Origin of the sequence: Corynebacterium sp. (genome assembly GCF_030532195.1) — a bacterium.
Taxonomy (GTDB): Bacteria; Actinomycetota; Actinomycetes; order Mycobacteriales; family Mycobacteriaceae; genus Corynebacterium.
Genome location: NZ_JAUNLP010000005.1, coordinates 57,672 through 173,014 on the forward strand (window position 1 = coordinate 57,672; position 115,343 = coordinate 173,014).

General features: G+C 59.5%; 92 protein-coding genes, 3 tRNA genes and 1 pseudogene (2 of these 96 cut by a window edge). 46 read left to right on the top strand and 50 right to left on the bottom strand.

The genetic code is table 11. The features are described 5' to 3' along the window. Together Q4E11_RS06685 and Q4E11_RS06690 are read left to right on the top strand one after the other, a co-directional pair. Positions 1–307, top strand: the 3' end of a protein-coding gene (locus Q4E11_RS06685; protein ID WP_303164663.1) for an alpha/beta fold hydrolase. 614 nt of this gene lie to the left of the window's left edge; the window shows 307 of its 921 coding nt (coding positions 615–921); the start codon falls outside the window, past its left edge; it ends in the stop codon at positions 305–307. Positions 308–370: 63 nt separating this feature from the next. After that, the gene (locus Q4E11_RS06690) at positions 371–2,311 is read left to right on the top strand and encodes an alkaline phosphatase family protein (RefSeq protein ID WP_303164664.1); all 1,941 of its coding nucleotides are present in this window, start codon (positions 371–373) and stop codon (positions 2,309–2,311) included. Here Q4E11_RS06690 and Q4E11_RS06695 read toward each other — a convergent pair. Both Q4E11_RS06695 and Q4E11_RS06700 read right to left on the bottom strand, forming a co-directional pair. Continuing rightward, the gene (locus Q4E11_RS06695; protein ID WP_303164665.1) at positions 2,295–2,678 is read right to left on the bottom strand and encodes a hypothetical protein; all 384 of its coding nucleotides are present in this window, start codon (positions 2,676–2,678) and stop codon (positions 2,295–2,297) included. The genes Q4E11_RS06690 and Q4E11_RS06695 overlap by 17 nt on opposite strands. Further along, a complete protein-coding gene (locus tag Q4E11_RS06700; protein WP_303164666.1) occupies positions 2,675–2,905 on the bottom strand; it encodes a CopG family transcriptional regulator in 231 nt (76 codons plus the stop codon). Before Q4E11_RS06700 ends, Q4E11_RS06695 begins: the two co-directional genes overlap by 4 nt. A gap of 145 nt (positions 2,906–3,050) precedes the next feature. Here Q4E11_RS06700 and gyrA point away from each other — a divergent pair, with 145 nt between their 5' ends. The 4 genes from gyrA (at position 3,051) to Q4E11_RS06720 (ending at position 6,350) form a co-directional block, all read left to right on the top strand. Then, positions 3,051–5,654: a DNA gyrase subunit A gene (gyrA, locus tag Q4E11_RS06705; RefSeq protein WP_303164668.1), complete on the top strand. Its 2,604-nt coding sequence runs from the start codon at positions 3,051–3,053 to the stop codon at positions 5,652–5,654. Between the two features lie 3 nt (positions 5,655–5,657). Next, positions 5,658–5,990, top strand: coding sequence for a DUF3566 domain-containing protein (locus tag Q4E11_RS06710; protein ID WP_303164669.1), 333 nt, complete (start codon positions 5,658–5,660; stop codon positions 5,988–5,990). A gap of 182 nt (positions 5,991–6,172) precedes the next feature. After that, a tRNA-Ile gene (locus tag Q4E11_RS06715) sits at positions 6,173–6,246 on the top strand. Positions 6,247–6,277: 31 nt separating this feature from the next. Next, a tRNA-Ala gene (locus Q4E11_RS06720) sits at positions 6,278–6,350 on the top strand. Positions 6,351–8,268: 1,918 nt separating this feature from the next. Here the strand turns inward: Q4E11_RS06720 and Q4E11_RS06725 are convergent. Then, positions 8,269–9,141: a hypothetical protein gene (locus Q4E11_RS06725; protein ID WP_303164670.1), complete on the bottom strand. Its 873-nt coding sequence runs from the start codon at positions 9,139–9,141 to the stop codon at positions 8,269–8,271. A 302-nt stretch (positions 9,142–9,443) separates the two neighbouring features. On the opposite strand from Q4E11_RS06725, the gene Q4E11_RS06730 reads away from it, so the two are divergent. Beyond that, a complete protein-coding gene (locus tag Q4E11_RS06730; RefSeq protein ID WP_303164672.1) occupies positions 9,444–10,031 on the top strand; it encodes a peptidylprolyl isomerase in 588 nt (195 codons plus the stop codon). A gap of 722 nt (positions 10,032–10,753) precedes the next feature. Here Q4E11_RS06730 and crgA read toward each other — a convergent pair. Further along, complete coding sequence (gene crgA / locus Q4E11_RS06735; protein WP_303164673.1) at positions 10,754–11,026, bottom strand: cell division protein CrgA; 273 nt, start codon at positions 11,024–11,026, stop codon at positions 10,754–10,756. Between the two features lie 82 nt (positions 11,027–11,108). On the opposite strand from crgA, the gene Q4E11_RS06740 reads away from it, so the two are divergent. After that, a complete protein-coding gene (locus Q4E11_RS06740; RefSeq protein ID WP_303164674.1) occupies positions 11,109–11,780 on the top strand; it encodes an aminodeoxychorismate/anthranilate synthase component II in 672 nt (223 codons plus the stop codon). 18 nt (positions 11,781–11,798) lie between these two features. Here the strand turns inward: Q4E11_RS06740 and pknB are convergent, their stop codons facing one another. The 7 genes from pknB to Q4E11_RS06775 all read right to left on the bottom strand — a co-directional run bounded on the left by pknB (position 11,799) and on the right by Q4E11_RS06775 (position 21,228). Next, entirely contained in the window at positions 11,799–13,880 is a 2,082-nt protein-coding gene (gene pknB, locus Q4E11_RS06745) for a Stk1 family PASTA domain-containing Ser/Thr kinase (RefSeq protein ID WP_303164676.1), read from the bottom strand. 53 nt (positions 13,881–13,933) lie between these two features. Next, positions 13,934–15,541 carry a serine/threonine-protein kinase gene (locus Q4E11_RS06750; RefSeq protein ID WP_303164677.1) on the bottom strand — a complete coding sequence of 536 codons (1,608 nt, stop codon included), beginning with the start codon at positions 15,539–15,541 and terminating at the stop codon, positions 13,934–13,936. Between the two features lie 2 nt (positions 15,542–15,543). Next, complete coding sequence (locus Q4E11_RS06755; RefSeq protein ID WP_303164678.1) at positions 15,544–16,980, bottom strand: penicillin-binding transpeptidase domain-containing protein; 1,437 nt, start codon at positions 16,978–16,980, stop codon at positions 15,544–15,546. A 2-nt stretch (positions 16,981–16,982) separates the two neighbouring features. Beyond that, positions 16,983–18,329 (bottom strand): FtsW/RodA/SpoVE family cell cycle protein, encoded by a 1,347-nt coding sequence (locus Q4E11_RS06760; protein WP_303164679.1) that lies wholly within the window; start codon positions 18,327–18,329, stop codon positions 16,983–16,985. Continuing rightward, positions 18,326–19,750 (bottom strand): PP2C family serine/threonine-protein phosphatase, encoded by a 1,425-nt coding sequence (locus Q4E11_RS06765; RefSeq protein WP_303164680.1) that lies wholly within the window; start codon positions 19,748–19,750, stop codon positions 18,326–18,328. The genes Q4E11_RS06760 and Q4E11_RS06765 overlap by 4 nt, the downstream gene beginning before the upstream one ends. Then, entirely contained in the window at positions 19,747–20,208 is a 462-nt protein-coding gene (locus Q4E11_RS06770) for an FHA domain-containing protein (protein ID WP_303164681.1), read from the bottom strand. The genes Q4E11_RS06765 and Q4E11_RS06770 overlap by 4 nt, the downstream gene beginning before the upstream one ends. 123 nt (positions 20,209–20,331) lie before the next feature. After that, positions 20,332–21,228 (bottom strand): DUF3662 and FHA domain-containing protein, encoded by an 897-nt coding sequence (locus Q4E11_RS06775; RefSeq protein WP_303164682.1) that lies wholly within the window; start codon positions 21,226–21,228, stop codon positions 20,332–20,334. Positions 21,229–21,569: 341 nt separating this feature from the next. Between Q4E11_RS06775 and Q4E11_RS06780 the strand changes: the two genes are divergently transcribed. Continuing rightward, positions 21,570–21,653: transfer RNA gene (locus tag Q4E11_RS06780), tRNA-Leu, on the top strand. A 310-nt stretch (positions 21,654–21,963) separates the two neighbouring features. On the opposite strand, the gene Q4E11_RS06785 is transcribed toward Q4E11_RS06780, so the two are convergent. After that, complete coding sequence (locus Q4E11_RS06785) at positions 21,964–23,766, bottom strand: cation-translocating P-type ATPase (RefSeq protein WP_303164683.1); 1,803 nt, start codon at positions 23,764–23,766, stop codon at positions 21,964–21,966. Between the two features lie 57 nt (positions 23,767–23,823). Further along, the gene (locus tag Q4E11_RS06790; protein ID WP_303164684.1) at positions 23,824–24,042 is read right to left on the bottom strand and encodes a heavy-metal-associated domain-containing protein; all 219 of its coding nucleotides are present in this window, start codon (positions 24,040–24,042) and stop codon (positions 23,824–23,826) included. A 121-nt stretch (positions 24,043–24,163) separates the two neighbouring features. On the opposite strand from Q4E11_RS06790, the gene Q4E11_RS06795 reads away from it, so the two are divergent. Beyond that, positions 24,164–24,886 carry a Crp/Fnr family transcriptional regulator gene (locus tag Q4E11_RS06795; RefSeq protein ID WP_303164686.1) on the top strand — a complete coding sequence of 241 codons (723 nt, stop codon included), beginning with the start codon at positions 24,164–24,166 and terminating at the stop codon, positions 24,884–24,886. 22 nt (positions 24,887–24,908) lie between these two features. On the opposite strand, the gene Q4E11_RS06800 is transcribed toward Q4E11_RS06795, so the two are convergent. After that, positions 24,909–25,325, bottom strand: coding sequence for an iron chaperone (locus tag Q4E11_RS06800; protein WP_303164687.1), 417 nt, complete (start codon positions 25,323–25,325; stop codon positions 24,909–24,911). 40 nt (positions 25,326–25,365) lie between these two features. Between Q4E11_RS06800 and Q4E11_RS06805 the strand changes: the two genes are divergently transcribed. Next, entirely contained in the window at positions 25,366–26,748 is a 1,383-nt protein-coding gene (locus Q4E11_RS06805) for a DHA2 family efflux MFS transporter permease subunit (RefSeq protein ID WP_303164689.1), read from the top strand. Here Q4E11_RS06805 and Q4E11_RS06810 read toward each other — a convergent pair. Together Q4E11_RS06810 and Q4E11_RS06815 are read right to left on the bottom strand one after the other, a co-directional pair. Then, complete coding sequence (locus Q4E11_RS06810; protein ID WP_303164690.1) at positions 26,732–27,424, bottom strand: AAA family ATPase; 693 nt, start codon at positions 27,422–27,424, stop codon at positions 26,732–26,734. The two genes, Q4E11_RS06805 and Q4E11_RS06810, sit on opposite strands and share 17 nt — an antisense overlap. Before the next feature lie 6 nt (positions 27,425–27,430). Then, entirely contained in the window at positions 27,431–28,465 is a 1,035-nt protein-coding gene (locus Q4E11_RS06815) for an App1 family protein (RefSeq protein ID WP_303164691.1), read from the bottom strand. Positions 28,466–28,558: 93 nt separating this feature from the next. On the opposite strand from Q4E11_RS06815, the gene Q4E11_RS06820 reads away from it, so the two are divergent. Beyond that, the gene (locus Q4E11_RS06820; protein ID WP_303164692.1) at positions 28,559–28,885 is read left to right on the top strand and encodes a transglycosylase family protein; all 327 of its coding nucleotides are present in this window, start codon (positions 28,559–28,561) and stop codon (positions 28,883–28,885) included. Positions 28,886–28,908: 23 nt separating this feature from the next. On the opposite strand, the gene Q4E11_RS06825 is transcribed toward Q4E11_RS06820, so the two are convergent. Continuing rightward, positions 28,909–30,333 carry a DUF5129 domain-containing protein gene (locus Q4E11_RS06825; RefSeq protein ID WP_303164693.1) on the bottom strand — a complete coding sequence of 475 codons (1,425 nt, stop codon included), beginning with the start codon at positions 30,331–30,333 and terminating at the stop codon, positions 28,909–28,911. Positions 30,334–30,409: 76 nt separating this feature from the next. Further along, a complete protein-coding gene (locus Q4E11_RS06830; protein ID WP_303164694.1) occupies positions 30,410–31,363 on the bottom strand; it encodes an NAD(P)-binding domain-containing protein in 954 nt (317 codons plus the stop codon). Positions 31,364–31,417: 54 nt separating this feature from the next. Here Q4E11_RS06830 and Q4E11_RS06835 point away from each other — a divergent pair, with 54 nt between their 5' ends. After that, positions 31,418–32,404: an LLM class oxidoreductase gene (locus tag Q4E11_RS06835; protein WP_303164695.1), complete on the top strand. Its 987-nt coding sequence runs from the start codon at positions 31,418–31,420 to the stop codon at positions 32,402–32,404. Positions 32,405–32,427: 23 nt separating this feature from the next. Here Q4E11_RS06835 and mgrA read toward each other — a convergent pair whose 3' ends face one another. Next, positions 32,428–33,468 carry an L-glyceraldehyde 3-phosphate reductase gene (mgrA, locus tag Q4E11_RS06840; RefSeq protein ID WP_303164696.1) on the bottom strand — a complete coding sequence of 347 codons (1,041 nt, stop codon included), beginning with the start codon at positions 33,466–33,468 and terminating at the stop codon, positions 32,428–32,430. Between the two features lie 117 nt (positions 33,469–33,585). Here mgrA and Q4E11_RS06845 point away from each other — a divergent pair, with 117 nt between their 5' ends. Next, positions 33,586–34,914, top strand: coding sequence for a PepSY domain-containing protein (locus Q4E11_RS06845; RefSeq protein WP_303164697.1), 1,329 nt, complete (start codon positions 33,586–33,588; stop codon positions 34,912–34,914). 43 nt (positions 34,915–34,957) lie between these two features. Here Q4E11_RS06845 and Q4E11_RS06850 read toward each other — a convergent pair whose 3' ends face one another. Next, positions 34,958–35,293, bottom strand: a complete 336-nt coding sequence (locus Q4E11_RS06850) for a type II toxin-antitoxin system HicB family antitoxin (protein WP_303164698.1) — start codon at positions 35,291–35,293, stop codon at positions 34,958–34,960. A 155-nt stretch (positions 35,294–35,448) separates the two neighbouring features. Here Q4E11_RS06850 and Q4E11_RS06855 point away from each other — a divergent pair, with 155 nt between their 5' ends. Beyond that, positions 35,449–35,784 (top strand): YciI family protein, encoded by a 336-nt coding sequence (locus tag Q4E11_RS06855; protein ID WP_303164699.1) that lies wholly within the window; start codon positions 35,449–35,451, stop codon positions 35,782–35,784. Positions 35,785–35,831: 47 nt separating this feature from the next. Here Q4E11_RS06855 and Q4E11_RS06860 read toward each other — a convergent pair whose 3' ends face one another. Both Q4E11_RS06860 and Q4E11_RS06865 read right to left on the bottom strand, forming a co-directional pair. Then, positions 35,832–36,698: an SDR family NAD(P)-dependent oxidoreductase gene (locus Q4E11_RS06860; protein ID WP_303164701.1), complete on the bottom strand. Its 867-nt coding sequence runs from the start codon at positions 36,696–36,698 to the stop codon at positions 35,832–35,834. Then, complete coding sequence (locus Q4E11_RS06865; RefSeq protein ID WP_303164702.1) at positions 36,695–37,912, bottom strand: trans-acting enoyl reductase family protein; 1,218 nt, start codon at positions 37,910–37,912, stop codon at positions 36,695–36,697. Before Q4E11_RS06865 ends, Q4E11_RS06860 begins: the two co-directional genes overlap by 4 nt. Before the next feature lie 86 nt (positions 37,913–37,998). Between Q4E11_RS06865 and Q4E11_RS06870 the strand changes: the two genes are divergently transcribed. Then, the gene (locus Q4E11_RS06870) at positions 37,999–39,222 is read left to right on the top strand and encodes an MFS transporter (protein WP_303164704.1); all 1,224 of its coding nucleotides are present in this window, start codon (positions 37,999–38,001) and stop codon (positions 39,220–39,222) included. Between the two features lie 102 nt (positions 39,223–39,324). Continuing rightward, positions 39,325–40,581 (top strand): Fic family protein, encoded by a 1,257-nt coding sequence (locus Q4E11_RS06875; RefSeq protein WP_303164706.1) that lies wholly within the window; start codon positions 39,325–39,327, stop codon positions 40,579–40,581. 55 nt (positions 40,582–40,636) lie between these two features. Here Q4E11_RS06875 and Q4E11_RS06880 read toward each other — a convergent pair whose 3' ends face one another. Both Q4E11_RS06880 and Q4E11_RS06885 read right to left on the bottom strand, forming a co-directional pair. After that, positions 40,637–41,023 (bottom strand): Rieske (2Fe-2S) protein, encoded by a 387-nt coding sequence (locus Q4E11_RS06880; protein WP_303164707.1) that lies wholly within the window; start codon positions 41,021–41,023, stop codon positions 40,637–40,639. A gap of 16 nt (positions 41,024–41,039) precedes the next feature. After that, positions 41,040–41,762, bottom strand: a complete 723-nt coding sequence (locus Q4E11_RS06885; protein ID WP_303164708.1) for a YggS family pyridoxal phosphate-dependent enzyme — start codon at positions 41,760–41,762, stop codon at positions 41,040–41,042. A gap of 106 nt (positions 41,763–41,868) precedes the next feature. Between Q4E11_RS06885 and Q4E11_RS06890 the strand changes: the two genes are divergently transcribed. Then, complete coding sequence (locus Q4E11_RS06890; RefSeq protein ID WP_303164709.1) at positions 41,869–43,014, top strand: glycosyltransferase 87 family protein; 1,146 nt, start codon at positions 41,869–41,871, stop codon at positions 43,012–43,014. Here Q4E11_RS06890 and Q4E11_RS06895 read toward each other — a convergent pair. Beyond that, positions 43,011–45,419 carry an ATP-dependent RNA helicase gene (locus tag Q4E11_RS06895; RefSeq protein ID WP_303164711.1) on the bottom strand — a complete coding sequence of 803 codons (2,409 nt, stop codon included), beginning with the start codon at positions 45,417–45,419 and terminating at the stop codon, positions 43,011–43,013. The two genes, Q4E11_RS06890 and Q4E11_RS06895, sit on opposite strands and share 4 nt — an antisense overlap. 42 nt (positions 45,420–45,461) lie before the next feature. Between Q4E11_RS06895 and Q4E11_RS06900 the strand changes: the two genes are divergently transcribed. From Q4E11_RS06900 to Q4E11_RS06915, 4 genes are all read left to right on the top strand, one after another. Then, positions 45,462–46,355: a cation diffusion facilitator family transporter gene (locus tag Q4E11_RS06900; RefSeq protein WP_303164713.1), complete on the top strand. Its 894-nt coding sequence runs from the start codon at positions 45,462–45,464 to the stop codon at positions 46,353–46,355. 242 nt (positions 46,356–46,597) lie between these two features. Then, entirely contained in the window at positions 46,598–47,551 is a 954-nt protein-coding gene (locus Q4E11_RS06905) for an alpha/beta fold hydrolase (RefSeq protein WP_303164714.1), read from the top strand. Between the two features lie 13 nt (positions 47,552–47,564). Beyond that, positions 47,565–48,065, top strand: a complete 501-nt coding sequence (locus Q4E11_RS06910) for a methylated-DNA--[protein]-cysteine S-methyltransferase (protein ID WP_303164716.1) — start codon at positions 47,565–47,567, stop codon at positions 48,063–48,065. 5 nt (positions 48,066–48,070) lie between these two features. Beyond that, entirely contained in the window at positions 48,071–48,733 is a 663-nt protein-coding gene (locus tag Q4E11_RS06915) for a nitroreductase family protein (RefSeq protein ID WP_303164718.1), read from the top strand. Between the two features lie 842 nt (positions 48,734–49,575). On the opposite strand, the gene Q4E11_RS06920 is transcribed toward Q4E11_RS06915, so the two are convergent. Beyond that, positions 49,576–51,636, bottom strand: coding sequence for an FAD-dependent oxidoreductase (locus tag Q4E11_RS06920; RefSeq protein WP_303164721.1), 2,061 nt, complete (start codon positions 51,634–51,636; stop codon positions 49,576–49,578). A gap of 183 nt (positions 51,637–51,819) precedes the next feature. Between Q4E11_RS06920 and Q4E11_RS06925 the strand changes: the two genes are divergently transcribed. Together Q4E11_RS06925 and Q4E11_RS06930 are read left to right on the top strand one after the other, a co-directional pair. Then, the gene (locus Q4E11_RS06925) at positions 51,820–52,581 is read left to right on the top strand and encodes an SDR family oxidoreductase (RefSeq protein ID WP_303164723.1); all 762 of its coding nucleotides are present in this window, start codon (positions 51,820–51,822) and stop codon (positions 52,579–52,581) included. A gap of 65 nt (positions 52,582–52,646) precedes the next feature. Next, entirely contained in the window at positions 52,647–53,378 is a 732-nt protein-coding gene (locus Q4E11_RS06930) for an SDR family oxidoreductase (RefSeq protein ID WP_303164725.1), read from the top strand. Positions 53,379–53,447: 69 nt separating this feature from the next. Here Q4E11_RS06930 and Q4E11_RS06935 read toward each other — a convergent pair whose 3' ends face one another. Together Q4E11_RS06935 and Q4E11_RS06940 are read right to left on the bottom strand one after the other, a co-directional pair. Next, positions 53,448–55,145, bottom strand: coding sequence for an AMP-binding protein (locus Q4E11_RS06935; RefSeq protein ID WP_303164727.1), 1,698 nt, complete (start codon positions 55,143–55,145; stop codon positions 53,448–53,450). 558 nt (positions 55,146–55,703) lie between these two features. Next, positions 55,704–56,594 carry an HNH endonuclease family protein gene (locus Q4E11_RS06940; RefSeq protein ID WP_303164728.1) on the bottom strand — a complete coding sequence of 297 codons (891 nt, stop codon included), beginning with the start codon at positions 56,592–56,594 and terminating at the stop codon, positions 55,704–55,706. A 267-nt stretch (positions 56,595–56,861) separates the two neighbouring features. On the opposite strand from Q4E11_RS06940, the gene gltB reads away from it, so the two are divergent. Continuing rightward, positions 56,862–61,487: a glutamate synthase large subunit gene (gene gltB, locus Q4E11_RS06945; protein ID WP_303164730.1), complete on the top strand. Its 4,626-nt coding sequence runs from the start codon at positions 56,862–56,864 to the stop codon at positions 61,485–61,487. After that, complete coding sequence (locus Q4E11_RS06950; protein WP_303164731.1) at positions 61,480–63,021, top strand: glutamate synthase subunit beta; 1,542 nt, start codon at positions 61,480–61,482, stop codon at positions 63,019–63,021. The genes gltB and Q4E11_RS06950 overlap by 8 nt, the downstream gene beginning before the upstream one ends. Before the next feature lie 3 nt (positions 63,022–63,024). Here the strand turns inward: Q4E11_RS06950 and Q4E11_RS06955 are convergent, their stop codons facing one another. Then, positions 63,025–65,793 (bottom strand): multicopper oxidase domain-containing protein, encoded by a 2,769-nt coding sequence (locus Q4E11_RS06955; protein WP_303164733.1) that lies wholly within the window; start codon positions 65,791–65,793, stop codon positions 63,025–63,027. A gap of 79 nt (positions 65,794–65,872) precedes the next feature. After that, a complete protein-coding gene (locus Q4E11_RS06960; RefSeq protein ID WP_303164735.1) occupies positions 65,873–66,880 on the bottom strand; it encodes an LCP family protein in 1,008 nt (335 codons plus the stop codon). Positions 66,881–67,530: 650 nt separating this feature from the next. On the opposite strand from Q4E11_RS06960, the pseudogene Q4E11_RS06965 reads away from it, so the two are divergent. The 6 genes and pseudogenes from Q4E11_RS06965 to Q4E11_RS06990 all read left to right on the top strand — a co-directional run bounded on the left by Q4E11_RS06965 (position 67,531) and on the right by Q4E11_RS06990 (position 75,232). After that, positions 67,531–69,165, top strand: a pseudogene (locus Q4E11_RS06965) (polysaccharide biosynthesis protein). Positions 69,166–69,241: 76 nt separating this feature from the next. Continuing rightward, positions 69,242–70,474 (top strand): lipopolysaccharide biosynthesis protein, encoded by a 1,233-nt coding sequence (locus tag Q4E11_RS06970; RefSeq protein ID WP_303164737.1) that lies wholly within the window; start codon positions 69,242–69,244, stop codon positions 70,472–70,474. Between the two features lie 9 nt (positions 70,475–70,483). Then, the gene (locus Q4E11_RS06975; RefSeq protein WP_303164739.1) at positions 70,484–71,674 is read left to right on the top strand and encodes a glycosyltransferase family 4 protein; all 1,191 of its coding nucleotides are present in this window, start codon (positions 70,484–70,486) and stop codon (positions 71,672–71,674) included. Continuing rightward, positions 71,675–72,835 carry a DegT/DnrJ/EryC1/StrS aminotransferase family protein gene (locus tag Q4E11_RS06980; protein ID WP_303164741.1) on the top strand — a complete coding sequence of 387 codons (1,161 nt, stop codon included), beginning with the start codon at positions 71,675–71,677 and terminating at the stop codon, positions 72,833–72,835. Further along, positions 72,832–74,571 (top strand): hypothetical protein, encoded by a 1,740-nt coding sequence (locus tag Q4E11_RS06985; RefSeq protein WP_303164744.1) that lies wholly within the window; start codon positions 72,832–72,834, stop codon positions 74,569–74,571. The genes Q4E11_RS06980 and Q4E11_RS06985 overlap by 4 nt, the downstream gene beginning before the upstream one ends. A 10-nt stretch (positions 74,572–74,581) precedes the next feature. Continuing rightward, the gene (locus Q4E11_RS06990; protein ID WP_303164746.1) at positions 74,582–75,232 is read left to right on the top strand and encodes a sugar transferase; all 651 of its coding nucleotides are present in this window, start codon (positions 74,582–74,584) and stop codon (positions 75,230–75,232) included. Here the strand turns inward: Q4E11_RS06990 and Q4E11_RS06995 are convergent. Both Q4E11_RS06995 and Q4E11_RS07000 read right to left on the bottom strand, forming a co-directional pair. Further along, positions 75,216–75,911 carry a NeuD/PglB/VioB family sugar acetyltransferase gene (locus Q4E11_RS06995; RefSeq protein WP_303164748.1) on the bottom strand — a complete coding sequence of 232 codons (696 nt, stop codon included), beginning with the start codon at positions 75,909–75,911 and terminating at the stop codon, positions 75,216–75,218. The genes Q4E11_RS06990 and Q4E11_RS06995 overlap by 17 nt on opposite strands. Before the next feature lie 113 nt (positions 75,912–76,024). Continuing rightward, entirely contained in the window at positions 76,025–77,338 is a 1,314-nt protein-coding gene (locus tag Q4E11_RS07000; RefSeq protein ID WP_303164749.1) for a hypothetical protein, read from the bottom strand. 428 nt (positions 77,339–77,766) lie between these two features. Here Q4E11_RS07000 and Q4E11_RS07005 point away from each other — a divergent pair, with 428 nt between their 5' ends. Further along, positions 77,767–78,060: an RNA-binding S4 domain-containing protein gene (locus Q4E11_RS07005; RefSeq protein ID WP_303164750.1), complete on the top strand. Its 294-nt coding sequence runs from the start codon at positions 77,767–77,769 to the stop codon at positions 78,058–78,060. A 3-nt stretch (positions 78,061–78,063) separates the two neighbouring features. Then, positions 78,064–78,945: a VOC family protein gene (locus Q4E11_RS07010; RefSeq protein ID WP_303164752.1), complete on the top strand. Its 882-nt coding sequence runs from the start codon at positions 78,064–78,066 to the stop codon at positions 78,943–78,945. A gap of 3 nt (positions 78,946–78,948) precedes the next feature. On the opposite strand, the gene Q4E11_RS07015 is transcribed toward Q4E11_RS07010, so the two are convergent. The 3 genes from Q4E11_RS07015 to Q4E11_RS07025 form a co-directional block, all read right to left on the bottom strand. Continuing rightward, positions 78,949–79,716 carry an NYN domain-containing protein gene (locus Q4E11_RS07015; protein WP_303164753.1) on the bottom strand — a complete coding sequence of 256 codons (768 nt, stop codon included), beginning with the start codon at positions 79,714–79,716 and terminating at the stop codon, positions 78,949–78,951. Positions 79,717–79,835: 119 nt separating this feature from the next. After that, positions 79,836–81,020: an isocitrate/isopropylmalate dehydrogenase family protein gene (locus Q4E11_RS07020; RefSeq protein WP_303164754.1), complete on the bottom strand. Its 1,185-nt coding sequence runs from the start codon at positions 81,018–81,020 to the stop codon at positions 79,836–79,838. Positions 81,021–81,090: 70 nt separating this feature from the next. Continuing rightward, positions 81,091–81,639 (bottom strand): thiamine biosynthesis protein, encoded by a 549-nt coding sequence (locus Q4E11_RS07025; protein WP_303164755.1) that lies wholly within the window; start codon positions 81,637–81,639, stop codon positions 81,091–81,093. 114 nt (positions 81,640–81,753) lie between these two features. On the opposite strand from Q4E11_RS07025, the gene Q4E11_RS07030 reads away from it, so the two are divergent. Genes Q4E11_RS07030 through Q4E11_RS07040 form a run of 3 tightly spaced genes read left to right on the top strand, consistent with a single transcriptional unit; the run spans position 81,754 to position 84,715 of the window. Then, positions 81,754–82,830, top strand: a complete 1,077-nt coding sequence (locus tag Q4E11_RS07030) for a hemin ABC transporter substrate-binding protein (RefSeq protein ID WP_303164756.1) — start codon at positions 81,754–81,756, stop codon at positions 82,828–82,830. A 14-nt stretch (positions 82,831–82,844) separates the two neighbouring features. Further along, positions 82,845–83,936 (top strand): iron ABC transporter permease, encoded by a 1,092-nt coding sequence (locus Q4E11_RS07035; protein ID WP_303164758.1) that lies wholly within the window; start codon positions 82,845–82,847, stop codon positions 83,934–83,936. Continuing rightward, positions 83,933–84,715, top strand: coding sequence for a heme ABC transporter ATP-binding protein (locus tag Q4E11_RS07040; RefSeq protein ID WP_303164760.1), 783 nt, complete (start codon positions 83,933–83,935; stop codon positions 84,713–84,715). Before Q4E11_RS07035 ends, Q4E11_RS07040 begins: the two co-directional genes overlap by 4 nt. A gap of 1 nt (position 84,716) precedes the next feature. Here Q4E11_RS07040 and Q4E11_RS07045 read toward each other — a convergent pair whose 3' ends face one another. The 4 genes from Q4E11_RS07045 to Q4E11_RS07060 form a co-directional block, all read right to left on the bottom strand. After that, positions 84,717–85,412 carry a hypothetical protein gene (locus Q4E11_RS07045; protein ID WP_303164762.1) on the bottom strand — a complete coding sequence of 232 codons (696 nt, stop codon included), beginning with the start codon at positions 85,410–85,412 and terminating at the stop codon, positions 84,717–84,719. Between the two features lie 556 nt (positions 85,413–85,968). Next, positions 85,969–87,777 (bottom strand): phospho-sugar mutase, encoded by a 1,809-nt coding sequence (locus Q4E11_RS07050; protein ID WP_303164764.1) that lies wholly within the window; start codon positions 87,775–87,777, stop codon positions 85,969–85,971. Positions 87,778–87,781: 4 nt separating this feature from the next. Then, complete coding sequence (gene deoC / locus Q4E11_RS07055; protein WP_303164765.1) at positions 87,782–88,432, bottom strand: deoxyribose-phosphate aldolase; 651 nt, start codon at positions 88,430–88,432, stop codon at positions 87,782–87,784. Positions 88,433–88,480: 48 nt separating this feature from the next. Beyond that, positions 88,481–89,767: a thymidine phosphorylase gene (locus tag Q4E11_RS07060; protein ID WP_303164766.1), complete on the bottom strand. Its 1,287-nt coding sequence runs from the start codon at positions 89,765–89,767 to the stop codon at positions 88,481–88,483. A gap of 170 nt (positions 89,768–89,937) precedes the next feature. Here Q4E11_RS07060 and Q4E11_RS07065 point away from each other — a divergent pair, with 170 nt between their 5' ends. Both Q4E11_RS07065 and Q4E11_RS07070 read left to right on the top strand, forming a co-directional pair. Beyond that, a complete protein-coding gene (locus Q4E11_RS07065) occupies positions 89,938–90,357 on the top strand; it encodes a cytidine deaminase (RefSeq protein WP_303164767.1) in 420 nt (139 codons plus the stop codon). Between the two features lie 44 nt (positions 90,358–90,401). After that, positions 90,402–91,619 (top strand): NupC/NupG family nucleoside CNT transporter, encoded by a 1,218-nt coding sequence (locus Q4E11_RS07070; protein ID WP_303164768.1) that lies wholly within the window; start codon positions 90,402–90,404, stop codon positions 91,617–91,619. On the opposite strand, the gene Q4E11_RS07075 is transcribed toward Q4E11_RS07070, so the two are convergent. From Q4E11_RS07075 to Q4E11_RS07090, 4 genes are all read right to left on the bottom strand, one after another. After that, a complete protein-coding gene (locus Q4E11_RS07075) occupies positions 91,585–92,748 on the bottom strand; it encodes a YihY/virulence factor BrkB family protein (protein ID WP_303164770.1) in 1,164 nt (387 codons plus the stop codon). The genes Q4E11_RS07070 and Q4E11_RS07075 overlap by 35 nt on opposite strands. Positions 92,749–92,860: 112 nt before the next feature. Next, a complete protein-coding gene (locus Q4E11_RS07080; protein WP_303164772.1) occupies positions 92,861–94,525 on the bottom strand; it encodes an FAD-dependent oxidoreductase in 1,665 nt (554 codons plus the stop codon). 115 nt (positions 94,526–94,640) lie between these two features. Continuing rightward, complete coding sequence (locus Q4E11_RS07085) at positions 94,641–95,588, bottom strand: sugar-binding transcriptional regulator (protein WP_303164773.1); 948 nt, start codon at positions 95,586–95,588, stop codon at positions 94,641–94,643. Positions 95,589–95,710: 122 nt separating this feature from the next. Then, positions 95,711–97,759, bottom strand: a complete 2,049-nt coding sequence (locus Q4E11_RS07090; protein WP_303164774.1) for a M13 family metallopeptidase — start codon at positions 97,757–97,759, stop codon at positions 95,711–95,713. Positions 97,760–97,865: 106 nt separating this feature from the next. Between Q4E11_RS07090 and Q4E11_RS07095 the strand changes: the two genes are divergently transcribed. Then, the gene (locus Q4E11_RS07095; protein ID WP_303164776.1) at positions 97,866–98,927 is read left to right on the top strand and encodes a glycoside hydrolase family 25 protein; all 1,062 of its coding nucleotides are present in this window, start codon (positions 97,866–97,868) and stop codon (positions 98,925–98,927) included. A gap of 66 nt (positions 98,928–98,993) precedes the next feature. Here the strand turns inward: Q4E11_RS07095 and Q4E11_RS07100 are convergent, their stop codons facing one another. From Q4E11_RS07100 to Q4E11_RS07125, 6 genes are all read right to left on the bottom strand, one after another. Continuing rightward, positions 98,994–100,025, bottom strand: coding sequence for a TIGR00730 family Rossman fold protein (locus Q4E11_RS07100; RefSeq protein ID WP_303164777.1), 1,032 nt, complete (start codon positions 100,023–100,025; stop codon positions 98,994–98,996). Between the two features lie 27 nt (positions 100,026–100,052). Then, positions 100,053–103,448: an arabinosyltransferase domain-containing protein gene (locus tag Q4E11_RS07105; protein ID WP_303164779.1), complete on the bottom strand. Its 3,396-nt coding sequence runs from the start codon at positions 103,446–103,448 to the stop codon at positions 100,053–100,055. A 163-nt stretch (positions 103,449–103,611) separates the two neighbouring features. Continuing rightward, positions 103,612–105,633 (bottom strand): galactan 5-O-arabinofuranosyltransferase, encoded by a 2,022-nt coding sequence (locus Q4E11_RS07110; protein ID WP_303164780.1) that lies wholly within the window; start codon positions 105,631–105,633, stop codon positions 103,612–103,614. 84 nt (positions 105,634–105,717) lie between these two features. Next, positions 105,718–106,479 (bottom strand): decaprenylphospho-beta-D-erythro-pentofuranosid-2-ulose 2-reductase, encoded by a 762-nt coding sequence (locus Q4E11_RS07115; RefSeq protein ID WP_303164782.1) that lies wholly within the window; start codon positions 106,477–106,479, stop codon positions 105,718–105,720. 25 nt (positions 106,480–106,504) lie between these two features. Continuing rightward, on the bottom strand, positions 106,505–107,974 hold the full coding sequence (locus Q4E11_RS07120) for an FAD-binding oxidoreductase (RefSeq protein WP_303164783.1): 1,470 nt from the start codon (positions 107,972–107,974) through the stop codon (positions 106,505–106,507). Between the two features lie 114 nt (positions 107,975–108,088). Beyond that, a complete protein-coding gene (locus Q4E11_RS07125; protein WP_303164784.1) occupies positions 108,089–108,316 on the bottom strand; it encodes a hypothetical protein in 228 nt (75 codons plus the stop codon). Between the two features lie 52 nt (positions 108,317–108,368). On the opposite strand from Q4E11_RS07125, the gene Q4E11_RS07130 reads away from it, so the two are divergent. The 6 genes from Q4E11_RS07130 to Q4E11_RS07155 all read left to right on the top strand — a co-directional run bounded on the left by Q4E11_RS07130 (position 108,369) and on the right by Q4E11_RS07155 (position 114,602). Then, a complete protein-coding gene (locus Q4E11_RS07130; protein WP_303164785.1) occupies positions 108,369–108,965 on the top strand; it encodes a hypothetical protein in 597 nt (198 codons plus the stop codon). A gap of 68 nt (positions 108,966–109,033) precedes the next feature. After that, positions 109,034–110,035 carry a hypothetical protein gene (locus Q4E11_RS07135; protein WP_303164786.1) on the top strand — a complete coding sequence of 334 codons (1,002 nt, stop codon included), beginning with the start codon at positions 109,034–109,036 and terminating at the stop codon, positions 110,033–110,035. Positions 110,036–110,100: 65 nt separating this feature from the next. Beyond that, positions 110,101–110,607: a GtrA family protein gene (locus Q4E11_RS07140; protein WP_303164787.1), complete on the top strand. Its 507-nt coding sequence runs from the start codon at positions 110,101–110,103 to the stop codon at positions 110,605–110,607. Between the two features lie 18 nt (positions 110,608–110,625). Then, positions 110,626–112,548, top strand: a complete 1,923-nt coding sequence (locus tag Q4E11_RS07145; protein ID WP_303164789.1) for a glycosyltransferase — start codon at positions 110,626–110,628, stop codon at positions 112,546–112,548. Next, on the top strand, positions 112,538–113,218 hold the full coding sequence (locus Q4E11_RS07150) for a hypothetical protein (RefSeq protein ID WP_303164791.1): 681 nt from the start codon (positions 112,538–112,540) through the stop codon (positions 113,216–113,218). Before Q4E11_RS07145 ends, Q4E11_RS07150 begins: the two co-directional genes overlap by 11 nt. 205 nt (positions 113,219–113,423) lie before the next feature. Further along, positions 113,424–114,602, top strand: a complete 1,179-nt coding sequence (locus Q4E11_RS07155; RefSeq protein ID WP_303164792.1) for a hypothetical protein — start codon at positions 113,424–113,426, stop codon at positions 114,600–114,602. A gap of 334 nt (positions 114,603–114,936) precedes the next feature. On the opposite strand, the gene Q4E11_RS07160 is transcribed toward Q4E11_RS07155, so the two are convergent. Beyond that, positions 114,937–115,343: the final stretch of a glycosyltransferase gene (locus Q4E11_RS07160; RefSeq protein ID WP_303164829.1), read on the bottom strand. The gene runs 697 nt beyond the window's last position; 407 of the gene's 1,104 nt are visible here — the last part of the coding sequence; the start codon falls outside the window, past its right edge; it ends in the stop codon at positions 114,937–114,939.

Genomic DNA, 115,343 nt, shown 5'->3' on the forward strand with positions numbered 1-115,343 from the left:
TGGCTATGGGCGTCAGGCCCGCAATCATGTGGTGGAGTGGGCGCGATTCGCCCGAACCGGACAGTTGCGGCCTAAAAATGCCGATATTGATTATGCTGCGGAAATGCAGAAGGCGACCACGCCAACGCTGCTGCTCAACTGCGGTGGTGACCGTGATTGTCCGGCGGCTTCGGCACAGGAACTTATGCGGATGCTGCCGAATGCGGCGCAGTATGAGTTCATCGAGCAGCGACTTGGTCACAATCGTTGGGCTCGTGAGCCGAAGGCTGTAGTTGATCGGTTCGAGCGATTTATTGCGGAAAATTAATCCGGAAAAGAATTAATCCGCAATTTTCTTAGGCGTAATCTACGGTTCTTACCGTGGATTGTTATGGCAACAACACCTAAAAAAATATCCGAATTTTCTCGTCGGCATTTCCTTCAGACTGCCGCGGGCGTGGGCGCGGTCACCGCGGCAAGCACACTTCTGCCACCATCACTGCGCCACGCGCTCGCACAGCCTCGACCGGCCGGCTCTCTTGACCAGATTGAGCATGTCGTTGTCTTAATGCAGGAAAACCGCTCTTTTGACCACTACTTCGGCACATTGCGCGGCGTCCGTGGTTTCGACGATAATTCGGCTCTACCAGGTGTTTTCAATCAAGACGGCATCAATCCGTACCTCATTCGCAATGCGGCCAACCGCGGTGAGCTCTCCGTGGAATACATTGCGAGCCTGCCACACGGTTGGACGGATGGTCAGCTCGCCTTGAACGGTGGACGCTGTAATGGCTGGATCAAAGCCAAGGGCAAGGGCACGATGGCGTGCTATGACCGCCAGGACATCGCGTTCCAATACGCGCTCGCAGAGACCTTCACAATCTGCGATGGCTACTTTTCCTCCATGCCTACGTCGACAAGCCCTAACCGTAACTACTTGTTCTCCGGTGATACCCAAGCGGAGCCGTTCGGGGGAGTGGCGGTGGGCAATGCCGCGTACTCGCCGACGCACTCTGGCTACAAGTGGCGGACGTACGCCGAGGAGCTGACGGATGCTGGCGTGCCGTGGCGCGTCTACCAGGAGTGGGATAATTACACGGACAATAATCTGGACTTCTTTGCCTCGTTTAGGGATATCGGCCGCAAGGTCATCAAAGATGCGGATCTGCCGGGGCTCGATCTGACTGGTTTCTACGAGATTGCGCAAAAGCTGGGCGAGGGTGAGCAGCGCGACATGATTGGGCGGCTGAATGCGGCTGTTGAGAAGCTGCCGCAGGGGCAAAGGGATGCCTACGACCGCGCGCTGTATCGTCATGATCCGGGCACACTCGCCGATGCTTTTCGACGAGACGTTGAAACCGGCAACCTGCCCAAGGTCTCCTGGATTGTGCCATCGGCCGCGGAGAGTGAGCACCCAGGCGCATCATCTCCTATTCAGTCGGCGAACATTACCTACAAGTTGCTCGATGCGTTGGCCTCTAATCCCGAGGTGTGGAATAAGACTGTTGTCCTTATTAACTTCGATGAGTTCGACGGTTACTTTGACCATGTCGTTCCGCCGCTGCCGCCGAAGAACGAGCCAGGGGAGTGGTACCTGGGCAAGCCGAAGGGGCTTGGCTTCCGCGTGCCGATGACTGTTATTTCGCCATGGTCAGTCGGTGGCTTGGTCTCGTCGGAAGTCTTTGACCACACCTCGGTGGTGCGCTTTTTGGAACAAGTCACTGGTGTTGGATGCTCGAATATCACCGATTGGCGTCGTCGAATCTGCGGTGACTTGGTGTCCACTCTGGACTTTTCGGCCTCAGATGGATTGCAGCTTCCCGAGCAGCCCGGTCCGGTACCGGAGTTTGTGAAGCGCTGGGAAGCTGAGCCAGCCGGCGACTTTCCGCACCAGGAGGAGGGGCAGGCGACTGCGCTGCCCACGCCATATCAGCTGCACGCATACCTTCAAGGTGACAAGTTGGTGCTGGTTAATAGTGGTCAGCGTGATGCGGTCTTCGCGGTCTACAGTGGCAAACGCGTTGAACATCACACGGTTCGTGGGGTCTTGGAGCTCAAGCTTGGATTGCTGGACCGCGAATTGACTGTATGTGGCCCCGACCGATTCCTGCGGGTATTTAGCAAGCAGGCGGGGACCCTGCCGGAAGTCACGCTTGACCATGAGGCGGGCTTGGTGATTGTCGATGGGCAGGACCGAACTGCAGGCTATGTCCGCGACCGCTGGTATGAGTTCGAGCTGACTGGCGAGGACGGTGTTCGCGCTTATTACACCGGTCGGTTGGAGTCGGGGAAGCGTATCCCGACCAGCCCATTTGTTAGGTCTCGCGATTAAATTCAGAACTTACTAAATCCACGGTTTCCTGAAAGTCAACCTCCTCGCCGTTAATGGTGAGGAGGACATGCGCCAACATTGCCGCCAGTGTGGCATTGCCGAAATTCAATGGTTTCACGTGAAACGTTGTAAAAGCGATGGCGCGGGCTGCTGCTGAAAATGTAGAAAAATTGCGATGACCTGCGGTAATGCCGGAGCTGGCGGCGGAAATTGCACCAATGCCCCACGGCCGAATGAGTGTAGCGTTGGTCAATTCGGACACGTTAGACACCAGCTCGTCGATTACTGCAAGAATGGCCGCTTCGCTCAGTGACTGCACCTTTGGCATGTGTTTCGGCATGTGTGAGGTCTTTTTCGGAGTGCTCATGCGCGGACCTTCGGGTTGCTTCGCGTGCCGCTTAACTTTCGAAGTAGCGCCATGTCCGTATCAATCACGCTGGCAGTAATTTCACGGGCTTGGCCCTGCTGGACGGCGCGAGCGGCGGCCGATTCAATTGCGCGAATAACCGCCTCGTGTTTGGATACACCCTCCATGTTGGCTAGCAGTGCCAACGCTGTGTCTTGCTCTTTTGTCAGCCGCAAGGTCATGGCCATGTGTGTTGCCCCTTTCGCTACTTTCGCTGAAATAGTGGGGAAGTGATACCACAATGGTATCGAAAAGTTGCACACTGCGTCGTAAAGCGGGCGTGAAAGGCCTGTAGAATGGTTGCGAACCTCTTTTTAGAAAAGGAAGCAGTCATTGAGCGACGATAACAACAACGACGGCTCATCCTTCGGAAGTGGAGTATCGGGGCATCAAGTTCGCCCGATCGACATCAATGAAGAGATGCAGTCGAGCTACATCGACTACGCGATGAGCGTGATTGTTGGCCGTGCGCTGCCGGAGATCCGTGACGGTCTCAAACCGGTGCACCGCCGCATTCTCTACGCAATGTTCGACAACGGCTACCGCCCGGAGCGCGGTTACGTGAAGTCCGCAAAGCCGGTGTCGGACACCATGGGTAACTACCACCCGCACGGCGACACCGCTATTTACGACACGATGGTGCGTATGGCGCAGCCGTGGTCCATGCGCTATCCGCTTGTCGACGGTCAGGGTAACTTCGGCTCCCGCGGTGACGATGGCCCCGCAGCTATGCGTTACACGGAGGCCCGTCTGACGCCATTGGCCATGGAAATGGTGCGCGACATTCGCGAAAACACCGTGGATTTCCAGCCGAACTACGACGGTCGTACGACTGAGCCTGTGGTGCTGCCATCGCGCATCCCGCAGCTGCTGATGAACGGCTCCGGCGGTATCGCCGTCGGTATGGCTACCAACATTCCGCCACATAACCTGCGCGAAGTGGCAGATGCCATTAATTGGTGCCTGGATAACCCGGATGCGGATGAAAAGACCACGCTGGATGCGGTCATGGAGCGCATCAAGGGCCCGGACTTCCCAACGGCCGGCCAGATCGTCGGCGATAAGGGCATCAAGGAGGCCTACACCACCGGTCGCGGTTCAATTCGCATGCGCGGTGTGACCTCCATCGAGCAGGAGGGCAACCGCCAGTCGATTGTCATCACCGAGCTGCCGTACCAGGTCAACCCGGACCGTATGATCGCCAACATTGCCGATCAGGTCAAGGACGGTCGCCTGCAGGGCATTGCCTCGATTGATGACGAATCTGACTTGAAGTGGGGCATGCGTATCGTCGTCAAGCTCAAGCGTGACGCGGTACCGCGCGTGGTGCTGAACAACCTGTACAAGCACTCCCAGCTGCAGACCAGCTTCGGTGCGAACATGCTGTCCATCGTCGATGGCGTGCCGCGTACCCTTCGTATCGATCAAATGGTCACGCTGTACGTGGCCCACCAGATCGAGGTCATTGTTCGACGTACTCAGTACCGTCTGGATGAAAAGGAAAAGCGTGCCCATATCCTGCGTGGCCTGGTCAAGGCCCTGGATATGTTGGACGAGGTCATTGCGCTTATTCGTCGCAGTGCAACCGTTGATACTGCACGTACGGGCTTGATGGGCCTGCTGGATATCGACGAGATTCAGGCAGACGCCATTTTGGCCATGCAGCTGCGTCGACTGGCAGCCCTGGAGCGCCAGAAGATTATCGACGAGTTGGCTGAGATTGAGCTCGAAATTGCTGACTTGAAGGACATTCTGGCCAAGCCGGAGCGTCAGCGTGCCATTGTTAAGGACGAGCTGGCAGAGGTCGTGGACAAGTTCGGTGATGACCGCCGCACCCAGATTGTGGCCGCCGAAGGCGATGTCACCGAAGAGGATCTCATTGCCCGCGAAAACGTCGTGGTGACCATTACCTCCACCGGCTACGCCAAGCGCACCAAGGTCGATGCCTACAAGTCGCAGCGCCGCGGTGGCAAGGGCGTGCGCGGTGCAGATCTGAAGCAGGACGATATTGTCCGCCACTTCTTTGTCTGTTCCACGCACGACTGGATCCTGTTCTTCACCAACAAGGGTCGCGTCTACCGCCTGAAGGCCTACGAGCTGCCGGAGGCAACTCGCGCCGCCCGCGGTCAGCATGTCGCCAACCTGCTGGAATTCCAGCCGGAGGAGCGCATCGCCGAGGTGCTGCAGATTCAGAGCTACCAGGACAGCCCATACTTGGTGCTGGCTACCAGCGAGGGCAAGGTCAAGAAGTCCCGCCTGGAGGACTACGAGTCCGCACGCTCCGCCGGCCTGATTGCTATCAACCTGCGCGAGGGCGACTCCCTGATTGGTGCCCGCCTGTGCTCCGCCGATGATGACCTGCTGTTGGTCTCCGAACGCGGCCAGGCCATCCGCTTCACCGCCGATGATGACGCACTGCGCCCGATGGGACGCGCCACCGCCGGTGTTCAGGGCATGCGCTTCAAGGGTGATGACAAGCTGCTCAGCATGGTCGTGGTCGAGGAGGATCACAGCCTGCTCGTCGCCACTACCGGCGGTTACGGCAAGAAGACCAAGCTCAGTGAGTACACCGCCCAGAACCGCGGTGGCATGGGTGTACTGACCCTGAAGTACGACCCGAAGCGTGGTCCGCTAATGGGTGCGCTCGTAGTCGACAACGACGACGAGATCTTCGCTGTCACCTCCGCCGGCGACATCATCCGCACCAACGTCAACGAGATTCGCGCCACCTCGCGTGCCACTAAGGGCGTGCGCCTGGTCAATCTCGCCGACGGCGTGGAGCTGCTGGCAATTGACCGCAACGTCGAGGACGAGGGCGAGGAGACCGCTTCCAAGGTCTCCGAAGCCGGCACCCTGGATGTTGTACCGAAGCGCACCGGTGCCACCAAGAGCACCGGTGCCGCAGAGCCCAGCGACTCGGAGGACGAGAAGGAGTAGCGCATGGCCGAAACCAACTTGGTAGTCGACAAGGTGAGCCCCTGGTCCGTCATGCGTGTCACGGCGGCCACAGGATTCATTGGCTTCCTGGTCTGGATTGCCGCAGTCGGCCTGCTCTACCTTCTGCTCTCGGGTATGGGATTGCTCGCGCCAATTAGTGAAATGATTGGCGGTGAGGACACCATCAGCGCAGGACTGGTTCTCGGCCTCGCTGCCGCGGTCGGCGCGCTGTGGTGGGTGCTGTCGATTGGCCTGATGTCTCTCGGCGCTGTCATCTACAACGCCTGCAGCGGTCTGGTCGGAGGCGTCAAGGTCGCGCTTGTCGACGACGAATAGGTCGCCAACCCTCCCTCGGCCCCGGTAGCACCCCCGTTTGGTGGCGCCGGGGCCGCAGTGGTTCTGCAGTCCCTTTCAAGTGAAGTGGTTCTAACCACTGCTTTATAACTCAATATTTAGGCCTCTGACCAGCCGATTTGTGAAGTGTCATGGTTACGGGTTAAGTTATATCTCGTTCCACGGGGCCTATAGCTCAGGCGGTTAGAGCACTTCGCTGATAACGAAGGGGTCGGAGGTTCAAGTCCTCCTAGGCCCACTACCGAACAAGGTATAATTGCTCGGTGTATGGGGCTTTAGCTCAATTGGTAGAGCACCTGCTTTGCAAGCAGGAGGTCAGGGGTTCGATTCCCCTAAGCTCCACAAATGGAACAAAATCCCCCGGTCGAAAGGCCGGGGGATTTTTTGTAGTGCGACTTCACGGCGGATTCTAGGGGTCGTGCCACGCCGTGGGGCGGTGTGTCGTGCGACGGCACTAGACGGTGTGGGCGTTGTGAATACCGGCATGCAGCCGAGATTTAAGTTCACTGAAGGCAGGATTAACAGGGATTTCCCACAACTGTTGCACTCGTTCCTCATTCGTCCCGATTGCCTCAGAAGTGCTTCTTCGACCGAGCGTGTGACAAAGGCAATGGTTTACCGAGTCCAGTTTCAGCATGATCAATCCTTCAGAGGCTTTTTCATAGTGTTTTGGATTGAAGGCCTTGACGTCGTTCTGTTCCTGGAGGAAGACAGTGGTGTTGTACAGCGCTTTGGCGGACGTCGTTGAGCCGACGAAACCGAAGTCCGCCGACTCTGCTGCAAATCTCTAAACAATGTCTTGCCCAGCGGGGAATCGAGTCCAAGTGTTGTTCAGCGAATAGGAGAAGTTCGTAGAGGGGGGCTGTAATGGCGATGCGAATTATGGTGGCAATGGTGAGGGCGGTCTCCAACTGCGTGCTGGAAGCCTAGGCCGCGCCACCGATACCTGGGATGTCGTCGTTCATCTCAGCGGCAATTCCACAGGTCAAATCCACGGCAATGCGCTCGGGTTGGGGAGGATGACGGGATCGATGCCGCCAAAACGGGCAATTGCCCACCAGATTTCGATAAGGCCTGCGAAAACGGAGACTTGGAACGTGCGTAATCTGAGTCAGCTGCTGAAGCGGGGGCTCATTTGGAAAATGGGAAGCTAGTTAAAGATCCCCGCGCATCCGTTTCAGGCGTGTTCTTGTAGATTTCGCTCCTCCAGTTAGAGGTAGCCAAATGGAAATTTTGATGAAAGCGTTGATGCTCGGAATTTTTCATGAAACGCTTACGCCGAAGGCATAGTTTTAAAAGGCTATTCACGTCAGTCTTAGTTTCCCTAACTTTTATGGGAACAGTGACAGGAACTGCTTCTGCGGAACGTCAATCTGAGGCAGGACTGGTGAATGAGGTAATGAATTCGGAGAACCCTCAAGAAACGTATAAAGCGTTGTCCAAAGTAGATAAAGAGATCTTTTTGCGCGCTATGTCACCGTCCTCAGTAGAGCAAAGCGTTTCGGTTCCAGTTGTCACTGCAACGCGCAGTAGTGGTAGCTGCAAGACTGCAAACCATCATCAAGACTGGAAATCTAACTATGGGTTCGTAGTTGCCACTTCGTGGCTGTCGATGGAGTGGTGCTCGTCAGGCAATACAGTGACCAGCGTTAGAATTACTAACCAAGGTGGGGAGACATCAACTCCGGGATATACATACCAAGGAGTTTTGAATAGCGGTACCCGTGCATCGGGGCCATCAGGTCGAGCCTATTCAGAAATTGGCCTCAAGCTACTCGACAGTGTGGACTTCGTTAATCTGCTTCCGGCTCTGCATCCGTGTATTAAGCATACGGGGTATGCCGATGGGCATACGGACATCCTAGCTGATGTTAATGCTGGAAATGGTTGTCGGCAGGTATAACAGTGGAAATTCCGGCTTACTACGATTTAATATGGACGCTTTTTCCCATTGTTTATCTTGGGCTTTTGGGGATTGTTGTCTTCTTTGAGGCGCGTCGAGAAAGCGGCACTAACCGAATAATTGCCTGGTCACTTGTACAGCTACTGTTCCCGCTTATCGGTTTTATTATCTGGGCAGTGTTCTTCTTCAGCGAAAAAAGACATGGTAGTAAAGGCCAGAGAGACTTAAAGAATTAAGCTGGTCCGGTAACTGAGAAGCCTGGAAAAGATATAGACAGCAAAACGCCCGATTGTCTTCCCGCATCACTGCGCGGAAACAATCGGGCGTGAAAAGTTTTTAGCTAACTAGCTAGAGCTTTTACTTCTTGCGAGCCTGACCCGGCTTCGGAGCCGGCTTGGACGGCTTAGAAGAAATCTTCTTAGCGTCCTCAGCGTTCTTCTTCTCGGTCTTGACCTCGTCGACCTTAATCTGAGCCTGCTTGGAAGCCTCTGCAGCCTTCTCCTCAGTGGTCTCCTTGGCATCAGCAGCCTTGTCAGCTGCCTTATCCTTTACTTCTTCAGCCTTGTCTGCAGCCTCGGAAGCCTTCTCCTCAACGGTCTCCTTGACCTCGGAGGCCTTTTCTTCGACCTTGTGCTTAACTTCCTGGGCCTTCTGCTGGTACGGAGCCGGGTCGACCGGGAGCTTGTCGTCCTTGCGCAGCTTCCAGACGATGACACCGACGATTGCAGCGACAACAGCGAAGATCAGGGAAGCGGTCGCAATGCGGCCGTTCTTGTTACGCTGCTCTTCCTTGCCAGTGACCTTGTCGATGGCCTTTTGAGTGCGCACCTCGAGATCCTTGCGAGCCTTCTTGGCCTTCTTTTCAGCCTTCTTAGCCTCGCAGCGAGCCTTGCAACGGGTCTTCTTGCCCTTACGCTTTGCGTCCTTTTCAGCCTTCTTAAGAGCCCTCTTGGCTTCCTTGCGAGCCTTCCGAGAATTCTTCTCGGCCTTGCCGGTCAGCTCTTCAGCCTGCTCAGCAATCTGCTCGCGAGCGTCGGACACCTTCTCCTTAACGTCGTCTGCCCAATCGGATGCTGCTTCCTTTGCAGCTTCGTTCTGTGCAGCTGCCACCTTCTTTGCCTCCTGCATCGTGTCGTAGAGTTCTGCAGCCTTCTTATCTCGGTAATCCGAGTAGCTGTTGTAAGCCGACTTCAATCCCTTAACAGCCAGCGAGATTGCGTTGGGGTTCATAACTCTCCTTAGCTAGCGCGCCGCCGAACAAGCGTCGCCCTCTAATTCTCGTTCAATTCTTAAATCAATGCTGCTGCGGCAGTTGGGCCAAGGATTCGGTGTCAGTACCGCAAATAACGCATTACCGCAGTACCGGAGTATTGCAATACCGCAAATACCTCAGTACCTCAGCACCACATGAGCGACAGCAGGGTCACTTTCCAGCTTAGGCACTATTTGTCACTCATGGGGGTCAATGCGGAAGTCTTAGCCATATCTTGACCAACATTTCCGCCGCACCTTTGTCCACGGAGATGCAGTAAATGACGGAGGAGATGGAGCAATTGGCCAGCAAGGCCGGTATCCTATGGGGCGTGACTATTAAGACTGCTACTGCAACTGTGCACACTAACCATGGCGATATCGTGATTGACCTGTTCGGCAACCACGCGCCGAACACCGTCGACAACTTCATCGGCCTGGCTGAAGGCACGAAGGAGTACAAGGGTCAGAACGCTTCCGGCACTGAGTCCGGTCCGTTCTACGATGACGCAATCTTCCACCGCATCATCGCAGGTTTCATGATCCAGGGCGGTGACCCGTTGGGCACCGGTACTGGCGGCCCGGGCTACATGTTCGATGATGAGATTCACCCGGAGCTCCAGTTCGACCGTCCGTACCTGCTGGCTATGGCAAACGCCGGCAAGCGCGGCGGCCGCGGCACCAACGGTTCTCAGTTCTTCATCACTGTTGTTCCGACTCCGCACCTCAACGGCGCACACACCATCTTCGGTGAGGTCGCTGATGACGCCTCCAAGAAGGTCGTCGACGAAATCTCCCGCGTGGCTACTGATCACTGGGATCGCCCGCTGGAGCCGGTCGTGATTACCTCCATCGACATCGAGAAGTAATCCGCTAGTAAAAGCTTTCTCAGCCCGCCCTGGAACCTTCCAGGGCGGGCTTTTTCGTGCTTTACGACGGACGCCTCGCCGCCCGTACACCGAGCGGAATAAAGCTGAACTTCAATGTTGTATTCAGGGGTAGTGGGGGTAGGCTCAGAATCGGCATTCGCTCCACATATCCACAGACCTGTGGATAACTTGTTCCACTGTTTACCTAGGTGAACTCTGAAGAATCGGAGCGTTACGGTACCGATTTTTAGGAAATTACAACTTTCCACAGTTGTACACAGAGTTGTCCACATGTGTGGATAATTCCATTCTTGTAATTTACGAACCCGCGTTCGAAAGTCGCCAAACATTGCAGAATATAGGAATTACACACAGGACGACTTGCAAGTATGTGACTTGTTCACAGAGTTATCCACAGGCTGTGGATACTGTGGACACATGGATTGAAGACAAAAATGTGATGCTTTACGGTTTGGACACATGCGTCTGTGGATAACTTTCACCGAAATTCCTCCACAGTTATCCACAAATTACATGATTGTTACACAGGTTTCTGTGGATAACTTTTTGAAGCTACACACAGAGCCCAATCCGTCAGTTGCGAAAAATAGTGTGGGAATCGGGTGGAGTAGCGGGGGTGACATGACCTGCGGTTTTGGACATGAAAAAAGCGCATCCGTGTCATACGGATGCGCTTTCGCTGCGGTAGAGCTGCTAGCTGGTTAACGCCAGCCCATAGTCATCAACAGACCAATGATGAAAAGACCGAAACCGATGAGGTAATTCCATGCGTTGAGGTCAACCATGAATGGGATGCTCGGACCCGCAACATAATTGACCAGCAGCCAACCCAGGCCGACAACCATGAAGCCGAACATCAGCACCTTGTACCAGGTAGGTGTCTGAGTGCTGTTGATCTTCACCGGAGTGCGGCTAATTGAGGAAGAACCACCGGATTGCGGTGAATTAGTGCTTTCAATCTTTGCCTTGGGCATGGAATCCGAAATCCTTCTTTGCGCGACTAAACTTCGCATCTGAACTTACCAGTGAAATTATAAGGCAGTAGAATTTCCAGGTATGCAGATTCTAGTCGTCGATAACTATGACAGCTTCGTATTCAACCTGGTTCAGTACATAGGCCAGCTTGGGGAAACGGTTACTGTCTGGCGCAATGATGATTCGCGTCTCAGTGATGTTGACGACGTCGTAAAGCGCTTTGATGCAATCTTGCTGTCGCCTGGCCCCGGTGAGCCCGCAAACGCCGGGCGCACGGAAGAGATCATTCGTGCGGTGACACGCCAGGATAACCCCACACCGGTGCTGGGTGTGTGCCTGGGGCATCAGGCAATTGGTGAGGTCTTTGGGGCGAGTGTGGTGCGTGCCGACGAATTGTTGCACGGCAAGACCTCGCCGGTAACGCATGACGGCACGGGGGTGTTGGCAGATGTGCCGAGTCCCTTTATCGCCACGCGTTACCACTCGCTGACCGTGGATCCGACGACGCTGCCGGAGGAGCTAATTGCGACTGCATTCACGGATTCGGGCATGTTGATGGCCATGCGCCACCGTGACCTGCCCATTCACGGTGTGCAATTCCATCCAGAATCGGTGCTGACGCAGTACGGCCATCGCATGCTGGCCAACTGGCTGCGCCTGGCCGGCGGCGCTTACTCCGAGGAGCTGCTCGCTGAACTCGAAGGTCAGCAAGCCGGTTACCAGCGTGCTTTTTCAGACGTGGTGGCGAACTAGCCCGGTCGAACTAGCCGGTTAGTTCGGCAGCAGGTCCGGCAGCTTAATCTCCGGCGGGGTGTTGGCCGGCGGCTTCTCCTCCGGAGTAACGCCCAGGCGGTAGACGCGCAGGGTAACCTCGCCGTTCTTATCAATGCTCGAGCCCGACGACGGGCTGGCCTTCTCCACCTTGTCGACCTTCGCCAGGTCCAAAGTGGTGACATCCTCAATGTTGATGGTGCCCGAGAAACCGGCATCGGCCAGAGCGTTCTGCGCATCGCTGAGGCTGCGGCCTTCCACCTGCGGCATCTTCACCTGATTGCCGCGAGAGACGCGCAGTTCAACAGTGGTGCCGACAGTGAGCTCTTCACCCTGTTGCGGAACCTCCACAACAGTACCCTTTTCCTTCTCAGAATCGACTTCCGTGACCTCAACCACAAAGCCGGCGGACTCGAGCGTCGTACGTGCCGACTCCAAATTCTGGCCCGTGACATCCGGGACAGTCTTGGTCTCCAGACCGGAGGACACAGTCAGCGTGACCTTCGTGCCCTTCGACACCTGGGAGCCAGCCGCTGGGGACTGATCAATAACGCTACCGCGTGGAATCTCCTCGTTTGTTTCCTCACGCAGCTTGGAATTGACCACCAGACCGGCGTCCTCCAGCATGCGACGAGCATCCTCGGCCTTCTTGTCACGGACATCAGGGACGTTGATCATTTCTGGACCAGAGGAAACTCGCAGTTTAATCCGCGACCCCTCCGGCAGACCAGAGCCGACACCCGGCTCGGTGGCAATGACCATGTCACGCGGAATGTCCGGATTCGGCTCATCGACGCGGTTGACCACGAAGCCGGCCTGCTCCAGCACCTGGGTGGCCTCATTGGCAGTCATGCCATTGACCTGCGGAATAGCTACAGTTTCCACCTTCGTGGCATTTTCAAACAACTGGTAGGCACCGTAGCCGACACCACCGAGGGCCACTAGTGCTGCAGCAACAAGCGCCACAGTCTTGCCGGTGCTGCGCTTTGGCTTGTCAGAGTTGTCACCCAAATCCGCCGAATCCTCCCCGGACTGCGGTGCAGGTGCAGCTGGTTGCGATGACTGCGCCGCCGCCTGCCGTTCCGGCTCCGGCTGCGGGGTAGGCATTGGCCGCGGTGCGGCTGCCTGCGCAGGTGCGACTGCAGTTTCGGCCTCAGCCGGAGACGCCGGAAGAAACTCGGTGGTCTTGGTGTCGTCGTCATGCGCGCCGTGATGCGCGAGCGCCAGCGGATCCTCACCACGTGCGAGACGGCGAAGGTCGGCAGCGAAGTCCTCAGCGGAGTCGTAGCGCTCCATCGGATCCTTCGCCATGGCGGTCAGCAGCACTGCGTCGAGCGCCTGCGCCGTGCGCGGATCGGTGTCGAGCTGCTGCGACGGGCGCGGCGGCTGATCCTGAACGTGCTGGTAGGCGACGGACAGCGGAGTCTCACCGGTAAACGGTGGCGTGCCGGTGACGGCTTCGAAAAGCACACAGCCGACAGCGTAAATATCCGAGCGGGCATCGGCGGTCTTGCCGCGCGCCTGCTCCGGCGAGAGGTACTGCGCGGTACCGAGCACCGCCGCAGTCTGCGTCATTGTCGTGGAATCACCCAACGCGCGGGCAATACCGAAATCCATCACCTTGACCTTGCCGGTATTGGTCAACATGATGTTGGCCGGCTTGATGTCACGGTGAATAATGCCCGCCTGATGCGATGCCGTCAGCGCGTCACACACCGAGGCCATAATGTCGGCGGCTTTGCGTGGTGCAAGCTTGCCCTCGCGACGGACGATGTCGCGCAGCGTCTCGCCCTGAATCAGTTCCATGACAATAAACGGCACTCGTCCCATCGGCGAGTCCGTCTCGCCGGTGTCATACACCGACACGATGGCTGGGTGATTCAGCAGCGCAGAGTTTTTCGCTTCACGACGAAACCTTGCGAGGAAGTTCTCATCCCGGGCCAAGTCAGCCCTCATCATCTTGACCGCAACCGGGCGGCCAAGCACAGTATCTTCAGCTCGGTAGACATCGGACATGCCTCCAACGCCAATGAGCTCACCTAGCCGGTAACGGCCGGAGAGGAGATCGTCATTGCCAGACATTGCTTGTCAGTCCCTTCGGAAGTCGGTCTACCAAAGCTTCACGTACCAGAATCTTACTGTGCATTTTGCTCCCCCAAGGAATTTCCGCTGCCGCTGCCTTGGTCATTACCGAAACCACCGCCAATATCGATGCCCGGAAGCCCGCCGTTGCCGCCGGTGCTGGAGTCGTTGCCGCCAGTGGAGCCGCCGCCATCGCCACCATTTCCGTCGCCGGTGCCAGTGCCGTTATCTCCGTTGCCACCGGTGCCGTAGTCACCGTTGTCGGAGCCGTTATCCTGGCTCGGCTCTGGTGCCTGACCAGTGGAGCCGCCACCATTGCCGTCGCTGTAACCGCCATCATTTCCACCGTTGCCGCGGTTGCCACCGGAGCCCCAGCCCGAATTGTCTGAACCGGAATTATCGCCGGACCAGCTAGAACCGTCACCGCCGCCAGTTCCGTCCTGGTTGGAATCGGTGGTGTCCTCAGTGGTCTGCTCTTGTGACCGGTTTGGAATGTACTGTTGCAAATCCGAGAAGTTCGGCATTGAACCGGTGGTCGACAGGAAGTAGACCACCGCAATTGCGCCAGCCAGCAGCACCAGGAGAGTGGCCAGCACAAAGCTGGCACAACCGCAGCCGCAACCACCGCTCTGCTTGGCGGGTTTGCGTGACTGCGCAGGTGCGGGTTGTGCAGCTCTCGTCGGCGCCGGCCGCCCAGCAGTAGCAGCAGCTGGCATCGGTGCCGGGGATGGCGGCCTGGTCATGGCACCGAGTTCCGTAGTCGCCGGGTTGGCGGCATTGGACTGGCGGTGCACAGTTGGCGTGACACCGCGCGGTTGCGGAGGGCGATGCCCTGCACGCACCCGCAGCACTGCCTGCGCCAATTCGCGGCCATCGGCATAACGACGCTGCGGATCCTTGCGCAGCATGATTCCAATGAGCTCGCGAATATGCGGATTGACCGTCGGCGCCAGCGCCGGTGGTGGCTCATTAATGTGTGCCACGGCCACGGCGACCGTGGAGTCACCCTGGAACGGGCGGCTACCGGCCACCATCTCATAGGCCACACAGCCCAGCGAGTAAATATCCGTCGCCGGAGTGACCTGGCGCCCCTGCGCCTGCTCCGGTGACACATACTGCGCGGTACCCACGACCATGCCGGTGCGTGTCAGTGGCACGGCTTCCGCGGCCTTGGCAATGCCGAAGTCAGTAATCTTCACTGTGCCTTCAGGCGTGACCAACAGGTTGCCCGGCTTGATGTCGCGGTGCACCAAGTTGGCAGCGTGAATAGCTGACAGGCCGTGCGCGGTCTGCTCAAGCACATCGAGTACTAAGTGCTCCGGCAATGTGCGGCGTCGCTGCAGCACCTGTGAGAGCGACTCGCCACGGATGTACTCCATAACGATATAGCAGGCACCGTGGTTGCCCTCGGCGCTTTCCTGGTAGGTGACAATCTGCACCACATTCGGGCTGGAGACACTGCGTGCCGCGGAGGCCTCATTGCGGAAGCGCTGACGGAACTCCGGATTGTCGGAGTACTCCTGGTTCAGAAGTTTGATTGCAACCAGTTTGCCGCTGGAGGTGTCGTCGGCAAGCCATACCGTGGACATACCGCCACGGCCGAGCAGACGGCGCACCTGATATCGCCTGCCGACGATGCGTTGTACTTCAGTAGCGTCCATGATTATCGACCCGCCTGTTCGACCGCGTCGATAACCGCGCGGCCAATCGGGGCGGCGACGGATGCGCCGGTAGCGCCCTGGCCCTGACCGCCGCCATTTTCGACGACGACAGCGACAGCGACATCGGCATCCGGTGCAAAGGCGATGTACCACACGTGCGGTGCGTACTCACCGCGGACGGCACCGTGCTCGGCAGTACCGGTTTTCGATGCAATCCTGGAGCCATTGCCGCCCGAGTGCGACTCGGAGGCGCGCATCAATTCGGTGACCGTCTGGGCAATCTCCGGGGTGACGGCTTCCTCGGCCTTAATCGGCTTGAAGGACTTAATCTCCGACAGATCGGCCTTGCGTACGGACTTAATAATCTGCGGTTCCATGCGCACGCCACCGTTGGCGATCGTCGCGGCGATCATCGCATTGTCCAGCGGCGTGAAAGACACATCGCGCTGACCAATCGAGCTCTGTCCCAGTGCGGACTGATCCGGAATCTCGCCGACCGTCGAGGGCTCAACGGGCACGCCCGAATCCTCGTGGGCATCGCCAATGCCGAAGCGTTTTGCGACGTCCTTGAGAGCATCCGCACCATTTTGCATGCCGAGCTCCGCAAACGCGGTGTTGCACGACCGTGCGAAAGCGTTGCGCAGCGTGGTGGTCGCACCACCACACGTCGAACCGCCGTAGTTCTCCAGCGTGGTGGTGGTATCCGGCAGCGTGATCTGAGGCGCGCCGGTGACAGATGTCTCCGGGGTTGCGCCATTTTCCAGCGCGGCGACCGTGGTGAGCACCTTGAAGGTCGAGCCCGGGGGCAGTGGACGCTGCGTGGCGTGATTGAGCAGCGGAGCATCCTCATTGGTGCTCAGGTTCTGCCAGGCGGCCTCATCGCCGGCGACGACATCGTTCGGGTTGAACGACGGCGTGGAGGCCATCGCGAGAATTTCACCCGTCGATGGGCGAACGGCAACGGCCGAGCCGACATAGCCGCGCTCCGCCAGCTGTCGGTACGCGGTCAGCTGAGCATTGGGAATCAAGGTCAGTTCCGTGGACGCGCCGGAGGGCTTCTTACCGGTGAGCGTATCGATGGCGCGCGAGGTCAGCAGCGATGGATCGGACCCGTTCAAGATGTCATTTTGCGAACGCTCGATTCCGGCCGAGCCGTAGATGTCTGATAAGTAGCCGACAACGGGGGCGTACGCCTCGGGGTCGGTGTCATAGGAGCGGTCGTAGAGGTCGTTGTCGTTTTTCACCGAGTGCGCCAGGATGGCACCGTCGGTGGTAATCTGCCCGCGCGGTTTCGACTTCTCTTCCAGGAACTGTCGACTATTCAGCGGGTTGTTGGCGTACTTATCCTCCTGGAAACCCTGGATAAAGGTCAGGTTCGCCAGCAGCAGAGCAAAGAGGCCAAGAACGACCACGAAGATCTGTCGGATGGTCTTGTTCATACTTACTGGTTCACCTCCTCGGCGACGGGTTCAGGATTGCTGGTGTGGATGCCCCAGGGGCGATTGGCCTCATCGGAGATTCGCAGCACGATAGCCAACAGGATGTAGTTGGCAAGCAGTGAGGAACCACCTGCAGACATAAACGGAGTTGTCAGGCCAGTCAGTGGCATCAGCTTAGAGACACCGGCGACAACGACGAACAACTGGATTGCAATGGAGAATCCCACACCGGCGGCCAGCAGCTTGCCGAAGGAATCCCGCACCGCCAGGCTGGCCGAAATTGCGCGGGAAACCAGGATTGCAAATAGCAGCAAGATGGCGCTGAGACCGACGAAGCCAAGTTCCTCACCGAAGGCCGGGAGGATGAAGTCGGAGTGTGCCACCGGGATGTTCTGCGGGTAGCCCTGGCCCAATCCGGTGCCGCCAATGCCGCCCCAGCTCATGCCGAACAGGCCCTGCGAAAGCTGGTAGCCGCCATCGTTGTAAGAACCCAATGGATCCAAGAAGTGCGCCACTCGGGCTTGAATTTTGTCTGAAATCAGATAGACACCGACCCCGCCGATGCTCACCAGTACCAGACCGATAATCAGCCAAGAGCCACGTCCAGTCGCGGCGTAGAGCATTGCCAGCACAGTGCCGAAGAGCACCAGCGCCGGGCCAAAGTCATTCTGCAGCGCCATGATGATAGTTGCGATACCCCAGATCAACAGAATGGGGCCGAGGTCGCGGACACGCGGGAAATCGATACCCAGGACATGCTTGCCGGCGACGTTGAACAGCGAGCGCTTATTCACCAGCAACTGCGCGAAGAAAATCATCAGCAGTACCTTGGCGAACTCGCCCGGCTGCATGGAAAACGGGCCGATGGAAATCCAAATGCGCGCATCCGACTCAATTGACGACGGCCACACCAGTGGCAGTGCCAGCAGAATCAGGCCGACCAACCCCAGAAGGTACGAATACCTCGACAGGGAGCGATGATCACGCAGCGCAATGATGACGGCAATGAACAGCGCTACACCGAGGATGGTCCACATAATCTGGTTTGTCGCCAGCGAGGTGTCATTGGCCAAATCCAGGCGGTGAATCATCACCAACCCCAACGCATTGAGGGTTGCTGCAACCGGCAGCATCACCTGGTCTGCGTGCGGGGCCACAAACGTCAGCGTGATGTGTGCCGCGGAAAACACCAGGATGAACCCGCCGATGATGTAGAGCACGTCGGAGGTCAATACGTTGCCCTGAGCAAGCTCCAGCGAAATCAGTGCCAAAAGCAACAATCCCGCTGACAGCAGCAGCAGGAGCATTTCCTTGATTCGAAGCGGTCGCTTCGCTGTAGTTTCACTCATTTGTGCACCTGCCTACAGTTGACGCCCGGTTTCGAGCCCAGCTTGTCGTCCTTCTTGTCAGCTGGCTTTGCGTTGTCCCTGTTCGTGTTCTTATTGGCCTTGTTGTCGGCCGCAGTGCTGTCTGCACCGTTACCGTCTGCACCGTCGCCATCTTCAGACAGCGAGAAGCACACCGGCAGGGCCGAATCAGCAAGACGGCCAATCTGCTCACTGACTCCGTCGTAGGAGTCCGCGGGCAGACCATCCAGCGAGCTACGAGCCGCGGGGGAGAGGTCCTCCGGCGTCATGATGTGACAGTTGACCTTCTCCTTCGGCGTACCCGCCGGCGGCAGTTGCACCTTGTTGTCATCGGTCAGACAGATGAACTGGTGCGGCTCCTGCAGCGCGACGCCGAGAATCGAACCCGGCACACCGTGCATCAGCTGCACCTCGCCATCGACCACCGCCAGGTGGTACATCGACTCCTTTTTCTGCCAGCCCCAAATGCCGATGCCGACGAGCCCGACAAGTAGCACCACGACCACCGAGACAACTAGCCAAGCACCCTTGGCCTTCTTTTTCTCCGGCTCCGCCGTCACCGCAATTTCCTGCGACTTCCGCGGACGCAGCGCCGCCGCACGGCCCGCCGCGGTATCGGGGCGGGGCAGTTCCTCCTCCGTGCCCTGCAAGGCACCGGCCAGTGCCGGCTCATACGGCGTGCGTGTCGACGAATCCACCACATCGGCAACCACCACGGTGATGTTATCGGGGCCGCCTGAGCGCAATGCGTAATCGATAAGCTTCGCCGCGGCTTCATCCGGAGTGCCCTCGGAGAGGACTTCCCTGATGGTGTCCGCTGAGACCGGATCGGACAGGCCATCCGAGCACAAGAGGTAGCGATCGCCCTCATGGACATCGCGGTAAGACAAAGTAGGCTCCACCGGACGACCGGTAAGAGCCTTCAAGATCAGTGAGCGCTGCGGATGGATGGCAGCTTCTTCTTCGGTGAGATTGCCCTCATCCACAAGAGACTGCACATAGGTGTCATCGCGAGTAATGCGAATCAGCTCACCATCGCGGAGGAGATAACCGCGGGAGTCACCGACATGGCAGAGGCCCAGGCGAGTGCCGTCGAAAAGCAGCGCCGTGAGCGTCGTGCCCATGCCCTGTGTCGACGGATTTTCTGCGATTTCATCGGCGATGGAGTTGTTGCCCTCGATGCAGGCGTTGCGGAGGGATTCCAGCAGGTCCTCATCCGGCTGATCATTGTCCAGCCGGGAGACGGCGGCAATCATCAACTGGGATGCGATTTCACCGGCGGCGTGGCCTCCCATGCCGTCGGCAAGCGCGAGGAGACGCGAACCCGCATACGCGGAGTCCTCGTTGTTCTGTCGGATTAGGCCTCGGTCAGAGCGGGCCGTGTAATTCAGTGCAAGACTCATGGTTGCAACCTCAGTGTCGTACGGCCAATGCGAAATTCCATGCCCGGAGCGAGACGCTCGGGCTGTTCGACGCGCTGACCATTGAGGAATGTGCCGTTACGCGAATCCAGATCCTCCAAGTACCAGTCCCCATCGCGGTTGATGACGCGCGCATGCTGCGCCGAGGCAAAGTCGTCATTGAGGACGAATGCACAGGACTCAGAGCGACCGATGGTGATATCGCGTTGATTGTCCAAGTTCATGCGCGAACCCGCCAGCGGCCCCGAGGTGACAAGGAGCTGACGTGGAGTCTGTGAGCGCTGAAAACGCTTGGCCGGCGCACTGCTGCTCTGACGAACTGGGCGCAGTGTGGCCGAGCCTGTTGTTTCTGTACGCAGGGTGCGCAGCGTCATCCAAATGAAGAACCACAGGACTACCAGCACACCGATGCGCGAAAGCAGAAAAACGATAGCTTCCACGTCTCCAGGAACCTCCTTATATAGAGCGGGTGAGTTCGCAGCCGAACACACGAACGCAATTATTCCAGGAATGTGCCAGCAAACCTAGGGAAAGCGACGCTTGAACCTGGCGAACCTCACTAATTAGCGAATCTGAACTTCGAGGACCGAGTGTCCCAGCGAAATCTCATCACCGTCGGCCAACAGCCAGTTTTCAATTGGCTCACCGTTGACGATAGTTCCGTTGGTCGAGTGCAGATCGACGAGCACAGCATCCTGGCCATCCCAGGTGATTTCCGCGTGCTGGCGGGAAACGCCAGTGTCCGGCAGGCGGAAATCCGAGGCAGTGCCGCGGCCGATGATGTTGGAGCCGTGGCGAACCTCAAAGACACGGGAAGAGCCGTCCTGCAGCAGCAGGGTGACAGTCTTCTCCTGCGGTGCCGAGTCGCCCTGGCCGGGTGCGACCAGCTGCGTGTCCGCCTCTGACTCATCGACCGGAGCCGGGCGGGAGGCGGTTGGGAACTCCTCCGAGGCTGGTTCTGGGTGATAGGCGGCGGAAGTTTCGGCTGCCTGCGCGGCGTCGGAGTGATCCTGAGAGTCGTTCTCAGCGGTATCAGCGATCTCATCGCTGAGAGGCACGAACTCTGAAGAGCCGACGGAGTCTTCAGTAAACGTGCTGGCGGTCTTGAGCTGACCGGTGTGCAGCGTCTCTACAGCCTGCAGGTGCACACTGATAGAACCTGTGAAGCCCCAGCCGTTGTTGCGGCAGTAGCGCGTCATGCGATCTGCCAACTGGTTTGGCAAATTCGGTTCGGCGACCGAGAGGTTTTTGTAGTCCGCGATGCTAATACCAATACGGAAGTCGTTGGGAGCCAAGTACTGACCGTTGGCGTCCTGCATCAGGAAGTCCTCAATTTCCTGCTTCAGGCATTCTTCTAACTCATTCGGGACAACCTTGCCGCCGAACACGCGCGCGAAGCCGTTGTCGAGCCCGCGCTGGAGCGAGCTGTCAAGCTTGCGGATGCGTCCTAGGAAATCCATATGACTTAAGAAATTCGCCTTCTCCCGCCATGTGGTGGCGGGTTGGTGTTAAAAATGTGCTCGAAAAATTATTAGTTCTTAGCAACAGTATAGAGCCCTGCACCTTTAGTTGAGGGCTAGCAATTGCTGGGAACTACTAAGGATTATCGAATAATGGTGCAAGTATAGGGGGATCACGCGGCATTTTGGCAGTTGTGTTGGCTGTTGTGTTTGCTGTTGTGTTTGCAGCGGGCGAGCGCAAACACGCTTTAAAAGTGCTTTAAAATACCCTAAAAACCGTGTCCCACCTGGGGATTTGGTGGTGTATTAGCAAGGGGTGTTATAGTTCTATTCGTTCCCACGGGCGAGTGGCGGAATGGCAGACGCGCTGGCTTCAGGTGCCAGTGTCCTTTACGGACGTGGGGGTTCAAGTCCCCCTTCGCCCACAGCGAAAATCCTCGGAAGTGTAAAAGCTTCCGAGGATTTTTTATTTCTAGTGGCCTTTTCCTTCAATGCTGGATTGAGGCTAAGCGTTACGGGAGGGGAGGGGCGCTTTACGACGGCGCCCTTGCGCCTTCCACCTATGGTTCAAATGTGACCTATGGCTTCAAAATGAACATATGGCTCTGTATACGCGACCAAACGTTATAAGCGAGCCATAGGTTATTTTCGGGCCATATGTGTGCGCTGCACATAGGTCAAAGGTGCCCGCCAGTGGGCACCTTTGACTACTCAACTCGATTAAACCCGACTCAACTAAGCCCGCAGCAGGCGCATTGCGTTGACAATCACGAGAAGCACCGAGGCCTCGTGAACCAGCATGCCGATTGCCATGGTGACATCACCAGCGAAGATGCCCGCCATCAGTGCGACCACCGTCAGCAGCGAGACCACAATGTTCTGGCGCATGATGCGCACGGTCTTCTTTGCCAGGCGAATGGCCTGGGGCAGTGCGAGCATGTCATCACGCATCAGCGCAATATCAGCCGTTTCAATGGCCACGCTCGTACCGGCCGCGCCCATGGCGATACCAGTATTGGCCGTTGCCAGTGCCGGGGCATCGTTGACACCATCGCCAACCATGCCGACCGTGTAGCCATCTTCCTGCAGTTTTTCAATCACTGCCTGCTTATCCTCCGGCAGTAGGCCGGCGTGGACCTCATCAATGCCGACTTCGCGGGCGACAGCTTCGGCGACTCGCTGTGCGTCACCAGTGAGCATGACAACCTTCTTCACACCAGCGGCGTGGAGCTCGTCAACCATCTCCTTGGCATCTTCACGGATGGAGTCCGCCACCGAGATGACACCGACTCCACGGCCATCGACTGTGACAAACATGGCCGTGCGGCCGAGCTGCTCTTGTTCCGCTGCGATGTCGAGCAAGTGATCGTCGTTAAGCAATGAGCGATTGCCCACGGCGACACGCTTGCCTTCGACAGTGCCGACGATGCCGCGGCCGGTGATCGGTTCGACATCGGTGGCGGGTGTGCCATCGGCGAACTCAACGATGGGGCCGGCTAGCGGGTGCTCGGAGTAGGTCTCGATCGCCGCGGCGAGACGCAGCACTTCGTCCTTGGGGGTGCCGGGGACGGTGGCGGGGACGAGGACATCGACAAGCTGTGGGGTGCCGGAGGTCAGCGTGCCGGTTTTATCCAGTGCCACGGCATCGATGCGCGCGGCGGTCTCCAGGTATTCGCCGCCCTTAATCAGCAGGCCGGAGCGGGCGCCGCGGCCGATACCGGCGACGATCGCCACCGGAATCGAGATCACCAGTGCGCCCGGGCAGCCGACGACAAGCAGCGTCAGTGCCAGCGTGACATCACGTGTAATCAGGCCAGTGACCAGCGCCAACACGATAATTGCCGGCGTGTACCAGGTACTGAAACGCTCGAGGAACGTCTGCGTCTTGGCCTTGGCATCTTGAGCATCTTCGACACGGCGAATAATTCGCGCAAGAGTCGTGTCGGAGCCAATGCCCGTTGCTTCTACATGAATCGCGCCCGAGGTCGACACCGTACCGGCGTAGACCTGGTCACCCTCGCCCTTTTCCGCCGGGATGGATTCACCGGTGATGGACGCTTCGTTGATGGTCGCCACGCCTGTCCGCACGACGCCGTCAACGGGCACCGTCGCGCCGGGCTTGACGACGACAATTTCTTCCGGCTGTACCTGTCCCGGATCCACTTCGATCTGTTGGCCGTCGCGGATAACGGTGGCGGTCTCGGGGGCGACCTCAATCAGCTCGGACAGAGCGGCACGAGTTTTGTTCATCGTGCGGGTTTCCAGCGCGTGACCAAGGGCGAACAGGAAGGTCACTGCCGCGGCCTCCCAGTAGTTTCCTACGAAGATTGCACCGATGGCGGCGATAGAAACCAGCAGGTCAATGGAAATATTTTTGACCTTCAGAGCACGAATCGCGCTGATGAGGATTGGCAGACCGGCGATGATTGCGGCAACAATCATCAACCCGTCGGAGTACATTGCACTTGCGTTAGTGGCGTGTTCAAGCACGAGCGCTAGTGCAATAGCGACGCCCGAGACTGCCACACGTTTGAACATTCAATTTCCTTGTCAGATAGTCAGTCGGTTTAGAGATGACAGACAGCTAGAAGGCAGCTAGAAGGCGGAGTAGGTGGCCTTGTAACCGGCCTTGCCAATTTCAGCGATGATGTCGTCGCGGCTTACCGAGTCCGCATGGTCAACCTCAATACGGCTGGAGGCGAACTTCACCTCGACGCCTTCGACACCGCTCATGGCACCAACCTGGTTTTCGATCTTCTTAACGCAGGATGGGCAGCTGAAGCCTTCGGCGCGGAAAGTGGAGTGGGTGGTCATGGTATTTCCTTCCTGTGAGCTGGGCTTTGTCCGTGTGACTTTGCCTCTGTGACTCTTAAGGTATGAAGGATTTGAAAGAAGTAACATGACGGCCGTCAATTAACAGAAATAAAGTTGAAATATGTCGAAAAGAACTCCGCTGCGCATCGTCGAATTGCCGCATCGATGCCCGCGACCAGTGCGAATGGCGGCGCTATCGCATGCTTCGTACTTCACCGGGCTCGGTGAGGATGTACTCGATGACGTCGATAAGCAGATGCGGACAGTGAGTTTTTCGGCCGGTGAGCGCATCTATACCGCCGGTGAGCCTGCCGATGCGCTCTATGTTGTGGCGGTGGGGCGCGTGAAGTTGACGCGCAGTGGTGCCGATGGGTCGGAGTGGATTAGCGACATCGTGGTCTCGGGTGAGCTGTTCGGCGCGCTGGGGTCGCTCGGCGAGCCGTATCACCTGGAATCGGCGGAAGCGCTGGTGGATACGTGCCTGCTCACGATTGGTCCCGACGAATTCCGTTCGGTGCTTATGACGTATCCGCCCATTGCCCTGCGCGTGCTTGACGACGTTGCCGCGCGCCTAGCCCATGCGAATTCAAAGTCGGTGGAGCCTGTACCTCAGCGCGTTGCTCGAGCGCTGCTCCATCTTGCGAAGAAAGTGGGCCGCCGTGAAGGACCCCGCCTCGTGCTGGATGTGCCGCTGACCAGGGCGGATATTGCTGGTCTTGCGGATTCCACGCCGGAGTCGGTCTCGCGGGTGATGAGTAAGTGGAAACGCCAGGGCATCATCGATTCGGGCCGACGGTGGACGGCCATTATTGATGAGGATGCCCTGGCGGATTTGGCGATGTAGGCGGCCTTGGTGTGAGTCCGACCTAGCGCCAGAACTTGGTCATGCCGCGCTTGTCCTCGATGTTGAACTCAATCATTTTGGCCAGCAGATCCAGTGGCATGGACTCGGCCTTGCCATCCTTTGGCCAGGGGAAGCGGACCATCATCTTGCCGTAGGAGAGGCCGCAGTCATCGAACTCGTCGGAGAATTTCACAATGCCGTCACGCTCTGGGGCGATTGCCATGTGCTTCTTGGCGTAGGAAAAACCGATGATGAACGTGCCATCAAGGGTGAACATCGGCTGATTCCATGCAATGCGAACGCCCAGTTCAGGGTACTTTTCATGGACCCATTCGAGCACCTCGAGAGCAACTGCGCGCTGCGTGTCATCATCCACGCGCGAGAGGTGGTCGGCGAAGAATTCGGCAATGGTTTCATCGGTCATATGTTGGACAGCCATGGTCTGGATTTTACTGAATCGTCAACTAAAATGACTGCGAGTGGCTACAGATTTAACTACTCAATTTGATCCTAAAAAGGCGTGGCCAGCGCTGTGGACCGTGTTGCTCGGCTTCTTCATGATTCTGGTCGACGCGACAATTGTCACCGTTGGCATCAACACCATCCAGCGGGATCTGGGTGGCGAGCTCAACTCCGTGATGTGGGTGACCAGCGGTTATCTGCTGGCATACGCGGTGCCACTGCTTGTCACGGGCAGGCTTGGTGATCTGTGGGGTGTGAAGAACACCTACGTGGCAGGCCTCATTATCTTCGTGCTGGCCTCGCTCGCGTGTGGGTTGGCGCCGTCGTTAAGCATGCTGATTGTGGCGCGCGTTGTCCAAGGCTTAGGTGCGGCGCTTTTGACCCCGCAGACGATGGCGCTGGTAACGCGCATGTTCCCGCCGGAGCATCGTGGCGCGGCGATGGGGCTGTGGGGTGCTGCGGCTGGTATTGCCTCGCTGACGGGTCCGCTGGCCGGCGGCATTTTGATTCAGCTGCTCAGCTGGCGCTGGATTTTCCTCATCAACGTGCCGGTCGGTGTCATCGGTCTGGTGTTTGCATTCCGTTACCTGCCACACTTTGATACGCACCGCCACAAGATTGATTACCTCGGCGTGGTGCTCAGTGCGATTGGTATGTTCTTGCTGGTCTTCGGCATTCAGGAAGGTGAGAGCGCCGGTTGGGCAGGCTGGATTTGGGGTCTGATTGTTGCTGGTGTGGTCGTACTTGGCCTGTTTACGGCCTGGGAGGCGAAGACCACCTCTGAGCCACTCATGCCGCTGTTCCTGTTTAAGGATCGCAACTTCACCGTCTCCTCGCTGGCCATCGCCGTGATGGGTGCGCTGGTGGTCGCAGTTGGCTTCCCGATCATTCTGTTTGCGCAAAACGCCCGTGACCTCTCCACCATTCAGGCGTCCTTGCTGCTGGTACCGCAGGCGCTAATCTCCGGTGTCATGGCGCCGTGGACGGGCAAGATGCTGGACAAGCTGAAGTTCCGTGAGTTCGCACTGATCGGTTTTGGCTCCTCGCTGGTGGGCATGCTTGGTTTTCACTACCTCATCCACGAGGACCTCTCCGTGCTGTGGCTGCTGCTGCCGGGTGCCGCATTCGGTGTGGCCAACGCTTTCATTTGGGGCACGCTGTCGACTGCCGCTACTCGCAATATTGATCCGGCGCTCGCCGGTGCTGCCTCCGGTGTGTACAACACCATCCGCCAGATTGGCAGTGTGTTGGGCAGCGCGCTGATCGCCACCGTGATGGCTGCAGCACTCAGCAGTAACCGTGGTGACTTCACATCCGCCATGAGCGCTGCGATGTGGTTGCCGGTGGCATTGTCCGCGGCAGGCGTCGTGGCATCGCTGGGGCTTAAGAATCCGAAGTAAAACGCTCCACCATGTAGTCGGCGATTCCGACTGGGTCGGCCAGGAATTCCCTGGTCGCCTGTACCGCGAGGGTGTCATCGAAGTGTGTGGTGTCGGCGTCGTCAAGCGAGACAATCGTGGCCTCGGGCAGGGCGAGCAAGATGGGGGAGTGCGTCGCGATGATGATCTGCGCGCCGCCTTCTGCGAGCGCGCCCAGGCGCCCGAGGAGTTCGAGCTGACGCAGTGCCGACAGCCCGGCTTCGGGTTCGTCGAGGAAGATCAGCGAGTCGGGGCCGAAGCGGCGTTTGGCCAGCGTCATGATGGATTGACCGTGGCTCATTTTCGTCAGATCCGCCAGTTGCTCGCCGCCGGGGAGACCGCCCATCGAGGCGTAGAAACGCGCGAGGTTTAAGTGCGCGTCGCCGCGGAAGAAGAACGTGTCCGGGGGATTGCGCTTGGTCAGCGCCAGCGGAATCGGGGAGGTGCGCTCCTGCGTTTTAAACCGCGAGCCACCGTCCGTGTCGACACCCATCGCCGACGCCAACGCCTCTAAAATCGTTGACTTTCCCTTACCGTTTTCGCCGTTCAGGATAGTAATTGGCGTGGTGAACTCCATGGGGAAGGGAAGTTTGAGCTTGACGACGTATGCCGGGAGCTCGGCATCGTCGTGAATACGGGCTTGGCGGAGGTAAATCATGGCAGGTTACGGTAGCTGGTCGATGTTTTTCAGCAGCTCAAAGCCGTCGGCGCCTTCAATGAGGGGGACGTGTTTGGTCTCCAGTTTTTCAATCGGCACTGCGGTGCCGTGAGAGAGCACGTGCTCGCTGGGCGTGAGGTTGCGAATGGCAATGGCCGCGACCTTGTCCGGGTGCTCCGCGGCGGCCTCACCGTAGATGAGCGGATCGTGCTGGCCATCATCGCCGACAAGAATCCACTTGATTTCTGGGAAATCAATAAATAGGTTCCTGAGCTGCACTTTCTTATGCTCCTGACCGGAGCGGAACAGGTCGGTAGGAGTTGGGCCCCAGTCAGTCAGCAGTAGTGGACCCTTGGGCAGGTTGTTGCGGTGCAAGAATCTCTTCAGCGTGCCGAACGTGTTCCACGCGCCGGTGGACAGGTAGATAACTGGAGGTTCGGCCGATTGACCTGACAGCTGCGCTTGGTTCGGTTTGGTGGCGTAACGACGGCGCAGTGCAGCGTAAAACTCGCTGAATCCAGCGACGGCCGTGCGCTTATCCGTCTCCTTGAACCAGGAGTTGTATGCGGCGATGAGGGCGCGCGGCAGCATGGTGACAATCACCGTGTCATCGATATCGGAGACGATGCCGTATTTGGTCTCTGAGTCGAGGATGAGAACTTCCGCAGTGGTGCTGGTGTTGGCGGTGTCGGTGCTGGAAATTGTGACCTCATGCCACCCGGGAGCGAGACCGTGGTCGCTGATGAGCACCTCAATGTAGCCGTTGCTATCCGTGGTGGCTTCAACCGAGCGATTGCCCGCCGTAATGGTGACCGGAAAATCGGCAACTTCGACGGTGAAAAACTGCCAGAAGCCACGTTGTGAAACAATTCTTTGCTTCGGATTGTGCATGAGAACACGGCCTAAGATGCGGACGCGATCTGCATTTCCGTATCCAGTGAACCCAATGATTTTCGGTTTCCAACCTGCGCGTTTAGAACGCTTAGCGGTGAACGCATCGAACTTCGTCTCGGCTTTACGGATGACATCTGCCACGGACATGCCTTCCAGGATACGGGTTGACAGGGTGGGGGAGTCCTCGCGTAGCTTGGTCGCCCAAGAGAAAAGTCAACCCTTTAGGAGTGTTCTCTTTTTATGCGTTTTTCCGGTAAGTTCATCGCATCCGCCGCTGTGGCAGCAGGCCTGATTGCTGCCCCGACCGCTGCCGCCAACGCCGCCCCAGTCAGCGCATGGGACCAGGTTGCGGCATGTGAGTCCGGCGGAAATTGGCAGACCAATACCGGTAACGGCTACTACGGCGGACTGCAGTTCTCGCAGCAGACCTGGAGCGGCCATGGCGGTGACCAGTACGCACCGACGGCTGACCAGGCCACCAAGGAGCAGCAGATTGACATCGCCGAGCGCGTGCTCGCCTCACAGGGTGCTGGCGCATGGCCGAACTGCGGCGGCCCGCTGGGGTAATTGGTCGGGCGTTAAGTGCCCCACTAGTACCCGCTCGACCCGCCGGCGCCGGAGAACCCGGAGCTAAATGAGCTGTTGGTCGCCGAGGATGCCGACTCCGCTGCCTCCACGTTGCTGGTATGCCAGCTGTTCAGGGCAACGAAAGTGACGAAGTTGGGGTAGGCGAAGTCATCCTCCCACAGGCGGGCGCGCTTGAGTTTCTCGCTCTCCTCCACATCGGCGAACTGACCGGTGCGCACGATGTCGAGCACAACCTGGTAGTCGTCGAGGACACGGACAAAGCGGTCCATGTAGTCGGGAGCATCAGGGTTGTGGTCCAGCCAGTTGATGCGCTCCTCCAGCTGACGCAATCGCTCCTTTAGCTCCTTGCTGTTCACTTTGGCAGAAGCGCGGATGACATCTTTGCGCAGCGTGGCTAAATCCGCACGGCGAGTGGCGGCGTTGCCGTGTTCAATTTCGAACAGCCTGTTGATGTTGTCTTCTGCAGTGCTGGTGTGACGTATTGTTTTGGCGGCATCGGCCAGCTTCTTGTAGTTTTTGAGCACCTCTTTGTCATTGCTCATATCAATCGAACCGATGCCACCTGCACCGGAGACCGTCTCATGCATGCCCAGGAAGTGGTCGCGCACCGCTTCCCAGTCCTTGCGCATTTCAATATCCGCAAACTCCGAGGTCAGCGAGTGGGCGCGGATATCAATCGAATCCAGCCGCTTACTCAGCTCGGCATACTCACGGGTGACCAAGTCGTAGTCCTCGCGACCTTGAGCAATTGTTCTCCGCCGCCAATTCCGCCGGGCTACGACAGCACTTCCGGCTACGCCAACACCGGCACCGGCACCAAGGCCGGCACCGATACCGGTATCGGTTTTATTCTCGGAGGCGTCGTCAAGCCGATACTGCGTAATCTCGTCGGCGTTTGTCGCCGTACGCGCACCGGCGAATAGCGCGGCGGCAATGTTGTTGTCCTGCATTCCTGGCTTCATCGCCTCAAGGACGGTGTCCAACCGCTCGTCCTTGCGCAGATTGATTTGATCAGCGACGTCTTCACCGGCGAACGCGAAGACCTCGCGCTGCTCCGGGGAGGCACCGATAATCAGGACGCCATCGGCGAAGTAGTCCTCGCCGATTTCGTTGGGGTAGTTGTCGCGGAGGAACTCCTCCACGGTGTCGTTGACGTTATCCCGGACCTCGGGAACAAGCAGGTAGTGCACGGTTTTGACCGTGTCAGGCACATGTAGGCGCGTGGCATCTTTGAGAACTCGAGCCTCATCTTTTGGGGAGAGGACGTTAGCAGGATCGTCGAGAAGCGCGTGCGGCGCGCCGACCGCGGTGACCGCAACCTCGTCGCGCGTTGGTAGCTCGACGGTGGAGTAGGCGTATGCGCCCGTGCCCAGTGCCGCCACGATGGTGAGCGCAGCGACGGTCCCAATCTGCTTCATGCTAGCCATACGTCACAGCCTAAGAGATAAAGTGCGTTAGCGCGATGGAGGATTGGGTGAGCAATACCAGCCAATCAGCCGCCGATTAGGCAGCCAGCCGACTAGCCACCTTTTCAGCGGCGCGCTTGGCAAAGGGGCCGACACCCATGATTGTGGCAGCACCGGGACCAACCCAGTCGCCGTAGCCGACGAACTCAATGAGGTCGTCATCAATACCGCGGAAGGGGCCAAGTGCGGGGCGGAAACCGGTGCACCAAATCAGGTGATCCGCGGAGACGTCGTCAAGCGAAGAGAACATGGGCGTCCAGGTCAGGGCACCGGAGTCGCGGGCCTCGCGCACGGACGGCAGGACGACGATATCGCCGATGCTGTCGGAGGGGCCGGGGTCAGCCTCGCCGCGGGCGACGGCGAGTGCACGCTGGCGGTTGCGTTTGAATAGGACGCGGCCGTCTACATCGTCGGGCATCCAGCGTGGTTCGCGGCGTGTGTACCAGGTGGTGTCGATGCCGGAAAGTAGCAGCTCAGAGGCGATTTGTGCACCTGAGTTGGCGCCTCCGACAACAGCCACGCGAGAGCCTTCGAAGGGCTCCGGGCCGGGGTAGTTGGCCGAGTGCCACTGCTTGGCTGACGTGGTGCCGGGGTAGTGCGGGACAAAGGGGCGATTGCCGGTCGCGGCGATGAGCTGGCGGGCTTCAAAGTCGCCAGCATCGCTGGTGAGGTGGAAAGTGCCGTCGTACGTGACCTTCTTTGCGGTGACTGGACGCTGAACACGCAGGTCATAGCGCTTTTCGTAGGATGTCAAGTAATCAATCACGTGGGATGCGGGCGGGAAGCCGTCATAATCGGGCATTTGGATGCCCGGGAGGTTGGAGAAGCCTGGGGTAGAAAAGAGCGTCATCGACGGCCACACATGCCGCCACGACCCGCCGGGAGCGGGCTGATTGTCCACAATGAGCGGATCTATGTCGTGTTTGTGCAGGTAGTAGGCGGTAGCAAGAGCAGCCTGACCGCCACCGACAATGATGACATCCTCAAGCATAATTCCAGCATAACTGGGGATACCGCACGCCGAGCTGTACTAGCGTTAAGCACCATGAGCTCGCTGTTTGACCTCTCTGACAAGCCCATCGCAGACCTGCCGGGATACCAGCGCACATTCGCGCCGGGCCGGTTGACCGTGGGCCTCAGCTTACCTATTGAACAGGACTCCGAAGCCGAGCCAACAGACGTGCTCAGCAACCAAATCCGGTTAATCCGCAAGGCAGAGTGCGCCGGAATCGCCGCAGTATGGGCACGCGATATCCCGCTGCGCGTGGAAACATTCGGCGACGTCGGCCAAGTCTATGACCCATGGATGTATTTGAGCTACATCGCCGCACACACCACCGACATCGCACTCGGCACCGCTGCAATCGTCGTGCCGTTTCAGCATCCGCTGGTCATGGCCAAGCGTGCTGCCACGTTGGACAGGCTTTCCGACGGCCGTTTCCTCTTCGGCGTCGCCACAGGTGACCGTCCCGAGGAATTTCCTGCCTTTAACCAGGACAAAGGTAAGCGCGATGAGCGTTTCCGCGAACATATCCAGGTATATGAGAAAGCACTTCGTACCTCATATCGCCCGATTCGGTGGTCCGAGGGAAAGATGGGCGGCTCGGATGTGGTGCCAAAACCGCTGGCCAGCCGGATTCCGCTACTGGCCACCGGTTCATGTCAGCAGAGCTTGGAGTGGAAAGCCGCGCATACTGACGGCTGGTTCATGTACCACAAAGGTCTGGAAATGCAGCGGAAAAATATTGGCCGCTGGCGTGAAGCAGTGGCGCAGGAATGCGGCGATGATGTGTTCAAGCCCTTCCTGGAATCACTGTGGATTGACCTGCATGACAACCGCAATGCGCCCGCGCAGGGCGGGCACTTCGGGTACCGACTCGGCCGAAACACGCTAATTGAGCTGCTTGCATCTCAGCGCCAACTCGGCATCAACCACGTCAGCATCAGCTTCCGCACCTCCAAGCGCGACGCGGAGGAGCAGCTGGATGAGCTGATTGAATATGTGCTGCCAACGCTGAACCAGCAGGTCTAGGCCCCACCGAAGCGGGAGCCGACCTACTTCACAGAATCAGTTGCGCCCTGCCACTGATTGATGCCGCGGTCAACAGCCCACTTGTCAATCTCCGCCAGCTCTTCATCACTAAACGGTGCCGCATCGAGCGCGCCGAGGCTGTTCTTCAGCTGCTTCACCGACGATGCACCAATCAGGGCCGAGGTCACTTCCGGACGGCGGAGAACCCAGGAAATGGCCATCTGTGCCAGTGACTGACCTCGTCGTAAAGCAATATCGTTCAGCGCGCGGATAGCGGTGAGTGTGTCCTCATTGAGGAACTTCGAGCTCATCTTGTGTGCGCCAAGACGCGAGGACTCCGGCACGCCGTCGAGGTAACGGTCGGTGAGAAGCCCCTGCGCAAGGGCAGAAAAGGCGATGATGCCCATGCCCTCGTCGGCACAGGTTTCCAGCAGCTCATCCTCAATCCAACGGTTGAACATGGAGTAGCTCGGCTGGTGGATGGTCAGTGGAGTGCCCAGCTCACGGGCAACCTTCTGCGCGCGACGGGTCAGCTCCGGGGAGTAGGAGCTAACACCGACGTAGAGCGCACGACCGGAGCGAACCAGGAAGTCGAGCGCAGCCACGGTTTCCTCAATAGGCGTCTCTGGATCCGGACGGTGGTGGTAGAAAATGTCCACATAATCCAGGCCCATGCGCTTCAGCGATGCATCGCAGCTGGCCACGAGGTATTTCCGCGAGCCGCCAAAGCCGTAGGGGCCGTCCTGCATGTACCAGCCGGCCTTGGAGGAAATAATCATTTCATCGCGGTACGGAGCGAAATCCTTGGCCATAATGCGGCCAAAGTTCTCCTCCGCAGAGCCCTGGGGTGGGCCGTAGTTATTGGCCAAATCGAAATGGGTGACGCCGTTGTCGAACGCGGTGCGCAGGATCTCACGTTGCGTATCCAGTGGACGGTCATCACCAAAGTTGTGCCAAAGCCCCAGCGTAATGGCCGGAAGCTTCAGGCCAGTATTACCGGAACGGTTGTACGACATCTTTTCGTAGCGGTTTTCGGCGGCGTTATAAACGTCTGGGTAAGCCATGTGCTCGAGGGTACGCGTGAGGGCGGATCCGGGGTAGGGCTAAATGGCTACCCCTGAAAAATCAAAAGGTTAATTTTTCTGGGGAACAACCAGTGCGAGTCATCCGACTAATAAGGCATGACTTCAATAGCCACAGGCGATGCCGCTGGATTACCAGCCGCAAACCCCGTCGCAAAGACTCAGAAAAACGGAGGTCCACGAGCATTTCTGCATCGAATTCATGTCGTTGCGGGAATCCTCGTTGCACCACTGATTGTTATTGCAACTATTACCGGCGTGGCATATGCCCTCGCCCCGAGCATGGAAAAGGCGGTCTACCACGAACAACTAACAGCAACATCGAATCTTCCCGCGCAGCCTCTGGAAAAACAGGTTGAGGTAGCGCAGCGCCTTCACCCCGACCTGCCGGTGAGCGCAGTACAGGTCCCAGAAAAGCCCGGTCAGACAACGCGAGTCATGTTCAATGATGAGAACCTGAAATCGGAGTCCTACCGCCATGCGGTGTTTGTGGACCCAGGTGACCTGAGCGTGAAGGGCGACCTGGTGCAATACGGATCCTCGGCGGCATTGCCGTTGCGAGCGTGGATCTCAGAGGGGCACCGCAGGCTCTGGATTGATAACAACTTTGGTCGCCTCTATTCCGAGACGGCAGCATCCTGGGTGGGTGCGCTGGCACTCGGTGGGCTGTGGCTCTGGTGGGACCGGTCACGCCGCAAGCGGACACAGGGGACAAGTAAGCGGGCGCATCATATGCGTCGTCACGCGAATGTCGGCGTGGGGATCAGCCTTGGGCTGCTGTTCCTGACTGTCACGGGCCTGACGTGGTCATGGGTGGCGGGCACCGACATTGGCAAGTTGCGTGAAGCCATGGACTGGTATGCGCCGAAACCGGCTGTAGTGGCGACTGCGCCAGCCAGTTATGACTGGTCAGAGGCCGATGGTGTCATGGCCGTCGCGCGTGCTGAGGGGCTGTCTGGCAAAGTCGAGCTGACGCCTCCGGAGGTAGGCACCACGTGGGTGGCCAAGGAAGCACGCGAGGAATGGCGGATGGGAGTCGAGACTGTCGCCGTGGACGGGCCGACTGCGGGTGTGGTCGACCGGATTCACTTTGCGGATTGGCCGTTGCCGGCAAAGCTGACCGAATGGCTTATCAATGCGCACATGGGCATTCTGTTTGGCTGGGTGAATCAGCTGATTCTGGCACTGATTGGTGTTGGTCTGCTCGCAATGATTGTGCGTGGCTACGCCATGTGGTTTGGGCGTGGCCGAGGTGCGAGCTTCGGCAGGTTCCCGGCGCCGACACGCTGGCGGGACATTCGCCCGGGCGTTGCAGCGGCCGTTGTGGTGCTGTTGGTTGCGTATTCGGTGGTCGCACCGCTGTTTGGTGTGACGCTGGTTGGGTTCGCGATTATCGATTGGGCCTGGCGGAAGGTCCGGAAAGGTTAGTGTAGGTGGTGTCGTCTACAGAGTCCGCCACGTCGGAAACAACCTATGCAGCACTCGCGAGTGCCTGCGCTACGTAAGCGTTGAGCGAGATGCCTTCGCGGGCAGCTGCCATTGTCAGTTTTCGATGGAGCGAACTGGAAATTCTGACATTGAAACGCCCTGAATAGAATCGGTGACCGAGAGGTTCTGGGATCTTTTCGTTGGATGCTTCCATGTCCGCAAGAACTTCGGTGACAAGATCCCGGAGCTTGTGCTCCGCTTCCGACGAGCTGTCAGCCACCCATGACAGTGAGGGAAACTCAAGCACGGTCGCTACAAATTCCTGATCAGGTTCAGACCAAAAAACCTGGTAGGTAAACTTTTCGGCGGTGTAGGTCATTTTTTGTCCTTAATTTTCAACACCAGCATGGTACCACTGACAGTACCACTTTGGTATATGGATAAATTGGGCAATCAGCTACGAATTCCCTCCAGGCACCCTCCCAACCCCACCCAATCTGCTACACTTAGCAAAACGAAATTCGGGAGCTTGGTGTGCAGTACTTTTTCACCGTCCACGGCCGTAGAGATATCAATGCGTATGACTCTGATGAGGAGATGCAGGCTGCCTTTGACCGCGTCGGGCGCTTCAATCAGAAGCTCCAGGACGAAGGTCACTGGGTAATGGCCGGCGGGCTGGTCCCGCCGGAACAGGCCATGACGGTGCTGCCGGATGGCTCGCACAACAATATGCCGTACTACAACGCGATGACGTTCCCGTCGGGCTTTTGGATCGTCGATGTCGAGAACGAGCATGAAGCCATCAACTTGGCTCATGAAGCTGCAGCGGCGTGCGCACAGGCCGTCGAAATGCGCGCCATCGCCGACTAGGGCCGAGCCGACTAGAACCGAGCCGACCAAGCCCGGGGCCGACTAACTCACCGCAGCCCATGCACCCGACGCATGATGGTCAGCATCGCCTGCGTTGGGATGCGGCGCATAAAGGGCACTGCCACGCTTGCCGACGATCCCCGCGCCACCAGCGGCAATGGTCTCTCGGCAGCCACTTCGCGCATGACCAGCTCCGCAATCTTGGACGCGGGAATGCCACTTTCCTCATTGGCATTCAGCCGCGTCAGCATGCGGTGTAGGTCGGCGGCATAGACGGAGTCGTCATCGCTATACGTCGTTCGACGTGCCGAAATACCAGTGTTGATAGCACCGGGTTCAACAACGGTTACGCCGATACCGAACTGTGCGACCTCGCCACGCATGGCCAGGCCAAAGCCGCGGATGGCAGCCTTGGTTGCCACATAGGAGGAGCGGTAGGAAAGCGGCAGCCCACCCAGCATCGAGCCAATCATCACAATGCGGCCACGACCAGCAGCGCGCATGCCGGGCAGAAGCTGCTGTAACAATTCCACCTGCCCTAAAACATTGACCTGGAAGAGACGCCCCAGCGCCTCGCGGGGCAGCTCTTCGAAAGCGCCCGATTGACTCTCCCCGGCGTTGGCCACGACGACGTCGTACGGCCCACCGGCGACCACCGCGGCGATATCGTCCGCGCTGGACATATCGAGCGCCACCATCTGCACACCCTCAGGGTGTGGTGCCTCAGTGCCCCTGCGGGAAGTGCCAATGACCTCGAATCCGGCCTTAACCAGCGCCTCTGCGCACGCCCAACCAATGCCGGAGGAGGCACCGGTCACCAGTGCGCGGCCACCAGCTTGGCCGCCACCGCAGACGTCAGGCAGCTTTGGTCCGTGGGAGAACTCTTTAACAGCGCTGGTCAGGCCACTAATCATTGAGCCTGCACCGCCTCGATGGTCATGCCGCCGGCGCGGAGACGGCGAGACAGGGCGTCGCCAAGCGCGACCGTAGGAGTGAGCACGCCGGTGGTGTCCGGCAGATCGTCGTGAGCCAGTGCGAGGGCGGCGGAGGAAATCATCATGGCGGTGCCTTCGTAACCTGGGTCTTCCTCGAGCGACACCGTGGAACGCCAGTGGATGCCGGAGGTATCCACGGTGTAGGCCTCGATGGTGAAGCGGCCTTCGGCGCGGGATTCGGCGCTCGGGCCCTCGCCCGGCTTCGGCAGTTTCTTATCAATGAACTTCGCCGTCGGCGCAAAACCCATCGCCGCCAGAGCCAGCTTCGCGCCGAATGCGAAGCCAAATGCGCGCACAAAACCCTTCAGACCACGTCCGACATTGAGCAGCTCGCGGTAGCGGAAAGAATCGCCGTAGTTATTTAGGTATGCCGAGCGCTGCACAATGCGGGTGTTGTAGGGCGCCATGAAGAAAGGTGCGCGCCAGCGGCGGCGGAACCGCGCCGGGCGCAGATCCTCGCCGAATGTGCCCTGATCAGGGCCGGGCTCAGCCAGCGCGTAGCGGTCAGCGACGATACGGCGCAGCGCAGGATTCTTCTTGGCCTGCTCAATCTGGTAGCGAACCGAATCGATGGTGCCGCCGGACAGACCACCCTTGACGTGCTTGAACAGCAACGTGGTCTCACCGAGTTTTGTGTGAGCAGCCTCGTGCAACTCGCGGATGGCGACATCGGAGGGAATCGAATCGAAACCGCAGGAGTGGACAATCTTTGCGCCAGTTTCCTGCGCTACCTGGTGGTTGTTGGCAATTGAATCGTGGACAAACAGCACTTCACCACACAGATCGACATAGTGAGTGCCGGCCTTGGCGCACTCGGCAACCAGCGTGGAGCCGTACTTCGCGTATGGCCCCACCACGGTCAACACCACCTTCGTGCTGCCCGCGAGCCGTGCCAGCGCCTGCTGGTCGGTGGCATCCGCAACAATGACTGGCCAGTCCGATACGCCTGCGTTCTCGGCGACGTCGGCAAGCTTGGCGGCGTTCCTACCAGCAAGCGCTACACGCGTGTCACCTGCGTGTTCGGCAAGGTATTCGACAATCAGACGGCCCACGAAGCCCGTGGCTCCGTAGACGACAATATCGTGGTCGCGATCAGTGTTAGCGGCGGACGATTGCGTGGCAGGAGTACTCATGTGTACGAAACTAATAAATGAAAGCTCCGCCCGCGCGAAAATGGAAAAGGTTTTCCACATTTAGCGCGAGCGCTAACGTAGAAATAGTGACTAGCGCAAACGAAAACTCCGAACAGATTGCCGAAGGACTACGGCCAGGCGAGCCCGGATTCCGCCGCGCGCTCATCGCCGTGCTCTTCGCCGGACTGGCGTCGTTCCAAGCGCTCTACGCCACCCAGGCGTTGTTGCCCACGCTTTCCGACGAACTGTCGGTCGACCCAGCCACTGCCGCGCTAACGGTATCGGCCACGACAGGTGGTTTGGCGTGTGCGATTATTCCGGTGTCTATTCTCTCGGAACGCTTTGGGCGTCGACGAGTAATTGTCATCAGTGCGCTGGTGGCCACGCTGTTGGGGCTGGTGGTGGCAATCGCGCCGGGCATTGGCTCGATTATTGCGTTGCGGTTGCTACAGGGAATAGTCATCGCCGGTGTACCAGCGGTGGCCATGGCTTATGTCAGTGAGGAGGTCCACGCGGATCACGTCAGTCGCGTCATGGGCCTCTATATCTCCGGCACCACTGTCGGCGGATTGCTCGGCCGTATCATTCCCTCGATTGTGCTGGAGTTCGCCTCCTGGCGTGTGGCCATTGCGGTATCGGCCTCGGTCGCATTCATCTTTGCCATCCTGACCTGGTACTTCTTGCCACAGCAGCGCAGGTTCCGCCCGAAGGAACTCTCGTTTGCCGGGGAGGGCCAGGCTATTTCCCGTCACATGCGAGATCCACGGATTCTCGCGCTGTGTGCTCTGGCGTTCCTGTTTATGGGATCGTTTGTCTCCCTGTACAACTACCTGGGCTTCCGACTTGGCGATAAGTTTGGACTCTCGCCGGCACTGGCAGGGTTCGTCTTTATCCTGTACCTGTCGGGCACGTGGTCGTCGGCACGCGCAGGCGTGTGGGCGAAGACGGTGAGCCGTCGTCGCCTCATCGCGATTGCGACGGTCGCGGCGTGCGCGGGGCTCGGCCTGGCATTACTGCCGTGGTTGCCCGCGCTGATTATCGGCGTGCTGATTTTCACGGCATCGTTTTTCGTGGCGCACTCGCTGTCGTCGTCCGGTGTGGGGCTGGTCGCACAGCGCGACCGCGCCGAGGCATCCTCGATGTACCTGTTTAGCTACTATGCCGGTTCCTCCATTGTCGGTTGGGTATCCGGCATGGTCTTCGGCCGCTTTGAATGGGCGGGTCTGATTCCGTGGTTGGCAGCACTGTCCTTTATCGCGGGCGCATGTGCCGTGGCGGGGCTGAAGCCACGGGAAAAGGCGCGGCAGTAGTGCACGGAATAGTGCATTTAGAGTGGCGCGACTCGGCCCTTAATGTAAAAAATCGCCATTTTTTACATTAAGGGCCTCTTTTTGGTGCAATACTTGTAAAGAATGGCAGGAAAGCGAGATTGCGCCATGAAGCACTACCCGTTGAAGCGGATTTTTCACATGTCTGCGCACGAAGCGAATAGGGAAGTCGAGCGAACATACCTATTGCGCACTGAATCGCCATCGACGATTCAGTGGAGCTTCCAGGTCGGGCAGTGGCCTCTCTTTTGCTGTATCACCAGTGATCTGGCGGCCAAAGTTGAAAAAATCCTTGCCCAGGAATTGCAGATTTCGCACTTGTGGGCTGGACTGCCTGGTGCTGCGCGGAGTCACTATCTTTTTAACCTGCTCTTGGCTGAAGTGGTTGCCACTAATGAGATTGAGGGGATTCACTCCACTCGGCGAGAAGTTGCGGAAGCTTTGGAAAACACTGCTGGTGCAAAGCACAAGCGTTTCCAGGAATTCAGTCAGCTCTACTTTCAGCTGGCCAATGAGGAAAAAATTGAATTTCCCGGCACTTTGGTGGAGCTGCGGCAGCAGTACGATCAGCTCTTAGGCGAAGAAGTCTCGGCAGAAAATGCCCTGGATGGTGAACTATTTCGAGCGTCGGCCGTGACAATCACCGATGGGCAAACCCAGATTCACCGTGGCGTTGAATCTGAAGCAGCTATTCACCAGCTCTTGAGTGAGTTTCTTACCACCGTGAATTCTGAGTCAGGCAATCGACTGATTCGGATTTTGGCAAGCCACTTCATGTTTGAATACATCCATCCCTTTTATGACGGCAATGGCCGGATGGGGAGGTTCTTGCTCTCAGTGGCATTGCGGGAATCACTGTCGACGGCCACAGCGCTTACTCTGTCACGCCAGTTGGCTGACGATAAGGCGAAGTATTACAAGGCTTTCACCGTCGCAGAAGACCCGATGAACCGTGGCGAAGTTACTTTCTTTGTCAGCACTCTGGCCGATGTACTGCTGGATGCACAGCAGTATCTTTTGGAAGAACTGCAAGTCAAAAACGAGCAGTTTAAGAAGATTGACCAGCGCATTTCAGAGTTGGCCGAGACATCGGGGAGCATCTTTTCCACGCCACTGACAGAGAACGAAATTTCGACGCTGTTCGTCCTAGCCCAGGTGCGCCTTTTTGGACCTGAATATGGGATTAACCAGGATCAGCTCGCCAGTGCATTGGGTAAGGAAAAGCGGACAGCGCGCAAGTATGTCCAGGGCTTAGAAGAAAGAGATTTGGTTACCGCGACCAGCCGTCGTCCGCTACGATTTCAGCTCACCCAGAGCGGTATGGACTTAATAGGCCTCTAGCTCGAGAGGTCTCGAGTCCGAGACCGCACGCGCCATCAGGCCGTGCCCAAACCGCTTACTTCTGGCCCACAATCAGCTCAGTGCCATTGGCCGACAGCGGTGCCTTACCAGCGGGCTTGCGGGACGGACCAGCGACAACCTCACCAGTGGCAATATCAAACTGCGAGCCGTGGTTCGGGCAAATCATTACGCCATCGGCGACCTCGGTGATTCGACCATTCTGGTGCGGGCACACGGTGGAGTATGCGGCGAACTTGCCCTTCTCCGGCTGGGTGATGACGTAGTTGCCAATCACCACGCCACCACCGACGGGGACGTCGGCGGCGGCTACCTTTTCCACAGCCGACTTCGGTGCACAGGCTGCAATCAACGCGCCGGCTGCCGTGGTGGCAGTACCCAGGAGGAAACGGCGACGAGAACAAGGGGAGACGTTAGTGCTCATGACGTTGAGATTACCTCTACTTCTGATATGACCGTTCACCAAAGATCGCTCGCCCAACGCGCACGGTGGTCGCGCCCTCGGCGATAGCATCACGATAGTCCCCGGACATGCCCATAGAGAGTTCATTCAGGCTAACACCATCGGGAAGATTCGGCACCAGGCTATCCCGCAGCTCACGCAGCTCCGCAAAAGTCTCCCGCACATTCGGGTCACCCTGCGCCGCAATAGTCATAAACCCTCGCAGACGCAAGTTCGGGTACTCGCTGTCAGTACCAAACATGCTGACAAATTCCGCCGCATGGTTGGGAGCCAGACCGGACTTCTGCGGCTCGCGGGAGACATTGACCTGAATCAGCACATCCAGCGTGCGGTCACTATCGGCCAACCGCCGCTGCAGCGCCGCGGCCACCTTCGGGCGATCCAGTGCCTGGAACTCGTCGGCGCAATTGACCAGGTGTCCGGCCTTGTTGGTCTGCAGCGGACCAATGATGGTCAAATGCGGTGCCTTCTCACCAAAGGCTTCCCGGAATGCTTCGGCCTTGGCCGATGCCTCCTGGACGCGGTTTTCACCAAGACCGGTGCAACCGGCTGCGGCGAGTTCCGGCCAGGCTTCCACCAGGGCGTCGGCAGGCACTGTTTTACTGACTGGCAGCAGGCGGACCTCGGAGGGTTGGCGCCCTGCTCGTCGACAAGCATCGTCGATCTCAGAGCGAACCTTGCGATAATTTTCGGCGAACATACTTCCTAGTCTAAGGCCTGAATAGGGTGAGCAGTGCGGTAGTGTCGAAGACATGCTAATGGACAGACTCTCGACGCTTTCCGCTCTACAGCGGCGGATTTTAGCAATGGTATTTGGGCTGGTGTCGCTGGTCGTTGTCATCGACTTCATCTATCTTGCGGCAACTGCCTACATGATGGACCTCGAGGTCTTCCAGGACGCCGGCTGGGCCTTCCGACGTGGCCAGGATCTCTACTCCGCGGAGTTTCCCACGCGCTCGGGTTTCCGCTTCATCTACCCACCATTTGCAGCATTGCTGTTTTACCCCCTGACCTGGGCGGGGCCGGTCACGTTGCAGATCATTTGGACGGTCGCGACCGTGGCGGCGGTGTGGGCGATGCTGTGGATGGTCTTCACCAGGCTCGCCTCCGAGCGCCCGAAGCTGCTGGCCACCTGCCTGCTCGGTGTTGTGCTGCTGCTGGACCCGCTGCGCGCCAACGTGCTTTTCGGCCAGATCAACGTTTTCTTGGCGCTCCTGGTGGTCTCCGATGTGCTGGGCTTTTTGCCGAAGAAACTGCGGGGCTTAGGCGTTGGTGTCGCAGCTGGCATCAAGATCACCCCGGCGGCATACGCGCTGGTGTTCCTGATGCGCCGTGACTTCGTCGCCGTGGCCAAGAGCTTCGGCTGGTTCCTGGTGACCGTCGCCCTCGGCTTCGCGGTGCGTTTCCAAGAGTCCATTTACTTCTGGACCGACGAGTTCTTCGCCGGCAATCGCGGCGGCGCCCCAACGTACGAGGCCAACCAGGCATTCAGTGGTCTGCTCGCCCGCGCCGGGCTGGAGGGCACCGCGCTGGACATCGGCATTTACGGTTTCTTCCTCTTCGGCGCCATCGCCGCGGCCTTCGTGGCGTGGATTTACCACCGCAACGGCTACGATGTCGCAGCTCTCGGCTTCGTCGCGCTGGCTGTCAGCTTCGCCGGGCCCTACGCGGTCAGCCATCACTGGTCGATTGTCATGGTCTTCGTACCGCTGGTGCTCTACGTCCGCGAGACGTGGCACTTGATTGCCGGTGCACTGTTCATGATCGCCAACTGGTGGGCACCGTACAAGGTCTTCGTGGGCAATGACTTCGGTCGCGCTGCCAACGTGGGGCAGTGGTTCTACGGCAACATGCAGGGAGTCATGGGTGGCGTGCTCTTCTTCACCTGCCTGGGCTACGCAATCTACCTCTGGCGCAATCCAAGTCGCGTTCGGGCGACGGTGAACGCTTAACGACGTCGCTTCGTTCTCGCAGTAGCCTGCTCCTCCCACGGGTTCTCCGGCCACGGATGCTTGGGGTAGCGGCCCCGCATCTCGGAGCGAACCTGCGCGTAGGCACCATTCCAGAAACTTTCTAAATCCTGAGTGACCGCAAGCGGTCGCTGAGCCGGTGACAGCAAATGCATTGTCACCGGCTTTTCCAGTACCTGCGGAGTCTCCGCCAGGCCAAAGCACTCCTGTAGCTTCACAGCCAGCACAATCTGTGCCTCTGGGGCAGTTGGATCCTCCGGGTACTCCAGGCGAATTTTGGAGCCAGACGGCACCTCTAGGCGCTCTGGCACCAGGGAATCGAAGTCTGCGGCAGCTGGCCAGGGCAACAGGCGACGCAAGTGCTCCGCATCCAATTTCGGCGGGGTCGGGGAATCCAACTCGCCGGCGAAGAGGATATCGGCCGCAGCTGCTAAGCCGGCAGGGGAGACATCTGGCCACGGGTCACCGCGATGAGTGTGAAGAAAAGCCATGCGACGACGCAGGTTTTCGGTATCACGGTTGAGGTTGAAGTCGGCGTCGGCAAGCCATGCGGAGTTCGCAGCGATGCATTGTTCAGACGTGGGGGAGACCTGGCGGGAGGCAAGTTCGATGGCGCCGAGCATGTCGCGCTCGCGGGCGCGGACGCGACCCGACTCCACCTGCGCGGATGTCTCTGTGTGCGCCAGGTGTCCGGCGGCGAGCATGGCAATCTCAAGGTCAATGGCCTCGCCTGCGCGAACCAGTGCGCGCCCGTGCGAGAGCCGCGAGATATCGGAGGCGGCAATCCATTCGTGTCCGCGCAAGTCTAAGCTGCGGGCCAGCTCGGCGGCGGTACCACCGGTGAAGAGATACTCCTCAGATTTGGCGTTGCGGCGGCGCCCAATGAAATCCGGCCAGGCCAGCGCCGTGACCACCGCCGGAATATCTGAGGGCAACAGATCGACGCGCTCGACATCGGTGTCAATATCGACCTTGCGCACCAAGCGTGCCAGTCCGCGGGCATCGGTGAGCTTTTCCACGGCATTGGCCACGGCACCGGCGTGCTCCGGCAGCATCGCGGTGGCGGTCAGCAGTGCGCGACCCATGCGCGGATGCACCGGGAGCGTGGCCAGCGTGCGGCCGAGTTCCGTGATGTCACCCCTGTCATCAATAGCGCCCAGGCCTGCAAGAATGCGGTTAGCGGCCTCCGCGTGGTGAGCAGGTGGAGCGTCGAGAAGCTTTAGTCCCGCCATTCCCGGCGTACCCCACGCCGCGGTGTCAAGCATCGGCTGCGTCAGGTCGACGATTTCGATCTCCGGCGCAGGCCACGCGGAGAAGGAGGAGAATTCCGACTGCGATACGCAGCGCACCACAATGCCCGGGCCCTCACGGCCGGCACGACCCGCGCGCTGATTCGCCGACGACTGCGCGCACGAGCTGGTCACCAGACCTGAGAAGCCGCGCGCGACATCGAGACGAGGCCCGCGTGACAGGCAGGCGTCGACGACCGCGCGCACGCCCGGCACGGTCACCGAGGACTCCGCAATCGATGTCGACACAATCACGCGGCGAGTGTGTGCTTGACGACGAAACACGCGGTCCTGCTCCTCCGCTCTCTGCTGGCCGTGCAGCGTGAGCACCTCTACATCCGCCTGGTCAGAGATGTATCCGGCGCAGCGCTCTACCTCGCGGACGCCGGGGAGGAAGACCAGCACGTCGCCAGCGGATTCACTGAGCAGCGCGGTGGCCTGTGCTGCCACATGGCGCAGGAAGTCATCGGTAACACCGCGGGCATCAAGCCGCTGTGGGAACGGGGAGTAGCGAATATCCAGCGGATGAATCTGTGCCTCGGCCGCCACAATCGGAGCCGGCGTGGAATCGCCGAGTAGTGCCGCGAACTTCGGCGCATCCACCGTTGCCGACATAGCGACAAGCCGCAGGTCATCGCGGATATCTCGCAGGTCGCGCACCATGGCCAGCACAAGGTCGGTATCCAGGCCGTGCTCATGGACCTCGTCGAGGAGGACAGCGCTGGCATCGACATCGCCGTCGCGCAGCAGGCGGCGCAGTAGCACCCCGGGAGTCACAAACTCCACGCGAGTGGCAGCAGAGACCTTGGCATCGCCACGGACTGTGTAGCCGACCTCCTGGCCGAGCTTTGTTCCCGACAGCTGCGCGAGCCTCCGGGCAGCTGAGCGCACCGCCACACGCCGCGGGGCTGTGACCACAATCTTGCCGCCCAGCGCGTTGGCCACAGTTGGTGGAACCAGCGTGGTCTTGCCGGTACCCGGTGGGGCTTGCACTACTACGTCGGAGTTGCACACGGCGTCGTGAAGCGAGGAAAGCTTGGACGCAAAGGGGAGGCCAGCGCCGATGTTAGGCAGATTGAACTGAAATGCGGTGCTCATAGAACTGTGGGGACGGTGGGGGAAGGGGTAAAATCCCAGCATATGCAGGATTTATCTCGGTTTGGTTGGCTTTCGGTAGGCGCGGCGGTTGTCACCATCGCGCTGAAGTTTTGGGGCTATGTTCTGACAGGTTCTGTGGGTCTGCTTTCCGACGCCACGGAGTCGATTGTCAATCTTGTTGCGGCGCTTGCCGCGGTCATTGCCCTCAAGGTTATCGCGCGACCTGCAGACCGCGACCATGAGTTCGGCCACTCCAAGGCGGAGTACTTCTCCGCAGGGCTGGAAGGCGCCATGATTTTCGTGGCGGCGGCCTACATCATTTACGCCTCCATCGAGCGCCTGATTAATCCGCAGCCAATTGAGCAGATTGGGCTCGGTCTGATTGTGACCGTGGCGGCATCGGTGGTCAACGGTGTCGTCGCACTAATCCTGATTAAGGCCGGCCGTGAACATAAGTCCGTGGCGCTGACTGCGGACGGCAAGCATTTGATGACCGATGTGTGGACATCCGCCGGTGTGCTGGCCGGTGTGTTCCTAGTCTGGCTGACCGGTCAGTGGTGGCTCGACCCGGTGATTGCACTGGCAGTGGCCGTCAACATCCTGTTTACGGGCCGCAAGCTCATCCTCGACGCTGGTCATGGTCTGATGGACAAGGCCATGGAGGGTGAAGACCGCGAGGCAGTGGACCAGATTCTGAAGTCCCACCGCGATCGCAGCCGCGGCATTGATGTTCATGAGATTCGCACTCGCGTGTCTGGCCGCCAGCAGTTCATTGAGTTCCACGTGCTGGTGCCGGGCGCCTGGAGCGTGGAGCATGGCCATGATGTGCTCAGTGATATGGAAGATGAGCTGCGCGAGCGCTTCCCGGGTGTGCATATTTCCTCGCACCTAGAGCCCATTGAGGATGAGCGCGCGTACGGTGACGTACATCTATAGAGCGCTTCCAGAACCCGTGCCAGGAACTCTTGCGTGTTAGCCGCGGCGAGCGGTTCTTATGGTCGGCCAGTTAGCTGGCCTGACGGCGGGTTTGCGGGCTGGTTCCCGGACGAGTTCGTCGACTGCAAATGGCTCAAATGTGAGCCAAATTCGGCCAAACCCCTGAAAGTGATGAGGCTTACATCTTAAGATGTGCATACAAAATCATGCATCACCTAAGTCCACTTGAAGGAACTGCATAAATGACCTCCGAAGCCTCATCGACAGCAAAGAAGCCTACGAATATTCGCTTCTCGGCCAATAGCCCGAAGCAGCCGGATCCATGCCCGCGCCAGGACATCATTATCCCGGCCAATGACACAGTGCTCCTGCGTGGCACCATGTTCCGTCCGAAGGAGAACCCGGAGAACATCCCGAACGGTGTTATCACCGTCCACTCCGGCACTGGTGTGCCGCAGGGTTTCTACCACCGCTTTGCAGAAACCGTTGCGGAAAAGGGCTACGCGGTCATTACCTACGACTACCGCGGTATTGGTGAGTCCGGTCTGAAGACCGACGAGAACAACGAAGATATCCGCATGTCGGACTGGATTACCAAGGACATCCCGGGTGTCATCGAGTGGGCTAAGGAAACTTTCCCGGAGGGTCCGCACTTCGCTGTTGGTCACGCAGTCGGTGGCCACGGCATCATTTACGCAGGCTCTGAGGGCACCTATGACGCAGCAGCACTGATCAACTGCCGCGGCATGCGCATCACCAAGGTGCCGTCGCTGGCAGGTAAGCTGCGCGCCTTCTTTATCTTCAACATCCTGGGCCCAATCAGCGGCTTTATCACCGGTCACATTCCGGCGTCAGCATGGAATCTGTCTGTGGAGCCGCCAAATGGTGTCATGCGTCAGTGGGCACGGTGGGCTCGCAAGGAAGGCTACTTCTTCGACGACAACGAGTTTGATTTTGCCAACCGTTTCTCCAAGGCTCCGCAGCCGTTCCTGTCCATCCGCGTTCCGGATGATTACTGGACCGAGGAGTCCTCTGCGGATCTGATTACCAATGTCATGAGTTCAGCTGCCGTTATCGAAAAGCGTCAGGCGCGCCCGGCCGGCGGCAAGGGCGTAGGCTACGGTGGGTACTTCCGCTCCGGTCACGAAAAGGAGTGGGATGAGCTGCTGGAGTGGCTCCAGGCTCACAAGGGCTAATTAGGAGGAAGTAGTGGCGACTGCACAGGTCGATATCCCATTCGGCACCGTCGGCATCGCCACCTCCGCACGCGGGGTCGTTGAGGTCAATCTCTCCGGCCCCGTGCTTGACGACGAATCCCCCAGCGCCTCCTCCAAAGAAGCGCAAGCAGTAGCGGATTTGGCAGCGCAGCAGTTCCGTGAGTACTTTGCCGGACAGCGTCAGGAATTTGACCTGCCGCTGGACTGCGAACTTTTTAGCCAAGATTCTTTCCGCGCCCGCGCGCTCACCGCGCTGCGCGACGTGCCCTACGGCCAGCTGGTGACGTACGGCGAACTCGCTGAGATGGCCGGTTCGCCCCGGGCCGCCCGTGCCGCGGGCTCGGCTTGCTCCACCAATCCGCTGGGGATCATCATCCCATGTCACCGCGTGGTTCCAGCCAGCGGGGGAGTGGGTTCCTTCGGCGCCTACGCTGGCGGCCGAGAGATGAAACGGTGGCTTCTCCAACTCGAAGGTTGCCTGCCGCTAACCTAAATGGAATGAACTCACATTCTCCACGCGATCAGTTCGCGACCGAATTCGAAGAGATCATCCGCAACCGTCGCGCCACGCGCGTCTACGCTGACGAACCGCTTGACGACGCCGACGTGCGCCGCCTGCTGGAGCTGTCCCTCGAAGCTCCCAGCGCGTTTAACATTCAGTCCCGTGCCATTGTGCGCATTGAGGACCCAGAGGTACGCCAGAAGGTAGTGGAAGCTGCTGGTGGCCAGAAGCAGGTTGCCAGCGCACCACTGCTGCTGGTGTTTATCGGTGAGCCGACTGGTTGGAAGCGCGGCATTCCACGTCTGGTTGAGGCCAATAAAGCCTCTGGTCTGTGGAATGAGGTGGCCGCCGCCGAGCGTTCCGCCACGATGACTAAGTTCCATGAGACGCGCGAAAAGAATGGACTCTCCCGCGAGTTCGCCATCCGTGATGCGATGATTGCCGCTTCCTTTGCCATGGTCACTGCCAGCGCCTTTGGCTGGGCCAGCTCGCCGATGACCGGTTTTGATGAGCAGGCGGTCAAGGAGGCTATTGGCGCCGGCGACACCGATGTGGCCGTCGCCCTGCTCTTGGCCATTGGTAAGCCGGGCGAATTCCCGGCTCACCCGGGCCGATTTGAGTTTGAGCAGCGGGCATTCACCGACCACTACGAGGGGTAAGCCGCCACACCTATAGCGCTAGTGCGACCTCCACGGCCTGGCGGATGGCGCGCTTGGCATCCAGCTACTGAAAGCGGCCCTGCTACACAATTTGCGCCTGGGGTAGTTAAAGGTTTACTTGGGGTAGTCAAAGGTGGGCTGAGATTAGAAAACCCGGATTTGAGCCGTTGGCTATGTAACGCTTAGAGCATGGTAATCAGGAAGCATTTTTTTTGGAACAACCATAACCTGCCTTAGTGCAGTTTCCTTTCTATTCTCACAAGCTGCCGAAGCGGCACCAATAAATAATGAGACCACAGAAGTCGTAAAGGCAGCGGACAAGTTCAGCGAAGTCGAATTTAAAGACAGGAACGCTGGAGCGACAACTGGAACCCGTAGTGCAGGTGGAGGTACTTGGGCACCTGGAGGAATTGGAGCCCGAGTAACTCTCGGAGTCGGCGGGCAAGGGCTTGAGCTAGGGGAAGTACACATAACGTACTATCCGAGCCTCGACTGGAAAGTCGATAACATCTGTAACGTCGCATATGAGTTGACCTACTATGACGCTACTGGGAGCCGACAAGTAGTGAGTGAAGAACCGGGCGGTTGCCACCCAATCGCCGTGCCTTGGGGCCAGACCTTCAATATGGCTGGCGTTCAGACCCAGGACGGGAGCAAGACCTGCGGAAGAATTCAGCTAAAAGATGAAAATCAGTGGTCACCTTATACATGTGTCACTATGCATAAGTAAGGAGATTTACATGCTTTCGATAATCGCACTTATTGTCGGAATTATTTTCGCAAGTACCGTTATTGCGTTGCTGCGCTCTATGGACAAAAAGTTGGATGCGGTGCTGGAGCACCTACAGCGCTAGTGCGACCTCCACGGCCTGGCGGATGGCGCGCTTGGCATCCAGCTCAGCGGCAACATCAGCGCCACCGATGATGGTGACGTTGGAGTTGTCGCCGGTGACACTCTCGCGGTCTGCGCCGCCCAGGCAGTCCAGATTGGACTCCTGACCAGTACAGACAATGACGTTATCAACCGCGATGACCTGCGGCTTGTCCTCGATGGTGATGTGCAGGCCCTCGTCATCAATGCGCTTGTACGTCACGCCGGTGTATTTGTGCACACCGGCCTTTTTAATCTCCGCGCGGTGAACCCAACCGGTGGTCTTGCCCAGTCCCTTGCCGATTCGCGAGGTCTTGCGCTGCAGCAGGTGCACCTCGCGGTCAATCTCGAACTGTTCCGCAGTGCCGTTGATTGCACCCGGCTTGCCCAGGCCAGCACGTGCCTCGGCGGGGTCGGCGACACCCCAGGAATCCTTCCAGGCCTCGACGGTCTGATTCGGCTTGCGAGTGAGGAACTCACAGACGTCAATACCGATGCCACCAGCGCCGATGACGGCCACCTTCTTGCCGGCCTGCTTTGCCCCGGAGAGCAGCTCATCGTAGCGAATGACCTTTTCGTGGTCGATGCCGTCGATCTCAGGGATGCGCGGGGTAACGCCCGTGGCCACCACCACGTGATCGAATGTAGTCTTCAGCTCGTTGACGTCGGCACGCGTGCCCAGGTGAACTGGCACGTCGAGGACCTCCAGGCGGCGAGAGAAGTACTTCAGCGTCTCGGCGTAGTCCTCCTTGCCCGGAATCTTGGCAGCGAGGTTGAACTGGCCACCAATCTGGTCCGCGGCCTCGAAAACCTCCGGGCGGTGACCGCGCTCGGCGGCGGCCTCCGCGAAGGCGAGCCCCGCCACACCAGCGCCGATGACCGCGACGCGCTGGGCCTTATCCTTCGGCACGGGCACAGAGATCAGCTCAGTTTCGTAGGCCGCCTTCGGGTTGACCAGGCAGGTCGAGCGCTTGTTGGCAAACGTGTGGTCCAAGCAGGCCTGATTACAGGCAATACAGGTGTTGATCTGGTCGGCGCGACCGTCACCGGCCTTGATGGCGAAGTCCGGGTCAGCCAGCAGCGGGCGTGCCATGGAGATCAGGTCAGCGTTGCCATCGGCGAGGATCTTCTCCGCAACTTCGGGACGATTAATCCTGTTGGATGCGGTCACGGGGACGTCGACAAGCGAGCGGAGACGACCTGTCAGATTGGCGAATGCGGCGCGTGGCACGGACGTGACGATGGTCGGGATGCGTGCTTCGTGCCAGCCGATGCCGGTGTTGAAGACGTTGACGCCGGCTGCGACGAGACGCTGTGCGAGATCGGTGGTCTCGGACCATGTCTGACCGTCTTCGACCAGGTCAAGCAGGGAAATGCGGTACTGCAGGAGGAAGTCCTCGCCGACTTCCGCGCGGATGCGGCGCACGATTTCGATGGGCAGGCGCATGCGTGCCTCGGCACTGCCGCCCCAGTTATCCGAGCGGTGATTGGTGCGCTCGGCCAGGAACTGGTTGAGCAGGTAGCCCTCGGAACCCATGATCTCAATACCGTCATAACCAGCGCGTTTCGCTAGTTTGGCGGCGCGGACATAGGCGCGAATGGTGCGCTCGACGTCGAAACCGGTCAGGCGGTGAGCCTTGAACGGGCTGATCGGCGACTGACCGGTATCTGCGGAGCGCGCCAGCGGGCTGTAGCTGTAGCGACCGGCATGCAGGATCTGCAGCACGATGTGACTGCCGTGGGAATGCACGCGGTCAGTGACGCGGCGGTGATTGTCCGCCATGCGTGTCGACGCCATCATTGAACCGACCGGAGTGAGCCAACCTTCTACGTTGGGCGCATAACCGCCAGTGACAATGAGGCCCACGCCGCCTTCGGCGCGACGTCCCAGGTAGGCGGCCAGTTTTGGGATATCGCGGGTGCGATCTTCCAAGCCGGAGTGCATGGACCCCATGACGATACGATTGCGCAGGGTCAGCGGACCGACATCGAGGGGCGAGAGCAGATGCGGAAACTGTGGCTTGTCAGACATGTAACAAGTATCCCGGTTTTGGTGGCAATACATGCGCAAATTGGCAAAATTTCCAGCCAGTTCTAGGTAGGTTTCACGTGAAACTTCAGGTGTGAAGCATTTGTTGATTCTCGGCGGAGGAGTGCGGCATGTGACTACAGTCGTGGATATCAGTGCACGCACGTAGCAAGGAGTTGAGCCCTCATGACCTCTGAAACTTCCACAAGCGACAAAAAGGTTGCCGTCGTCACTGGCGCTTCCTCCGGTATCGGTGCCGCAACTGCCAAGCAGTTTGCCGAAGCTGGCTTCCGCGTTGTTCTCGGCGCACGCCGTGAGGACAGGCTCGAGGCTGTAGCGGAGGAAATTCGCGCAGCCGGTGGCGAGGCCACGGTCTACAAGGTCGATGTGACCTCGGACGATGATGTTGCAGCGCTGGCAGAGGCGGAGCCGCACGTGGACGTGCTGGTCAACAACGCCGGTGGCGCCTGGGGTATGGAGTCGGTGGAAGGTGCCATCGAGGAGAAGTGGCGCTGGATGTACGACGTCAACGTGCTGGGCACCCTGCGCGTTACTCGGGCACTGATGCCCGCGCTGAAATCCACTAGCGGCATTGTGCTCACCGTCGGCTCGATTGCGGGCCGCCAGGTCTACACCGGTGGTGCGGGCTACAACGCCGCCAAGCACGCCGAGCGCGCTCTGGTTGAGGTGCTGCGCCAGGAAGTCGCTGCTGATGGCGTGCGCGTCACCGAAATCGATCCGGGTCGCGTTCACACCGATTTCTCGCTCGTGCGTTTCGACGGCGACGAAGCCAAGGCAGCTGCTGTCTACGACGGAGTGGAGTCCCTGACCGCCGACGACATCGCTGACATCATCGTCTTTGCCGCCACCCGCCCACACCGCGTTAACATCGACTTTCTGCAGGTCACTCCAATCGACCAGGTTGGTGGAGCCAAGCCGAAGAAGTAGCTCGGCGCACACGCCGGGCAAAAACACTCATCCAAGCACAAAATCCGAATAAAGAGGAGCCGTACATGAGCATGGAAATTGCTGCCGATACCAAGATTGCCCTGGTCACAGGCGCAAGCCGCGGTATTGGACTGGCAGTGGCCAAGAATCTCTCCCGTGATCACCACGTCATTGTGGGCGCTACCAGTGCTGAATCTGCCGAGAAGGTGGCGTCGCAATTGCCGTCGGCAAGCGTATTCGTTGCGGACCTGGGCGATGCCGACGCGATGAACGCGGCAGTGACGGGACTTCTGGATGAGCTCGGTGAGCACGGGCTGGACGTGCTGGTGCACTCGGCGGGCGTGTACGTCGATGGCAATGTGGCGGATGTTTCACGTGCGGATTGGGCGCGCATTATGGACGTCAATGTCGTCGCCGTCGCCGATTTGACGCGTCAGCTGCTGCCGGCGCTGCGCAAGGCCTCCGGCACCCTGGTGACCATCAACTCGGGTTCCGGATTCCGCGCGTCAGCTGGAACTTCGCCGTATGCGGCATCGAAGTTTGCGCTGCGGGCCTTCACTGATGCGCTGCGTGAAGAGGAGCGCGGTGCCGTGCGTGTCAGCTCCGTGCACCCGGGGCGCGTCGATACGGATATGCAGGTTGATCTGCAGACGAATTGGCACCGCGATGAAGCCGATTGGCGTTACGACGGCTCGAAGTTTATGCGGCCGGAGTCGATTGCTGCGGCCGTTCGCCTGGCTGTCGATACCGGCCCTGATGCCAATGTGGATGAGATTCAGGTGCGGCCGCGAGTGTAAGTGCTTGAGATAGCAAAAAATGTGCCCACACGGCAGATGGCCGGTGGGCTCATTTTCTAATGCGCTTTTTTACTGAGCGTCCAGGTTCAGGCGCTCGTGCATTGCCTTGACCTCACGCGGAACAACCTTGCCGATGGCGTTGCGCGGCAGGGAGTCCACGAAGAAGACGCGGTCCGGCATGCAGTGCTCAGCCAGGTTCTCGCGGACGTACTCGCGCAGCATCTCACCGGTGAGGTTCTTGCCCGGCTCGCTGTCTTCGCGGACGACGTAAAGGTAGAGGTCAGCGAAGATTTCGTCGTTCTCATTGGTGCCGTGACAGTAGACATCGGCGATACCCGGCACTGGGCCGAGGATCTCCTCAATCTCGCGCGGGAAGATGTTCTCGCCGCCCTTGATCACCATGTCGTCGGAGCGACCGCAGACGTACAGGTAGCCGTCCTGGTCAATGCGGCCGAGGTCACCAATCTGGAACAGGCCGTCGACGGTGGTGAACTTGTCCTTCTTGTTCAGGTAGCCGATGAAGGAGAGCTCCTGCGCGGTGTGAATCATGCCGACCTCGCCTGGCTCGACCTCTTCGCCGTCGTCACCCAGGATGCGAACCTTGGCGCCAATAGCCGGGCGACCTGCGGATTCAGGGCGGGATGCGAGGTCCGGGCCGGATGCAATCGAGCACAGACCAGCCTCGGTGGAACCGTAGAAGTTGCAGATGACCGGGCCGAAGCGGTGGGTCAGTGCGGACACCAGCCAGCCTGGGATGGCGTTGCCCGAGGAGACGATGAAGCGGAACGGACCAATCTTGCGGTTCGGCTCCTCATCCAATGCGTCCTTAATCTGGCGCAGGAAGAAGGCGGCGGAAATCATGCCGTTTGCGCCGTACTTTTCGCACTGGTCGATGGCCTTCTTCGGGTCGAAGATGCGCATGGTGATAATGGTGGCGCCGGTGGCCAGACCAATCAGAACGTTTGCCCAGCCCCATGCGTGAAACATGGAAGCGGACTGGTGGATGACCATGTTGCGGCGCCACGGCACACGCTCGGCGATAGCACCGAGGGTTGCCGGAGTCTTCGGCTCGTTACGCAGAACGCCCTTCGGGATACCGGTGGTGCCGGAGGACATAATGATGATGCGGCCCTGCTCCGGCTTCGGCTTGAACTGAGTGGTCGACTTACGACCTTCCTCAATAAGGTCCTCCATGAACACGAAGTTCTTGGGCGCATTCTTGCGGGTCTCCGGGCTGGTCACAGAGGTAACGACGACGGTGACATCATCGATGTCCTCCGGCAGGTTGCCCAGGAACTCGTCATCGACGAACAGGAACTTGGTGTCGTTCTGGTCAATGATGCCGCGAATCTGGGTCGGGCCAGAACCAATGTTCATCAGCATAATTTCAGAGCCGATGAATGCCTTAATAGCCATTGGCAGGATGATGCCGCGACCGTTGCGTGCAATAACGCCGAAGCTGGACTTCTCGGTCATGCCGCGATCCATCATGGCGCGGGCAAGGGCCTGAGAGTTTTCCAGCAGCTGAGAGTAAGTCAGCTCGCCGTCATCGTCGACCAGGGCCAGGCGATCCGGGTAACGCAGAGCACCCATCGAAATCAGGCTGGCCACGGAGAACTTCAAGCGACGCAGGTAATCCAGCATTTGCGGGGCCTGCTTCGGAGTCATGTGCAGGGCACCGGTACGCAGCAGTGGCGCGACCGACTGGAAAATAGCCTTGACTTGGAGACCAAGTGGTACTTGTGGAGCCTTCATTTCAGCTGCCATGAGTGAGAATCCTCCGGGATGATGGACAATCAGATAAACGACGCTAGGCAACCGTTGTTACATCGTAAACATCAGTCACACTAGTGCGATTTTGCAACAACAGAACCTTAACAAACCCGCCGCAAATCAAGAAGTAGTTTTCATAAAGAAAACGCGCGGATACGCATTCATGCGCACCATGCTTGACGACGGCAGGCTCTGGATGTGTGCCCCAAAGGATACAGCGTTATCAAACGGTTATAAACCTGCCCCGAAGGGGCAATTATAACGAAATGATAACATCAGCGTAACGGAATCAACGTCTGATTTTGCATCGCTGTGGCTGCATAAGCGGGAACTTTGCTGATGCTTAGCCGATCTTAAATATATGAATTATTGGATAATCGCCCCCAGAAACTAGGGGAGAAAATTTCCCTGAAAAATTTCGCATTTCGCGCAGGTAATGGCGATAAATTGCTCGAATCGGGATGCGGCAAACGGTGCATTGGCATCGAGTTTGTCTGAAGGTGCCTCAAAATATTTGAATCGGGCGTTGCCCTAATTCAGGGTTACGACCGCCTAGTTCGCTAGTGGAAGTGCAGCTAGTGCTGCGTCGTCTTCAGGCCTGCAGGTATCGAGCCAACGATTGATGGCATCGTGCTCTGCCTGTGTGACCCACAGTTGGTACTTACGCTTGACGGCAACCTGCCGCGCCACATATTGGCAGCGGAACGGACTGTTGGACGGCAGCCATGTTGCCGCATCGCTGTCGCGCTTTTGCTGGTTGGCGGGGCCATCCACGGCCAAGAGGTTGAGCGGATCATTGGCGAAGTCCTGGCGAACTTCAGGTGGGAGCTGCTGAGCTCCCTTTTGCCAGGCATCGCTGAGGGCTACGACATGGTCAATCTGCACGGCCGAAGAGGTGTCTCGACCGCGCTGGAACTCAATGATGGCTCCGGTGTACGGGTCATTGAGCTGACCTGCGAGGACAACGCAATCGCGCGTGTTTGGCTTGTATGCCTTATTAATAAGGTCACGATTCAGAATATCGTTGCGAGTATCGCAGCCGTTATGTCCAAACTCCGTGGAGACATCGTCGCTCCAGCGCTGCCCGAACTGGTCGCGTGCATAGCCGGTCTTCGGGGCGCGTCCCTTGATCTCCAGTTCGTTCAATGCGCTGCGGGCGACGTCGACAAGCGCGGTCTGCGGCGGCTCGTCGGCGGCAGTGGGCGGCGCTGGCGGTGCTGGTGGTGCTGGCGCGTCAGGAGCGCCCGGCGTATCCGGCGTATCCGGTGTATCGGGTGTGTCCGGTGTGGTCGGCTGCTCGGGGGCGACCTGCGGCGTTGGCTGTGGCGGCTCAGTGTCGAAGAATGCGTCGGTCGCGTCCGGCGTGCAGCCGGTGATAAGTGCGAGCGAGCCGAGGGTGAGCACGAGGCCGCGAAGTGCGCGGAGTCTACGGGTGGCGAGCATGGAGACGATATAACCATATCGAATACATGTTCGTCTTTAGTGGGGGTAAAAGTTTGTAAAAAGTAGATGGGGGACAAAAGAGGTAGTGAAGCCCCAGTTTTGTCCATTTAGGTAGCTAGGTCTAGCTCCTTCGGGGGTAAATGGCGTCAATAAATACCTAGTTACGTATTGCGATACGCCTAGATGAAAGTGCATTGTTAAAACAGTTGGAAATATAGATAACCCGTGTCCCCCAATTGGCACAATGCACCTGTAAGGGGAAAAGCCATGACCCTGAATGAAACAACGACGACCACGCTGCCACGTGGCCACAAGCGGGAAGGTCTCTACAATCCTTCCCAGGAACACGACGCGTGCGGTGTTGCTTTTGTCGCGGACATTTACGGACGCCAGACCCACGACATCGTCGAAAAGGGTATTCAGGCGCTAGTCAACCTAGACCACCGCGGTGCGGCCGGTGCGGAGAAGAACACCGGCGACGGCGCCGGCATCCTGATTCAGGTGCCGGATGCGTACTACCGCGCCCAGCTGTCCCAAGAGGGCACTATCCTGCCGCCGGCAGGCACTTACGCCACCGGTATTGCCTTCCTACCGCAGCAGCGTATGGCCACCCTTGACGCCATCCGCGCTATCGAAGACATCTGTGCGGAAGAGGGCATTGAGATCCTGGCTTGGCGCGACGTGCCGATCAACGCTGCTGGTCTCGGCGAGATGGCACGCCAGGCAATGCCAGTGCTGCGCCAGATTTTTGTCACCGCCAAGAATCACGAAGGACGCCAGCTCAGTGGCATTGACTTGGACCGCAAGATGTTCTTCCTGCGCAAGCGCTGCGAGCGTGAGCTCGGTGACCAGGGTGCTGGCGAGGGCTCGGGCGGGGACACCGTCTACTTCCCGTCGCTGTCCAGCCGCACCATTGTGTACAAGGGCATGCTGACAACCCCGCAGCTGAAGGATTTCTACCTTGACCTACAGCAGAAGGAAGTCACTTCTGCGCTGGCCATCGTCCACTCCCGTTTCTCCACGAACACATTCCCGTCCTGGCCGCTGGCGCACCCGTACCGCTACGTCGCTCACAACGGTGAGATCAATACCGTGCGCGGCAACGAAAATTGGATGCGCGCTCGTGAATCCCTGATTCGCTCCGGAGCCCTGGGCAATATCGACCGCGCACTTCCGGTCTGTGACCCCAACGGTTCCGATACTGCGCGTTTCGACGAAGCCCTCGAGCTGCTGCATCTCGGTGGTCGCAGTCTCCCGCATGCGGTCATGATGATGGTTCCGCAGGCTTGGGAGCACGATGACACCCTGGACCCGAAGGTGCGAGCTTTTTATGAGTACCACGCGTGCCTCATGGAGCCGTGGGATGGCCCGGCGGCCATTTGCTTTACCGACGGTGAAGTCATCGGTGCCACCCTGGACCGCAATGGTCTGCGCCCAGGCCGCATCTGGGTCACCGACGAGGGCCTGGTTGTGATGGCCTCGGAGGCCGGTGTCCTGGATATTCCACCGGAGCAGATTGTGCAGCGCACTCGCGTGCAGCCGGGCCGGATGTTCCTGGTGGATATGAAGGCCGGTCGCATCATTGAAGATGAGGAGATCAAGTCCAAGCTGGCCGCCACGGGGCCGTATGAGCAGTGGGTCAGGGAGGGCCTGGTCGATATCGATGACCTGCCCCGCGAGCGCTATAAGTACATGCCGCACGTCCGCGCGGTCTTGCGTCAGCGCGTCTTCGGCATCACTGAAGAAGATGTGGATTTAATCATCCGCCCGATGGCACTGACAGGTGCCGAGGGGCTTGGCTCTATGGGCTCGGACACTCCGATTGCCGCACTGTCCAACCGTCCGCGGATGCTGTTCGACTTCTTCTCGCAGCGCTTTGCCCAGGTGACCAATCCGCCGCTGGACTCATTGCGTGAAAAGTCCATCACCAGCATGAACACGCTGCTGGGTGCAGAGAGCAACATCCTGGAGCCCACCGCTGATGCGGCACGTCGCATCCGGCTGTCGCACCCAATCCTGGATAACCATGACTTTGTCACGCTCTGCAAGGCCGGTAAGAACGAGGAATTCTCCGAGTTTCGCGCTGAGGTCATCTCAGGGTTGTACCCGGTGGCCCGCGGTGGCCGCGGCATGCGCAACGCCATTCGTCGTGTGCGCCGTGAGGTCTCTGAGGCCATCGACCGCGGTGCTCGATTGATTATTCTCTCCGACCGCGAGTCCAACGAGCGCTTCGCGCCGATTCCGTCTCTGCTGCTGACCTCTGCGGTGCATCACCATCTGGTGGAGGAGCGCACCCGTACCCGCGCCAGCCTCATTGTTGAGGCCGGTGACGCGCGCGAGGTCCACCATATGGCCATGCTGCTCGGCTTCGGTGCTGATGCCATTAACCCATACATGGCATTTGAAACCATCGATGAGCTGCGTATGAAGGACCAGCTCGGCGATCTCACGCTGGATGAGGCCTGCTCGAACTACTGTCACGCAGCCTCCAAGGGCGTGCTGAAGGTCATGTCCAAGATGGGTATTGCTTCCCTGCAGTCCTACCGCGGTGCACAGCTTGCCGACGCCGTCGGTCTGTCGCAGGAATTCTTGGATGAGTACTTCACCGGCGCGGTCTCCCCGCTGGAAGGCGTTGGCCTCGATGAGATTGCCGAGGACGTCGCCGCACGTCACCGCAGTGCATTCTTGCCTCGCCCGGAGGAGCAGGCACACCGTGAGCTCGATCTCGGCGGTGAGTACAAGTGGCGTCGCGAAGGCGAGTACCACCTGTTCAACCCGGAGACCATCTACACGCTGCAGCACGCCACCCGCACTGGTCAGTACGCCGTCTTCCGCGACTACACCAACAAGGTCGATGAGCAGACCAAGCAGCTGGCCACACTGCGCGGCATGTTGGAGTTCACCTCTGACCGCGAGCCCATCGATATCGATGAGGTCGAGCCGGTCTCTAGTATCGTCAAGCGTTTCTCCACCGGCGCGATGAGCTACGGCTCCATCTCCGCCGAGGCCCATGAGACGCTGGCGATTGCCATGAACCGCCTGGGAGGGATGTCCAACTCCGGTGAGGGCGGTGAGGATCCGGACCGCTTTGACATGGAGCCGAACGGTGATTGGAAGCGCTCTGCCATCAAGCAGGTCGCCTCTGGCCGCTTCGGTGTGACCAGCCATTACCTGTCCAACTGCACCGATATTCAAATCAAGATGGCGCAGGGTGCCAAGCCAGGTGAGGGCGGTCAGCTGCCGCCGAACAAGGTCTACCCGTGGATTGCCGAGGTGCGCATCACAACCCCTGGCGTGGGACTGATTTCCCCGCCACCGCACCACGACATCTACTCCATCGAGGACCTGGCGCAGCTCATCTACGACCTGAAGAACGCCAACCCGCGCGCTCGCATTCACGTCAAGCTCGTCTCTGAGCTCGGCGTGGGTACCGTCGCCGCTGGTGTCTCGAAGGCGCATGCCGACGTCGTCCTCATCTCCGGCCACGACGGTGGTACCGGTGCCTCCCCGCTGACCAGCCTCAAGCACGCAGGTGGGCCATGGGAGCTGGGACTGGCGGAGACGCAGCAGACGCTGATGCTCAACGGTTTGCGTGACCGAATCCGCGTGCAGTGCGATGGTCAGCTGAAGACCGGCCGCGATGTCATGATCGCTATGCTGCTCGGCGCTGAAGAATTCGGTTTTGCCACCGCACCGCTGGTGGTCGAGGGCTGCGTCATGATGCGCGTCTGCCATCTGGACACCTGCCCAGTTGGTGTCGCCACCCAGAACCCGAAGCTGCGGGAGAAGTTCACCGGCCGTGCCGAGCATGTGGTCAACTTCTTCACCTTCATCGCGCAACAGGTCCGCGAATACCTCGCTGAGCTGGGTTTCCGCACCATTGATGAGGCGGTCGGTCACGTTGAGTGCCTGACTCCGCGCAAGGATTTGAGTAACCTTCCGCGCGTCGCAAAGCTGAACCTGGATCGCATCCTTCATGTTGCTGAGAGCCCCTTCTTTGAGAATCAGGACTCCTACTGCACCAAGGAGCAGGATCATGGTTTGGCAGGTGCGTTGGATGAGCGTCTCATCGCGGAGGCGCAGCCGGCGCTGACCACGGCGCGCTCCAACGGTCTGGCGCCGACGCCGGTGTCGCTGCACCACGCGATTGGGAATGTGAATCGTTCGGTGGGCACGCGCCTGGGGTATGAGGTCACCAAAGTCGCAGGTCAGCAGGGGCTTGCCGACGATTCCATCGTCGTCAACCTGCTCGGTTCTGCCGGTAACTCGCTGGGTGCATTCCTGCCGGGTGGCGTGACCATCAAGCTGGAGGGCGATGCCAACGACTTTGTCGGCAAGGGCCTGTGTGGCGGCAAGATTGTGATGCGACCGTCGCGTTCGGCTCCGCCTACTGCCAACCTGGCCACCGACACGATTGCCGGCAATGTCATTGGTTTCGGTGCCACCAGCGGTGAGATTTATGTCCGCGGTACCGTCGGCGAGCGCTTCTGCGTTCGAAACTCCGGTGCCACGGCCGTTGTTGAGGGCATTGGTAACCACGGTTGTGAGTACATGACCGGTGGCCGCGTCGTGGTTGCTGGCCCGGTCGGTCACAACTTCGGTGCCGGTATGAGTGGTGGTATCGCCTACCTGCTGGATTCGGAGACCACGCGCGCAAATATCAACCCGGAGCTGGTTGACATTGTGCCGCTGGAGGACGAGGACATCGCCTGGCTGGAGGCCACGATGTCGAAGCACCGCAAGCTGACTGGTTCGCAGAGCCGTTTCCCGGCGGCCCAGTTCATCAAGATCATGCCGCGTGACTACGCCCGCATCCTCGATGTGGTCGCCCGCGCACAGGAAAACAACACGGATGTCAACGAGTCGATCATGGAGGCAGTAACCAATGGCTGATCCCAAGGGGTTCATGAAGTACCCACGCAAAGAGCCTGCTCACCGTCCGGTTCCGCTGCGTCTGATGGACTGGAAAGAGGTCTATGAGGAGGCCAGCCAGGAGCACCTGCAGCAGCAGGCCACACGCTGCATGGACTGCGGCGTGCCGTTCTGCCACGCGGCCTGCCCGCTGGGCAATATCATTCCGGAGTGGAATGATCTGGTGCGCCAAAACCGCTGGCACGAGGCCTTCGAGCGTCTGCACGCCACCAACAGCTTCCCGGAGTGGACGGGCCGCCTGTGCCCGGCACCGTGTGAGGGCGGCTGCGTGCTCGGCATCAACGATGATGCCGTGACTATTAAGAACATCGAGCTGGCCATCGTTGAACGCGGCTTCGAAGAGGGCTGGGTGCAGCCGATTGTTCCGACCTTCGATACCGGTCAGCACATTGCAGTTGTCGGTTCCGGTCCGGCAGGACTGGCCGCAGCCCAGCAGCTGACCCGCGCCGGGCATGATATCACGGTCTTCGAGCGCGATGACAAAATCGGCGGTCTGATGCGCTACGGCGTGCCGGATTACAAGATGGAGCAGCGCTTCCTCGACCGTCGCTTAGAGCAGATGGAAATCGAGGGCACCGAGTTCCGCACCAATATCTCGCCGACTGCCGCGGACCTCGCCGAGTACGATGCCGTTGTGCTGGCCACAGGAGCGTCGCTCGCCCGCGATCTGCCCGTCGACGGCCGCGATCTGAACGGCATCTACCAGGCCATGGAGTACCTGCCGGGCGCCAACCGCGTTGCCGCAGGTGAGCTCGACACGTCGCTCATCGATGCCAAGGGCAAGAAGGTCGTGGTCATCGGTGGTGGCGACACCGGTATCGACTGCTTTGGTACCGCACTTCGCCAGGGTGCCGCTTCTGTCACGCAGTTCGACATTCGTCCGCGCGCACCGAAGTCGCGTGCGGCTTCGACTCCGTGGCCGATGTATCCGCTGGTCTGGCGCGTGGCGACCGCTCACGAAGAGGGCGAGTACACCATCACCGGTTCCGAGCCACCGGAGGTCACCGAGGCGCTGGGACTGAACGCCCGCGTCACCGGTGAGACCCTGGGCAAGCGCGTGTTCAACGTCAACACCGTCTCCTTCCACGGCGAGGGCGGCCACGTCACCGGTCTTTCCGCCAACGAAGTTGAGGTTATCGACGGCAAGCGCGTGCCCATGGAGGACACCGATTTCGAACTCGATGCCGATCTTGTTCTCATCGCGCTGGGCTTCTCCGGGCCGGAGCGCGGTGGGCTGCCGCACGAGCTGGGGGTTCAGTTCAACGATCGCGGAGTGATGATGCGTGACGACGACTACCTCGCCGTGCGCAACGACATCGAGCAGAACTTCGACGGTCCGGTGTTCGTAGCCGGCGACAACGGCCGCGGTGCCAGCCTGATCGTGTGGGCAATCGCCGAAGGACGCGCCTGCGCCGAGGCCGTTGATCAGTACCTCATGGGTGAGTCCAACCTGCCGCGCGCAGTGGAACCGACCGACGCTCCGATTAAGTTGTAGCCGTTATTCAACCACCACGTCGCCGCGTGCTCCCATTTCGGCATGCACCATCTGGTGGTCAACGAAGCGGTACGTGCCCGGCTCCGGGAACTTGGCCTCAACATAACCGCCCTGTGCGGCACCGAGGTCAAGAGCTTGGGCACCGCCCACGCCGTCGTCAAGCAACAGCGCGCCTTCCTTGTACACGCGGTGGAACTGCGTGCCTACGATGTGGAAGCTCATGCCCTTATTCGGGCCTGCGGCCAGTAGCCAAAAACGCACCGTCTCACCTGCGCGAATGCGGATGGGGTGAGTGAGGTATTGGTCGGGATAGCCGTTGTACTTGTAGATGTCGGGGTCTTCAGCCATGACCTTGTCAGCATCGGGGCCGGCTTCGCCCCAATAGCTTTCGGACTGCACCAGCAGGACCTCGTGGTCGACTTCCGCGAGATTTGGCGGATCGATGATGACCGCGCCGTGCATACCGGCGGCGATGTGCATCGACATGGGCATAGTCGCGCAGTGGTACATCCAGATGCCCGCGCGGTCGGCACGGAAGCGGTACTCAAGCTTCTCACCAGGGGCGATGTCGCGCATCGGCTCATCCGGCGAGACAATGCCCGCGTGGAAGTCAATGGAGTGGCTCATTGTGCCGTCATTAATGAGCGTGACGACGAACTCGTCGCCCACCTTGCCGCGCAGAGTCGGCCCCAACGGTTTGCCGTTGTAGACCCAGTGCTGCTGTTCGACACCCGGGGCTGCGTACCCAGTAAATTCGCTGGCCCGCAAGGTGACGTGGTGAACCGTGGTGTCTTCGGCAGGCTCTAGCATCGGGTTGATGGTAGGGGAGTCCGGGCCGGGTTGCTCGCCAACCTTGCCGAGCGCGCCAGGCGTGGCGTGGTCAGCGTGGCTGCCGTGACCTGCAGGATCCGCGCCGGGCTGGGACTGTGGCTTTGCTTGGCGGGCGGTGTCGGAGTCTGCGCCACCGGACCCACCGGAGCCACCAGCGTTGACCGTGAGCGTCATGCCCATCTGGCGGTGTCCGGCAATGGTGCACCAACCGTCGATGTCACCGGGAACGACTGGCACTTCGATGGTGGCGGAGTCACCAGGGGATACACGGCCGGTGTCCTCGCCGGTGGCCAGGCGCAGGTCATGGACCTGGGAGTCGGCGTTGACCATGGTGATGACCAGGCGGTCACCGGGATTGGCCTCGATGACGTTCGGGGTATAGGTCATATCGCGGGCGGTCACGGTAACATCGACTGTCTCCCCAGTGGGTGCGACATCGCTGGCGGCCTCCGTGCTGGTTGCGCCAATGCCGCCGCCACCGCCACCGCTGAGTGCAACGCCCACGGTCACCACCAGCCCCAATACAGCCAGGGCAGCGGTGGTTTGAGCACCGAGGCGACGCGCGGTTGCCTGCAACTCGACCGGCTTCGGCGACGGCTCCTTGTTGGCCATTGCCTGTCGGCGTGCCTTCAATGCACCAATCTGTGCCTTTGCGGCACGGCCAACAAGTGGCAGGTAGGACACCAGCGCAAGGGAGACCAGCGCAGAGACCGCCACCTTAGTCCACGATGGCAGCGGCAACAGCCACAGAGCCAGGCCGATATTAATAGTCGCCCATCGGAACGCACCTGCGCGATCCAGTTCCTTCATGCCGGCGGAGACTGGGCCAGCTCCGCCGCCAATGGTGGACGGCAGAAGTTGGCTCATGACGCCGATGAGCAGCTGCGCACCAAAGCCGATGACCAGTGGCAGGGTGAGGGACGAGATGACGAAGCCGTCGTCAAGCGCCCGGAACGTGGCGACGATGAGTGCGCCGATTAACCAGACTACGGCGGCGGCGACGGACAGCGCGGGGTAGCTGAGGCGGTCGCGTGGGTCCTTGGCGACGGTGATGACGTTGTGCGCCCACGGGATGGCGGCGATGATCCAGCCGATGGCGATGATGCCGAGGCCGACCGAAGCGAGCCAGTTGATGCTGGTCAGAGCGCCAATTGTGGTAACGGCGATGCCTGTGAGCTGTACTGTCAGCGCCAGTGTAGGGCGGGAGTGCGACGACATCTGGGTGCGCCACAGTGCCGGAAACATGGTGATGAGCGTGCCACAGGCCGCGAGTCCGAGGAAGCCAATGAGGTTCACGGCTTCGTGGGCGAGCAGGAGGTCGTCGTGAAGCGCTTCGCCCTTCGGGGATGCGAGGATGGCGCCGAGTGCAGCGCCGATGGGGAGCAGGCATGCGGACGCGACGTAGTGCGCGACGGAGATGGCAAATGGTCGATCGCGCTTGGCCATCAGGTCGCGTCCGAGGGAGACCGCGTGCCACGCTACGGCGACGCCGACGACCGTTGCGCCGACGGTGGTCACTGGCCACCAATCGCCCAGCTTGCCGACGACCGTTGCGACAATGCCCGCGTTGAGCAGGTAAATCCTTGCCAGTTGAATGCGCCGGTCATCATCGGGCACGTCGATTTTCAGTAACTTCTCGGTGAAGTGGCGGCTCCAGACCAGGATGGAGTTGGTGACTGCGCCGAGAGTAAAGAGGTGTACCAGCAGCCAGCGGCCATCGGAGACGAATGGGTGGATGAGCGCGGCCACGATGATGGCGGCAAACCACCAGCGCACTGGCATGCCAGCCTTGCGATGCCAGGACATGCGGCGCTTCTTGCCCGGCTTTCCGGGCTTGGTGCCTGGTGCGGCGGACTGAGCAGGTTTAGCTGGTGAGTGAACGTTGGTGGTGGAGTCTGGATTCGGATCCGGATTCGAGTGTGGTGTGGCGCGCGACGACATGCATCTATAATACGCATAATGTATGCGCAATTAATATGGCGATTTTCGGATGAGTTTCGGCTGCGTGTGTAGGGCTCGGTTAGTTGGTCAGGTCTTCGCCGTCCTTGTAGGCCTGCCAAAACTGTTTGGTCTGCTCATTCCACACTACGTTGACGCCGTCGTTGGCGGCGCGAGTGGGGAGCTTGGCGGTTGTCACTGGGGTAGATGCGGCTCGTTGCAGTAGGTCACGAACCTCATTGAGGCCTAGCGTCGTGGCCGTCCCGTTGGTGAGGGCGCTGAAGAAGGCTTTGAATTCCTTCATGGAGCTAACCGAACCACTGCTGTCGATGATTCCCTCGCCGCGGTAGTAGTCCAGCAGAGCACCCATGATTTCCTGCTGGTGATAAATGCGTGCCAGGTCGCTGCCGCCAGCTTCTGTTTTGCGTGTGCGCACTTGGCGGACGACCTCTTGGCCGGAGAAGTGCTGAGTGGTCAGGTTGGGATTTTCATCATTGGGGTTGCGGACGATGCGTCCCTTGTCGTCCACGGGCAGGTCAGCGCCGTCGAGGCTGTCGATAATGGCGGCGGCGCCGTCGAAGGTGGTGGCAATGGTGCCATCAATGGGGATGCCGGATGCGGCCGTGATTGCCTGAGCTGCGCAACTCATTCCCGCCTGGGCAGCGCCCTCGCCCTTTTTATCAGTCACGGAAGCATACGAAAAAGCTGAATTGAGCTTGTCCTTTTCGTTGGTTTTAGCAGTGGCGTGATCACCTGTACATGGTGGTAAGTCAACAAGTGAGTCACGGGGGATGGAGACGATGTCAATCCATGAGGGATTGTGACGGATGCGCATCAAGGTGATGACATCAGAGCGTCGCCCTGCCATGGATGAACCCGCACCGTCGATGCCAAGAAGGAGAATGTTCTGCTGCTCGGAGGTGTTGCTATCGGCGACATTGTCGGATTGGTGTGAGCGCCCTGCGAATAGCAGTAATCCGGCGAAAAGGAGTGCCAGTACTACGAGCACCGCAATAGCGGTGAGAAGTGCGGCAGTAAAAGGCCGCCGGCTGATGAATGAGCCGGATTGTCTCGCAGGGGATTTTTGCATGTGCTTCAGTCTATCTTGTTAATTAATTATTCCTACGGTTTTTCTTTATAGCGGTATTTTTCGAAACCGAGTACTTATTCTTGTAAAAGTAATTAAAAACTAATGTCGGATAATCGTTAATGCGGGTCATCGCCATTAATTAATCCACATTTTCATAATAACGGTGTTAGCTTCGCCGGGGTCTAAGTGAACGAGTAGTTACCGATGACAAAACATGCTGTGACCAGGTACGACCTTTGGTTATTCATGGTGTCCAAATGGCTACCCGCAGCGAGGTGTGCAATTGTTTTATCCATGCTGTAAATGTCGATTAGTTGCCTTATATTTGACGCTCATGGACAAAAACTGTCCGTCAGTTAAATAGTGTTTTTCCGCAGTAAAAGGCTTACAACATGTTTATTCGAGATTGGCGAATGCTCGCCTGGGCAGTACTCGACGTCTTTGCCTGGTTAATTGCACTGGCTGCAGCAAACGGATTTACTCGAGGCGAACTGGTATCCCTTTCTGAGGTCGCAGGTACTAATTTTGCCGTTGTCGCGGCAGGAGCATTTGTGTTCTTACTGCTCGGCATCTTGTTTGGTGAATACACCAATCCTCAGCGCGTCTGGCCGGGCAGCCGTACCGAGGACATAATTCTCCTGGTAATGAGCATGGGCGCTGCCGCCACAGCGTCCGGCCTGGCTCAGGTACTCAAGACATTCCCAGAAATTGAGTGGCACGTTCCGTTTACTGGCGGTTGCGCAGCGGCACTCGTTAGCATTTTTGCCCGGACCATTGCGCGTTGGGTGAGCACTAACTTCGGCGCTCGTTCACGCGCTGAACGCCTGATTGTTCTGGGTGCTGGCCGTCGTGCGAAATACTTCATCAACAGTCTGGCGGACTCCGGTTCCTCCCGCGATAGTCAATTCCGCATCGTTGCGGTGGTGGACCCGGAAGAACATGCTGAGTACCGAATCACGCGTCTCCACGGTATGCGTGTCGTCCGCGGCATGGATCAGCTTGGTGATGTCGCATCGCGCACCATGGCAGAGTCGGTCATCATCGTTACCGATGAGCCACTGTCCACCGAGAGCATCAACATCCTCAACCACATCTGCGAGGAATCTCATCTGCGCCTTCTGGTTCTTCCTCCGGTAGAGGAGTACGCCCGTCACCGCGGTGCACGCACGACGGCGCAGATCCGCGAAGTCAACATCGCCGACCTCATCGGTCGACAGCCACTGCACCTGGATGAAACCAAGGTCGCATCTATCATCCGCGGAAAGAAGGTGCTGGTCACCGGCGCCGGCGGATCCATCGGCTCCGAAATCTGCCGCCAGGTACATCGCTTCAATCCCGCCGAGCTGATCATGCTCGATCGCGACGAGGGTGGTCTGCACGCCACGCAGCTGTCGCTGACTGGTACGGCGCTTCTCGACGGCTCCGATACCGTCCTGGCCGATATCCGTGACGCGGAAATGTTGACCCAAATCTTCCTCGACCGTAAGCCTGATGTGGTCTACCACGCAGCGGCGTTGAAGCACTTGCCGCTGCTGGAGAGTTACCCATCGGAGGCTGTGCAGACCAATGTCATCGGCACTCAGAATGTGCTGAACGCGGCAGCTGCAGCCGATGTCTCGACCGTTATCAATATCTCCACCGATAAGGCTGCTAACCCGATTTCGATTCTTGGTGAGTCCAAGCGGGCAGCTGAGCGCCTGACCGCGCATATGGGTCAGAATCATGATGGTGTCTGGGCATCGGTTCGTTTCGGTAACGTCTTCGGCTCTCGTGGCTCTGTGATTACTACCTTCCAGCGTCAGATTGAATAGGGTGGCCCGGTCACGGTTACGCATCCGGATGTTCAGCGCTACTTCATGACCATCCCGGAGGCCTCGCAGCTGGTGCTGCAGGCAACCGTGGTTGCCGAATCCGGCGAGACATTGGTGCTGGAAATGGGTGAGCCGGTCAAGATTGCCGACCTGGCAAAGAAGCTCATCGATCTCAATGATGCCGATGTGGAGATTACATATACCGGTCTGCGTGAAGGCGAGAAGATTTCTGAGGATCTCGTTGATGATCGCGAGGATGCCAAGGTTGGTGACCGTCACCCGATGATTACCGAGGTGCGAGTGGTGCCCGAACCACTGGATTCACAGATTGCATACTGCACGCATGACCACGACGCAGCACGACGTTGGCTGGCCGAGCACGGCGGTTCCTTCGACAACTGCGATGCATGGGAGACCAACAAAGAGCTTCAGGGGGCAGTCGGGGCTGCAGTGGCCGGCTCACACCACCAGTAGTTGAAATAACCAAAAACTAGGATGAGCTTTTACCGTGACTGAAATTAGCTCCACGAGGCCCGGGAAAACTGGCCAGATGAAGCGCAGAATCGGCACGATTGCGACAATTTCGGCGGCCTCAGCGCTAGCCGCAGTTGTCGCTTTTGTGGTCAGTATTCTCTCTGCGCGTGTGCTGGGCCCCACCGGCCGTGGTGAAGTCGCCACAGTCCTGCAATTTGCCTATATCGTGGCACCTTTCGTGGGCTTTGGCGCTGACCGTTTGCTGCTTCGCCGTGATGACCACAATTACGGATACATCCCCAGCGGTCTTGCCATGACTATCGTCGCACTGGTCGCTTGCGTCATCGCAGGTGTGATCTACGGGCCATGGACGGCGATGGCGGGCATCGTCGCTCTAGTCACCGTGTCCTTTTCGATGGTCCGGGCAATGGCCATTAGCCGTGGCCGTATCTCCTTCTTCGTCGCAGTATTTATCGGCTTTCAGGGCTCGGTGCTGTTAATCAGTACTGCGCTCTACTTCCTCGGTGTCGAGGATTGGCGCTGGTGGGCAGCTGCCTACATCTTCCCAGCACTACCGCTGGCCGCCTGGTCGCTGGCGAAGTCTCGAATGCATACCGACGCCAAGGTCGGCGGCATCGCGGAGACCGCCCGAGCCAATGCGCCTTTTATCGCCTCTGGTCTCGGCCCACTGGCAACAACTCGCTTGGGTCGTGTCCTCCTGCCGGCATTGGCGTCACCAGCATCGCTGGGCCTTTTCGTGGTTGTGGCAACGGCCACCGAGCCGCTGTACTGGGTCGCACAATCCGTTGCCGACCAGCGCACCAGTGAGGAACGCGGCCGCGAACTCACGGCCTCTCGAATTCTGCGTCACCTCGGAGTAGTCACCCTCGCCTACAGCGTGCTCGGCGCCGTCGGTGGTGTGGTGCTCTACTTCCTCATCGAGCCAATTTTTGGCCAGGAATTCGAGCCAGCCAAGGAATTGGTGCTGCCACTGACCATCGCGGCAGTCATTCTCGGCTGCTACCGCCACCTGTGCGGCGAAATTCTCGGCAGCGATAACCCCCGCCGCATCGGCGGTGTTGAGCTGGCCTCCGCCGTTATTGCCGTCATCTTCTATCCCATCGGCATTCTGCTTGGCGACGCCCTGGGACTCGCCTGGACCAGCGCAGTCGTTTACCTCGCCGCGGCAATCGTCGCCGCAATCGTGCTGCTTCGCCCAAGTAATAACGCGGCAACCACCGTAAGCACCAGCTCCAACGAATCCACCACAACAGAACAACTCCCCGTTAGCCCAGTCGAGGAAGCTTAAGTAACCACAATGCGTATTACCTACATCCACCAGCACTTTGTTCTCCCCGGCGAACCGGGAGGTTCACGCCCCTACGAGTTCGCCCGTCGCATGGCCGCAGCCGGCCACGAGGTCACGATGATCTGCGGTCGAGATGAAGCCATGGACAAAACCGTTGATGGCATCCATGTGCGTCGTCTAGCGATTCCATACCGCAATGAGATGTCGAAGCGCGAGCGCATCGGCAGTTTCCTGAACTTCCTCATGCGCGCCTCCGTGGTGGCGGCGCGTGTGCCTGCCGACGTCATTTACGCTTCTTCGACCCCGCTGACTGTGGCGGTGCCGGGCATTGTGGCGAAGTTGACCCAGCGCGCCCCGCTGGTAGCTGAGATTCGTGACCTGTGGCCGGAGGTGCCCATCAAGCTGGGATACCTCAACAATCCGGTGGCGATTTTCCTGGCTAAGCAGCTGGAAAAGGCATTCTATGCAGCATCGACTGAGGTCGTGGCACTGTCGCCGTCGATGGCCGATGGTGTCAAAGATGTCGCACCGAATAAGCGTGTGACCGTGATTCCGAACGCGTCCGATTTTGAGCGCTTCGATGTTCCGGCCGACCAGCGTGCGGTGTTCCGCGACGAGCAGGGCTGGGGCGATGACGTTGTAGCGGTCTACGCCGGTGGTTTCGGTATGTCCTACCAGCTGGAATGGATTGTCGATCTGGCCGCACAGCTGCGTCGTAATGGTGTGGACAATGTGCGCTTTGTGCTGCTGGGGCAGGGAAGTGACTCCGAGGCGCTCTATCAGCGCGCCAAGGACGCTGGCCTTGATGCCGATGCCATGTTCCTGGGCCGTCAGCCGAAGGAGGATGTCGCCAAGTTTGTCTCTGCGGCAGATGTGGCGCTGTCCCCGCTGCGCGATGATCCCTGCTTGGAGGGCAACTCCCTGAACAAGGTCTTTGATGCCATGGCTGCGTCAAGGCCAGTGGTGTTCAACCACGGTGGCTGGTTGGAAGAGGCCGCCACCGACCACAACTCCGGTTGGCGTCTGCCGCGCGATATTCCGGCGGCGGCCAAGCGATTTGCCGAAATCATCTCCGACCGCGACGAACTGCGTGCAGCGGGTCAGCGTAACCGCCAACTCGGCGAGGAGCGATTCGCCCGCGACAGCCTGTACAACCAGCTCATTGAGGTGCTGGACCGTGTCCGAAAGGCGAGGAAGTAAATGACCAACAACGAACGAATTTTCCTTTCAGTCGCAACCGTCACCGAGCTGGAAGAACAGGCGCTAGTTCGTGCGCTGCACTCCGGTTGGGTCGCGCCACTTGGCCCCGAGGTCGATGCCTTTGAGGCTGAGATCGCGGAGCGCTGCGGGGTGGATCACGCGCTAGCACTGTCCTCCGGTACGGCGGGTCTGCACCTGGCGCTGCTGGCGCTTGGCATCGGCGAGGGTGACTACGTCCCCGTGTCGACCATGACATTTGCGGCCACCACCAATGCCATCGCCTACGTTGGGGCCACGCCGGTATTTGTTGATGCCGGCAAGGACGGCAATATTGATCCGGAGTTGCTGCTCCGCACCGTCGATAAGCTCCTTGCCGAGGGCAAGCGTGTGCCCGCAGTCATCGTCGTGGACCTGTTCGGGCGGTGTGCCGATTACCCGGCGTTTGCTCCGCGCTTAAAGGAGCTCGGCATCGCGCTGATTGAAGATGCCGCTGAGGCGCTCGGCGCGTCCGTTGACGGCAAACCCGCTGGTAGCTTTGGGCGAGCAGCGGCGCTGTCGTTTAACGGCAACAAGATTATGACGACCTCCGGTGGCGGCATGCTGCTGTCCGACGACGCCGACCTGATTGCCCGCGCGCGGTACCTGTCCACGCAGGCGCGCCAGCCGGTCGCGTGGTACGAGCACACCGAAATCGGCTACAACTACCGCCTGTCCAACCTGCTCGCCGCGCTGGGGCGCGCGCAGCACTCGCGACTCGACGACATGATCGCTCGACGGCGCGAGATTCGCGACGCGTACATTGAGTTGCTCGCCACGCTTGACGACGACGCCCCTGGTCACGGTACCCGCCTGCTGTCCGACTCCGATGATCGTTTCACCGAAAACTGCTGGTTGACCTCCATTGTGCTGCCACAGAAGGCCGTGGATGAGGGCGTGCTGAGCCCGGATAGCGTCATTGCGGCGCTTGGCGAGGCGAACATTGAGGCTCGTCACCTGTGGAAGCCGATGCACCTGCAGCCGGTGTACGAGGGCTCGCTTGCCACCATCAATGGCACTGCTGAGAATCTCTTCTCCCGCGGGGTTACTCTTCCAAGTGGCCCTGCGCTGGACGATGACGATGTCGCACGGGTCATTGGTGTGTTGAAGGAAGTGCTGGGATGACAAAAACGCTCGATAAGTGGATTGATTCGGTGGCCAAAATGACTGTCGTTGAGGAAGTCATTTGGGGCCTCACCATTCTGCTTGTTGCATTGTGGTCGGATCCGCTGCAGGGTGCTCAAATCGGCACTGTCCTGCTTGCGCTGTTTTGCCTGCGTGCCTTCATCGGAAGTGGTGGCCGAACAATCACTCCACTGGGCGTCTTTGCGCTGGTCACACTCTTTACCGCTGGTTTTCCCGCCTATGTTGCGTGGGATGATGACCGCATTACTTCGGATGCACTCCGAGGGGCGGTGACACTGACCTTCTTCCTGACCGTTGTGGCCTGTGGATTGTCATGGCGCGCAGCTGGGGCGTTTCGTCGGGACAAAATGGTGCTTCCGGGGGCTTATTTATACAGCAGTATTGGCGTTGTGCTGTTTGCCCTGGGATATGCCATTCGCAGCTCTGAGTCGCTTCCCGGCATCATTATCGAAAGCATCGCAGTCGCTGGTGTTTTCTTAACCGCGATTGGCGCATGGTGGTCGCGGTCAAAGGTTTGGCTGTGGCTGTCATTTCCCGTAGTTATCGCTATGACCGCGGTCTATGTTTTACAGATTCACAGTGGTCAGGGGCGACTTCGTATCGCCGCACTAGGCCTTGGCCTCCTGCTTATGTTCTCCATCCGTTTCCGGGGCATGTGGATTAAACTCCTGACCATCCTCGCTGGTCCGGCGGCGTTGATGGTCTTTTCCATGCTGCGTAAGGCACACCAGGAGAGCATTAATAAAGGCAACTCTGCCAACCGTACCGGCCTTGAGTCGCTGACTGACCCCTTCGTTACGTTTGCCAATCTGCTTGACCTTCACGAGCAGGGGCGCTTTGATTTTCAGGGTGGCAAGAACCTGTTGACCCCACTCACACCTATTGCGCCGGAGAGCTGGGATTTGCCCCGCGCAATTGGCTACGAGCTGGTTAAGTACTGGAAGCCAGAAAAAGCAATCCCGAAGTATGACTGGTATTCCGTGGCGGCCAACGCCACCGGTGAGTGGTACTGGATGGGCGGCATCTCCGCCGTGGTTATCGGTGCGTTAGCTGTTGGAGCTTTCCTTGCGCTGCTCAACTGGGCAATAACACGTGGGTATGCCGGACTTGAGAAGAACTGGTGGGCAGCAGCGCTCTTTATTGCCGCAGTTACTTTCGCATCAGGCCTTGGTGACATGGTGTGGGGCGGCCTGCACATCTACTGGTATCGCTCCATTCCGCGCGTGATTTTGGAAATCGCTGTCGTCGCCTTCGTTGCCATTGTTCTTTGGGTAATGGCTGCAGCTCGTGGCACTAAGCCGGAAGAAGTCGTCATCGATAAGGCGACCGACACCGATGACCAGGTCCACTCCCAGGCCGACATCCCAGTTGCCTTTGAGCCGGAGGTCGACGAAACGGCTGAAGAAAAGGCCGCAGAAAAGGACGAGGTGGAACCGGTTACTCAGCTCGCAACGGAACCAGAACCCGCAACCGAGCCCGAGCCGGTGCCAGCGCCGGCCACCGATACCGCGAAGCCTGTTGCGCCGGAGCCGGAGCCGACGGTGGCCGTCGTCAAGCACGATGCACCTGACAACAAGAAGCTGCAGATTGCGGCAGCCGCACTTGCCGCGGCCGGTGCGGCAGGCGCGATTGGTTGGTTGGTCAGGAACCGTTCGAATGCGGAAGTCGATGCGCGCGCCCAAGAGCTATTGCGCGAAGTGTTCAACGAAAAGTAGGAGATAATCAATGGATTCACTGAGCATTCGCGTGCAGCGAGCCGTCAAGCGCGGCATCGACATCGCAGCATCTGCAGCGGGCTTGATTGTGCTATCGCCGGTTTTGGGCGCCACGGCGCTGGCCGTACGTCTGTCCATGGGCAAGCCCGTTCTGTTCCGTCAGGAACGCCCAGGTCAGGATGGCAAGCCGTTCAACATCCTCAAGTTCCGCACGATGCACCACGTCAATCCCGCCAAGGGGCTTATCGACGACGCTTCCCGCCTCACTGAGGTAGGAAGATTCCTTCGCTCCACAAGCTTGGACGAGCTCCCGGAGCTCATCAATGTCCTGCGCGGAGACATGAGCCTTGTCGGCCCGCGTCCCTTAAGGATGAAGTACCTCGAGCGTTATTCACCGCGGCAGGCACGACGCCATGAGGTGCCGCCGGGAATCACCGGGCTTGCGCAGGTGTCCGGCCGCAATGGCATCACCTGGGAAGAGCGTTTCGAGTACGACGTGCAGTACGTAGATAATTGGTCGCTGCTGCTCGACGCGAAGATTCTGCTCGACACCATCAAGGTGGTGCTCAAGCGTGAGGGCATCTCAGAAGATGGTCAAGCGACCATGACCGAGTTCACCGGCTCGTCGGAAAAGGATGCCTCAGTTAACGCAGATTCTTAATCACACCTGCGGGAACGCCGGCGACCACGGTGTAATCATCGACATCATCGGTGACTGCAGCCCCGGAGCCGACATAGGCTCCCTCGCCGACGGTGAGGCCCGGATTAATCACGGAGTTGGCACCGAGCGTGCAGGCCTCACCAAGCGTGACAAAGCCCGATACCGCATTGAGCGGAAAGATAGTGCAGTAATCCCGCAGCACTGCATCGTGGCCAATGGTGACATTCATATTGATTTGAGCATGCTTACCGACCTCAATATTGCAGGTCAGGCGAGCACCGGGGCAGATGACCGTGCCCTCGCCAATGTTGACGAGCGCACCAATGCTGGTGTCCGGATGAACCAGAGTCGCAGGAATGAGCGCCTCAGCATTTGCATGTCGAGCAATTGACCTCCGCGCTGCACCGCTGCCAATCGCAACCGTGTAGTAGACGCCCTTGGGCAGGTCCGCAAGAACCTCCGTGTCACCCAAAAACTGCACACCCATCTTGTGGAAATAGGTCATATCCGGAGTGCCATCGTCAATGATGCCCAGGATCTCCCATTGCGGTGGCAGCCCATTGGCCTGCGCATATGCATTAATGTCGTTGATGAAGCTGACCACATTGCGGCCGAATCCACCAGCACCGATGATGACAATCTTCTCGGTTTTCTCGCTATTAATCCACGGATTAGGCATGCCGCTTATTATCCCACTGCAGAGGCGATTTCGCGGCAGACGCCACCGATGCCCACGCGCGTAGGCGGTGGGGCGGAGTGCTGGGGCCGTCGTAAAGCGCGTAGAGCGTGTGCTTAACGACGTTTCAACTCGCCGTACTCGATACCTCCGTAGGCGACCGTCGGGTTGAGGGGCCACTGACGCTTCCACGACGCGCACTCGGAGGAGGGGAGAATCTGCTTCCAGTGCGGGTGAGCCTTGGAGTAAGAAGCCATGGTCTTCTCCTTGACCATGGAGTCGTACTGGTCGATGGAATCCTCCAACGTATTAGCGTTCAGGACGACTTCGCGCTCATAGAACGCGGCCTGCGTGCGCAGGCCTGGAATCTTGGACAGCTCGGGGTGCCAGGAGTCGGCGGCCATGCCATTTTCGGAGGAAATCCACACGCCATCAGGCGTATTGATGCACAGCGAGTGATTGCCGTCCGTGTGGCCCGGAGTCCACAGCAGGGAAATACCGACACCGATCTCGACATCGCCCTGGAAGGTGGACAGCACCTCGCGGTCGACGCCGTCGAGACCGCCATCGACGTACCAAGAGGCCTGCATTGGGTGCTGCGACTCAAACGTGCCGAGCTCCGCCTCGTGGACCAACAGGCGAGCGTGCGGGAACAGCGGCTCGAAGGGCTTTTCACCAGGTGCCGGCGCTGCGGTGGAGCCCATGATCATGCGCGGATCCTGGACGTGGAGGTGGTCGAAGGAGACGTAGTCCACGTCGTTGTTGCTAAGGCCCACGGACGGCAGGATGTTGTCCGGGTCGTTGAAGAGCTTGGCCATGATTTTCTCGGAGCCCATCTTGTACATGGTGGACATGGCCTTGTTTAGCCACTTCGGACCGTTGCCCTGGCCAATCAAGTTGCTGTAGAAGCCGGCTTTTTTGGAGCCGTCGGCAACGGTTGGCTCCCACACCAGCGTGCGCGGCACCCCGTTGAAGTCTTCATACTGAATGACCAGCATGCGGTTGATGATGTTAATCAGCGGGTTGATGTGCGGAGTGTAGTTCTGGAAAGCGTACTGAGCAGGGTAGGGCGCAGCCGCAATGTCGAAGGACTTCACACCAAGGACCGTGCCCTGCTCCAGGAAGCGGTTGCGGTATTTCACAGCTGCCTTGCGAACAGCCTCCAGGCGGTCACCGCGCGGCCAGATGTTGTGCACGCCCTCGAATTCCGGGATGGGGCGGAAGGTCGGCGGGTCAACGAGCTCGCGCTTTTGGGCGATCTCCGGGTCGTGGGCGTACGGGTCATGCGGGCTGCTGGCCCATTTGTCGGCGCGGCCTTTGGTGAAGTTGCTGGTGGTTGCGGTCGTGTTGGTTGTAGTCGTGTTGGTTGTGGTCGCGCCTGCGGATTCAGTAGGCGCCGTGGACTTGGTGGCGGTTTTGGCAGTGGTCATCGCCAGTCCTTTCGTTTTGAAGCTGAATGATTGACCACAGAATAAGCACCTCAGATGTATTTGTGTTGGGAAATAGAAGTATTTCTCTATTTTTCGGGGTTGGCGTGGACTGGTGGGGAGGTTGGTGGGGTGTGGTCCTCGGGCTGCGGAGGGGCTTTGGCGGAGCCGGCCGAGAAAGTGCTTAAGTTTATGGCACTTTGATGCCGATTTTCATGCCGATTTTTGCCATAAACCTAGTCACTAACTCACAGATTGGCGCGGGTGAGTGCGGTCTGGCGTGGACTGGTGGGGCTGCAAATGTGAAACTGGGCGGATGTGTGCACCTTTCGGCCCGATTTAGGCCCGTTTTGTTCATACGCAGCTCCAGTTTGTGAAGCAGTCAGCCACCACTAAGCCACCAATCCACCACATATGACACACTAAAAGGCATGGAGCCTATCGATGTCTCAATCCGGGATGAGTCCATTCGTCTCGGGCAATTCCTGAAACTGGCAAACCTCGTGGAAACTGGCGGTCTGGCCAAGGAGCTCATTGCCGAGGGGCAGGTCCAGGTCAACGGCGAGGTCGACACCCGCCGCGGCAAGGTCCTGCATCCGGGGGACGTCGTCTCTGTCGGTGACATGGCCGCCCGTGTGGCCAGCGCCGATGAGGACGACGATGACTACTTTGATGAGGCCACCGCCGACGATGACTTTGATCCTGAAAAGTGGAGGAACCTGTAACTCATGCCCGCATTTCCCGCCGAATTTGGCATGCCCCTGCGCGTAGACCTGGTTTCGGCCGCGCCCCGCAAGACCGAGCGCTTCTATCGCGGCGTTCTCGGTTGGGCTTACCGCAATACCGCGCCGGTTCATGAGAATGCTCGCGAGGCATCGGCTGGCCGCCGCATTGCGATGCTCTCCGGCATGCCGGTATCGGTGCTGCTAGAGGCCGATAAGGACGCGGAAAACGCGTTCGTCAATTCCTGGCGCGTCAATTTCCATGTCGACTCCGCCGCAGGGGCCGTCGAAAAGGCGCGCGAGCTCGGCGCGGAGGTCTTCCAGGAACCGACCCCGCTTGTCGACGGATCCACGATGGCCGTCGTTTCCGACCCAGCCGGTGGCCTCATTGGGCTGCTGGAACAGCCGGGTGAGCAGGCCTTTATTGCTGCTGGCGAGCCCGGCACTCCGGTGTGGTTCGAGCTGGTCGCAGGCCCAGAGGAAACCTTCGACCAGGTTGCGGATTTCTATCACAAGTTCTTTGGCTGGGAAATTGCGGTGCGCAACAAGAATGAGCACGGCACCTTCGCAGTCGCGATGGAGGACGGCGCACCGTTTGCGGGCTTGGTAGCCAGCTCGGTTGCAGCGCAAACTGATGCGGCTGATAAGAGTTTCGTCGGTTGGCTGGCGTACCTCGGTGTGGAGAACATCGATACCGCTGTGGCCAAGGCTGAGGAACTTGGCGGCTCGGTGCTGGTCGCTCCGCAGGCCACTGAGTTCGGTCCGCTGGCAACGGTGCAGGACCCATGCGGTGCTGCCGTTGTTCTGTGCGAGGTGCCGCTGCCACCGGAGGAGGACATCCGTGAGTCCGATCCGCTAGAGGGCATTGACCTCAGCCAGTTCCAGTAGGGCTCAGAGCTCTTCGTCATTTTCTTCGCTGGGATCCTGATCACCGATGAAGTCAATGTGCAATGGATCGTCACGGTTTTTGGGCGGTTTATTTACGCACTCGCGAATGCCATCAATGTGTTCGCTAAGGCTGTCAGTGATTGGGGCCCACATCGGGTCGAGAATGAAATCTATCCCAGATCTGCGGGCATGTTTGGCTGCAGGCACGAAATCGCTGTCGCCCGAGATCATGATGATTTGATTCACATGTCGCTGTTCAGCGAGAGAAGCGATGTCGAGGCCGATTCTCATGTCCACCCCTTTTTGAGAAATATCAAGGGTGAAATCATTTTCGGTCAGCTGAGAAACATCGATAGTGCCACGACAAAGCCTCTTGAGTGGGGTCTCTTTTAGGGTGTATCCACCTTGAGTTTCAAGAGGCTCCCCTCTTCTAATCGCAACCTTTCGCTTTTTAGCCAATGCAGCGAAGAAGTCATTGGTCCAGGTAAAGAGATCGCTTTTACCAAGGTTGACTTGTTGCTGGAGCAATGGGTGATAAACAACCCGTTGTGACGGTGGACAGTCGTAGTAAAAGATTCGGTACAGTCCAGCGCGCGATTCACGTATATGGCGATGGCAGTATTTGACCAGCTCATCAGCACGTTCCTCTGCGGTCTTATGGCCAAAAAGTGTTGCCGCACGTTTGCGGTAAAAGCCACCATCAACAAGCACTGCTGTAGTGATCTCACGTAAAGGTACTGCACGTGCAGCGCCATACTTGTTTTTACTCATATTTCTTTCCCCTCCCCATATGAGTAATCCCAGTCATCGGCGCTCTCCTTATCGGCGGAGGGTCAACGGCTGGGATTGATAGCAACCACTTTAATTGCGCTTCTTTATCGCGTCAATGCCTACAACCCCAGCTCCGAGCGCACTGCAGTCACAAACTCGCTGGTAGTTGCGGTGCCGCCGAGGTCCGGAGTGGGTGCCGTGCGGGTCGCGGCATAGACCGCCTCGCGCAGCTGTGCGGCCGGGGCGAGCTCTAGGCTCGGGTGCCCGAGGTGCTCGGCGCACATCACCGCCGAGAGCAGGAAAGCCGCCGGATTGGCAATGCTGCGGCCTGCAATATCCGGCGCCGAACCATGCACCGGCTCGAACACGGCAAAGTCATCACCCACATTCGCCGACGCCGCGAGCCCCAGCCCACCAATCAGGCCGGCACCAATATCGCTGAGTAGGTCACCAATCAGGTTCTCCGCGATGACCACGTCGAAACGCGCGGGGTCGGTCACCAACTGCATCGCCACTGCATCCGCATTGGCAAAAGTAAACGTGACCTGCGGATACTCCTCCGCAACCTCCTCAATCACACCGCGAATCACGCGCGCCGACTCCCGCAGGATATTCGGCTTGTCCGCCACCGTCACCGTCGGCGGCGCAGCGGGATCCGCAGCCGCCGCATGCCGCGTGATGGCCATCTTCGCCGCGGTCTTCGCCAGTCGATGCCATGCAAAAGACGTGGTCACGCGCAGGGACACCGCTACGTCACCTCGCTTTTCGACGGCGCGAGCCACCGTCGAATCCTCAGCCACCTCTGCCCATAGGTGGTGGTGTGGGGTGTTGGTCGGGGCGTCGTAAGGCGGGAGACAGTAGTCGTGGCTGTAGAGGCCCTCGGTGTTTTCGCGGATGATGACGAAGTCGGCGGCCGCGCCGGGCAGTGTGACCGGGCGGATGTTGGCGTAGAGGTCGAGGCGTTGGCGCAGTTGGAGGATAGGCGAGCGGTACGTCAGGCCGGTGCCGCGCAGGTGGTCGGCAAGCTCGGCTTCGGCCTCGCGGACGGGCTTGGAGGTGATGGCGGCCAGCAGTGCGGCGTCGCTGCGCTCAAGCGTGTCCCAGGTTTCTTGCGGGACCGGATTGCCATGCTCGCACCACTGTGACCAGCCGATATTCGCCTGCTCGAGGTGCCAATGCGGGAAGACCTCAGCGATGAGGCCTTGGCAGGCAGCGGTGATTTCGGGGCCGATGCCGTCGCCGGGCAGAAGCGTGATGCGACGTGGTGTCGCCTCGGTTGGGGTTGCGGGCTGGTCAGTTTGCATGGCTTTTAGCCTAAAGCTGCGGGCCCCGCGCCCGTGCCGCTTTGGGATACTTCGCGGCCTATATTGCGGCCTACTTGGCGAACGTCACCGGAATCTCAGTGACATCCTCGAAACCCTCGGTGTGGTCGCCGAAGAGCTTCAGCACGCACTCCTGCTGAGTGCAGTCGACAGCCTCACCGGTGGGGACGACATTGAGCTCGAAGTGTGCGGTGTTGTCCTCGGCAATCGGAGTGGTGCCGCCGGACTTGGTGGTAATCCACTGCTGCGACTGCGTACCGGCGCTGCGATCACCGGTGCAATCCGGCACCGGATTGCCCGGGGCGTTCTCGGCGGCACACAGCGCGGCGTAGTAGCCGTAGTCCGGGTCGAGGCCGGCGAGGTCGACCGAGATGACATCGCCCTCCTGCAGGTCATTGACCGGTTCGGCCTCCATGGTCACCTCACCGGGCACCGGCGCCGAATCCTCCTGGCCATCCTGCGCGCTGCTCTGCGACGCTTGCGATTCCTGTGCGTTCTGCTCGGCTTCGTCCGAACCGCAGGCGGCCAGCAGCGGCAGCGCGACCACGGCTGGAACGGCCAAAATGGCGGCGCGGCGACGGAGAGCACGAGTCAAAGTCATTGTGAGCGAGATCCTTTCCGAAGGCTCGAAAATTATGTCTAATAATTATTCACATTATTATTGCATTGATACAGGTCGCTCATCTCCGCGCAGCGCCAGCTCACAAGGAGGAATATGTCCATCGTGCTCGCCCGTCGTGCCCGCACCATTGCCGGAACACTTTTCGCAGGAGTTCTGGTCGCAGGCCTAGTCGCATGCGGCTCCGACGAGGCCGCAACGCAGGGCAGTGCGTCGTCGGCAAGCACTAACGGCGTGACGACGGTCCCACGCGCCGCCACCATCTCCGCCCACGGTGCCGCGCATGCGGATCTGCCTTCGGAAAATCCGGAGGTGCTGCTGAAGGATCCGAAGCCGGCGGAAGGCAAGGACTACCAGCGGATTCTCACCCTTGATCGCGCGGGTGCGCTGAGCCGCGCCGTGTACACGCTGGGGCTGGGTGACCGCCTGGTCGGCCGCGATTCCACCTCGGATTTCCCGGCGGTCAAGGACCTGCCGAACCTCACCATCGGTGGGCATTCGATCAACGCCGAGTCAGTGATGAAGCTGAAGCCGGAGCTCATTATTACTGACGGTTCGATTGGTCCCAGCCGCGTGTTCGACACGTTTGAAAAGGCGGGTATCACCGTCGTGCACGTGTCGGAGGAGCGCACGCCGGAGACCATCGACACGCTTATCGACGAAGTTGCGGACGCAATCGGTGTCGCGGATCAGGTGGCCCCGGTGAAGGAGCACATTGACCAGGAGATGCGGGCTGCCACGGAGTATGCGCAGGCCAAGGCCGATGGCCGCAAGATGATGATTCTCTACGTGCGCGGTACCGGCGTGGCCATGATTGCCGGGCCGGAATCCGGTGGACGTTCCCTGATTACTCGCCTCGGCGGTGTGGATGCTGGTGAGGACGTGGGTATCCAGGGTGCGTTCACGCCTATTACGCCGGAGTCGCTGATTGCGGCGGCGCCGGACACCATCATTGTCATGACCGGCGGGCTGGAGTCCGTCGGCGGCATTGAGGGACTGAAGGAGATTCCGGGCATCGCGCAGACACCGGCGGGCAAGAATGAGTCCGTGGTGGACGTGCCGGATTCGCAGCTGCTGTCCTTTGATGCGCAGTCGCCGCGGGCCATCCGCGCCATTGCGGATGCACTCTACGGCTCGGGGGCCGGTGCCGATGCCGGCAAGGCCGAGGGGTAGTGACCAGCTGAATTATGCAAACGACTGCGCAAACGACTGCGAAGAAAACTAATCCCCTCAGGCAGGCCATAGTCTTCATTGGACTGGCCGCCGCGCTGATTCTGGCCATCGGTTGGTCGGCCTCGGTGGGCCAATTCGGTGCCACAATCGGCGACTCGTTGCGCTCCATGGCGCGGCTGGTGTTCGGCGGTGGCTTAAGCGACAACCCCGAGCCCATCGACACCGTGCTGTGGCAAGTGCGACTGCCGCGTATTGCGCTGGCAGGCCTCGTCGGTGCAGGTCTGGCTCTCTCCGGTGTGGCTCTGCAAGCGGTGTTCGGCAACCCGCTTGCAGAGCCCGGCCTCATCGGTGTCTCCTCCGGCGCCGCCGTGGGCGCTGCCACCGCCACCGTGCTGGGCACTGCCGCCGGTTTAAGTGGTGTCCTTGGCGGAGCGTTGACCGTCTTCGCCAGTAGCTGGGCCATCGCTGTTGCGGCGTTTATCGGTGGCGCCGTCGCCACCGCAATCGTGGCAGCCAATGCTCAAGGTGGCCGCGATATTGCGCGCATCATCCTCATAGGTGTGGCCGTCAATGCGATTTGTGGTGGCCTGGTCTCACTGCTGACGTTCGTGGCCTCCACGGCTGCCCGCGACCGCATTGTGTTCTGGCAGATGGGATCGTTTGCCAGCGCTACCTGGTCGCAGGTCATCATCATCACGCTGGTGACAGTCCCGGCCGTAGCCGCAATGTGGGCAATCTACCGCAAGTTGGACATCCTGAGCCTAGGTGAGACGCAGGCCCGTCACCTGGGTATTAACGTCGTCAAGCTGCGTCGCGCCATCATCTTCGGCACCGCGCTGGTCGTGGCGGCGGGCGTGGCGTTTTCCGGCATTATCGTCTTCATCGGCCTGGTCGTGCCACACGCCGCGCGGCTGCTGCTGGGGCCGGGGCACCGCACGCTGATTCCGGCGTGCATCCTCGGCGGCGCGCTGGCCACCACGCTTGCCGACCTCGCCGCCCGCACCATGATTGTCGGCGCCGACCTGCCGCTGGGTATGCTCACCTCGATTGTCGGCGGCCCGCTGTTCTTCTGGCTGCTGCTGCGTTCGAAGAGGTCGGTGCAATGACGGAAATCCATTCTGGCCTGGGCATTTCTGCCCAGAATTTAAGCGTCACACTCGGCGGGCACCGCATCCTGCACGACATCTCCATCGAGGCTAAGCCCGGCGAAGTAACCGCTCTGGTCGGTCCCAACGGTGCCGGTAAATCCACGCTGCTAGCTGCACTTTCCGGCGACCACGATCTAAGCGGCGGCGACGTGCGCATCGGCGAGCAATCCATCTCCGAGCTCTCCATCGCCGAGCTGGCCCGCTACCGCGCCGTGCTGGTGCAGAGCCAAGAGCTCACCGTGCCATTTACCAGCCGCGAAGTTATCGACTTCGGCCGCAGCCCCTGGGGCAGCATCGATGAAAAACTGCAGGCTGAGGTCATTTCTGAATGCGATGTCGCCCACCTCCTCGACCGCGAAGTCCCCACTCTCTCCGGCGGTGAGCGCGCCCGCGTCCACTGCGCGCGCGTCTTCTACCAGGACACGCCTGTCGTGCTTCTCGACGAACCGACCGCCGCCCTAGACCTTCACCATTCCGAAAAAATCATGGGAATGATGCGCGCCCGCGCGGCGGCGGGCAAAGCTGTGGTCGTGGTTCTGCACGATTTGTCCGCCGCAGCGGCGTATGCCGATCACGTTGTGGTGGTGGCGCAGGGGCGCGTCGTAAAGCAAGGTCTACCTGCGGAAACGCTGGATGCGCAGACTGTCAGCGAGGTCTACGGCATTGGCGTGGAAGTGCTCCATGACTCCGCGGGCAACCCCGTGCTGGTGCCGCACCGGGAGCCGCGGGAGCGCTGAACTAGCCGATGTACACCACTGCGTTGCGGCCGCCCGTGCACTTGATGTTGTCCCCAGAGGGGCGGCACCACATGCTGTAGGTCAGCTTGGTTGTGGGGCTGTATGCCCTGATGGTGCCGGATTCCGCGCCGGTGGAGTTGCGGTAGCGGATGTAGGCGTTGTGGACGCTGTTGACGAATGGATCGCTGGTGGTGGATGTGCCCTTCCACGCGCTGGAGAGATTGCCACCGGCCAAGCTGCGTGACGAGCCGGAGTATCCGGAGTTTCCAGAGCCTCCGGAGCTTGGCACCACCACGGTTTCGGTCTGGGTGACCTGTGGTTGCTGAACTTGTTGCGGCTGGGGTTGGGTTTGTTGACCCTGGTTTTGGCCTTGCGAGTTCACGGCAGCCTGCGTGCTGGCGGCATTGGTTGCATCATCTTTGGTCAGGGTGACGTAGAAAATCGCTCCGACCAGGCCCAACAGAACCACAACCAGGACGGAAATCAGCGCGATTATCGCAGGTGAGGTTCCCGACTTCTGCTGTGGGTAGGCCGCCGGAGCTGCGTATGCATAGGTTGGGTTCGGCTGCATCACGAACTGCGGCTGCTGCGGCTGCTGCCGTGGCTGTGGTTGCTGGGCCGGTGGCTGTTGGCCTTGATTGGGGTAGATGGGCTGGAAAGATCCGGTTTCGGGATTGGAGAACTCATTATTCGACATGGGGGCAGCGTCCTGGTCTTAAAAGAGGCGGAGGGGATTGGAGGAGGCCGTGTTTCCCCGTGGTGAGCCCAACCCGCTTAGCGAACAGCTTCACCATCTCCGGAAACGCGGTTTACGCTTTTGATTGTATGGCCAAGAAAACCTCTGAGCGCGTTATGACTTTCCTTCCAGCGCAATTTGTGAATTAAGTAAACCCAAAATGAGGTGGCGACACCGCGGCATCCCCGCGGCATCCCGTGGCGACCCGTGGCTGCCCCAAGAAAGTGACGAGGTTTATAGCAGTTTGGGCGCTGATTTCGGCTTGTTTTTGCCTTAAACCTAGTCACTAACTCGCAACTTGGCGCGGGCGAGCGCGGCTAGGCGCGGATTGAGAGGCTGCACATGTGAAACTGGGGGTGCGCATGAATGTTTAGAGCCAATTTTCGGCTGTTTCATTCATACGCACCCCTAGTTTGTCGTGAGGTGGGTGGCAACCGGCGGGTAACCGGCGGTTTGGCGGGCGACTGCCAAGCGAACCGCCCGCTTTTATCAGCCGCCGACCAGGCCTTACAGCCCCCTACATCCCCAGAATCTCCTTGAGCTCGGCCTTGATCTGGTTGAGTCGCTCGGTAGCGGCTGTGTGCGGGACCTCGGTTGAGGCGCCATCGGCCGAAGCCGAAGCACCATCACCCGAAGCACCACCAGCAACCGGCAGCACGACTTCCAGATAGCACTTGAGCTTGGGCTCCGTGCCGGAAGGCCGGGCAATGACGCGGTCATTGGCCTCGGTGAGGATGAGGATGCCGTCGGTAGGCGGGATGTGGTAGCCCTCGCCCTTGGCATCGACCATGTCCAGCCCGTCATTCATGTCCGTGACCTGCGTAACCTTGGAGCCGGCCAACTCGGCAGGCGGGTTGGCGCGCAGGGTGGCCATGCCCTTGGTAATCAGCGAGCGGTCCTCCACGCGGAAGGTCAGCGGAGCGGTCTTGTACAGGCCGTGGGTTCGGGCGACATCATCAAGAAGATCCTGAATACCGCGACCCTGACCCTTCAGACGCGCGACAGCATCGGCCATACGCACCGCCGCGGAGACACCGTCCTTATCGCGGACAACGGCCGGATCGGAGCAGTAGCCAATGGCCTCCTCGTAGCCGAAGATGAGCCCATCAACGCCGCCAATCCATTTAAAACCGGTCAGTGTGGCACGGTGATTCAGCCCGTGACCTGCAGCAATCTTGCCCAGCAAACGCGAGGACACAATCGAGTTAGCCATCGTGGCCGGAAGCTCAGCCCCAGCCGCGTTGGTCATAGTCGTCACACCGTGCGCCTCGGCATCCGCGGCAATGGCCTCGCCCAGGAACGCGCCGATGTCATCGCCGGAGAGCTGTCGCCAGCCACCGTCGACGCCCGCATCCGGAATGGCCACCGAGCAGCGATCCGCATCTGGGTCGGCTGCGATGATGACATCCGCGTCCTCCGCACGCGCCAGCTCAAACGCCAGATCCAGCGCTCCGGCCTCCTCCGGGTTCGGGAACGAGACGGTCGGGAAATCCGGATCCGGCTCAAACTGCTCCTTGACCACATGCACATTCGGGAAACCGGCTGCCCCCAGCGTGCGCACGATGGTCTCGCCACCGACGCCGTGCATCGGAGTAATCACAATCTTTACAGACTGCTTCTCTTCGCTTGACGACGTCGTCGCGAGCGAAGCCGCCCGCTCCACATAGGCATCCAGCAGCTCTGGCCCAACCTGCTGCACCGCATCAAAGTCACGCGGTACTTCATCAGCTGGCGGAGCTGCGGCGATGGCCTCGGCAATCTGCTTGTCATGCGGAGCGATGATCTGGACACCACGGCGGGAATCCGAGTCCACGGCACGGCCACCGAGGTAGACCTTGTAGCCGTTGTCCTTCGGCGGATTGTGGCTGGCAGTGACCATAATGCCGGCATCAGCGTTTAGATGACGGACGGCGAAGGCGGTCACCGGAGTCGGCAGCTGCTGCGGCAGCGCCAGGGCAGTGCCACCGGCGGCGGCCACAACTGCAGCGGCATCGCGGTGGAAATCTGCGGAGCCATGGCGGGCATCGCAGCCGATGACCACGGTGAAGTCATCGCCGACGATATTCTTCAGGTGAGCAACCAGGCCAGCGGTGGCGCGGATGACCGTGGCGCGGTTCATGCGGGACTGACCTGCGGCAACGACACCGCGAAGGCCGGCGGTACCGAACTGAAGCGGCCCGGCAAAGCGACTTTCCAGCTCAGCAATCGCATCGGGGTTTTCAGCCTTGGCTTCGTCGTAAAGCGAGGAGAGCTCGGCGGCGGTGGCCTCGTCCGGATCGTGGGCAATCCAGTCGGTGATGGTGGCTTGTAGCTGTTCGGAAATCATGCGCCTACTCCAGACCCTCGAGAACGGCGGCGGAGGAGGAAAGACCCAGGCGGGAGGCACCTGCGGCAATCATTTCATCGGCGGCTGCGGCATCGCGGATGCCACCGGAGGCCTTGACGCCCAGGCGCTCGCCGACGGTCTCGCGCATGAGCTTCACCGCGTGCGCGGACGCGCCACCTGCGGGGTGGAAGCCGGTGGAGGTCTTCACAAAGTCAGCGCCAGCGCCCTCGGCGGCCTTGCAGGCGGCGATGATTTCCTCATCGGTCAGAGCGGCGGACTCGATGATGACCTTCAAAACCTTGCCCGGAATGGCATCGCGGACGGTCTTGATTTCGGCCTCGAGGTCATCGAAACGGTGCTCCTTGGCCAGGGCGATGTTGATGACCATGTCAATCTCCTCAGCGCCATCGACGACAGCGCGGGCGGCCTCGGTGGCCTTGACCTCGGCCTTGACGGCGCCGGAGGGGAAGCCGACGACGGTGGCGATGTGGAGACCATCCGGGACCTCGACCGGCAGCTGCGACGGGGAGATGCACACCGAGTAGGTGCCGAGCTCTGCAGCTTCCTTAATAAGTGCCTTGACCTGGTCGGATGTGGCCTCTGGCTTGAGCAGAGTGTGGTCAATCATGTGGGCGACAGCAGCGCGGGAAGTCATGGGAAATCCTTTCAGAAAAAGCAGAAAAAGTGGAAAATTTATGAAACCTTAGGACACGCGGTCGAGGATAATCTCGCGCTTGGTCTCCGGCGCGGTATCGCCGATTTCGATGCCCGGCTCGATGGACTCGAGAGCGCGCTCGAAGCGATCCGGGGTCTCCGTGTGTAGGGTCAGCAGCTTCTGGCCCTTGACCACCTTGTCGCCCGGCTTGGCGAAAATCTCAATACCAGCCGTGGCCTGCACCGGATCTTCCTTGCGGGCGCGGCCTGCACCCAGGCGCCAGGAACCGACACCGAGAGCAAGGGCATCCAGCTTGGTCAGGTAGCCGTCAGCCTGTGCCACAACATCGTGGGTGTGCGGGGCCACCGGCAGCGGGGCATCCGGGTCGCCGCCTTGTGCGCGGATCATTTTCTTCCAGGAGTCCATGGCGCGGCCGTCCTTCAGGGCCTGCTCCACATCGGCATCATGCACACCGGCGAGGTCGAGCATGTTGCGTGCCAGCTCGCAGGTCAGCTCCACAACATCGGCGGGGCCGCCACCTGCGAGTACCTCCACGGATTCGCGCACCTCAAGCGCATTGCCGATGGTGAGACCCAGCGGGGTGGACATGTCCGTCAGTAGTGCGCGGGTGTTCACACCGGCGTCATTGCCCAGGTCAACCATGGTGCGAGCCAGCTCGCGGGCCTGATTCAGATCCTTCATGAATGCACCCGAGCCGACCTTGACGTCCAGCACCAGGTTGGCGGTGCCCTCCGCAATCTTCTTGGACATAATCGACGAAGCAATCAGCGGAATGCAGTCCACCGTCGAGGTGATGTCACGCAGTGCGTAGATCTTCTTATCCGCCGGTGCCAGGCCAGCGCCCGCAGCGGCGACGACTGCGCCCGAGTCCTCCAGGATCTCCATCATGCGGTCATTGGGGACATCCGCCTTCCAGCCCGGGATGGACTCCAGCTTATCCAGCGTGCCGCCGGTGTGGCCGAGACCGCGGCCGGACAGCTGCGGCACTGCTACGCCGTAGGAGGACACCAGGGGACCCAGCGGCAGCGTGATCTTGTCACCGACGCCGCCGGTGGAGTGCTTGTCCGTGGTGGGCTTGCTCAGCGAGGCGAAGCTCATGGTCTCGCCCGAGTCAATCATTGCCTGCGTCCAGTCCACAATCTCGCGGCGGTTCATGCCGCGGATGAAGATGGCCATGTTCAGCGCCGCCATCTGCTCATCGCCCACGACGCCACGAGTGTAGGCATCAATGACCCAGGCGATTTCTTCCGGACTGAGTTCACCGCCGTCCCGCTTGACGCGGATGACATCTACTACATCGAACTTTTCAGCCACTTTTCGCTCCTTTGGACTAGCGATTTTCGATCAGTGAGTAAGTCTTGTGAACTCCGATAATTCCGATTATCATCGGCAATAGAACAAATGTCAATGGCAAACTTTCCATTTGTACCTGCATAAGTATATTTCCATAACACCCCGGAATATCCACGGGGAGGGAGAGCACAATGTCCCAGATTTCTGACGAAGAACTGCTGGCCAAGGCATACGCCGCCACAGAAAACTCGTACGTGCCATATTCAGGTTTCCCCGTAGGTGCCGCGCTTTTGCTTGACGACGGCTCGGTGGTCACCGGCTGCAATGTGGAAAATGCATCCTACGGATTGACCAACTGCGCCGAGCGCACAGCGGTGTTCCGGATGGTGGCTGAACAGGGCGCTGAGCGCAGGATTGAGGCAGTTGCCATTGTCGGTGCCAAAGCCGCGCCCTGCCACCCATGTGGTGCCTGCCGGCAGGTGTTGCACGAATTCGGGTGCAAGCGCGTGATTGTGGAATCGGAGCGGCCAGCAGAAGGTCAGCTCGGTGCTCCGGTCAGCATTGACTTCGAAAAAATTCTTCCCTACGCCTTCGGTCCGGAAGACCTGTAGGCATCCCCCTAAAAGCCCCTTTTATAAGAAAGAAGACCTAAGCCATGGATAGACTACAGGGCTTACTGGGCATCATCCTGATCATCGGATTTGCCATTGCAATCTCGAAAAACAAGAAGGCCATCAATTGGCGCACACTCGGCGTCGGCCTGCTTCTCCAAGCGCTCTTCGCGCTGATTGTCCTCAAGTGGGAACCCGGTTTTAACGCCCTGAAGAGCGTGGCCGGTGCAATTGAGAAGATGATCGACTTCACCAACGAAGGCACGTCCTTTGTCTTCGGTGGGTTGTTTGACGGCACGGGTAAGAACTTTGTGTTCGTGCTCAACGTCCTGCCGGTGATTATCTTCTTGGGCGCAGTTCTCGGTGCCCTCTACTACCTGCGGGTTGTGCAGTACTTCGTGGAGTATGTCGGTTCCGCTCTGAAGTTCATTATGGGAACGTCGAAGGTGGAGTCCGTGTTCGCGTCCACGGTTGTTTTCCTCGGGCAGTCGGAAGCTCCGCTCGTCGTCAAGCCCTATATTCCGAAACTGACTAAGTCGGAGCTCTTCGCGTGTATGTCCGGCGGTTTTGCGTCCGTGGCGGGGTCAACGCTGATTGGTTATTCGCTGCTCGGCGCGCCGCTAGAGTACCTGCTGGCGGCATCGGTGATGAACGCGCCGGGTTCGCTGCTGATTGCGAAGACGTTCTGGCCGGAGACCGAGGAATCCAACCTGGATGCGTCGGTGAAGGACGTCCGCGATACTGAGTCGAAGAATGTCATTGATGCTCTCGGCGCGGGTGCGCTGGCCGGTGGTCGTATTGCTGTCGTGGTTGCATGTCTGCTGATTGCTTTCATTGCTGTCATTGCAATGCTGTCGGCCATGATTGGTGGCATCGGCGGTTGGTTCGGCCAGGACAACTGGTCGCTGGAGGGGCTGTTTGGTCTAATCTTCGCACCGATTGCATGGCTGATTGGTGTGCCGTGGGAGAACGCAGGTCTTATCGGTAGCTTCATTGGTGAGAAGACCATCCTCAACGAGTTCGTTGGTTACACCTCGTTTTCTGAGCACGTGGATTCACTGGATCCGAAGTCCATCATGCTGGCAACGTTCGCACTGGCTGGTTTCGCCAACCTGTCGTCGATCGCAATTCAGATTGGTTCCTTCGGTGCGCTCTCGCCGGAGCGTCGCGGTGAGATTGCCAAGAATGGTCCGCTGGCCCTCATTGCGGGTCTGTGCACCAACCTGCTCAACGCTGCGATTGTGGGCGTGATTGCGCTGTAGCCGCTTCTACCTCTTCCACCTCTTCCGCCAGGCGGTCGAGTTCCTCGGTTCGGAACTCGGCCGCCTGCTTTTCCAGATTGCGGTGAATCTTCTGCTCGCCTTCGGCTGCCGCTGTGGCACGAGGAGGCAGCTGAATGTAGCGCTCAGCGGGCAGACCCGCACGCAGCTGGCGCATGCGCTCAATCTCGGCATCGAACTTGAAGCCGAAGACCACAACCACATTCACACCCCACAGCGCAGTCATCAGCGCGATGATCGCGCCCATGGCACCGTACGGGTTCGAAGCCGCAAAGTTAAACAGGTACAGTGACAGTCCCTTGCCGATGGCCAGCGAAGAGATAATGGCAAATGCGGAGCCAACGCTCAACCAGCGGAAACGGCGCATGCGAACATTTGGGGTGAAGTAGTACAGCGAGCCAATCAGAATCATCGACAGCAAGATGATCACCGGCCACCGCAGCCAACTCCAGATGGAAATGGCAAAGTCAATGACTTCTCGAGTAGCTGCTTCAATGCCTAGCGGTCGGGCTATCGGCTCCACAATGGAGCTCACCAGCGGTGCATCGACCACCAGGGCCACCACCAACACCACCGTGCCCACCAGCAACATCAACGTGATGGCGACCATGAGCAGGTGATAGCGCACCAGGGTGCGTCCCTCGGAGACGCCGTAAATGGAATTGGCCGTGCGGGAGAATGCGCGAGTGTAGGCCGACGACGAAATCAACGCGAAGAAGATACCAATCATGAGCGCCACCAAACCGCCGGTGGCGGAACCAATGATGGTGTCGATGACATTGCGGACAGAATCGGCATACTCAGGCGGAATGTAGCCCTGTACGAATTGATTGGTCAGCCGGTTGAGGTCATCGGTATAGCCGACCAACACCAAGGTGGCAATCGAGTAAATCGCCAGTAGGGCAGGTGCCAAGGTCAAAGCTGTGTAGTACGTCAGCTTGGCAGCAGCATCGAAGCCGAGCTCCAAAAAGAACTCGATACCCGCCCGCTTGAGGGCATAGCCAAAACCCCGCCAGCCAACGTGAGGCAACTTCTTGGCAGACTGCGCATAACTCGCATCGGCGGAATCAAAAGCATGGAGCGTGTGCTTGATCTGCTGTGCTGGTGACACTAAAGAATCGTTCCTCTCCGACCAGGCGGCGCTGTAGACGACATGCGCGAATAAGTGTACTGGTCAAAGAGGCAGAAACCCTATATCGTGCTCGCGCGTTGAGCAGCCAAAACTAGTTGCTGCGGGCGCGCCGGCCCGCCGACCACGTCACGTAACCGCCGGTGAGATTCTTCGCCTTAATCCCGTGACCAGCCAAAAGTGCCGCCGCAATATGGCCGCGCAAGCCGACCTGGCAGTGGACAATGACATTCTTGTCGGCCAGCTTGTCGCTGCCGCCGTCGTCAAGCCATGCGCGCATCTCATCGACGTTGACGTTGACCGCGCCCGGGATGTTGCCGTTGGCGTACTCGCCGGCGGAGCGGACATCGAGCAGGATGGTGTTGTCATCCGCCAGCGCGTCATCGAGCTCGTGCCACTGAGTCAGCTCCTCGCCGCCGAGTGCGTTGTCATCGACGAAGCCGAGGAAATTCACCGGGTCCTTCGCCGAGCCGAACTGCGGCGCGTACGCGAGCTCGAGATCCGCCAGGTCAGCCGCCTTCAGTCCGGCGCGCATGGCAGTTGCGATGACGTCGATACGCTTATCGACGCCGTTTTCGCCGACCGCCTGGGCGCCCAAAATCTCATCCGTATCAGCATCAACCACCAGCTTTAGATGCAGCTGGGTTGCGCCGGGGTAGTAGCCCGCGTGATTGACCGGGTGGATGTGGATGGCGCGGACATTCTTGCCAGCCGCGCGTGCGCGACGCTCATTCCAGCCCACAGAGCCAGCAGCTAGTCCCAGCACGCCGACGATGGCGGTGCCCAGCGTCAGCTGTGCTTCCTGGTCGCGACCAGTGATTATGTCCGCAACCATGCGGCCGTGGCGGTTAGCTGTCTGCGCGAGCGGCACCAAGGTGTCCTCGCCGGAGATGGCATCGACCTTCTCCGCGGCATCGCCCAGGGCGAAGATGGCGGGGTCGGAAGTGCGCTGCTTGCGGTCGACCTTGATGCCACCGCGCTCGCCGACGGCCAGACCGGCTTCACGAGCCAGCTCCGATGCCGGACGCACGCCGATGGCGGCGATGACCACATCGGCGTTAACAGTGAGCTTGTCGCCGTTATCGCGGACAATCTCGAGGGTGGAGTCGGTGATGTTCTTGGTATCGGCGCGGGTGATGACCTTCACGCCGGCCTCAGTCAGACGGTCCTGGACATAGATGGCCATTTCCTCATCCAGTGGTGCCAGAATCTGCGGTGAGCGCTCGACAACCGTGGTCTCAATACCCAGCTTGTGCAGGTTTTCCGCCAGCTCCAAGCCAATGAAACCGCCGCCGATGATGGCCGCGGACTTCACGCCTTCGGTGCGGACGGACTCGGAGATGAGGTCAACATCTTCGACCGTGCGCAGCGTCTGGGCGCGCTCGATACCGGGAATCGGCGGGGTAAATGGCACCGCGCCGGGCGAGAGCACCAGGTAGTCATAGGCCTGAGTGCGCTCATCACCGGTGATTTCATTGCGGACCGTGACAGTCTTGTCATCGCGATTGATGCTGGTGACACGGTGGGAGACAAAGACATCCAGGTTCAGGCGAGTCTTCAGCGAAGCCGGGGTCTGCAACAGCAGCGCGTCACGGCTGTCAATGGTTCGACTGACGTAGTAGGGAAGGCCGCAGTTTGCGAATGAGACATGCTCACTGGCCTCGAAGACGACGATTTCCATGTCCTCGTCGCGGCGACGAAGGCGCGCTGCGGTGGACATTCCTCCGGCGACACCGCCGATAATGACAGTAGTAGTCATGGTGCTAGGGCTCCCTACGTTGTTGGAGTCGGATGATTACCCAGCACAACTAAAGCACCTTGGGGCTTATTCCGTGTCCCCAGGCTAACGGGGGTAGCGCCGCGGTTTAAGAAACTTAAGCGGCAGGCTCCTGGGGCAGCAGTCGCTCCGCCGTGGCATCGTCGATGACCAAGTGCGTGGCAAGGCCCGTGCGCAGGGCCACGTCGATGGCCCGTGACTTGTAGGCACCACCGGCAATGAGCACGCGAGTGGGAATTCGACGCAGGTCAGCCAGGCTAATACCAACCGTTCGAGCATCCACCTCTGGTAGCGCCACGCCACCGTCTTCGCGGTAGAACCGCGAGCAGGCATCGCCAACTGCGCGCTCAACCAGCAGGTCCTTTTCCTCAGCCGTGAGCTGACCCAAGTTCAGCGCCAGTGAATCTTTGTTCACCGCGCCGACGGTGAACACCGCCATATCGACGGTGCGCCCCAGTGCCAGGACACTCTTGATGAACCGATCCTGCTCCACAATCTGCTTTGTCTCCACTGAGTCAAATATGACCGGCAGCGGCAGCGTGCGGGCGTAGGCGTGAAACGCGTGGCAAAAAGCACCGATAGTGCGGATGTCATTGGTGGACTTATCCGAGTGGCTCATTCCGCCCTTGAGCTGCACAATTTCCACGCCCGAGACGTCCTTGGACTTTAGCTGTGTGGAGACGGAATACATGGTCTTTCCCCACGACACACCAACCAGGGTGCCGTCTACCACCAGTTCGTCGAGAAGCTCGGCACCCACGCGCCCCAGCTCCTTTAACAGCGCACTGTTTCCCGAGCGGGCGGGCTGCGCCAGACGAACATCGGTGAGCTGATAGTGCCGGCGCATGCGCGTGGCAATCTCGGAGGCTTCTTCACGCGGATCGTGAATTTCAATGCGCACATACCCGCGCTCGCGCCCGAGATTGAGCAATTTGGACACGGTAGGACGGGAAACCCCGAGCTCGGTGGCGACTTGCGATTGTGTCAGCCCCTCGCCGTAGTAGAGCTTTACAGCCGTGAGTGCTTGGATATCCCGACTGTCCATAGCAGCCTCCTTTTTAAAAGCATCTCACCTGTGATTTTAGTGCGAACTTTGCAAAATGGAAAACTTATTTTTTTGCATTTGTCACATATAGGGGAGTTACAAAAGAGGCTGCCTTGTAACGACTACCAGATGTTCACACGCTCACTCGGCTCACGCCACATGCCGTCGCCTTCCACGGTGCCAAATGCCTCATGGAATTCATCGATATTGGTGGCAATTACATTGCAGCGGAACTCTGCGGGCGAGTGCGGGTCAATCGCCAGCAGCTGACGCGAGAATTCCGGACGAATCTTCGAACGCCACACAAGCGCCCACTGCTTGAATAGGTCACGGTAGGTCTCCGGCTTATCCTCCAGGCCAAGATCTGCGCCACGAGCCGCAATGAAACGGCGGAACGCAACCACGGCGATGCCCAGTCCGCCCAGGTCGCCGATGTTTTCACCGAGGGTAAAGCGACCGTTCACACCCGGCAGTTCACCGCTTTCCGACGCTCCGTTATCGCCTTCTGCTTCTCCAGCAGCCTGCTCGCGCAGCACATTCGGCACCAGTCCCTCATACTGATCCACCAGTGCCGAGGTGAGCTTTTCAAACGCCGCGCGGTCCTCATCAGTCCACCACTGATGCAAATTGCCGTGGCCGTCATACTGCGAACCCTGATCATCGAAACCGTGACCAATCTCATGACCAATCACAGCACCGATGCCGCCGAAGTTCTCCGCAGGTGACGCATCCGGCGAGAAGAACGGCGACTGCAAAATCGCAGCCGGGAACGTGATGTCATTGACCACCGGATTGTAGAAAGCATTCACCGTCTGCGGAGTGCCATGCCACTCATCGCGATCCGCCGGGGTGCCTAGCTTCGCCACCTCATAATCATGTGCAAAAGCACTGGCAGCACGGACATTGTCCATCAAGGTCTCGCCGAGTTCCATCGCCGAGTAATCACGCCAACGCTCCGGGTAGCCAATCTTCGCCTTGAACAGTGACAACTTCTCCAGCGCACGCTCGCGGGTGGCCTGCGTCATCCATGGCAAATCCGAAATTCGCTCACGGTATGCCGCCAGCAGGTAATCCACCAGTTCCAGAACCTGCTCCTTGTACTCCGGCGGGAAATGCTTTTCCACATAGAGCTTGCCGACGTCATGGCCAACCGCACCGTCCGCAAAGGCAACTCCGCGCTTCCAACGCGCACGCTGCTCAGTTGAGCCCTGCAGGGTGCGACCGTAGAAGTTGAAGGTCTCCGCCGAGAACTCCTCCGACAGGTAGGCAGCACGCTGGTGGAGAACACGCCACAGCGCCCAAAGGCGCAGGTCAGTCAGGTCGGTTTCTTGCCAGAGCTTGCCCAGGTGCTCAAAGTAGGACGGCATCATCACCACAATGGTGTCAATCGCGGTGTCATTGGTCTTGTTTACACCGGTTGCCGCCAGCCACTCCGCGATGGGGAAGCCGGTGGGCAGATCCGCAATCGCAGTCTTGTTATAGGTCTTCAGTGCGTCGCGGGTATCCACGACATTCCAGTGACCTGCGGCAATGTTCTTTTCAAATTCGACGATGCGCGCCGCCGCAGCGGCCGGATCTGCAATATCGAATACCTCTAGCAGGGAGGAGAGGTCACCCGAGCCGGCGCCAAGCGAGGTGAGCAACTTCAGCATCTCAGCGATGTGCTTTTCATACGCCGCGAGAGTCTCTGCGTGACCTGGCTCGCGGTAGTAGGCCTCATCCGGAAGACCCAGGCCGGACTGCAGCAGGTAGAGAGCATCCAGGTCAGAGCCGGAATCCTTCTCCACCCAGTAGCCGAGTGCGCCGCCAACACCGAGGCGATCCAAGCGGCCGAGCGCCAGCGCCAGCTCGTGCGAATCCTTGGCGGAGGTAATCAACTTTAGATCGGCAGCGATGGGAGCGGCACCTGCGGCGTTGATAGCGGTCTCATCCATAAAAGAGTTGTAGAGGCGAGCGACGCGAGAGTTCGGATCCGCCTCCGCCGCGGTGGTAATGAGCTCGCGGACATTTTCCTCCGCCTCATCCCGCAGCTTGTAGAACGCGCCATCAATCGGCCGATCGGCGGGGATTGTGTGATTGCTAATCCACTCGCCATTGATGGCCAAGTACAGGTCATCCTGTGGGCGAGGGGTCTGTGTAGGCGATGTTTCAGTATTAGTCGTATTTGTCATGTCGCCAGTCTAAGACGAACACCGGATTGAGGCTTTGATTAGAGTGACTCAATATATTTAGGCTTACAAATGGGACTGAAGTGGTTTAGGAGGTAAGGTGCAATGCATGAAAACTCTTCCACTTTCCGCTACCGCGGTGCTGAAGCGACGCCTGGGCCGCACCGGTCTGGCGGGCATCGTGGCAGTTGCGCCGTTGACCTTGGGTGTTGTCGCCCCGGCCAGCGCACAGGCGCAGCAGTCTCCGTCCGCGTACGTCAGTCCATTTTCTGGTTCTAATGGTTCACCGGCACTGTCGACTGAATCGCCAAGCATCACCGGCGCGCCCATTGCACCGAGCACCTTGAACCCGAGTGGCCAGGACTCGACTGAGTCATCGGAGTCTTCTGAGTCTTCGGAGTCTGGCTCTGCGTCTGGCTCGGAATCCAGCTCGGAGTCGACTTCGGCCGAGCCGACTGAATCGGCTGAGGGTACGAGCTCGGCATCGTCCGAGTCCGCTGAATCTTCGCAGCGCACGGGCTTCTACCGAGGCCCGGACGGTGTGGATGTCTCCAAGTGGCAGCGCCCCGGCGGTGTCGCACTGGACTGGGAAAAGGTTGCCGCCAGCGGCCAGAAGTTCGCATTCATCAAGGCCACCGACGGTGTTGAAGGCGACCAGAAGTACTTCCTGGAAGACTCCATCGCTGCAGCAAAGGCCGGTCTGATTGTGGGCAGCTACCACAAGGCTCACCCAGATCGCTCTGCTATCTCGCAGGCCGATCAGTATGTGGCTGCTCTGCAGGCTCGTGATCAGCAGGTATCATCCGACAAGACCTTGCCGCCAGTGTTGGACATTGAGCTGGAAAATGGGCTCAGCACCTCCCAGCTGCAGAAGTGGACTAAGGATTTCCTCGAGCGTGTCGAGTCCAAGACCGGCGAGACTCCAATGATCTACACCTATCGCTGGTTCTGGGAACACCCGATGGGCAACTCCACCGAGTTCAGCAACTATCCACTGTGGTTGGCCGCCTACCAGGATGAGGCCCCGACCAGCCTGCCAGGTGGCTGGAAGACCATGACCTTCTGGCAGCGTTCTTCCACCGGACGTGTCAATGGCATTCCGACTCAGGTTGATGAGGATGTCTTCAACGGCACGGAGGAAGAGCTGAAGACCCTGGCTGCTGCTCACTAAGAATGGTTTGAGCAGCCGGTTCGACGGCCAAATCCAGGGCGAGGCCAACACCTAGAACGCCAACACCTAGAACTTAGTGCGGCCCGCCCGCCAGGAAATCAACGCCGGCAAAAGCTCATCGACGTCCTCGACGACGATGAGCGCCTCGAGAAGCTCGGGCCGGACAAAGCCCGCATCCACAACACTGCGCAGCAGCACCAGCAGTGGTTCCCAGAAACCCGCAGGTCCCAAAAGCGCTACTGGCTTTGCGTGAATCCCCAGGTGCTGCTGCGTCCACACCTCGAAAAACTCCTCCAAGGTGCCGGCACCGCCGGGCAGCGCAACAAAGGCATCGCCCAGCTCATACATGCGGGACTTGCGGGTGGCCATGGTGTCAACGGTCACTAGGTGTGTGAGCCCCGGATGTGCAATCTCCTTTTTGACTAAGACATCCGGGATGACACCGGTGACGCTGCCGCCGTCGTCAAGCGACGCGTTAGCAACGGTGCCCATAAGACCAATCGCCGCGCCGCCGTAGATCAGCTCCACGCTGCTAGCGGCGAGCGTGTGACCGAGGCGTTCGGCGGTGTCGCGCCAGGCGGGGTTGTTGCCGAACCCGGAACCGCAAAAGACCGTCAGCGAGGAGAGCGTGCGCTGTGGCTGCTCGCGGCCGTCGGCGAGTTCGTGCAGTTCCTCGCGCAATTTCGGCAGTGTCGATTCCTCGAGCATTGGCGCGAGTTTGCCCGTCGGCAACCAGGGGTCGACCCAACGGACCTCCTCGATTTCAGCGTGTGGCGTGACGGCGGCCAGCTCGTCGGTGAACTCGCCGACGTAGCGGACGTGATGCCCGACGACCTCGAAGCCCGGCTCGTTGGCGGCTGCGGCGCGGGCGATATTCCACGGACGCAGCGTCGACAAGTCCAGGTCGATGCCGAGCTCTTCAGAGACCTCGCGGGCGGCGGTGACTTCCGGGGCATCGATGGACTCACCGGGCTCGAATTTGCCACCGGGCAGCATGAACGTGTCGGTGCCCCGCTTGCGAACGCACAAAACCCGCCCCACCGGGTCAGTCACAACCATTGCGGCGACAACGATGGAACGGGTTTGTGCGGATGCCACGCGATCCTCCTACTAGCTCAGGACTCTTTACTCGTCCTTCACGATCATCTTCCCGGGCGAGTATAGACCCGAACGAGTGATGTCTTCGTAGTCAATCTCGGCGGTATCCGGCTTGACGCCGTCCTTGTTCGGGCGCGGCGAGAGCTTCTCAATGGAACCCCAGTCGCGGCGCCAATTGTTCTTCAGGTAGGTCGGCACAGCCGTAGCCTCGTTGACGGCATCGGAGAAGCCCAGCGGACCACCGGCATCCACAGACTGCCAGGTGTCGGCACCGACAACCTTCAGACCGCGATCCGGAGTGATGCGGTACTTCGGCAGCTCGGCAACGCCAGCGAAGTGATCGAACGGACGCTGGCACGGGAACTGGAAGGCAACCGGCCAGTCCGGCAACGTCGGGGTCTGCGAGTCGATGACGTCATTCATCGGCTTCAGCTCCGCCAGACGCGGCGGAGTCAGAGCCAGCCACTGATCCTCGGAGACATCATTGTCCTCAGCAACCAAGCGCACAGCGGTTGCCCCCTCTGGGATTTCCGCAGTGGGGAAGCGCAGGTTACGCCAGGTCGGAGCCGGTCCGATATCAATCGGCTCAGCCTCGCCCAGGACCTCGAAGCCATCCTCGTCGCCGCCCTCGCGGCCGTACTGCGCCACCAACTTGCGGCCCTTCTGAGCCACACCGTTGATGTCGTGGTGGAAGATACGACCAGCAGCCGAAACGATCAGCAGTGGATGATCCTCATCGACCTGCGGCAGATTGAACCAGGAAGTCTCCAGGTAGGCCGGGCGCTGAATGTCCTTGGAGTAGGAACCGAGCACCGGCACCTTCTTCGGATCCAGGCCAAATGGCAGCTCGACCTGCGAGCCGTTGGCACCCTTGTCAGCGCGCTTGCCTCCCGAGGTACCGGATGCGGAGCCGCCCTCAACGGTCGGTGCTTCCGCTGCCGGGTCGTCGCTGTTGGCGGTGCTTGCCTGGCTCTGGCTGGTATCCACAGCCTCGGCCTTCATATTCGACGGAACTCCGTTCGGGTCGAAACCGCGAACCTTGTCAGTGCCCTTTAGAGACTTTTCGAACGGCGTGCCATCAACAGACTGCAGGAAGCCCTCGTTCGGGTCCGTTTCCATCAGCACGTCTTCGGCCAGGTTGCAGGTCTTGCCTGCCAGTGCGCGCACATTGCCCATGGACACGGAGTATGCCGGGTACTGCGAAATGGCTGCCTTGCCCAGCGATGCCACCGAGAAAAACGCCACGAGCAGCGTAATCACAGCAATCGGCGAGGATGCGGCGGCATTGAGGCGACGCATGCGTTTCGACGGCTCCTGCGAGCTCGGCTTCGTACCAAACTCCTGGACAAAGTTCATGACAGCACCCGCTGCGAGCAGCAGCAGAGCCAGCACCAGCACAATGGTGCCCAGCTGGTGGCCACGGAACTGAATGGTCTTGTCGAACCATGGCACACCGTAGGACGAGACGTACCACCAACCGTTAATGCCCATTAGCGAGAACGCCAGGATGAAGACGAAACCACCGGCAAAGAGCAATTGGTTGCGCGGATTTCCAGCGACCCAATGACTAATTGCCATTGCTGCCAATGCCGCTAGTGCTGCGGCGATACCCGCGTAGACACCGAAGTGGTGAGTCCACTTCGTCGGGGTGAACGTCAGGAAGAACATCGTGCCGATGAACATAAACACCAGGCGTGCCGACGGGCCCGCCAGCGCACCCGGAACAGTGCGGTGACGCAGCAGTGCGGCAATGGTGAGAATCAGGCACGTCAGTGCAATCAGGACTGGGAAGCGGCGCGGGAAGGAACCGTCGACAGACGGCATCAGCAGCCAGTAGTAACGAGTGAACTCGTTGTACCACGGCTCGGACGGGCCAATGATGCTGCGTACGCGGATGGACTCGCGCACGGTGGCCAGAGTCTGGTCGCCGAAGACACCGACCAAAATGGCGGTACCGGCTGCCAGGAACGGAGCCACCTGCATCATTGGAGCCTTCCAACCACCGCCGAGAGCCTTGTGACGCTCAACGACGATGCGAATCAGCATTGGCAAACCAGCCAGGAGAGCGGCAACAGCCATCAGGCCGGTCGGACCAGAACCCAGCGACAGGGTGGCGACAATGACTGCAATTGCCGCCGGCAGCAGGCGTCGGGTCAAGATGGCACGTTCGATGAACACCCAGGTCAGCAGTGAGCCAAGTGCAATGACCGGCTCTGGGCGCAGGCCGTTGTTGTACGGCAGCCAGAAGGCCAGCAGCACACCGGCCGCCGACCAGTAGGCCACGCGGCGCTGAGCAATCTTGTCACCCAGACGCGGAATGACCATGCGGGAAATCAGGAACCACACCAGCAGCGCCGACAGCAGTGCCGGCAGGCGCATCCACACCGAGGCCGTCGAAACCTTGACCATTGCGGCCAGCAGGTCGTAGTACGGGCTACCGAAAGGAGACTCCGGTGCGCCGAACCAGCGGTAGTAGTTCGCCATGTAGCCCGACTCGTCCGAGACCCGAGCCATGGTGAAGATATAGCCATCATCAGAGGTGTTGGCACCGATGAAGTGCCACACCACCAGTACTGCGCCGACCAAGAAATCCAGCGGAGTCGGCTTGAAGGCACCCTTTGCAAGTAGCGGAGTACGAGCAGAACCATCGACCTTGTCGATGCGAGCCAGCGCGACGAGAGAGGCCAGCGTCAGAAGTAGGCCGAGGAACATGACAATGTACTTCACCACCGTCGGGTGTGAGGTGTAGCGGGAGTCAATGTTCATCTCAACATTGAGACCATCGGCCACCGCCTTCGCGGCGTCGCCGTCGGCAGGCAAATCTGTGTAGATGCCGGTGACCATCGGACGCACATCAGATGGTTCGGTGGTGGCAATCTTCTCTCCGTCGGCATCAACCGCGCCATCGATCTTGGCGGTCGTCTCCGCGTCATTGGAGCGAATGGAAAGAGTCTTGTCCTTATTTGCTGCAAGCTCCTTCTTATCGAGGCTCAGCAGCACATTGTCGCGCAAAATGACATCGAGACCATCATCGGACGCGCGCACCATCAGACCACGTGTGGTCGGATTCTTTGCCTTTGGCGGGATAGTGGAAAGGAGCGTCGTCCGTTCCTTCGAAAGCTCATCGGTCAGCGACAATGGCAGGTCGACGCTTAAGTCGAGTGGTGCCTGTGCCATGAGTGGAGCATCGACGGAATTCAGTGTCCCGCGCTGCGGCCAGGACACGGACGACTGCGTATTCACCACCGGGAGGAACGGCGTGATGACAAAGCAGAGGAAGCCAACGATACCTGCGATAATCGCGGTCCAACGAGTCATCGTCGTGGGTGAAGGACCATCCATTGGAGGTCTCTCCACACGGTCGATGGTCACGTCGGGCGCATTATCGACGTTTCCTTTGATTTCTTGAGTTTCGGCAGTCACAAGGAAAAATACTACGGTAAGAACATTTTTCGTTGGTGGCTGCAACGCGAAAGATTCCCACGAGTAACAGGAATCACTGATTTTTTACGCAAAACTCCCACCGAAGGGGTGGCAGTGAGGGCGTCGAAGCCCTGCCGCGTTGGTTACCGTCGATTACCAAAGACTACTGCCGAATCGCCACTACAAACGGGCCGACCTGATGCATGTCCCAATGCTTCTCAAACGCAGAGCGGGCAAAATTCAGGCTCCGGAAGACCACATTCGGATTGTTCGGGTAAATATCGTCTGCGATACCCAACGTCAGCGGTGCGGCGTCCTCACCTTCAGCCACTTTGGCGGTGCCACGCAGCACAATGGCATCCGGCCCGCGCCATGGTGTGGCATCCATAGCTGCCACTAGCTCATCGGGATCGCGAATTTCCGACCACTGCTCAAGCGCTTCATTGCGAAGGTCAAACTGTCCCAGTGGATTGGCGTAATGGCTGGTCAGAGCCTGGAATGCATACCACGGGTAGAGCGCCTGGAAGTTCTTCTCATCCGAGAGCACCACCGTCTGAGATGGTTCCAGCCCCGCATCGCGCAAAGTCTGATCAACCTGCCCATACCAGGATCCCGCGTTCGGCGGGAAGCGATCGGCGCGCTCACCATTGCCATCAGTATCGGTATGAGCAAGATCGATTGCACCATGCAGCTTGTTTGGAATCTGCTGCGCGTAGCCAATACCGGCCAGCAGCACGACCGCTGCCATAACGGCGGAGACGCGCCGGGCGATATGAGGTGGTGTCGCTTGTGGCCAGTACCGCTCGATGCCGTTGAGACGGGCATCGGCAAGCGCGACAACACCCGCGGCGAGCAGCATAAACGTAATCGGGGCAGTCAGGCGGAACCCCAGCAGCGTGCGACCGAGCAGCGTCGCCACCATCGACGCGACCACCCAGCCGTAGAGCACCAGCGTGCCGATACCCAGCGCACGTGCGTCCGGTTCCGTGGCGTGCACCAGCATGCGCACAACGCCGATAAAACACACCACGCCAATCACGCTGGCGGCAAACATCGGAAGCGGCAGCTGCGCGCCCTCCGGCGGCAGGTAATGCGTCGCGGTCGCGCCCGAGCGCGGCGCCCCCGTCACCACCGCCCACAGGTACGGTGCCCATACTGTCGCCGCAATAAGCATTGCGCCGATACCCATGATCAGCAGGCGCACCACTGGAAGCCAGGAGCGTGATGACGTCCACGCGAACGCAGCCAATACGACAACAATCAGTGCCCCCAGCGCCGTGTGCAGGGTGTAGAAAGTGGCAGAAATACCCAGGTAGACAATCACGCCAACCATCGCCGACCATGCTCCCGACAGACCGCGGTAGGCCATCACGGTCATGGCGGGTAGCCCCATCGCCACAGCTGCGGCGTAGGGCTCATCGGCGACCGTGGCCAGGGAAACAGCGGTTGTGACCAGCGCAATTGCGGTGGCAACAGACAGGGAACCACTCAGGCGCTGCCACACCGGAACCAGCAGACAGCCGGCCGCGGCCAGCGTAATCAATGCCCACGGCTGGAAAACTTCCCACCCCGCAATACCGAGCAGATTCGCAAGCCTGCCGCCGAGGTAAAACCAACCGGCGGGGTAGAAGGAGGGGATGTCGATATACGACATGTCATGCAGGCCTCGCTCGGAGGCCATCCGAGTCAAATACTCGGTACGAAACTCCTGGTCAACCGACAAACCGTCCAGCCACAGCTTGGTTGACCCCAGCGGCAGGCCGACCGCCGAAATCACCAAAATCGCCGGCGACATGTAGGAAACAAGGTATGTCAGCACCGACAGCCACCGCGGGCGGTTGCCCTTGCCGCGCGTGGCGAAGTAGTACAGCAGTACCGTCGTCACCGCCAGCGTGACGACGATCATTGCGGTCGTCACCGCTCGGGTTAGCTGTGAGCCTCCGAATGCCGGAAGCGACAGCCGGTGGAAAATGAACCAGGCGGCAAGCGCGATAGCAGAGCCACCGAAAAGTGCTCCGACCAGTCCTAATAATGCAGCTTTGAAAGAGAGTTGGTCATCGTTGAAGATTTCATAGCGGTATTCCTCGGAGAACCCGCTTGTGAAAAGCTCTGCGGACTCGTCGGTGCGCGGCGAAGCCTGTTGGACTTCGCCGGGAGCGGAGGTATCGGCCTGCTTGTCAACCATGCCCATAAGTTTTGCACAGGTGCCGGACTCGGACGAACGGCGGAGCGTGGCCGCACCAGCCAAAGGGCCTACAAGCCAACAGACTTAGATCGGCAGCATCTTGAAGATCTTGCGCGGGATGTGCTTGAGCACAAGCATCACCAGCTGGAATGCCGGCGGAGCCCACACCAGGGTCTTGCCATTTTCGACGGCCTTCACCGCGAGCTTGGCAACATCTTCCTTATTTACGGTCAGCGGAGCCTCGGCCACGTCTGCGGACATGCGGGTACGGACCTGACCAGGGCGGATAACCAAGGTCTTAACACCGTACTCCTCAAGGGCCTCGCCCAGGTTCAAGTAGAACCCATCCAGGCCAGCCTTGGTTGAACCGTAGACAAAGTTGGAGCGACGCACGCGCTCACCCGCAACGGAGGACATGGCAATGAACTGGCCGTGGCCCTGTTCCTTGAACTTCTGGCCAACTAGAACACCCATCGACACCGCACCGGTGTAGTTGATGTTCGCAGCTTGGACAGCCTTGCGCTGGTTCTGCCAGAGCTCCTCGGCGTCGCCGAGCACGCCGAACGCGACGATGCAGATATCGACGTCGCCGTCGGCGAATGCCTTATCGACGACTGCCTGGTGGGAGTCGAAGTCGGTTGCGTCGAAGTCGATGGTGACAACCTCGGATGCGCCGGCGGCCTTCATCTTCTCAGCGGAGGCCTCGCGCAGCGGGTCGTTCGGGCGGGAAGCCAGGATGACCTTGGCCGGGCCCTTCTTCAGGAACTCAGCGGTGATGGCCAGGCCGATTTCACTGCTACCACCGAGCAACAGGATGGACTGGGCAGCGCCTACAGCATTAATCATGGGGTGCTAAATCCTCTCAGTTCTATTAGTGCAGTTCCAGGCGACGCGACATGTCAGAGGCGAAGACACCGTACGGGTCGATAGCGTTGCGGGTGTCCAGCCAGTTCTGCATCTCGGGGTACATCTGGTGGAAGTGCTCGGCGGACGTGCGCGATTCCTTGGCCAGGTAGAGACGGCCGCCGAACTCCATGACGCGGCGGTCCAGGTCATCGAGGAATTCACCCAGGCCCGGCTTGATGGGAAAGTCGACGCAGACGTTCCAACCCGGCATCGGGTAGGACAGCGGAGCGCGGTTGCCCTCACCGAAGAGCTTGAAGACGTTCAGCGCCGAGTAGTGGCCGGAGCGCTGGATATCGCGGACGATCTCCTTAAACGGCTCGACGGCCTCGCGCGGAACGACGAACTGGTACTGCAGGAAGCCCTTGGAGCCATAGCCGCGGTTCCATTCACCAATGAGGTCCAGCGGCTGATAGAACTGCGTGAGGTTCTGCACCTGGTTGCGGTAGGTGCCGGACTTCAGCCACCACAGCTGACCAATGGTCATCATGGTCAGCTTGTTCATGGTGAACGACGGGAAGATATCCGGCACGGTCATCAGCTGCGGAGCGTTGAACTTCAGCGGGTTCTTCGCCAGCTTCGGTGCGTATTCCTCCAGCTGAGCCAGAGTGGCCAGCGAACCGCGGGAGATAGCCGCACGGCCCAGCTTCGGCTCCGGCGAGATGGCATCGAACCATGCGGAGGAGTAGGTGAAGTTCTCCTCCGAGCCGTCGGAGTGGAACGCGATGGTCTCATCCAGGTTCTGAGTCAGGTCACCATCAGCGATGAAGTACGCGGTCTCGGTCTTAGTCATCTCAATGCGAGCGCGCAGGATGATACCGGTCAGGCCCATACCACCGACGGTTGCCCAAAACAGCGTGCCATCTGGGTCATCAGCCGAGCCCTCCGGCTCGAGGTGCAGGATACGACCGTCTGCGACCAGCAGTTCCATCGACAGCACGTGGTTGCCGAAAGAGCCTGCGGAGTGGTGGTTCTTACCGTGAATATCCGGACCAATGGCACCACCGATTGTGACCTGGCGAGTACCTGGCAGCACTGGCACCCACAGGCCATAGGGCAGTGCGGCCTTCATCAGCTGATCCAGTGTGACGCCGGCGTCGACATCAACAATTCCCGACTCCTGATCAATGGAGTGGATCTGGTTGAGCTGCTGCATGTCAACGACCAGACCACCCGAGTTCTGGGCGGGGTCGCCGTAGGAGCGGCCCATACCGCGGGCGATAACACCGCGACGCAGGTGGGCAGGCTTATCCGAGTTCTGGTCGGCGACAGCCTTGACGGCGTTGACAATTTCATCCAAGTCCGGCGTCGACAGCACCTGGGACTTAGCGGGGGCGGTACGACCCCAACCGGTTAGGGTCCTGGCTTCTGTGTTTACGGCTCCGTAGGCACCGTTCGAAGCATCGGTGCTGGACTTGCCGTTAGTGTTAGTGGACATCAAGGCTAGGCTACCCCTTTGAAGCCACCGCGTCGCCTGTGACGCTCCGAGGTGTTGGTCACGCTTTGAGGCCGTGCACGGGCCGTCGTAAAGCGAACGTGAAGTGCGAAAAAGCTACAGATCCATAATTTGGCGGATCTCGTCGGGCAGCATTTCCTGTGAGGTAATCTGCGGGCCGTCGTAGGCCTCGAGGGCGCGGTAGACCTTGGCGCGCTCCATGCTGTCGAGAATGGGCAGCTCCTGCGCAAACAGCATGACCATCTGGTTCGACAGCGGAGTGTTGGTGTACTCGGCCGCCATGTTGATCTCTTCGCGCGGCTTCTTCTTCAAAAAGTCGAACATGCGCCTAAGGCTACCCCGGTTCGAATCCGCCACTCGCGATACCATCAACCTCATGACCCAGCACTTGGATGTCCCGCAGACCCTGGCCGTGTGCAGCGCCACCTCGCCAGTGGTGATTTGGCGCGTGGAACTCTCGCCGTCGTTTTCCGGCGAGCGTCTTTCTGGCGCGTGGTTCGTCGATCCGCTTGGCGACGAAGCCTTGGAGAAAACCACCAACCTCCTTACCGGTGCCTTTGTTGCGACTGTCGCAGACGCCGACGCCGGCGAAGATGCTCAGCCCACAGAAGAAGGCCGCGACCTGCTGCAACGCGCGATCTCGGGCGTCGGCGCGCCCACTGTGGATCTGGCGGCCTCGGTGAAGGCCATCCGCTCGCACATTGCGGAGCTGCGTCAGGCTGCTAAAGATGAAAAGGCCAAGCCGGGCAAGGGCAATTTGACGGAGCCGCGGTTTCCCAAGGTCAGCGACGTGGAGGTTATTGACTTCCCGCATGTCGGCGAGAAGGTCGCGGGTCCGGTGCTGGGACTTGCTCGCGGTGTGGAAACACTGGTGGCACAGTGGGGCGCGGTGGAATCGCAGCGCCTGCGGCGCAAGTATTTGGCGGAGCCGTGGGGCAGTGAGCCGCGTCAGCTACCGCTGGTGACCAAGTAAAAGTCCGCGCATTGTAGCCACTTTTTGCCAATCCGCCCACCTTGTTTTTCCTGCGTACCCTTTAAGGCATGGCAGCAAAGACCGATAATGTCGTCGCCTTTCCGGGCGTGCGCGTGGCCGCTGAGCCGGCCACGCTCATTATCGGTGCCTCATTGGAGGAAGAACCCACCAGCGTCCACCGCGTATTCGGTGTCAATGACCAGCTGGATTTAAGGCAACTGTCGCATCTGCTCGCGGTTATTTTTGGGTGGGGCGAGGAACGTGTGCCGACGAAGTTTCAGCTGCCCGGCTCCGAAGTGGAGGCGGCAGCGCAGTTTGATGCCAATAAACCGAGTGCCATCGATGTCGAGACTTTTGCTGACACCGCCGTTGATGTTCCCCAGTCCACCAAAATTGCTGAGGTCCTCCAGGACCCCGGCGACATTCTCATTTGGCAGTGGGGCCTGTGGAAACACGTTCTGCAAGTCCGCGAGGCCTTTGCTCGTGACGAGGCCACACCGGATGCCCTGTGCATTGGCGGCTCCGGCACGATTCATGCCCTCGGGGACACGGAGGCTCCGGAAAGCGTGGACATTGCCGCTATCAATCGGGAGCTAACCGGCCGGGACTCGATTCAAAACACACTGTCGACTACCAGAGCAGATGTGGTGGACATTATTGAGCGCTCCGGGGTGTTTGAATTCGTGCCACTGCTACAGGCTCTGGACCTGCAGAAGTCGGAACCAACCACGCTTGCTTTGACCGACCGGGAAGCACAGGGCGTCGTCAAGCGATTGCGCGCACTGCCTATGGAGGGCGCCGAGGAAGACCCCGCCGGGCACGATGCGGCGTTGGTGGAGCTTTTGTGTTTGGCGGCGTTGACCTCGGATGAGTTGCGCCATGATGTCGCCGAGCACGTGATGGAGCGGCTCGGGTGGCAGGCCGATGACGGCACGCCGTTGACCGGTGAGGATATTGAGGAGCTGGCATCGGCTAGCTGGGCGGAAATGTGTGCGCTGGGGCTGGCCGGTGACGACGCGCTCTCGCCGGTGGAACGCCTGGATCTGCTGCGGGAGGCGCTGCGCCGGTAGTTGGTAGCCGGTAGTCGGTGCGGGGCTTATGTTGTTGCCTTGCCTGTGTCCTAGAATTTCAAGGCGTGTCAGCGAATGAATCAGCAAAAGAGAACGTCAACAGTGAAAATGGCTTCATCGTAGAGGAGTCCGCGGCGGTGCCGATGGCCTCCGAGCCGAAAGACGACCATGCACTGATGGTGCAGGTGGTGCGCTTTGTCATCTCCGGTGTTATTGCGGCCGTGGTGGACTTTGGCTCCACGCTGATTTTGAACTACGGCTTTGGGCTGCCGCGCAATAGCGTCTCCAAGCCAATTGGTTGGGTGCTGGGCACGATCACCGCCTACATGATCAACCGTCGCTGGACTTTCAAGGCGGAGGCCTCGTGGAAGCGCACGGTAGCGGTGGCGATTCTCTACCTGATTACGTTCGCCATTCAGACGCAGCTGTTTAAGTTCAGTCCACTGCTGTTTGCCGACGTCTGGGGCTGGAACCGATTCTGGACGGATACGGCATCGTTTATCGTCGCCCAAGGCGTTGCGACGGTAATTAACTTCATCATTCAGCGTGTATTCATCTTCCGTGTGAAATAGCGCGATACGCTGGGGGACGTGACTTCGACTGCTTCTTTCAAGGAAACTTCCCAGGCGACTGCCGCATCCGATGCTGACATGCTGACTATTCAGCGCGTACTGTTCGCTCCGCCCGCTGACTGGGTGGAGCCGGAACTGTATTACCGAGTTGAAGGCGCTGGCGCCTACGACGGATCGGTGCAGGCTACACGTAATTCCATTACCCTTGGCCGCCACACCGTGGTGCGCACTGACACGTACTTCGGCCGTTTCCGCGCTTCTTACTGGCAGCGCTGGACCTCGATTAAGCAGATTGAAATTCGCGCCCGCGTGGTGGGCTCTGCTCGCGTGCTGGCCTACACCGAGGACATTGGCGGTCACCTCCGCCTGGAGGATTCCTGGGCTGCTGGTGGCTCCGACGCTGACGGCAACTGGACCGGTGAGCATTCGCCGATGTCCGGTTCGGCCAATGAAGAGGTCCGTCTGGTCGTGCCGCTGGACCGCTTCGCCGATGGCGGCGCTATCCACCTGCGCTTCGACACCGAGGATGCCGGCGCCAAGATTTCGGATGTCCGCTACGTCGTGCCACGCACCGCAATCAAGCGCGATGTCCCGACTGACCTGGTCATTTGCTCTTACAACCGTCCGGTTGACTGCGCTCGAACCGTCGCCACGCTGGCTGAGGACCTGCCGGCGCTGGAGCGCGTACGCACCATCCGCGTCGTTGACCAGGGCGAACAGCACCCCGCTGACGAGGCTGACTTCATTAGCGCCAAGGAAATCCTGGGTGAGCGCCTGAACGTCGTCCACCAGCCGAATCTCGGTGGCGCGGGCGGTTTCTCCCGCGGTATGCGCGACGCCACCGCCGCAGGTGAGTGCATGGTTTTGCTTACCGACGACGACATCCGCCCCGAGCCCGAGACCACCCTGCGTCTGTCCGCCCTGGCAGTGTGCGCCGAAAAGCCGATGCTGCTGGGTGCACAGATGCTCTTCCTGTTCAACCCGACCAGCCTCTTCCGCACCGGTGAGACCTACAACTGGAAGGCGCTGACCGTCGAGGAGAACGACCCGAAGTTCGGCCACGCCGATGTCGATGTGCGCAAGTACCATCAGCTGCGCCGCCTGGGTGTGGACTACAACGCCTGGTGGACCTGCCTGGTGCCGTCCGAGGTCATTGAGAAGATCGGTCTGGCGCTGCCGCTGTTCTTCCAGTACGACGACATCGATTACGGCTTCCGCGCCGCCAAGGCCGGCTACCCAACCGACACCATCCCGGGCGCCGCTGTCTGGCACGCCGATTTCTACTGGAAGGACATCGAAAACGCCGCCCAGTACTTCGGCCTGCGCAACGCGCTGATCGCCGCGACGATGCACGGCGATGTCACCGCGAAGGACATGGTCAACGTCGCTTCACGACGAATCCTCTCTAACCTGGTCTCCATGCGCTACGGCCTGGCCTGGACACAGATGGAAGCCGTGCGTGACCTACTGCGTGGGCCAGAGGTGCTGGAAAATGCTTCACAAGGTGATTTCGCCCGCATTTCCGCCGGTCGAAAGAACTTCCCGGAGACCAAGCTGCTGCCGATGCATGAAATGCCCGGTGGCCTGACTCCGGTACGTCCGCCGTCACACGAGATTTCCAGCGAAAACAAGACCATGGCCAAGCGCCTGGCGTACACGCAGATGGGTAAGAAGCGCCCAGGCCCAGTGGCTGTGGCCTTTGAGGACTCCTTCTGGTGGCACATCTCCACATTTGACGATGTTTGGGTCACCGATGCCTCTCAGAATGGTGTCCGCCACCTGGTGCGCGACCTGGACAAGGAAAAGTCCATGCGTGCCGAGACCATCAGCCTCATGCGCGAACTGTCGGCCAAGTGGGACGATATTGCCAAGCAGTGGCGTGCAGCCGTGCCTACCTTGACCAGCGAGGAGAACTGGGAGAGGTTCTTCCATGGCGAATAAGACAGGAGACAATACCCGCAAGCAGCTCATCGCCATCCTGGTGCTGCTGGTGCTAATCATCCTTGCGCTGGCCTTGTTCATGTTTGTCAAGGTCTCCGGGGGTCGAGGTGGTGATAGCGCAACGGGTGCGCAGGCGGACTCAAGTGTGAGTTCGAGTGCTGGTGCTGGCGCTGGTGCTGAGTCTGGGACCGGCGCTTCTGGCAGTGCCGCTCCTGGTTCTGCTCCCGGCGAGGGCAATGACCAGGACGACGGCCCGAACCCGACTGCGGGCCAGGAGACTGCTGGGCCGGGTTCTGGTTCGCAGTCTGAGGCTCCGAGTTCTAACTCGCAGGATTCGAGCACAGATAGCGATGGCCAGAAAATTTCAGGCAATGTCCGTGTCTTTCAGACTGACGAGGAAATGGCAGCCTTCCAAGGCGTAGAAAATCCTAACAAGGAATCTAATTACGATGGCGGCCCATACACAATCGTTGTGCTGGATTCGCCTCAGCAAATTACCGCACAGAGCTCAGGCAGTGCAGGTCAGCAGAGTACCAGGCAGGCAACGATGGTCAAGATTCCAAATGGTACTGCCTCCGATGGTGAACACGTGACTTTGGACGCGCCGCCGAGCAGCCTGTGGTGGCCGTCGGATGCCGGCCTTCCAATGGGTCAGCCATCTATGCAGTAGGGCGGTAGATGCCAGAATTGGCGAGCTAAATAGTCGCTTAAACCTCGCGCTGAATTAGTTATCCACAGCCGCCAAATTGTCCACAGATACGTGCAATTTGGCGGTTTTTCTTCTACCAATTTCGGCAATCTGCGCCATAACTAGAGGCACGAATCCTAACTTCTTGCAGCCAAGCTGCAACCAGCCTCAGGGAGTGCCGAAAACTATGCCCACCTGGACTTATGACATCGATGGTCTCATCCAAGCCACTGAGCAGACTTACAGTCGGCACCCGTCGCAGCATGTGGTCATATCTGTTGAAGCGCTCGGGCTAAAAAGCAACTATGTGCCACCGCAATCCCCGGAACCGTCGTCAAGCCCGCTTATTCGGATGTGCAGTGGAACCTATCTGGATTGCGCGAAGTGGAACGCGATGTCGAGCACTGAACGCTTCATTTCAATTGCAAAATCCCATGTCAAGAGGAAATCCAACGTGATTATTACCTCTGAAGCTGCCGCGGCTCTGCATGGACTGCCATTGCTTCTGCGGCACGCCACAATTTCGCTGGCTAACAGTAGTCGACGGCCGCGTGGTCAGCGTCGCATAGGGCCAAAAGCTGTGGAGTATCAGGCAAATGCGCTGGTTCGCCGCGTCGGAACGCACTTGCACGACCATGATCTAGTTGAAATCTGTGGACGCAAAGTTACCGATATCCCTAAGACCGTCATTGATATCTGCAGGTCAGAGCATTCAGAAAATGGGCTTATAGTCGCTGACGCCGCCCTGCGCCAGTGGTGCACGACCGCCGAACTGGAAGAAACGCTCCGCGCATATCCGAGGGCCCGCGGCAATCGCCGAGTTCGTAAGATACTCGCAATTGCAGGTGAGCGATCAGAGTCCGTGGGCGAATCGTTGACGAAGGGGTGCATCGTCAACGCGGGTATTGCATCGCTTGACGACGAAAACAGCAGTCTCCTCCAGCAAGTCGACTTCTATGACAGCGATGGCTTCATCGGTCGAGTAGATTTTTATCTTCCCGAGCTGAACCTCATCATCGAGTTCGATGGTGCTACAAAGTATTCCTGCGACGCCGCTTGCGTAACTGAAAAAGTACTTGTTGCAGAGCGTCACCGAGAGAAAAGGCTTCAAAACCTAGGCCTCGAAGTGGTTCGGTTGCAGTGGAGCGATGTTTTAGGCGGTAGCTGCATTGGTTATTTGCAGCGCTATGCAGATGCGCAAAGAAGTCGAATCTCCGCAGGTGGATTGGTATTTTCTCCTGATCTAGGGCATTGGCGTCTGCCCGATTTGCCATTCAAGCTACGGAAAACACGGGAGCAACGTGTACTTGAACGCCAGAGACGTCGAGAGAAAATTATTCGTAGTAGGGAATCCCCAGAGCAGTAGGTCGTGGCCCCTTGTGGGCCGAGTATTGGTCGAGTGTTTGGGCGCGTGTTTGGGCGCGGTGGGCGCGGTGGGCAACTTTAAATCAAGAAAGCCGCGACCACCTATGGCTCAAAAATGACCTATGGCCCGAAAGTTAACATATGGCTCCGTATACGTGACCAAACGTTACTTTAGAGCCATACGTCAGAATTTAGCCATATGTGCGTTGTGAGTACTTTTGTTGGTGTTAGTGGTGTGATCAGTGGTGTGAATGGTGCGATAGGTGAGCGGCCGGGGTGCGGGGTGTACTGAAAGCAACCAGCCCGGCCAGCGCCAACCAGCCCCCGAAAATCTGCTACTTCGAGCGCGGATCGAAGCGCTCGAAGTTCTCCGCGCGGCCCTGCTTCAGCAGTTTGAGCCAGCGGAAGAAGCCACGGACATCACGACGCTGGACCAGGAAGAACCAGCCGAAACGCAGGAATTCCTGTGGCATAAGCTTGCGCATGCCGGGCTGGCTCATCAGGTAGCCACGGTTGCGATAGGTAAAGTACCGCTTGAACTCATCGGTCGGATACTGCGTATGCATTTTGCCACCGAGAATGGGCACAAATTCCCCGGCACCGGAGGGGTGCAAGTAGGCCGTCGTCAAGCATGTGCCGAAACGGAGACCCGAACGGACCAGTCGGCGGTGGAATTCGACCTCATCGCCGCGGATGAACAGGCGATAGTCGGGGACGCCAAGTTGCTCCAGGGAGCTGGCGC

What these genes read in the sequence shown, in the direction of transcription:
- Q4E11_RS07035 (WP_303164758.1), top strand. Translation starts at nt 82,845, where the DNA reads ATGCAAACGACTGCGCAAACGACTGCGAAGAAAACTAATCCCCTCAGG.
- pknB (WP_303164676.1), bottom strand. Translation starts at nt 13,880, where the DNA reads ATGTCTGGCAATGACGATCTCCTCTCCGGCCGTTACCGGCTAGGTGAG.
- Q4E11_RS07070 (WP_303164768.1), top strand. Translation starts at nt 90,402, where the DNA reads ATGGATAGACTACAGGGCTTACTGGGCATCATCCTGATCATCGGATTT.
- deoC (WP_303164765.1), bottom strand. Translation starts at nt 88,432, where the DNA reads ATGACTTCCCGCGCTGCTGTCGCCCACATGATTGACCACACTCTGCTC.
- Q4E11_RS06775 (WP_303164682.1), bottom strand. Translation starts at nt 21,228, where the DNA reads ATGGATTTCCTAGGACGCATCCGCAAGCTTGACAGCTCGCTCCAGCGC.
- Q4E11_RS06925 (WP_303164723.1), top strand. Translation starts at nt 51,820, where the DNA reads ATGACCTCTGAAACTTCCACAAGCGACAAAAAGGTTGCCGTCGTCACT.
- Q4E11_RS06885 (WP_303164708.1), bottom strand. Translation starts at nt 41,762, where the DNA reads ATGTTCGCCGAAAATTATCGCAAGGTTCGCTCTGAGATCGACGATGCT.
- Q4E11_RS07135 (WP_303164786.1), top strand. Translation starts at nt 109,034, where the DNA reads ATGGCAGCAAAGACCGATAATGTCGTCGCCTTTCCGGGCGTGCGCGTG.
- Q4E11_RS06880 (WP_303164707.1), bottom strand. Translation starts at nt 41,023, where the DNA reads ATGAGCACTAACGTCTCCCCTTGTTCTCGTCGCCGTTTCCTCCTGGGT.
- Q4E11_RS06920 (WP_303164721.1), bottom strand. Translation starts at nt 51,636, where the DNA reads ATGTCTGACAAGCCACAGTTTCCGCATCTGCTCTCGCCCCTCGATGTC.
- Q4E11_RS06935 (WP_303164727.1), bottom strand. Translation starts at nt 55,145, where the DNA reads ATGGCAGCTGAAATGAAGGCTCCACAAGTACCACTTGGTCTCCAAGTC.
- Q4E11_RS06950 (WP_303164731.1), top strand. Translation starts at nt 61,480, where the DNA reads ATGGCTGATCCCAAGGGGTTCATGAAGTACCCACGCAAAGAGCCTGCT.
- Q4E11_RS07125 (WP_303164784.1), bottom strand. Translation starts at nt 108,316, where the DNA reads ATGTTCGACTTTTTGAAGAAGAAGCCGCGCGAAGAGATCAACATGGCG.
- Q4E11_RS07005 (WP_303164750.1), top strand. Translation starts at nt 77,767, where the DNA reads ATGGAGCCTATCGATGTCTCAATCCGGGATGAGTCCATTCGTCTCGGG.
- Q4E11_RS06820 (WP_303164692.1), top strand. Translation starts at nt 28,559, where the DNA reads ATGCGTTTTTCCGGTAAGTTCATCGCATCCGCCGCTGTGGCAGCAGGC.
- Q4E11_RS06875 (WP_303164706.1), top strand. Translation starts at nt 39,325, where the DNA reads ATGGCAGGAAAGCGAGATTGCGCCATGAAGCACTACCCGTTGAAGCGG.
- Q4E11_RS06990 (WP_303164746.1), top strand. Translation starts at nt 74,582, where the DNA reads ATGGATTCACTGAGCATTCGCGTGCAGCGAGCCGTCAAGCGCGGCATC.
- Q4E11_RS06710 (WP_303164669.1), top strand. Translation starts at nt 5,658, where the DNA reads ATGGCCGAAACCAACTTGGTAGTCGACAAGGTGAGCCCCTGGTCCGTC.
- Q4E11_RS06835 (WP_303164695.1), top strand. Translation starts at nt 31,418, where the DNA reads ATGAGCTCGCTGTTTGACCTCTCTGACAAGCCCATCGCAGACCTGCCG.
- Q4E11_RS06970 (WP_303164737.1), top strand. Translation starts at nt 69,242, where the DNA reads ATGAAGCGCAGAATCGGCACGATTGCGACAATTTCGGCGGCCTCAGCG.
- Q4E11_RS06760 (WP_303164679.1), bottom strand. Translation starts at nt 18,329, where the DNA reads ATGAGTGAAACTACAGCGAAGCGACCGCTTCGAATCAAGGAAATGCTC.
- Q4E11_RS07120 (WP_303164783.1), bottom strand. Translation starts at nt 107,974, where the DNA reads ATGTCCACTAACACTAACGGCAAGTCCAGCACCGATGCTTCGAACGGT.
- Q4E11_RS07045 (WP_303164762.1), bottom strand. Translation starts at nt 85,412, where the DNA reads ATGTCGAATAATGAGTTCTCCAATCCCGAAACCGGATCTTTCCAGCCC.
- Q4E11_RS06940 (WP_303164728.1), bottom strand. Translation starts at nt 56,594, where the DNA reads ATGCTCGCCACCCGTAGACTCCGCGCACTTCGCGGCCTCGTGCTCACC.
- Q4E11_RS07020 (WP_303164754.1), bottom strand. Translation starts at nt 81,020, where the DNA reads ATGCAAACTGACCAGCCCGCAACCCCAACCGAGGCGACACCACGTCGC.
- Q4E11_RS07050 (WP_303164764.1), bottom strand. Translation starts at nt 87,777, where the DNA reads ATGATTTCCGAACAGCTACAAGCCACCATCACCGACTGGATTGCCCAC.
- Q4E11_RS07110 (WP_303164780.1), bottom strand. Translation starts at nt 105,633, where the DNA reads ATGGTTGACAAGCAGGCCGATACCTCCGCTCCCGGCGAAGTCCAACAG.
- Q4E11_RS06895 (WP_303164711.1), bottom strand. Translation starts at nt 45,419, where the DNA reads ATGAGCACCGCATTTCAGTTCAATCTGCCTAACATCGGCGCTGGCCTC.
- Q4E11_RS06755 (WP_303164678.1), bottom strand. Translation starts at nt 16,980, where the DNA reads ATGAACAAGACCATCCGACAGATCTTCGTGGTCGTTCTTGGCCTCTTT.
- crgA (WP_303164673.1), bottom strand. Translation starts at nt 11,026, where the DNA reads ATGCCCAAGGCAAAGATTGAAAGCACTAATTCACCGCAATCCGGTGGT.
- Q4E11_RS06725 (WP_303164670.1), bottom strand. Translation starts at nt 9,141, where the DNA reads ATGAACCCCAACGCAATCTCGCTGGCTGTTAAGGGATTGAAGTCGGCT.
- Q4E11_RS06915 (WP_303164718.1), top strand. Translation starts at nt 48,071, where the DNA reads ATGAACTCACATTCTCCACGCGATCAGTTCGCGACCGAATTCGAAGAG.
- Q4E11_RS06865 (WP_303164702.1), bottom strand. Translation starts at nt 37,912, where the DNA reads ATGAGTACTCCTGCCACGCAATCGTCCGCCGCTAACACTGATCGCGAC.
- Q4E11_RS06995 (WP_303164748.1), bottom strand. Translation starts at nt 75,911, where the DNA reads ATGCCTAATCCGTGGATTAATAGCGAGAAAACCGAGAAGATTGTCATC.
- Q4E11_RS07115 (WP_303164782.1), bottom strand. Translation starts at nt 106,479, where the DNA reads ATGATTAATGCTGTAGGCGCTGCCCAGTCCATCCTGTTGCTCGGTGGT.
- Q4E11_RS07155 (WP_303164792.1), top strand. Translation starts at nt 113,424, where the DNA reads ATGCCCACCTGGACTTATGACATCGATGGTCTCATCCAAGCCACTGAG.
- Q4E11_RS06690 (WP_303164664.1), top strand. Translation starts at nt 371, where the DNA reads ATGGCAACAACACCTAAAAAAATATCCGAATTTTCTCGTCGGCATTTC.
- Q4E11_RS07010 (WP_303164752.1), top strand. Translation starts at nt 78,064, where the DNA reads ATGCCCGCATTTCCCGCCGAATTTGGCATGCCCCTGCGCGTAGACCTG.
- Q4E11_RS06795 (WP_303164686.1), top strand. Translation starts at nt 24,164, where the DNA reads ATGTCGAAAAGAACTCCGCTGCGCATCGTCGAATTGCCGCATCGATGC.
- Q4E11_RS07095 (WP_303164776.1), top strand. Translation starts at nt 97,866, where the DNA reads ATGAAAACTCTTCCACTTTCCGCTACCGCGGTGCTGAAGCGACGCCTG.
- Q4E11_RS06695 (WP_303164665.1), bottom strand. Translation starts at nt 2,678, where the DNA reads ATGAGCACTCCGAAAAAGACCTCACACATGCCGAAACACATGCCAAAG.
- Q4E11_RS07015 (WP_303164753.1), bottom strand. Translation starts at nt 79,716, where the DNA reads ATGAGTAAAAACAAGTATGGCGCTGCACGTGCAGTACCTTTACGTGAG.
- Q4E11_RS06765 (WP_303164680.1), bottom strand. Translation starts at nt 19,750, where the DNA reads ATGAGTCTTGCACTGAATTACACGGCCCGCTCTGACCGAGGCCTAATC.
- Q4E11_RS06890 (WP_303164709.1), top strand. Translation starts at nt 41,869, where the DNA reads ATGGTATTTGGGCTGGTGTCGCTGGTCGTTGTCATCGACTTCATCTAT.
- Q4E11_RS07040 (WP_303164760.1), top strand. Translation starts at nt 83,933, where the DNA reads ATGACGGAAATCCATTCTGGCCTGGGCATTTCTGCCCAGAATTTAAGC.
- Q4E11_RS06810 (WP_303164690.1), bottom strand. Translation starts at nt 27,424, where the DNA reads ATGATTTACCTCCGCCAAGCCCGTATTCACGACGATGCCGAGCTCCCG.
- Q4E11_RS06700 (WP_303164666.1), bottom strand. Translation starts at nt 2,905, where the DNA reads ATGGCCATGACCTTGCGGCTGACAAAAGAGCAAGACACAGCGTTGGCA.
- Q4E11_RS06930 (WP_303164725.1), top strand. Translation starts at nt 52,647, where the DNA reads ATGAGCATGGAAATTGCTGCCGATACCAAGATTGCCCTGGTCACAGGC.
- Q4E11_RS06975 (WP_303164739.1), top strand. Translation starts at nt 70,484, where the DNA reads ATGCGTATTACCTACATCCACCAGCACTTTGTTCTCCCCGGCGAACCG.
- Q4E11_RS06905 (WP_303164714.1), top strand. Translation starts at nt 46,598, where the DNA reads ATGACCTCCGAAGCCTCATCGACAGCAAAGAAGCCTACGAATATTCGC.
- Q4E11_RS07130 (WP_303164785.1), top strand. Translation starts at nt 108,369, where the DNA reads ATGACCCAGCACTTGGATGTCCCGCAGACCCTGGCCGTGTGCAGCGCC.
- Q4E11_RS07085 (WP_303164773.1), bottom strand. Translation starts at nt 95,588, where the DNA reads ATGGACAGTCGGGATATCCAAGCACTCACGGCTGTAAAGCTCTACTAC.
- Q4E11_RS06980 (WP_303164741.1), top strand. Translation starts at nt 71,675, where the DNA reads ATGACCAACAACGAACGAATTTTCCTTTCAGTCGCAACCGTCACCGAG.
- Q4E11_RS06900 (WP_303164713.1), top strand. Translation starts at nt 45,462, where the DNA reads ATGCAGGATTTATCTCGGTTTGGTTGGCTTTCGGTAGGCGCGGCGGTT.
- Q4E11_RS06955 (WP_303164733.1), bottom strand. Translation starts at nt 65,793, where the DNA reads ATGTCGTCGCGCGCCACACCACACTCGAATCCGGATCCGAATCCAGAC.
- Q4E11_RS06750 (WP_303164677.1), bottom strand. Translation starts at nt 15,541, where the DNA reads ATGGACGCTACTGAAGTACAACGCATCGTCGGCAGGCGATATCAGGTG.
- Q4E11_RS06985 (WP_303164744.1), top strand. Translation starts at nt 72,832, where the DNA reads ATGACAAAAACGCTCGATAAGTGGATTGATTCGGTGGCCAAAATGACT.
- Q4E11_RS07080 (WP_303164772.1), bottom strand. Translation starts at nt 94,525, where the DNA reads ATGACTACTACTGTCATTATCGGCGGTGTCGCCGGAGGAATGTCCACC.
- Q4E11_RS07030 (WP_303164756.1), top strand. Translation starts at nt 81,754, where the DNA reads ATGTCCATCGTGCTCGCCCGTCGTGCCCGCACCATTGCCGGAACACTT.
- Q4E11_RS07150 (WP_303164791.1), top strand. Translation starts at nt 112,538, where the DNA reads ATGGCGAATAAGACAGGAGACAATACCCGCAAGCAGCTCATCGCCATC.
- Q4E11_RS06960 (WP_303164735.1), bottom strand. Translation starts at nt 66,880, where the DNA reads ATGCAAAAATCCCCTGCGAGACAATCCGGCTCATTCATCAGCCGGCGG.
- Q4E11_RS06740 (WP_303164674.1), top strand. Translation starts at nt 11,109, where the DNA reads ATGCAGATTCTAGTCGTCGATAACTATGACAGCTTCGTATTCAACCTG.
- Q4E11_RS06830 (WP_303164694.1), bottom strand. Translation starts at nt 31,363, where the DNA reads ATGCTTGAGGATGTCATCATTGTCGGTGGCGGTCAGGCTGCTCTTGCT.
- Q4E11_RS06730 (WP_303164672.1), top strand. Translation starts at nt 9,444, where the DNA reads ATGACGGAGGAGATGGAGCAATTGGCCAGCAAGGCCGGTATCCTATGG.
- Q4E11_RS07000 (WP_303164749.1), bottom strand. Translation starts at nt 77,338, where the DNA reads ATGACCACTGCCAAAACCGCCACCAAGTCCACGGCGCCTACTGAATCC.
- Q4E11_RS07025 (WP_303164755.1), bottom strand. Translation starts at nt 81,639, where the DNA reads ATGACTTTGACTCGTGCTCTCCGTCGCCGCGCCGCCATTTTGGCCGTT.
- Q4E11_RS06800 (WP_303164687.1), bottom strand. Translation starts at nt 25,325, where the DNA reads ATGGCTGTCCAACATATGACCGATGAAACCATTGCCGAATTCTTCGCC.
- Q4E11_RS06850 (WP_303164698.1), bottom strand. Translation starts at nt 35,293, where the DNA reads ATGACCTACACCGCCGAAAAGTTTACCTACCAGGTTTTTTGGTCTGAA.
- Q4E11_RS07090 (WP_303164774.1), bottom strand. Translation starts at nt 97,759, where the DNA reads ATGACAAATACGACTAATACTGAAACATCGCCTACACAGACCCCTCGC.
- Q4E11_RS06815 (WP_303164691.1), bottom strand. Translation starts at nt 28,465, where the DNA reads ATGTCCGTGGCAGATGTCATCCGTAAAGCCGAGACGAAGTTCGATGCG.
- gltB (WP_303164730.1), top strand. Translation starts at nt 56,862, where the DNA reads ATGACCCTGAATGAAACAACGACGACCACGCTGCCACGTGGCCACAAG.
- Q4E11_RS06790 (WP_303164684.1), bottom strand. Translation starts at nt 24,042, where the DNA reads ATGACCACCCACTCCACTTTCCGCGCCGAAGGCTTCAGCTGCCCATCC.
- Q4E11_RS06845 (WP_303164697.1), top strand. Translation starts at nt 33,586, where the DNA reads ATGACTTCAATAGCCACAGGCGATGCCGCTGGATTACCAGCCGCAAAC.
- mgrA (WP_303164696.1), bottom strand. Translation starts at nt 33,468, where the DNA reads ATGGCTTACCCAGACGTTTATAACGCCGCCGAAAACCGCTACGAAAAG.
- Q4E11_RS06860 (WP_303164701.1), bottom strand. Translation starts at nt 36,698, where the DNA reads ATGATTAGTGGCCTGACCAGCGCTGTTAAAGAGTTCTCCCACGGACCA.
- Q4E11_RS06825 (WP_303164693.1), bottom strand. Translation starts at nt 30,333, where the DNA reads ATGGCTAGCATGAAGCAGATTGGGACCGTCGCTGCGCTCACCATCGTG.
- Q4E11_RS07065 (WP_303164767.1), top strand. Translation starts at nt 89,938, where the DNA reads ATGTCCCAGATTTCTGACGAAGAACTGCTGGCCAAGGCATACGCCGCC.
- Q4E11_RS06785 (WP_303164683.1), bottom strand. Translation starts at nt 23,766, where the DNA reads ATGTTCAAACGTGTGGCAGTCTCGGGCGTCGCTATTGCACTAGCGCTC.